Origin of the sequence: Nocardia amikacinitolerans (genome assembly GCF_900215415.1) — a bacterium.
Taxonomy (GTDB): domain Bacteria; phylum Actinomycetota; class Actinomycetes; order Mycobacteriales; family Mycobacteriaceae; genus Nocardia; species Nocardia amikacinitolerans.
On the sequence record NZ_OBEG01000001.1, the window covers coordinates 1 to 110,528 of the forward strand.

The window sequence follows — 110,528 nt, forward strand, 5'->3', positions numbered from 1 at the left end:
TGGAGGTCCGGTCCGGGCGCTGGGTGAACGCGGCGCGATACGCACTCGGCGTCAGTCCGGTCCGTCGCGAAAGATGTTGGCGCAGCGAGTCCGTCGTCGCGAGTCCGCTGAGGCGAGCGACCTGGTCCATCGGCAAGTCGGTCGTTTCCAGCAGCTCCTGAGCCCGGATGACGCGCTGATGGAGCAGCCATTGCAGGGGGCTGAGGCCGGTTTCCGCATGGAACTTGCGGGTCATGGTGCGAATACTGGTGCGGGCATGATTCGCGAGGGCGGCGCGGGTGAGTGGCTCGTGCAGGCGGCCGAGCGCCCAGCTACGGGTCGCCGCCAGCGAGGTACCGGTCTCGGGCGGTAGGGGCGTTCGAATGAACTGGGCTTGTCCGCCTGGTCGCACCGGCGCGGCGACGACGAGACGGGCGGCCGAGTTGGCCGTCGCGGCGCCGTAGTCGGTGCGTACCAGATGCAGGCACAGATCGATACCCCGCGGACAGTCCGGCGGAGGTCATGATGTTGCCGTCTTCGACATACAGCACGTCGGGGCGAAGTTCCATCGCGGGGAAACGACTGGGTGTGAGCGCTTCCAGCACCCGGCGGGTGACACCCTGGTGATCGACGGGCCCCTCGGTCTCGTGCAGGTGTTTGACGACGACCTCGGAAACACCGCCGCGGTAGTGGCGCAGGTAGAGCAGCACGTGCGCGGACACCGTCACCGGTGTGGTGGTGTCGGCGATCGCGGCGTAGAGGGCATAGGACCAGCCCCGTGGCGGCCGGTGCCGAGCGCGGCGCGGCAGTGGGCCACGATGTGGTGTCCGTCTGGCAGGTGTTCGCGTAGGTTGTCCAGGACGAAGCGGTGGGTGTCAGCCGAGGCCGACACCTGAAACCCGGTCGAACCCATGGCTATCTCCTCGAAAGCGTGCACCACACGAGGCGCGCGGCGCGGGTGGTCAGCAGTTGTCTGCGTCGCCGAGCTCGGCGCAACCGGCCCATCCAGCGCAGCCCGTAGTTCGGCGGACTCGCGCCGGGCCGATCCGGTGGGCGATCGGCATCCCGGCCGACTTCGGGGACGTGCCCTGGGCGGGTATGGTCTCGGCCAGTGATGTCAGCCAGTCCACGACCTCGCCGAGGCCGGTCGGGGTGAGGACGGTGATGCCTTCGATCCGGTCGATGTCGTCGGTGTTCTCCGGTGCGGCGGTGACGATGTAGCGGAATTCCGCACGGGCCAACGCCGCCAGTGCAGCGGCGCTGACCGGCGGTGAGCCGGGACGCAGGCTACCGTCGAGGCCGAGTTCGGCGAGGAACACCACGTGATCGAGCAACCCGGCCCAGGGCGGGGCGATGGCCAGCTGCGCGACCGCGACCGCGACCGCCAGATCGTGCATCGACCGGTCACCACAGCCACAAAGCCGGTACACACCGAAATCCTCGGACGGATACGGCGTGTCGCCGTTGGCCAGCGCTGCGCGGACACGGTCGCGGACTTCGCGCGCGATCGGGCGCGCGGGCTGCGACTGCGCGACCGGGGTCGGCACGCGGGCCGGGCCCGCGGCGATGAGGGCCAAATCGATTCCGCCGTCGGTGGTCTCGATCGCGGTCCAGGCGAAGGTGTCGATCATCTCGGTTCTCCGTTCGATCGGTCCGCATCGCTGTCCTGGGGAAACGGTTCGCTGGGCAAGGGCCCGGCGAGCAGGTGGATGTCGCGGGGCGACGCGATCGCGGTGAGGTCGTGGTCGGCGATCAGGTAGTTGCCGTTGCGGGAGGTAGGCGAGGTGATCGGCCGCGGTACCGCGTAGGTGTTGCGGCCCAGCCGCTGCGCCCACAGGACCGCCACCTCGCTCCAGCACTGCGGGTCGGCTTCGACGAGGACGGTGGCGCGGGTGAGGGCGGCCAGCAACCGGTGCGCTGCGGCGACCCTCCGCGGTCGGGTCGGGGTGCCCGGCGGGTACTCACTGACCAGCACACCGGCGGCGGGGTGCGGGTGGCGCAGGCTGTGGTTGTGGTGGCGGTAGGCCATGTCGGTGCCGCACGAGAGCACCGTCACCGTCCGCGCCCCGGTCTGGTGGGCGGTGCTGAGGGCGCAGGCGTCGATACCGGGACCGCCGGTGGCGGCGATCGCCATGCCGCGGTCGGTGGCATCGGTGACGATCGCGGCGGTGACCTCGCTGCCGTAGCCGCTCGGCCGCGCTGTCCCGATGACCGCGACCGCGTCGTCTGCGATCTCGGGCAACCGACCGCGTCCGGACACCCACAATGCCACGGGGCCGACGAGCACAGCGCGGTCACCGCGGTCACGCTCGTCAGGTTGCGGGCCGTTGATTGCGCCTCGAGCTCCACGAGGACGAACCATGCTGCCGTTGAGCACGAATGCGCCCAGCGGCAGCGGGTTTCGGGCATCCGATGGGCGACGGCGGGCCCCATCCGTGGTGCAATCCGGCTGATGACCAGTCCTGCGACCACGACAGCGAGCACACCCCGGGGGCGTCGATTTCCTGGCGAGACAAAAGCCGCGATGGGCGTTCTGGGGACGCGACGGTGATCAGCAGTGAATCCCCTAGCCGGCGCCGGATCACCACGGCCAGCTACACGTGGTCGCAGCGGTGTGTCCTGCGTATTGCGGGCCGCTGATCGCCGGCCCCGCATTCAGACGGCGACCTGGGCATTGACGCAGGTCTTGGCGCACCGGATCGCACGGCCTCACGGGTCCAGCCACAGATCCCAGCCCAGACACACCACCAAGGAGGCCAAGGCCCCGAGTCCCACAGCTGTCACGAGCGCTGGCAAGCCTTCGAACTCGCCGATGCAATAGATGACGATCGCGAATGTCAGGATCAGGCCCGGCCCGACTATGCGGTACCGGACCAGAAACGATCGCAGCACGTGGACCTCTCCTCGATACGCCCTGCGCGCGCCGGCGATTTCCGGCAGCTGATGCGGCGTGAATCCACTGTCCCTCCCACCCCCGGCGATCCCTCCGATCCTTACGGAATCCCTACGGCCCCAATGGTGTAGTCAGCCGATCGCCGTATCGAAGGATTCTGGTCGGCGGCACAGCGCTGCAGATCGTACCGGCGCCGGAGTCCCGTGAAGGGACCGCCATCCCCCGCTATCAAGTGTTGCTATATACCGGTAGGCAGTGTTACTTTGTAGTTGGTAGCTAGCGTCACTGAATAGAAGGAGGTGTTCGATGGGGAAGCAGATCACCGAGATGCTCAAGGGCACCCTGGAAGGGATCGTCCTGGCCGTCCTGCGGACGCGGGCCGCCTACGGCTACGAGATCACCGCGCGATTGCGCGAGCAAGGCTTCACCGATATCGCTGAGGGCACCATCTACGCCTTGCTGATCCGGCTCGAGAAAAAGGGCTTGGTCGACGCCGAGAAGATCGCGTCGGAGAAAGGGCCACCGCGCAAGGTGTATTCCCTCAATCCCGCGGGTCTGGCCTATCTCGAGGAGTTCTGGACGACCTGGCACTTCCTCACCGACCGCCTCGCGCGGCTCCACCAGGAAGGCAAGGGATCATGAACCGCGCGAATGCCATTCGGGAGATCGGCGGATCCCGGCAGTCGCGTCGATGCGAGACCGGTACCACAGGATTCTCCACATCCGTCACGCACCGCGACGACCGCGAGCGGAAGCGAACAACCGACACCCTCGCCCGCAGCGACGCGGCACCCGGAAGTTAGAGCACACCCATGTCGCCGCGGAGCCCGCGAATACGGCCGGAACACGCGATAACGTCCGCGCGGCGGTTCGACATCGCAAGCGCGGGGTTCACCATCTATCAGGTGGCCGCCTTCATCGGCGTCGATGTCGAGACGGTCCGGCAGTATCACCAGGATGGCTTGGCCGACGAGCCGGATCCGGGCAGCGCAGGCATACGCCGATACCGGCCCGCACAGACGCTGCAACTGGTCCGGATCCGCGGGCTGGCTGGAGCGGGCGTGCCGAGAAATGAGATCCGAGCCCTGTTGAACTATCTCGATCACGTCGAGCAGATCCTCTTCGGCGTAGCGGGAGATCGCCTGCGCTGACCGGAGAAGTCCCTCGACCGGCTCGGGCGCTGAATAAATAACCAACGCATCGTTCCTCCCCGCGGGGAAACCATGCCGACTTATATACGCATAATGCTACATATATGTGGAACCTGATGAGAGGTGCGCGATGCGCAGACAACACCACATCCCCGCCGATACGAACACAGCCTGGACCGGCGTGGTCCCCGTCGGCGACACCGCCTTGGCGGTCACCGACACCGGAGGATCGGGCATCCCCATTCTGTACGTCAACGGTCACGTCGCCAGCCAGCGCAACTGGCGGCGCGTGATCGCCGAACTCGGCCCCCGCTGGCGCCACATCACCTACGACATGCGTGCCCGCGGCAAATCGAAGACCTCCTCGGACTACTCCTTCGCGACCAACGTCGCCGACATCGACGCGGTCCTGGCCGCGCGAGGCGTGGAACGCGCGCTGGTGGTCGGCTGGTCCTACGGGGCGTTCGTCGCGGCGCACTGGACCAGCCGAAATCCCGACCGCGCCATCGGCGCGGTTCTCGTCGAAGGCGCGCAACCGCACGACTGGATCGACGAGATCGACATCGAAGGCATGCGCAAACTGTGGCGGCGACTGAGCTGGGTGCTGCCGCTGCTACGGCCCTTCGGCATGGCCCCGCGGATGAGCGCGCAGCAGATGGCCGAGAGCAACATCGAGGTCGGTGAGATCGCCCGCGAGCGAACCCTGGGCCCGGTGATGGACAGCATCACCGTCGCGACCCGCTACGTCAACGCCTCCGGGTCCTCGCTCGGCAGCAAAGGCGATGAGCAGGAACGCATTCGCGCGAGCCTGTCCAAGGTCGTCGAACGCAACCCCAACATCGAGATCCACGCGAAGGTGCCCAGTAACCACGGCAACATCCTCCGCAAGGACTACCGCGCCGTCGCCGAGGCAGTCACCGTGGTCGCCGGGCTCGACAGCCGAACAGTCTGAAAGCACCGCAACGAAAGGACCAGCAGGGATGAACCTTTGGAACACCCTCACCGGCAAAGACATCACCCGGGAGTACGAAGCCTTGGAAGCGCGCGCCGCGGCGCTGCCGGGCGAGCATCACACGGCCTGGCAGCAGATCAAGGCCGAACTCTCGATCTACTCCGACTTCACCGGCCGCAACCTGATACCGATCCTCGACAGCGTCCTGGAACTGCTCGAGCAGACCGCGGCCGACGGCCAGGATGTCCACGAGGCCCTCGGGGACGACATCCCCGGCTTCTGCGCGGCGATCACCGGAGCCGAAGGCGCGCGGAACTTCCGGGACAAGTGGCGTGCACAGCTGAACAAGAACGTCGCCAAGAAACTGAACCGGCTAGGAGAATGACCATGGGCATACGCGAGATCATCGAAGGCAAGCGGCAATGGCGCGCTTACATGGCGCGGGTCAAGGCGCTACCGGCGGACTATCAGATCGTCTACGGGGAGATTCAGAAATACTTCTTCAAGGTCGGGCCGGCCGATCCGGAGCTGCTTCCGGGCCTGCTCGAGTTCTTCGAACAGGGTGTCGCCGACGGTACCGGCGTCATCGAACTCATCGGCGAGGACGTCGCGGACTTCGCCGACCAGTTGATCAAGGACACAACGACCTACGCAGACACTCTGCAACGCGAGATCGGTGAGCAAACCGATCACGAATCCAAGTAGCGGTATCCGATCACAGGACAGCCGTATGCCGCAGGTCGTCGTCGTTTCGCGGCCGTCAGCGGGAGACGGGCGCGCATGCACAGCGCGGTCGCCGCGGCCTGTCATGCGCGGGCTTTCCGTGTCATGTGGGCGAGTAGGGTCCGCAGGGTGCGCGGGCGTCGGCGCCGGGTTTGCAGGTTGAGATAGGTCGACAGCACGACCGCGGAGGCGAAGGTGTCGACGAGTTGGTGGAGCTCACTCTGCTTGTCCAGGAGTTCTTGGACTTGCTCGGTGAGCCGCGCGATCTGTTGTCCGGGTCCTGCGATCCCGGCCGGGACGAGGTCGAAACCGAACTCGGTGGCCAGCATGTCGAGCAGTTCGCGGCCGTTGGGCCGCGAGGCCCGGTCGGCGGCTTCGATAACCGCCAGGCCCTGCGGGGTCGAGCATGCACGATCTCGCCGGCGGTGATCAGATTGATCAGCTCGTCGCTGTGGGTCACCTGGTGTACGCGCTGGATCGGTCGGCCGCAAGGCGTGACGAACGGCAGGTATGCCTGTTCCCAGTACTGCGGCATGTCGGGGGCTGTGGCATGCCGGAAGTCCGCCAGCATCTCGACCGACAACGTCGTCGAATTCGCCAGTTCGTGATCCTCGCTGACGGCCAGGACGCGATCGTCGGTGAACAGCACCGGACCGACGGTGAGGTCGGGTTCCTCGACCGGCAGCCACACGACCAGTGCATCGAAATCCCCTCTGCGCAGTGCACCGAACGGATCGACGAAGGGGGCGCGGCGGATGCGCAATGCGCATTCCGGGTGGCGTGCGGAATTCGGCCCAGTAGGCGCGCAGTGTGCCGGTGTTGAACGGCAACAAACCGACCCGCAGCTCTGTGGTCTTGCGGCGGGCTGCCAGCTTGGCGCGCCGCAAGCTGTCCTCGAGCTCCAGGTAGACCGGTCGCAGATCCTGCCGCAGTTGGTCGCCGACCGGGGTGAGCCGCACGCTCCGATTGGTTCGTTCGAACAACAGCGCGCCAATCTGCCGCTCCTGCTTCTGAATCGACTGAGTGATGCACGCCGGCGTCACCCGAAGTCGCTCGGCGGTGCGCCGGAAATGCAGCTCCTCGGCCAGCGTCAGGAAGATCTCGATATCTCGTAACTCCACGAAGTCCCTGTCTCTCAACTCCGCGGATAGTGCGGCATGCTCGTGCGTGACGGATCGGCGTCCTCGGCCACCCAAAGCCTACCGAGGTCGCCGCCGCACTGCGCAAGCTAGCCTGTCGCGATCGCGAGCACTCCGACCAGCGCGGCGCCGACACCGATCTGCTGCGGGAGACCGAGCCTTTCGTTCAAGAAGACTCGAGCCAGTGCAATGGTGACGAGGGTGTGCAGGGCACCCAGCACAGCGACGATCCCGATCATGCCGAGAGTCGAAGCGGTCGCGTAGAGAGCATCGGCGGCCACGATCAGCACACCGATCAGCGCGATCAAAGGAATGTCCTTGGGCGGCACCGTAACTCGCTGCCGTCGGACGAGAACGACAGCGCCGATCAGTCCGACTGCGGTGAGCCGAGCGGTCAGCAGAGCCCAGCCGACATCCCCGGCGCTCGCGGTGTCCATCGCCAGGAAGAAGGTACCGAATCCCACCGCGGCGAGCAGACCGAAACCGATGCTCGGCAGTACCCGCGCGGGGCTTCCGCCCTGATCGGACTGATACGAGGCCACCACCAAACCGATGAGAGCCACAGCGAGACCAGCCAATTGAACCGTGTCCGGCACCTCGCCGAACAGCAGCCCGGCCAACAGCGGTATCACCGGAGCGGTCGAGGCGACCGCAGCGACGATGCTGATCGTACCGACCGCCAGGCCGCGGTACAGCGCGGCCACCGCGGCGGTTTCGGCGAGTCCCGCCAGCGCGGCATAGCCGAGCGAGGCGGGCTCCGGCAGGCCACCCCCGCGCGCGATCGCGAAAGCTGTCACCAAGCCCAGCGCGGTGCCCTGCGAAATGAGCAGCACCGAAAGCAGCGGTACTGTGCGACTTTTCAACCCCCCGAGGAAGTCCGAGGTACCCCAGCCGAACGCCGCACCGAGGGCGAGCACGATCGCGATCATGAAACAACTTTCCTTCTCTGAATTCTCGGATGTCAGGCGGTGTGGGCCAGCAGTTCGGGAACGACCGCATCCCAGGTGTGCGGCGGGAAGACCTCGTGGCCGGTCTGTTCCAACGCCACCAAGCGCGCGCCCGTGATCTCGGCGGCCAACGCTCGGCCGTGTCCGATCGGGAACAGCGGATCTTCGGTGCCATGCAATACGAGGGTCGGTACCGCAATCTGCCCCAGCCGATCCCGCCAGGGCGCGCCCGGATCGAGCAGGTACGGGTTGGTCAGTTGCGCGCCGATATCGACCGCGCGGTCCACGACCCGCCGAGCCTGCTCCCGCTGCGCTTCGAGGTCGAATCGCCGGCTGGCCGCGGCGAACGGACGCATCGACTCGGCCAGGTATTCCACGACCGCGTCTCGGTCGCGCCAATCCGGGACCGGGGCTTCGACACCGAAGAACGCCGCGAGTCCCGGTGTCATCCCCGGCAAGTCGGTCTGTTCATGACCCGGCCCACCCGGGGTTCCCGACGCGATGGTCAGAGAGGAGACCAGGTCGGGATGATCCAGTGCCACCAGTTGGGCGACGGCCGATCCCTGCGACATTCCGACCAGATGCGCCTTGCCCAGCCCCAGGGTGGTGATCAGCCCGACCGCATCGGCAACCAGATCGCGCAGCCCGTATTCCGGTGCGCCGACGGGGTAGGTCGTCGACCGGCCCGCATCCCGGCTGTCGTACCGGACGACGTAGCGCCCGCTCACCGCGAGCCGCTCGACGAACTCCGCATCCCACGCCAGCATCGATTCCCCCGCGCCGTGCAGCAGCAGTACGGCCGGATCGGCCGGATCTCCGAAACCCCGCACACAGAGATCGACGCCGTTCACCGCTACGGTCCACTCGTTGTTACCCATAACCTCATCCCAAGTCCGTTACATGTAACCATAACGGTAGCGGTTTTTCGTTACATGTAAACAGAATGCCCTAAACTGGGCCGCATGCACCGGAATCCGGAATCGAGGACCGACGGCCGGGACCGCGCCGCCTGGCAGGCATATCGGCGCCTACACGAACGCGTCGACGCCGAGGTTGCCCGCGATCTCGAACGAAAGTGCGGGCTGTCGATGCCGGATTACGATGTGCTGGCCGCACTGATCGAGCTGGAGACCCCGGACACATGCATCCGGGTACGCGGCCTGTCGGCGCGTCTGAATTGGGCGCACAGCAGGTTGTCCCGACAGCTCGGACGCATGGAACAGCGGGGATTGATCGCGCGGGAACCTTGTGAGCGGGACGGCCGCGGGGACGACGTCGCGCTCACCGCGAGCGGCAGGAAAACCATAGAAGCGGCGACACCGATCTACCATTCCTCGGTGCGCGACCGCTTCACTGGACTACTGACGCCACAACAGCTCACCGCATTGATCGAAATCGAACGCGTGATCGCACACAAGCCCTGACGTGCCGACCCCCATTGTCAGCCCAAGTTCCCCCACCCCTGACAGCCGCTGCCGAACTGCGCGACTTCGCCACCCGACCCCTGCTCCCACCGATACGCCCCGATAGCGACCCGCCGCACACAGACGAGCGCACATCAGGACCCAGAGGGTCGAGACCGAACATCGGCGCACCGGTCAGTGATTCGTGCGCCTATACGCGATCTACCTGCACAAATATTGCTAGTAGCCATAATCCATCACATGGCACCAGGTGAATGCTCATAGCCCGCACCATGATCGATGGCGAGGGGTCGCTGCCCCGTGAGAGCTAGGGCCGGACGGGGGTACAGATCTCGCACACGCCATTCCAAAGGGTCGGTCCGAACCCTGGCCCACGACGCACGCTCGTCGGCAAGAGCGTGCGTTCACTGGCGGTCATCCTCAGCTCTGGTGGCGCCGCTGAACGCATATTGTGAGGAGAGTGATGCCGTGACCAGTGCACCGGTGGTCAGCCACTCCAGGAGTGTCATACAGACACAGAAGTTCTCAAACGCGCCCCGATTCCGGACCCAGACCTGGTGTCCCACACCTCGAGGGTGCCGCCGTCCGAACTCTTTCGCTGACGCGCTGTGGCGGTGCTGGTCAGCGTGATCAAATGGCATGGGGTTTGTGCTGTCCGGTGAGCACAAACCGGTGGAGGTAAATCGGTGATCAACTCGAACAGACGGTTTCTGGATTGGCTGACGCGTCGGCGCATACCGTTGACTCCGCCAAGCCGCACCGAGCTCGACACGTTGCCGGTGCGGGATCGCTACGAGTTATGGGACTCACACCGCCAGCGCACTTTCCAGCACGCAACCGCATTGATCACATCGGCGGGTGTGCTGCTGAGCGTGGTCTTCACCGCGTTCGGACTGACCTACACGGCGCGAACTCTGCACGCGACGCAGGAGGGTCAAATCACCGACCGCTACACGAAGGCAGTCGAACAGCTCGCGTCGTCCGCACTGGATGTCCGCTTAGGCGCGATCTACGCCCTCGAACGCATCGCGGCCGACTCTGCCAAAGACCGCCGCACCATCAAAAATGTTCTCGCGGCGTTCGTGCGAAATCACGATTTCTGCACCGCACAACCGCTCCCCGAGCGATGCACTGCGTCGATTTCGGAGCTGGTGAACGTGCGTCTGGTCACGAAACCAGCGGCCGATACAGCGGCTGCGATAGCGATCGCCACCGCGCTGGCTGGCGACGGTGACGAAAAGGCTGACTTCTCCGAGACACAGTTTCCCCGGGCCGATCTGACAAGAGCCCGTCTGGCTCATGCCACGATGAGCAGAACCGATCTCACCTTCGCGTGGCTGACGTGGGCGGACCTCGCAGCCGCCGATCTGGCCCGCGCCTGCCTGACCTGGTCGGAACTGAGCCACGCCAACTTGAGCGGCGCCAACCTGCGTGGAGCTGACCTGTACGGCGCTAACCTGATCGGGACCAACCTACGCGGTGCGGACCTTCGCGGTGCGGACCTACGCGAGATCAGTGGACTGAGCCCGGACCAGATCAGAGCAGCAGCGATCACCGATTCAGACACCCGCTTCGGGGAGCTGGATGGTGATGAACAAGACTGCGGGCCAATGAGATTCGTTGGGATTCCGATTCACTCCAGGAACTGACGTCGGCCTGGCTCCCCCGATGTCCGACACGCGGCAATCGGCATGAGAGTGCGTTCGATCGGCCAGCCGGCGCTGGTGGGTCAGCCTCGGATCAGGAACACGTTCACCGGGGTGGGACAGCTGGTGTGTGTCAGCGGCCAGTCGAGATTCCCCATGGACGGCCAGTTTCGTGTCCCCGCACGCGGCCAGTTGGCACATCCCGGCGCATAGCCACCGCCCACAGGCTTTCGACGCTGGCGGGTGGCCATCCTTTCTCATCGATGTCCATGCGGAAGTGGACTTTCACGTGGTCGTCCCTGATCTCGGTCACCGGCCTATCATCCAACATCCGCACATGCCGCCTATCGCGCATCACCCAGTCAGTATCACTGTTGCCGCGCAGTAGCCCTGGCGGCCAGATGGCTCCCCGCCAACTGGCCGCCGTTGGGGAGTTGCAACTGGCCACTGACAGCCTTCTACGGGCGGTGCTCCACCGAGGACAACCAAGACCCCGAAACCTCGTATCGGTGGCAGCGGGGCAACGCCGAAAGTTCGTAGCCGAGGGCTCGATCGTCGAGGACTACTTCGACGTGGGACAGTCGCGCTCGGTGTCATGGCATCGTCGCCCCGAGGCTGCGCGTCTGCTATCAGACCTGAAAAGTCATACACGCGGCTGGTCGGCGATCGTGGTCGGCGAGGGGACGCGCTGCTGGTTCGGCAACCAGTTCAGTCTCGTGGCACCTCGTATTCAAGCCCACGCGGTCGAGGTCTGGGTGCCCGAGTTGGGCGGCCGCTTCGATCCTCGCAATGTGACCCACTCGATCATGATGAGCATGCTCGGCGGCCTCAGCGAGTCCGAACGCCAGCACGTGCAACAGCGCACCCGAGCCAGCATGGACGCTCAAGTCCTCAACGAAGGCCGCCACCAAGGCGGCCGAGCACCCTATGGATACCTGGTCGTCGACGGTCCACCACACCCGAACCCGAACCGCCGAGCACCCCATCACGGTCAACCTCCGCGAGGACCACCTCGCTGCACCGATCGACCGGTGGCTGGCCATCCTGTTCAATCGGGCCAATCGCGATCGGACCATCGCCAGCCTGTTCGCGGCTCAGAACGGCAACGACCACGACACACATCGGGCATTGCTACGGCGACGTATCGCCGACGCCGATGCGAAGCTCGAACGCCATCTGGCCGCCATCGAAGCGGGCGTCGACCCGCAAGCTCTCGTGGCCGCGATGAACACTGCTCAAGCGGACAAAGCGGCGGCCCAATCTCCAGAGCCTGCCGAGCATCCCACGGCTGACTGAGACGGAGATCCGCAAACTCATCGAGTCCCTGGGGGATATCCCTGCCGTCCTCACCGCGGGCGCACGATCCGACAAAGCGGACCTCTATCAGGCTCTCCACCTGGGCATACGGTATCGGCCTCGACAACGGATTGCCGTTGTCGAGGCCGATGCTAGATCGGGGTTGCTGAACCGAGGACCGACCCGGTTCGCGTCGAGTGCGCGTAGTTCATCTCTTCTTCGTGATCGCACGGCAACCCATCAGGGGCGACTGCCTTGCACTCGATGGGTTGCCCGCCAGTACCGGCGTCATCAGCCACGTTCACCAGCATTCGATGCCCGGCAGTTCGCCGGCGATGCTCAGCGACCCGGCGATCTCGGCATGGGCTTGTCTGGGGGAGCGACCGAATAACGGGCCCTATGCGGCCGTTCGGCGCGCGGAGTGAGCGCGCGGCTTGGCGCGCGACTGGCCTTGCGCCGCACTGCCGTTGCGACGGCCACTGCCCCTGCGCGGTCCGCCACTGCTACGGTACGGTCCGCTGCTGCTGCGGCGGTCGTCTTCACGTGCCGCCCGCTCGCTGTAGGAGGGCGCGACGAATGGGGCAATCGTGCCGACGAGTTCGGCCACCACGGGCGAATCGGCGGTGACCCGTTGCGGGGTCACCGTGATCTTGGCCTTGCGCATGAGGTCGGCCACGTCGCGTCGTTCACCGGGCAGCACCAGGGTGATCACTTCACCGGAGTTGCCAGCCCGCGCGGTACGGCCCGAACGGTGCAGGTACGCCTTGTGTTCGGCGGGCGGATCAACGTGCACGACCAGCTCTACACCATCGACGTGCACGCCGCGCGCGGCCACATCGGTCGCCACCAGCACCAAAGCATCACCGGCGGCGAAGACCGCGAGGTTGCGGTCGCGGGCGCCCTGCGAGAGGTTACCGTGCAGATCGACGGCCGGAATTCCGGCGAGGGTCAGCTGTTTGGCCAGTTTGCGAGCCTGATGTTTGGTGCGCATGAACAGGATTCGCCGACCCGAGCCCGAGGCGAGCCGGTGTATGACCTCACGCTTGGCTTCGACGCTCGCGGTTTCGAAAACGTGATGGGTCATGGCGGCGACCGGAGAGTTCGCCTCATCGACGGAATGCAGCTTGGCATCCGGCAGGAAGCGGCTGACCAGCTTGTTGACGCCGTTATCCAGGGTGGCCGAGAACAGCAGGCGCTGACCGTCGTTCGGGGTGGCCGCGAGAATGCGGGTCACGCCTGGCAGGAACCCGAGGTCGGCCATGTGGTCGGCCTCGTCGATAACGGTGACCTCGACGGCATCCAGGGAGATCAGACGTTGGTTCATCAGATCCTCGAGCCGGCCGGGGCAGGCCACGACAATGTCGACACCGGCGCGCAGAGCGCGGACCTGCCGGTTCTGCGGGACCCCACCGAAAATCGTGGTGACGGTCATGCGATAGGCCGCGGCGAGGGGTTCCAGCGCGGCCGTGATCTGGGTGGCCAATTCCCGAGTCGGCGCCAGCACCAGGCCGGTCGGGCGGCTCGGTGCGCGCCTGCCGGCGAGACCGCCGCCGAGACGGTTGACCATTGGGATAGCGAAAGCGAGCGTCTTGCCGCTGCCGGTCCGGCCACGGCCCAGCACGTCGCGTCCGGCCAGGGAATCGGGCAGGGTGTCGGTCTGGATCGGAAAAGGTTCGGTGATCCTGGCGCGAGTCAACGCCTTCACCAGCGGTGCGCTCACGCCGAGCGCGGCAAAAGAGATGTCAGCAGAACTCATAGAGGTTGCGGTGCCTTTCGGACATCAGGTGGTGCCCGAGCCGTCTGCGGACCTTCCGGGTCCGCGCCGGGGCACGAAATGGCGAGATTGCCGATGGGCAAAATCGATCGCCGTAAGAAGAGCGGATGCGGCAAGCGCTGGTTGCGAAGCGAATGCGATCTACGACGCTTGGCGTGACATGTCACGCACTTGATCGACAATAGCCTGTGATGGGCGGTTCGTACTCATCGGGTGAGATTTCTCGCCTCTGGCCAGGGCTGGGCCGCCAGGCTCGTGTTCAAATCCTAGTGCCGACCAACCATAGGGTTCACGGAACCGGCAGCGGCATCACGGCGGAGGTGGCGTAAAGGATCTTGGGCTCGAGGGATCACCGCATCACCGCGTGGATGATCATGTCGGCGTCAAGGCTCAGACTCCTGAACAGGTTCGGTTGGTTGGCGATGATTGTTGTTGCGGTGCAGTATGTTTCGTTGTGGCGACACCGTAGGTCGTGGATGACGAGTTGTGGGCAGTGATCGAACCGCTACTGCCGGTCCGCCGCCGGGAACCCCGGGGCCGGCGCGGATGGACGACCGGCTAATGTTGCAGGGAATCTTGTTCGTGCTGTTCACCGGGATCGGGTGGGAAGACCTGCCCCAAGAGCTGGGCTTCGGGTCCGGCATGACCTGTTGGCGGCGGGTGCGGGACTGGCAAGCGGCCGGGGTGTTCGATTTCGACCGAGTTATCGCCGACGCCTCGCACGTGCGGGCGAAAAAAGGGGGCGCCGCGACCGGTCCGCGATCGGTCGACCGCCGCAAGGCCGTGCGGGCGCGTGGTCACTTCCCCTCGGAGCAGGCAGCGCTCAAATGTCTGTATCTGGTGACGCGTTCGCTGGACCCGACCGACCGCGGCAAGGCACGATGGGCAATGAGGTGGAACCCCGCTCTGAACGCGTTCGCGATCACCTTCGAAGGACGGATCACCCTGACCGGAAACTAACCCTCAACCGAGGTCAGGTCCGCCGTTTACCCGACAGTCCCGCACGATGTGCCGAATCGAAGTGGCGCCGGAGGCTGGAGGGGTCGTGTTGGGCCGCTGGCTTGGATCGGGTGCAGTGGGCGTAGCATCCACCGGTCGCGGGTATCGGGAGTGTGGGTTTATGCCCGTCGATCGGGTTCTGGTTTAGCCGATCCGAGGACGACGGGTCCTTGGATGAGTTGAGAGTGGGGTTCAGCGTGGCGGCGCAAGGTTGTGGTGACGGTTGTCGATGATTTCGACGGTCGTTCACCGGCGACGGAGACGGTGTCGTTCGCGGTGGATGGTGTCGGTTTCGAAATCGATCTATCAGAGGAGAACGCGGAGCGACTGCGAAAGGTATTCGCCCCATGGGTGTCCCACGGCCGCCGGATCGGCAAGTCCGGTCGCCGAAGCAAGAACATCGAGCCGGCGGGCGGGACCCGACCGCAGCCTGGTGTGGTGCGCGAGTGGGCGCGAACCAATGGCTATGACGTGCCGCGCCGCGGGCGAGTGCCCGCGGATGTCGTCGCGGCCTACGAGAAGGCCACGGCCTAACGCGAACTGCGAGTCGGACGGACCCGTCCCCCACCGGTTGAGCTGGAGGACGGGTCACTTCCCCGTCGACTGCGGGAACGCCGCCACACTCCCGAGCCGCACCAACCCTATCGGGTCGAGCACAAATCGGTGCTGTCCGACACGAATCGGCCGCAGTGGAGGTCATTTCGACGGGCCGATCGCGCCCCACCAGCCTGTTCCTTTGCGACAGGCGCCGCTTCAGTGCTGGTGCCGAGAATGCGTTGTGAGGCAGGGGATCCCGCTACGCCGGGGGAACTGGACGGTCCGGGTGTTCTGGTAGGCTCACGGCTGGGAAATCAGGCAGACGGGCCCGTGAGGAGCTCATCATGCCCAATTCGAATCCCACATCCATCCCCTGCGCTGCGCTCAGTCTCAGAGCCCCTGATGAAGCGCGGGATTCGCGTTCCCCAGCGCAAATTGGGAACCTGCGGAACGGCCTATACGAGCAGGCGCTTGTCGTCGCCTCCCAGATTTCCGTCCAGCACATCGTCGCTACGGCGCTGCTTCACCCGGTCGTTCTGATGCCTTCGAGGCGGCATCACCTGTCGATCGTCGCCGAGCCGCACAGCCGCCGGATCTTCGGCTGCCCAGAACCTTCGATCGCAGTGTCCTGCGATGCGCGGTAAGCAGACCTCGAAACTGTCGCAGGCGCTGGGAGATTTCGCACCGCCTGAACCTGGGTTCGGCACTGACGCCAGTGGGTTGGACGAGGTCTGGCTGACTACGCAAGAAGTCGCGCGCCGTCTGAAGATTCCGGTGAAGACACTGGCGGCATGGGCCGCGGGTGGGCGCGGCCCCCGCTACGCGCGGATGGGCAGGTATCGCCGCTACCGCCTCAGCGACCTGCTCGCCTGGGAGCACGAACAGGTCGAGCACGGAGGCGGCGCTCGCAGCAGCGGTTCGTGACCACCCAGTGCTGGGATCGGCCGCTGCGGCGACGGATGCCGCCAACCCCCTCGGCTATCGCGCAGCAAACTTTTGACTCTTGAGTCCGGCTGGGGGGGTGCTGCAGGCTGACCGGCGCATGAAGCATCTTCGCGGTGCGCGGTTCCTCGACTATCGAGACCGCAGCTCGACGCCACACCGGGCGGCTGTCGATCTAGGCGAACTTATGGCAATCGAACTGAATCGGAAGGGAGGCACGTGGGAGGACGGCTACCGAAGCCGGTGGGCACCTTCGGGGTGCCGACCAAGCCGAAGAAGCAGGCCAACGGACGCTGGCGCACAACCGTGCGGTACTACGGCGCAGGTGGGGCGCATCAGATCGAACGGATGGGCTCCAGTGCTGACGATGCCCGAAACCGGTTGGCCGAGGCCATGCGCGACTACCGAGACCAGCTCGGCCAGGGACGGATCACGCGTAACACCAAGCTGATCGATCTGGCGGCCGAGTTGCTGCGCGAGCTGGCCGGCGACGACGCCTACACCGCAAGCAATGTTGAGGACTATCGCCGCGAGATCTATGTCTCCAAAGACCGGCGTGCCAACCGGAAGACGATCAAGATCGAGAACTCACTTGGGCGGCTGCAGATCTGGCAAGCCACCGCCGGCGAGCTCGACCGCCACCTCAAACACCTCGTCTCGCTGGGACTGCGCCGCAAAGCCAAACAACACAAGATCATCCTGCGCGCCATGATGCAGATCGCCGTCCGCCACGGAGTGATCGACACCAACCCCATCGACGGGGTCAGCGGATTCACCCGTCGCAGCGCCACGGCGCGAGGCAAGGTGCAAGACCACAGCGCGCTCCCGGCTTTCCGAGCCCAAGTGCGTGCGTGGGCGCGCGCGGGGAAGCCATCCCCGGCACTCCCGCCTACATCAGTGGGCCCGCACGCGATTGGACGGTGGTGTGGGTGGTCGATGTGATCACCGGGACCGGGATGCGTCCACACGAGGTCTTCGCGCTGCTGCTCGACGACATCGACCTCGACGCCAGCGATCCCTACCTCGATGTCACCGGCACCCTCGTCGAGGTCAAAGGCGAGGGCAGTGGCGGCTGGGTGCGCAAACCAGCTCCCAAGACCGACAACGGGTGGCGGCGCATCCTGCTGCCCGAGCACACCGTCGAAGCGGTCCAGGAGGCGATCAAAGACCTCGAGCTCGCCGCCCGGCCCAACCCGATGGGCTTGTTGTTCCCCGCGCGCAACGGCTCGGTACGCAACCCGAACAACTTCGGGCGCATCTGGCGGGCGGCGCGTGGGGAAAACTTCGCCTGGGTGACCCCTCGAACCTTCCGCAAGGGCGTGGCGACCGCGGTCGACCACGCCTACGACGATCCCGAGCGTGCCGCGCGCCAACTGGGCAACACCCGGGAAGTGGCGAAGATCCACTACATCGACATCCCGGAAACGGTGCCCGACAACCGTGCGGTGCTCGAGGCCTGGGCGCGAGGCGCCGAGAGGCCGAAAACGTGAGATTTTTGTGAGAAACGCTCGAATCCCGACGCCTTGCCGAGTACGAGAAAACCCCTTCGACCTGGTCGGAAGGGGTTTTCGTTGTCGGGCTGACAGGATTTGAACCTGCGACCACTTGACCCCCAGTCAAGTGCGCTACCAAACTGCGCCACAGCCCGTGGTGCGCCCGCTTGGGGCGCTTGAAGAGATTACAACAGTGTGTGTCTGGAGAGCTAATCGGCTGGTCAGGTGGGGTAACGATAGGGGGTGGAGGGCTGGGGAGGGTGGGGTCGGTGTGGTTGGTGAGGGGGATGAGGCGGCCGCCGCTGCGGGGCCGCTCACGCTTCGCGGCCCGATCGTTGCGGCCCCTCGATCGTCAGCGGGTGAAGACGGTGGTGTGGGCGGCGGTGAGCAAGGTGGTGAGTTCGGCGCCCGCGGAGTCGTCGAGGACAGCGAAGGCGGGGGAGATGAGGGTGTCGGTGAGGGCTTCGGCGCGTTGCCAGCGGTCCTGGATGGTGGGGGTGATTTCTTCGAAGGGTTCGGGCCAGCCGTACCAGCGGGCCTGGTTGGGGCCGTTGTTGAAGGGGGAGCCGGAGATGAGGACGGCTTGGAGTGGGGTGAGGCCGCTGGCGCGAACGGCGAGGAGGTGGAGGCCGCCGCGGAGTTCGCGCAAGATGTGCGCGAGTTGCGCGATGCGGGCGGGGGCATCGGCGGGCAGGGGCAAGGCGCGCCAGCCGGCGAAGAGGGGGACGCCGGCCGGATCTGCCGCGGCGACAACGACTTCCAGCAGTTGGGCGAGCCGTTCGGCTTGGTCGAAATCGGCGAGCTTGCGGCGGCCGAACTCCTGACAGGCGGCGGCGTAGCCGTCGGCGGCCTTGGCGGCGGGCATGGACACCGACTCCCAGGCCGCGCGGATCGAATGGGCGGGGAAGAAGCCGAAGGCGGCGGTCACCACGTCGGCGTCCACGTCGCCGAGCACGCCGCCCCGGCCGCGTGCGTACGGGCCGAAGAACCCCTCGGCGCCGGTACTGCGTGCGAATTCCTTTGCCTCCCGGGAGAACATGAATCCCCCGCCGAGTTCCTGGACCTGCTTCTTGACCGCGGCGGCGACTGACACGCGCACTCCCTTCATCGGACTATATCCAGGTAACCCTAGGGGATTCTTACACCGTACGGAAGGGTTGCTTCACAGTCCGGGAAGTACCCGGCGGAGAAAGTCGATCTGGTCTGCGAGAACCTTCTCGCGGTTGTCGGCGCGATAGATCTCGAAGTGGCTGAAAGGATAGGTGCGCAGCTCGCCTCGGGGCGCGCGCTCGGCGAGCTCGACGGTGTCTTCGGCGACGGTCTCGCGGTCGCGTTCCCCGATGGAGACCAGCAGCGGCATGCGGAGCCGGGGCGCGTGATCGCCGGGCTTGTATCGCATCATCTGGAGCAGGGCGCGCGGCGCCACGCTGTTGCGCCAGGTTTCGCTGTGCATCGCGTCGATGGTGGCCTGCGCCTGCGGGCCGGTCATGACGGCGAGTCCGCCGGGGTGGCCGACGGCGGGAATGTAGTGCGGCGAGAGGCCGAGGACGCCGCGCAACCAGTCCGCCACCATCACGCGCAGCAGCGCGAGAGTCGCTCTGGTGGAACGTCCTTCGGCTCGGCGCGGAAATCCGTTGAAGGGGACTTGCGCCAGTACCGTCGCGATGCGCTCGTCGTCGGCGGCGACCGTCACGACATGGCCGCCGCCGAGAGAGGTGCCCCACAACACGACTCGATCCGGATCGATCAGGGGATGGTCGCGGGCGAAGCGGACCGCGGCGCGAATGTCGGCCAATTGGTCGTCGATGTCGACGAGCTGACGCGGTTGGCCCGCGCTCACGCCGAAGCGGCGGTAGTCGAAGGTCAACGCGGCCATACCCGCGGCGGCGAAGGTCTGGGCGGCCGCGACGACCGACGGGGTGTCCTGGGTGCCGCTGAAGCCCGGACACAGGATGACGCAGGGCCGGTCGCCGGTCTCCGTCTCGGTGTACAGCGTGCCCGCGCATGCGGTGCCCGACGAATCGAAGGTGATCGCATGGGTTTTCATCATTCCTCCGCCTGTCGATCGGTATGGGGGAGCGCTGTGCCGAGCATGCGCTCGAGGAGGTCCACGAGCGTGGCGCGATGCGCGCGCAGGTCGAGGTCGGGGCGCTCGGCGTAGACCTCGTGGAGTTCTCGCAGTGCGCCGAGTAGGGCGATCGCGGTGAATTCCGGGTCGGGAACGCGGAATTCGCCCTGGGTCACGCCCGCCGTCAGCAAGGTGCACAAGGCGGGGCGCAGTTCGTCCGCCACCCGATCGACGATTCGATGGTGCATGTCGCGGAAGCGATCCCCGTGTAGCGCGGCAAGCAGGTCGGGCGCTTCATTGCGTTCGGTGAGCGCGTAACTGTGATCGATATAGCTGAGCAGCCGGGCGCCGGGCGGTCGCGAATCGTCTTGCAGAAGAGCGAGATATGTCGCGCACAGCCGCTGCGCGATGGCGTCGACGGCGGCGGCGAAGACCTGCTCCTTGGAGCTGAAGTAGTGGTAGAAGCAGCCTTTCGCGACGCCGAGGCCGCCGGTGATGGATTCGACGGTGGTTTGGTCGTAGCCGCGCTCCACGAAACTGCGCACGGCCGCGTCGACGATCTCGGCTCTACGGACCTCGGGCTTCTTCACCTGTCGCACGGTGCACCTCCCTGCTCTCGACGGTACCGACCGACCGTCGGTCGGTCAATACGGTGCAGGCGAGTGCGGAACCCGTCAACAGCGCAGTCGCCGCTGCCGCCTCGCCGCTGATCGCCGCCGTCCCGCCGTGCGAGGTTGGCCCGGGCAAAGACGGAACGTTGAGCGCCCATCGCCGCTGTCTGGGACCAGACACCGCCGACATCCGCAGCCAGCAGATTCGGACGTTTGCCCGGTTGCCGTCCGGCAATTCGATAACCGAGCGTCGAGGAGAGAAGCGATGAAGGCCCCAACCCCCGTATCCACCGAAACCTTCGCCACGACCGTGCTCGACTCCGGCAAGCCGGTGCTGGTCGCCTTCTCCGCCCCCTATTGCGCCCCGTGCCGCCGGGCCGAACCGACGCTGCGCCAACTCGCCGACGAACTCGCCGATCGGCTCGTCGTCGTCACGGTGAACGTGGAAGAACAGCCCGACTTGGCCGAGCGGTACGCGATCCGGGCGTTCCCCACACTCGGGCTGTTCGTCGACGGTCGCCTCGTCCACCACAGCGTTGGCGTCGACCCGGTGCCGGAATTCCTGGACGAGTTCGGGGATTTCCTCCCCGAGTGCTGAGCCCTACGCGAATTCGATCACGAACGAGCCGTCGTACAGCCTCAGCGACCGAAGGTGAAATTCTCCGCGGGGATGAAAACCGCGGGGGCGGAATCGAAATGCACTCGCACGCCGTCGGTTTGCCAGTCGACGACGCTGATGACGAGTCGATGGTCGCTCGGGACGTCCACGAAGTGGCCGTATCCCATGTGCGGGTAGCGACCGGCGTAGATCTGATACGGCCGCTGCCGGTGGAACAGCGCGCTGCGAACCTCGATCAGGCCGATGTAGTGAGTCGACCCGTCGGCGTAACGGACATCGGCAGGCTGCTCGAAGCGCTGCACCTGCTCGGTATCGCGCATCACGGTATCGGCGAAGACCAGAGCACCCGCGACTGTCAGCACCAGGCAGACCGCGAGCGCGATGAGCCAGCGTCGCGAAGACGGCCCGATACCAGGTTGTTTCTCCGGTACCGGGCCGTTCACGGGGCAAACTTAGCAGAAGTTGATCTTATTGCTGTTCAGGCCTTGCGCCGCGGCGGGGTAGCTCCCACCGCGACGGACAGCTGATCAGGCGAAGCGCTTGATGAACCCCAGCGCCGTGTCCGCGACCTCGCGCCATCCCGAATCGATGGTCAACGCGTGTCCGCGCCCAGGGATCTCGATGAACTCGGTGACACCCGAATTGCGTTGCTGTTTCACGTATTCCGCGTGCGTAATCGCCCGAGGTACCGTGTTGTCCTTCTCGCCCGAGACGATCAACAGCGGTCCACGGTCAGGGTTTTCGGTGTCGACCTTCGTCTCCGACCACGGATTGAGATTGGCGGCCGCGGCCTGGAACAGCGGCGCGCCGGGGGCGGGGACGGCGTAGGTCTCGAACAGGCTCTTGGCCTCCGCCTCGTCCACGGCATTGGCGAAGCTGTAGCGGAACTGTTCGTAGGTCAACGGCACCGCGCGGTGCCGATTCGCCGGATTGGTCAGGACCGGCGCCGCGGCGCGCAGCGAGGAGATCGGCAGCGGCAGCACCCCGCGGAACGGCGCGGGATCGATGGCCACCGAGGCCGCCGAAAGCCCGCGCCCGGCGAGGATCTGGGTGAGCAGCCCGCCGAAGGAGTGTCCGACCACCGCGGGCTTGCGATCCAGCGCTCGGATCACTGCCTCGTAGTGGTCGGCGACCTGGCCGACGGTCTTGCCCGCGAACACCTCGGGGTGTTCGTGCGCCTCGGTCACGGTCTGCGGGTCGTCGGGCCAACCCGCGGTCACGGGGGCGTAGCCGCCGTCGGCGAAGACGGTCGCCCAGCGGTCCCAGCTGCTGGCGAGCAACCACAGACCGTGGATGAACACCACCGGCGTGCGCCCGCTCGCGTTGGCCTGTTCGATCTGCGCACCGGTGTGTTCATCGATGGGAGTCGACATCGTGAATCGTCCTGTCGATCAAAGGTTCTCGAGGGTTCTCGCCGCGACTCAGCCGTGCAGTGCCGTGGACAGCGCCGCGACGGCCTGGGCGATCGCGGCCTTGGCCGCGTGGGTGTCGTGCAAGGAGTTGACCATCACGAAGTCGTGCACGATCCCGCCGTAGCGGGTCTGCGTCACGGGCACGCCCGCGCGGCGGAGGTTGGCCGCGAAGGCCTCGCCCTCGTCGCGGAGGACGTCGGCCTCGGCGGTGATGACCAGGGCTGGCGGCAGGCCGGCGAGCTGCTCGGTGGTCGCGCGCAACGGCGAGGCGGTGATCTGCGCCCTGTCCTCTTCGCTGGTGGTGTACTGACCCCAGAACCACCGCATTCCGTCCCGGGTCAGGAAGTAGCCCTCGGCGAAATCACGGTAGGAACCGGTGTCGAAGTTCGCGTCGGTCACCGGGTAGAACAGCACCTGCTGGACGAAGGAGACGTCGCCGCGCTCCTTGGCCATCAGCGTCAACGCGATGGCCATATTGCCGCCGACCGAGTCGCCCGCGATCGCGATGCGCGCGGAATCCAGGCCCTTCGTGCCGCCGCCGGTGGTGACCCACTGGGCGACCCGGTAGGACTGTTCGTTCGCCACCGGATACCGCACGTCCGGCGAGCGGTCGTACTCGGGGAACACCACGGCGGCGTTCGCGCCGATCGCGAGGTCGCGCACGAGCCGGTCGTGGGTGTGCGCGTCACCGAAGACCCAGCCCGCGCCGTGCGTGTAGAGGATGACGGGCAGCGGTCCGACCGCGCCGACCGGCTTGACGATGCGCACCCGGACCGAGCCGGTGGGTCCGCCCTCGACGGTGATCCATTCCTCGTCGATCTCCGGCTTGAAGATCGGGCTGTCCTGCACGCCGTCGACCGCTTTGCGGCCCTCCTCCGGCGGAAGCTGGTACAGGAACGGCGGCTCGGAGGTCGCGTCCACGAACTCCTGCGCTGCTGGCTCGAGCGATAGACCGAGGGGATTTCCCGCCATGGTCCCTACCTTTCGGCGTCGTTGTTGAGTGGGGCCTCCAGTTTTCGTGAACCGGGCGCACACGCGCCCCAACCGTTGAGCCAAGTATCCGCCCGATTTGGGACACCCGGTGGCAAACCGGCGAACGAAGATCAGCTTCCCGTCGCGTACGCCGTGGAACGGAACCGCTGCTGATATTTGCGCGGTGAGACGCCGAGTCGCGCGATGAAGGCGCGACGCATCGCCTCGGCGCTGCCGTATCCGGCGCCCATGGCGGCTTCGGTGACGCTGTATCCCGCGTCGAGTTTGTCTCTGGCATAACCGAATCGAACGAAGGCGACGTACTCCGCAGGCGTGCTCTCCAGCTCCGCGCGGAACAATCGGGTCAGGTGCCGCGGGCTCACCCCGGCCTGCGCGGCGAGCGTCTTCACGGAGTACGGCTGGGCGGGATCCGCGCAGATCAGATTGGCGACCGCGCGGACGAGCGGGCTGCGCGGGACGGGTCCGCTCAGCGCCGCCGAGAACTGCGACTGCCCGCCGGCCCGCTGCATGTACACCAGCAACGACTGGGCGACCCGGCGCGCGACCGCAGCGCCGTGGTCCTCCTCGACCAGCGCCAGCGCCAGATCGATGCCCGCGGCGACGCCCGCGGAACTGTAGATGTGCCCGTCGCGCACGAAGATCGCGTCGGAATCCACCTCGACCGCGGGGAATTGGCGGCCGAGGTCCTTGGTGAATTTCCAGTGCGTTGTCGCGCGCCTGCCGTCGAGGAGGCCGAGGTAGGCGAGGACGGCGGCCCCGCTGCAGATGGAGGCGAGGCGGCGCGTGTGCTCGGCGAGATGGCGGGTGGCCCGCAGGACATCCGGCGTCACGAACTGGGCGGCGGGCAGCTCACTGCCGGGGATGACCACGGTGTCGAAGCGGCCCGCGTCCGCCGCCGCGCAGGCCACGGCGACCCGCGCGCCGATGGAGGTCTGCACGTCCTTGCCGTCGGCCGAGACCAGCACCACGTCGTAGGCGGGCAGCGACTGGTTCGCCTCGACGAACACCTCGGCGGGGCCCGCGAAATCGAGCATCTTCACCCCGTCGAAGACCAGGATTCCGATGCGCCGCCGCGATGAGGTAACTGCTCTGGAATCCATCCGGCAATTATTGTGGAATCGCGCCTCCACAACCAAGCCGAGCGGCCGCCGTGTGCCGGATCTTATGGCCGCGACGGATGCGAATGCCGGGCGTTGCTAGCGTGGACGAATGGGGCGTCCGCGGCAGTTCGACGAGTCGGCGCTGCTCGATGTCGCCATCGAATTGTTCTGGACCGACGGGTTCGACGGCACCTCGGTCGAGGGTGTGTCGAGCGCCTCCGGTGTCGGCAACGGCAGCATCTACGCCGCCTACGGCAGCAAAATGGGGTTGTTCCTCACGGCTTTCCGCCGATACTGCGAGCGGAGGGCCGAGTTGGTGCATGAGGTGCTGCGCGCCACTCCCGGTCCGCCGCGCGCGGCTGTGCGCGCATTCTTCGACGCGGTGATCGCGGACTGTCTCGCGCACCGGAACCGGCGGGGGTGCTTGATGCTCAACAGCATCGGGCAGCTCGGGCACCGGGTTCCGGAGGTTATCGCTATCGCCGAGCGGACGACCGCACGGATGGAGACCCATGTCGCCGAGCGCCTCCGGGCCGACATCCCGCGAAAGCTGCTGGACCAGAACGAATTAGCCGCGCTCAGCTCCCACGTCGTTCTGGTTTCCCAGGGGCTGATCCAGCTGAGCCGCCTGGACGTCTCTCGCCAGCGTCTGTACGACGTCGCCGACATCTCATGTGCCGCAATACCGCAATGAAGTACTAGTGCCTCGAGAAGGTTGGTTCTGTCGGGCGCCGCACCAGACGAGCCGCAACCGGGGGCGGAGATTCACTCGGGGAACTCATGCGACATCGAACTCGATCGCTTCTCGACGACCTGCTCGAGGGCTCGCAGGTCTGCCTCCAGCTTTCGGAACAGCCAATATGCGGCCACGAATGCGAGCCCGGTGATCGCGCACAACCACAGCACCGAATCCAGGATGCGCACAACCTCGTCGGGCTCGAGGCCGCTGAATCCGGTAAGTACGCCGACCAAGGGCACTGATGCGGCAATGCCGAGGTAGACGGTGCTTCTTCGGCGTAGTGCGCGCAGGTGGGCGGCATCGCGAGCCGCCGTGTGGCCATAGCGCAAGTAGGTCGGGTACACGCAGCGGACGGTGTAGAACGTCTGCAGGAAGAACGAGTAGGCGACCGAGATCGCGCCGCACACCAGCACCAGCGCCGCCGAATGGACCAGCAGCCGCGTGGGAGCGGAGGCGATCGTGGCTAGCATTGCCACCCACACCCCCGCGCCGATCGTGCAATACACGAGAGTGTGCATCGAGTCGAGGTCGCCCCAGCGCAGGGTGCGCGACCGGACCCGGGCCAGCATCGCCTCGTCGTAGCGTCTGCCCTTGCGCAGGCCGCGGGGCACCGCGATCAGATGCCGCGACAGGTAGGACCAGGTCACAACGGACATAGGCCAGGCGATCAGATAGAAGACGTTCATGAGCAGTATGAGCTGCGCTCTGGTGGCCTCGGACACACCCTCGCTGCCGAACTGCAGGTTGTGCCCGTACAGGTAGACCGCCGCCAGCCCGACGCCGAGCACCGCGGCGAGCCAATGGATCGGGATCGAGTGGTGCGAAAGACGTGCCCGCCAACTCTTCTCGGGCGGATAGACCAGGTCGCGGGCGCGGGAGTCGAGGCACAGATCCAGCTGCCGGGCCAGTTCCGAACCACTGGCGTAGCGGTGCTCGCGGTCCGGCGATAGGCACGCCAGCAGCACCTGGCGCAGCGCTTCGGGACAATCGGGTGGAAGCTCCGACAGGTACTGCGGATCGATGGGCCGGCGTCGCAGTTCGAGCATGCGGGCCAGCGACGTCTCCGACATGCCGGCGAACTCCTCGTCCGCAAACGGGATGCGGCCGGTGAGCAGCGCCCACAGCATCACGGCCAGCGCGAAGATGTCGCTTCGGGTGTCGAGGTCGCCAGCAGTCCTCGGCAGCTCCGGATGGCACGCTTCGAGCTGTTCGGGCGACATGTACGCCAGCGATCCGCCGAAGTACGCCAGGGGGCTGGTGCCCCGGACGTGTCGGCTGAAGCTGACGTTGAAGTCGGCCAGTTTGGGTATGCCCTCGGCGCTCAGCAGCACGTTTGCCGGTTTGATGTCGCGATGCAGCACCCCGCGTTCGGCGGCGTGCCCGAGCGCGTCGGCAAGCCGACGACCCAGCCAGGCGACCGTTTCCGGCCACGTCAGTGCCGCGATCCGGGCCCGCACCGCCGAATCGGTGGGACGAACCTCGCCCTTGGCCTCGAGAACTCGGTCGATGGCATCGAGCAGCACCTGCCCACTTCGGGCTGCCACCGGGGTCGATCGAAGCTGCTGCAGCACGTCGAGCAGCGTGCCTCCCGGCAGGTACTGCATGTAGAGCAGCTTCAGCTCGCCGTCGGCGATGAGTCGCTGGTCGAAGATCCGGACGATGTACTCGTGGTCCAGCTGGGCCAGGGTCTGCGGCTCGGTGCCATGGTTGTGCGAGATCTTGACCGCGACCAGCCGCTGCATCGATCGCTGCCGCGCGAGATACACGCGGGCGAATGCACCCTGCCCGATCATCGTCAACAGGTCGAAGTCGCCGACTTGGTCGCCCGGGTTGATGGACTCGAGGGCGACCCGGACGCTCGGGCGAGCAATCATCGTGCTGCGATAGTCGCTGGCGTCCGGCTGGGCCGTAGATGTGGCGATCTCCGTTGGCGCGGGCTTTGTGGCCTCGGGCGCCTTCGACTCCGCGCCCTCGACACGGTGCGAGCTGCGGCGCAGGGCGTGGTATTCCTCGTAGACAAGGTCCGCGGGGGGAGGGCCGTCCCGCAGTTCGGCGAACTGCTCGCAATACTCGGCGAGGCGTTTGGAAAGCTCTTCCTCGAGGGCGGGATGCATGGCTCAATCCTCTGCCTAAGTAATGTCACGCCGACACGACACCTTGGGTGCGGGAATGCCCACCTTGGGGTGCGATGGATCACCCCAGGTCCACGTGTTGCCCGACGGTCGGGAACCTCGGCGTCGATGGCCTCGATGGCGGTGAACATTCTGTTCACACTTCTTTTGTCGGTCCAAGATCGAAAGTTTTCCGGCTTGGCCGGAATGTTCCGCGCAGGCGGTTTCGCGTCGCTATAACAGGTTCCAATCCAAGACTCGATGAGGAGCCTGCGTTGCCTGTTCGTACCCATGAAATTCCTGTTGGTAGTCGGTCCGGGCGGGGGGTGAGCAGGCGCGTATTTCTAGCTGCAACGGGTTTCACCGTTGGCGCCGCGCTGATGGGGAAATCGATGGCGCGGGCAACCGCGGCGCCGCTCGCGGATGGGGAGAAGGTTCCCGCGCTCGTCATCGGCAGCGGATACGGGGGATCGGTCGCCGCACTGCGGCTCGCGCAGGCGGGGGTGGAGGTGACCGTGGTGGAGATGGGCATGTCGTGGACGACGCCCGGCTCCGACGGGAAGATCTTCTGTCCCGTGCTGAAGCCCGATGGGCGGTCCTACTGGCTGCGTGATCGCACCGATCAGCCGGTCGGCTACTTCGCGGGCAGCAGCTACAACAAGGACATCGAAAGGTACACGGGCGTCCTGGATTCCGAGCAGTTCAGCGGGATTCGCGTCTACCAGGGCCGTGGCGTCGGCGGTGGCTCGTTGGTCAATGGCGGCATGGCGGTGACGCCCAAGCGGGAGAACTTCGCGGCCATCCTGCCCTCGGTGAACGCCGACGAGATGTACAACGTCTATTACCCGCGCGCCAATACCGGTCTGGGCGTGAACAATATCGACCGGACCTGGTTCGAGAGCGCGGAGTGTTACCAATTCGCCCGCGTGGGGCGCAAACACGCGGAACGCTCGGGCTTCGGGTGGACCTTCGTGCCGAATGTCTACGACTTCGAATACATGAAGAAGGAGCAGGCCCAGCAGGTCACCCGATCGGCACTGGCCGGTGAGGTGATCTACGGCAACAATCACGGCAAACGATCGCTGGACAAGACGTATCTGGCCGCGGCAACCGGAACCGGCAAGGTGCGCATCACGCCCATGCACACCGTCACCGCCGTATCGCCCACGGAGGGCGGCTATCGAGTCGAGATAAAAGAGATCAACACTAGTGGCGGCACGGTGGCGACCAAAGCCGTTGTGGCGCAGAAAGTGTTCTTCGCGGCGGGCAGTATCGGCACCTCGAAGCTGCTGGTCGCCATGAAGGCGCAGGGCAAACTGCCTGACCTGCCCGATGCCGTCGGCAAGAAGTGGGGCAACAACGGCAATGTGATGGTGGGCCGCGCCAATCACATGTGGGACGCCACCGGCGTGCTGCAATCCAGCATGCCGTGCCTGGGCATCGACAACTGGGCCGACGCGGGCGGCCCTGCCTTCGCCGAGGTAGCGCCATTCCCTGCGGGGCTGGAGACCTATGTCAGCCTTTACCTGGCTATCACGAAGAACCCGAATCGGGCTCAGTTCACGTTCAATTCGGGTACCGGCAAGGTCGATCTGAACTGGCAGACCTCGCAGAACCAGTACGCCATCGACGCCGCCAAGCGCATCTTCGACAAGATCAACGCGAAGGAGGGGACGATCTACCGGACCGACCTCTTCGGCGTCTACAAGACCTGGGGCGACGACTTCACCTATCACCCGCTGGGCGGTTGCGTGCTCAACGAGGCGACCGACAACTACGGTCGGTTGCCCGGGTACACCGGGCTCTATGTCATCGACGGTTCGCTGATTCCGGGTAATACCAGCGTCAATCCGTTCGTGACCATTACCGCTCTGGCGGAACGGAATATCGAAAACATCGTCGCCAGCGATTTGTAACCGCGACATGCGGCCGCGGATTCATCGACCTGCGGCCGGGCCGTCGCGGCGAACAACGCCGAGCGGCCGATAGTCCTGCCGCATCTTCGTCGGGGGACTCCGACACGGCCGAGACGGTAGATCTCGATATGGACTCCAGGCCGGATGTGTTGCGCTGCAATGCATCCGGTCCTCATCGGCCAGCAAACTCGGCCAGCGATGTTCACCCACGCCTCGCTTTCGAATTGCCTGCTGTTAAGCTCGGTCCGCTCGATCTGCAACAAGGGGGGGAAGTCTGTGCGCGGCAAGTCATCTGGAAATCTCGGTGCCAACGGACGTCGCATGTCGCGGCGCGTGGCGTATGCGCTGCCGGCAGCGGTGGCCGCATCGCTTCTCGCCACGGGGTGCGGGTCTACCCAACCGAAGGCGCCCAAGCCCCCGACAACGGTCACCACGACCGCGCCGCGGACCACAGCACCCACTACCCAGTCGACGCCGTCGCAACCGAACACGGCGACCAAACCCCAGACAACTACCACGGAGCGCGGTGGTCTCGGGGGATCCAGTGGTGGCAGCGGCAGCGGCAGCTGAACCAAACCTCCAGCGCACCTCGCCGCGTATGGCTGTGCTCGCCTTCTCCCGCACACTGTTTCGCGAGAAGATGGTGTCATGACGACGCAAAGCAGCCCTGGCGGATCCGCGTCCGGGTCGCCCCGGGATCACCTGCTCGCACGAGTCCGTCTGGCGCGGAACAAGTTTCGGCGTGGGTCAGTCGGCTGGTCGGTGGCACACCATGTGAGTCTCATCGGGGCGGCCGTCCTGAGTGCTGCTGCCGCACTGGCAATCCAGATCCCGGACCCACCGCAGGCCGACCTCGCGGCGATCTGCGCGACTGTCGCCGCCTTGCTGTCCACGCTCAATATCGTCGGGGGCTTCGAAACGAAATGGCAGGCGAACCGGAACGCGTTTTACGACCTGGACAGTCTGCTATTGGACGCAGACGACCCCGCGACTTCCCTCGAAGACATCCGGAAAGGCTACAAGCACGCCGTCTACGCGCAGCGAATGACATGGATCGCGCCATCCATGCGCGGATTGGAACACGAGAAGACGGCACTACCCGCTGATCGCGCAGCCGATTGATGGACTCGAGCGGTACGACGCGAATTCGCAGGCGGGACGCCCCAACGGATTCCCCTGCACCGAACTCCGACTGTCGCGGGCCTGGAGATCGTCGACCCGTCCGGGCTATGAGCCGGGGCGCGGTAGCGCGCCACTGAGGACTGCGCGGATGTGGTCCGGGTCGGCTTCGTGGCCGTCGAGAAGGACGGCTGTACACAGTCCGTCGCACAAGGCGATGAAGGGTTCGATCGCGGCAGGATCGTTGGTCTGCGTCCGGGCGAGTTCCGCGACACTGTCGCGCCAGCTTCGCGCCGCGGGGCGCAGAGCGGGTCGGCGAGCCGCCAGGGTCGCGAGTTCGCGTTCGGCGAGTGCCCGCTCACGGCCGGGGCCGCCGGACTCGGCGATGAGCCTGGCGAGCCCGTCCAGCGGATCGTCCTCGGTGTCGACGAGTTGGCGAATGCGCTGCGTGTAGGCGTCCGTGACGCTGGTCAGGGCCGCCACCAGCAGGTCGTCCAGGGTGGCGAAGTAGTAGAGGGTCAGGCTGGTGGTGATGCCTGCCTCTTTGGCGACGGTTCGGTGGGTCACGCCGGCGGCGCCGTCGCGGTGCACGATCGCGAGTGTCGCCTCGATGATCTGGGCTCGACGGCGTTCGCCGCGCAGTTTGCGGCCATCGACAGTGTCCTGTTCAACCACCATGGTCCTCTCGCCGATCGCCGCCGCGGGTCGACCGGTGACGGCGTAGGCCGGGATCAGGGCAGGCGTTCGAAGATCGCGGCGAGGCCTTGGCCGCCGCCGATGCACATCGTCTCCAGCCCGTATCTCGCTTGGCGGCGGTCCATTTCGCGGAGGAGGGTGGTGAGGATGCGGGCTCCGGTGGCGCCGACGGGGTGGCCGAGGGAGATGCCGGAGCCGTTGGGGTTCAACCGCGGGTCGTCGGGGGCGAGGTTCCAGTGGTGGAGGACGGCGAGGGCTTGGGCGGCGAAGGCCTCGTTGAGTTCGATGACGTCCATGTCGGCGAGGGTGAGGCCCGCGCGGGTGAGGGCGCGTTCGGTTGCCGGGACGGGGCCGATGCCCATGGTGCGGGGGGCGACGCCTGCGACTGACCAGGAGACGAGGCGGGCGAGTGGGCTGAGGCCGAGTTTGCGGGCGTGCTCGGGTGTGGTGACAACGCAGAGGGCGGCGCCATCGTTTTGGCCACTGGAATTGCCTGCGGTGACCGTGGATTCGGGGTCGATCGAGGAGCGAATCGGCCGCAGTGCGGAGAGCGCTTCCACGGTGGTGTCGGCGCGCGGGTGCTCGTCGGTGTCGACGACTATTGGAGTCGAACGACGTTGTGGGACAGTGACTCCGACGATTTCCTCGGCGAATCGCCCCGCTCGCTGCGCGGCTACAGCGCGTTCGTGCGAGAGCACAGCTAGTGCGTCTTGGTCCGCTCGGCTGATCGCATATTCGGCGCGCAAGTTCTCCGCGGTTTCGATCATTCCGCCCGGTACGGGGAAGTCGCGGCCGCCCGCGGTGACTCGGGCTCTGGCGAGGCGGTCGGCCAGAGCAACACCGTCGCCCTTGACGCCCCAGCGCATTCCGGTCGCGTAGAACTCGGTTTGGCTCATCGATTCCACGCCGCCAGCGAGCACGAGATCGCTGCTGCCGGTGGCGACTTGGAGGCAGGCTTGAATGACCGCTTGGAGGCCGGAGCCGCAGCGCCGGTCGACCTGGAGGCCGGGGACGTCGATGCCGAGGCCCGCGTCGAGGGCGGCGATCCGGCCGATGGCGGGGGCTTCGCCGTTGGGGGAGGCTTGGCCGAGGATGACGTCGTCGATGGAGGAGCCGTCGATGCCGGTGCGGCGTACGATTTCCGTGATGACGGTGGCGGCGAGTTGTTGGGGCGGAATGTCTTTGAGCACACCACCGAATCGGCCGACCGGGGTGCGCAGTGGTTCGCAGATGACTGCGTGGGGCATTGTTGTCCTTCGGAAAGAGCGGTTACATCGCGTCGATGCCGGTGAGGGCGCGGCCGATGATGAGTTTCTGGAGCTGGCTGGTGCCCTCGTAGAGGGTGAGGACTCGGGCGTCGCGCAGGTATTTGCCCATCGGGTATTCGTCGATGAAGCCGTAGCCGCCGAAGACCTGTAGGCAGTTGTTGCTCACCCGCACGGCGGTTTCGCTGGCCGCGAGCTTGGCCATGGAGGAGGCGAGCTGCACCTCGTCGCGGGAAGCTCCGGCGTCGACGAGGGCGGCGGCCTTCCAGGTCAGCAGGCGGGCGGATTCGACGTCCAACGCGGAGTCGGCGAGCAGCTCCTGGACCAGTTGTTTGGTGGCGATGGGCTTGCCGAACTGGGTGCGTTCGGTCGAGTAGCGCACCGCGGCGTCGAGTGCCGCTTGCGCGACGCCGACGCTGCCCGCGGCCACGGAGATGCGTCCTTTGGTCAAGGCGCCGAGGGCGATGCCGAGGCCCTTACCGACGGCGCCGAGGCGCGCCGAGTCGGGCACCCGGACTTGGTCCAGCGACAGCGCGGCCGTCGCCTGTCCGCGCAACCCGAGCTTGCCGTGGATGGTCGTCGCGGTGAAACCCGGTGTGTCCGTGGGCACGAGGAAGGCGGTGATGCCTTTGCCGCCCTCGGCCGAGGTGCGGGCGAACACCAAAGCGACCTTGGCCCAGGTGCCGTTGGTGATGAACATCTTCTCGCCGGAGATCACCCAGTCGTCGCCGTCGCGCACCGCCTTGGTGCGTAGCGAGGCGGCGTCGGAACCGCTGTCGGGTTCGGTGAGCGCGAAGCAGCCGAGCGCGCGGCCGGCGGTGAGTTCGGGAAGCCACTGGCGTTTCTGCGCGTCGGTGCCGTGCGCCGCAATCGATTTGGTGACGAGGCCGAGCGAGACCGACACGATTCCGCGCACCGCGGAGTCGCCGCGACCGAGCTCCTCGCAGACCAGGATGTAGGAGAGCATGTCGACCTCGGTGCCGCCGAATTCCTCGGCGATGCCGAGCCCGAGGAAGCCGAGTTCGCCGAGTCGTTCGACGATGGCCAAGTCGACGGTCTCGGCGCGGTCCCAGTCGCGCGCGTGCGGGACGATCTCGGTGTCGACGAAATCGGCGGCCAGCGTGCGGATCTCGCGGTGGGTGTCATCGAGAACGAACATCGGTTCCTCGGTTCGTGAGCAGGTCTTCGGGGCGGGTGCCTCTGGCGTGCAGGGGGATACGCTGCTCCGCGCGGGTGCGCAGCCAGGGGCTGACCCGGTAGCGGGGATCGCGGGTGTAGGCGTAGAGGCCGTCGAGTATCGCGGTGACGCGCTCGGCGCCGACGGATTCGCCGAGTTCCAGCGGTCCGAGCGGATAGCCGAGACCGAGGCGCGCACCGCGATCGATGTCCTCGGGTGTGCCGATGCCGTGCTCGGCGAGGGCGCTCGACAGGTTCACGATCGCGGCCAGGATTCGTTGCGCGACAGGGGCGGTGCCGTCCGCGGTCGGCGTCGGCTGGTAACCCGCCGCGGCCAGAACGCGCAGCGCGGGCGCTGTGGCGAGCGGGTCGGCGGCGGCGGGCACGACGACGGTGAGTCGGCCGCGATCGAGTCCGAGCGGATCGATGCCGAGCGTGCGTGCGGGGTCGAGGCCGTAGCGTGCGGCGAGCCGGTACGTCGGTTCGCCGACCGGAAGGACGAGCGAAATCGCCTCGGCGCTTGGCGCTTCGAGCACTGTCGCGCCGGACGCACGCAGTCTTTCCGCGAAATCGGGGTGGTCGTGCACGTGGACCGCGGTGGCCCCGGCATCCGGCTCGAGGTCCGGCTCGGCCGGGATCAGCGGTGCGCCATCCTCGTAGCGATAGAACCCTTCGCCTGTCTTTCGTCCGAGCAGACCGGCGGCGACGCGAGTGGCCGCGATGGGGGAGGGGCGCAGCCGGGGATCACCGTAGAACCCCGCGGAGACGGTCTCCATCACGGGATGGCTGACGTCCAACCCGGTCAGGTCCATCAGCTCGAACGGGCCCATTCGCAAGCCGAGGGTGTCGCGGACGATCCGGTCGATATCGGCGGGCGCGGCGATCTGTTCGGACAGGATGGCCAGCGCCTCGCTGGGCAGGGCGCGCCCGATGTGATTGACCAAGAACCCGGGGGTGTCCCGCGCCAGAATCGGAGTGTGGCCGAGGCGTTCTACGAAAGCGGTTGCAGCAGAGGTCAATTCGGAGGGAGTCCGCATTCCCGGCACGACCTCCACCAGCGACATCAGCGGCACCGGGTTGAAGAAGTGCAGCCCGATCAGCCTGGAGGGCTCGCGCAGCGCCGACGCGATGGCGGTGATGGACAGCGAACTGGTGTTGGAGGCGAGCACGGCGTTCGGCGTCGCGGTCTCCAGGTCGGCGAAGATCGCCTGCTTGACCGGGAGCTTCTCGACCACGGCCTCGATCACGAGATCGATGTCGGGGGAGGGGGCGGTCGGCGCCACGCCCGCGGTGAGCCGCGCGAGGATGGCCGCGGCCTCGTCGGCGCTGCGCTTTCCCTTGTCGACGGACCGCTGGATCATCGTCGCGACGAACTCGAGCGCGGCGGGCACCGCGGCGTCGTCGGCGTCGGTCAGCTCGACCTGGTATCCGGCGGTCGCGGCGACCTGGGCGATGCCGCGCCCCATCGCGCCCGCGCCGACGATGCGGATGCGTTCGATCGGTTCCATCAGTGTCCTTCGTAGGTCGGGGACCGCTTGGCGAGGAAGGCCGCGATGCCCTCCGCGTGATCGTCGGTGTCGAACAACATCTGAAAAGTGGTGCGCTCCAAAGCGATCGCGGTGTTCAGCGGAGCGTTCTCGGCGTGCCGCGCGATGCCGCGAATCGCGCGGACGTTCAACGGCGGCTGACGCAGAATGGTCGCCGCGAGCTCGACGGCCGCGTCCACAGCGGTGCCGTCGGGCACGATGTCGGCGACGATACCGATCTGCTGAGCGGTGGCGGCGTCGATCGGTTCGCCGGTCAACACCATGCGCAGGGCGCGGGCCCGGCCGGCCCGCTGCACGAGGCGGCTCAGTCCGCCCGCGCCCGGAATGAGCCCGACCCGAATCTCCGGCTGCCCGAACCGCGCCGAGGCGCCCGCGACCACGAGATCGCACGCCATGGCGAGTTCGCATCCGCCGCCGAACGCGTAGCCTTCGACCGCGGCGAGCACGGGGGTGCCGAGCTCGTCGAGCACCGAGAACACCTTGCCGGTCTCCTGGGCGAGCAGATCGGTCGGACGGTAGGTGCTCATCTCCTTCAGATCCGTGCCCGCGACGAAAACGCCCGCGTCCCCGGTCAGGACGATGGCGCGGACGGCGGGATCGGCGTCGGCCGCCGAAAGCTCCTGGGCGAGCAGTGTTTTGGTCGGCAGATTCAGCGCGTTGCGGGCCTGCGGCCGGGAGATGCGCAGCACCCGGATGCCCGCGTGCTCGCCGGAGAGGTCGGCGCGGAGGACGGAGTTCTCGCTCATGCCGAGACCTCGCTCGGCACGCAGTGGTCCATGATCGGTTCGCTCATCGGAGATACACCCTGGTCGGATCGATGGTGGTGCGCAGCAGGTCGAGCTCTGCCGCGGTCGGGGGTTCGGTGGCGGTGACGGCGCCCGCCACCCGAAGCGGCCAGCCGGTGGCGGCCAGCACTTGCTCGACGGAGACGCCGGGATGTGTTGCGGCCAAAACCAATTCGCGGTCGGCATCCGCCGTGAGCACACCGAGCGGAGTGATCACGGTCGTCACGCCGCGCCCACGGGTGCGCACCCGCGGCTCGGCTCGGCGCGCCACCGACGGCGCCGGGCTGGTGGTGAAATCGAGCCGGTCGACGAACGAACGCGGGTCGTGTCGGCGCAGGACCACGAAAACCTCGTCCGAGTTCGCCATCACCTCGCTGGCTCCACCCGCGCCGGGCAACCGGGCGGCCGGTGCCGCGTAGTCGCCGATCACGGTGCTGTTGAGGCTGCCCCAGCGGTCGATCTGGGCCGCGCCGAGGAAGCCGACGTCGATGTAGCCGCCCTGGAGGACGTACCCGAACAGGGCGTGCATCCCGAGGATCGCCTCGGACCCGGTGGCCAGCGGGGCGTCGCCGATGGTCTGGGGCAGGCGCGGGGGATGCGCCCCGCAGACACCTGACTCGTACACCTGCTCGAGGTCGGGTGAGGTGGTCGCGCGCGCCAGCGCCACGGCGAGGGTCGGCAGGCCGATTCCGGCGAAGACCCGGCGTTTGCCGCGCAGATGGCGGGCGCTGAGGACGGTCAGCAGCTCGCTGGTGGTAGGGGCGAGCTCCATGGGTGCTGTGCTGGTCATCAGGCACATCCGTAGTCGACGGGCTGGGACATGGCGGGCTCCGGGATGAGGCGATCGAAGTAGCCGGGGCCGAGCTTCTCCAGGTAGGCGGCATGATCGGGCAGGTCGTAGACCCATTCGCACAACCAGCGATCCAGCGCGGCGGAATCCCTGCTGATCTCGGGCCAGGACCGGTAGAAGTCGTTGTCGCGGTCGTAGTAGCCCTGCGCGTAGGAGGGGTGCGCGCCGCGCGGGCACTCGACAACCGCGTCGACCACGAAGCCGGGAATCACGGTGCGGTTCGGGTCGGCGCGGATCACCTCGTCCTCGACGATCTCCTCGACCACCACGATGGTGCGCGCCGAGGCGAAAGCGATTTCCTGGAGCGGGCCGAGAATGCCCCACGCCTGCACATTGCCCGCGCGGTCCGCCCGCTGCGCGTGCAGGATCGCGACGTCGGGCCGAATAGGTGGAACCACGTAGATCTCCTCGACGCCGCCGTCCGAGGCGGGATACGGCGAGGTCACCTTGGCGATGCGCGGATTGTGCGCGGGCAGATCGCCGCCCGCGTACGAACGCACCGGATAGAAGGGCAGATTCGCGGCCCCGGCGAGGTAGCGGGCGAGCAGGCCGTAGTGGCTGTACTCCTCGATCTCCAGTCCGCGCGGATCACGGCGCTCGACGGCCCTGCGGATGGCGTGCAGCGAGCCGACCGAGCTGTTGCCGGTGAACGAGAAGATCATCTTGCGCGCCACGCCCGCCGCGACCAGTTGGTCGAAGACGATATCGGGCGTCATCCTGACCAGCGTCAACTCGCGCCTTCGCTGCCGGATCAGCTCGTGACCAGCGGCGACCGGGATCAAATGGGTGAATCCCTCCAAGGCCACGGTCGCGCCGTCCTCGACGAACGCGGCGATCGCCTCGCGCATCGTGAGCTGCTTGGACGGGGACATCGGGCTCCTTCCTTCGGATCGATCCTCACGGTGCCTTGTTCGACCGATATAGTCCAATACTCAATTCGCAATGCAGTGATACCGATTCTTACCTAATGGGGTCGTCGTGGAGTTTCGCCATCTCGCCGGGTTCGTCGCCGTCGCCGAGGAGTTGCACTTCGGCCGCGCGGCCGAGCGCCTGCACATGGCCCAGCCGCCGCTGAGCCAGCAGATCCGGGCGTTGGAGAAGGAGCTCGGGGTCGCGCTGTTCGAGCGCAATACCCGCTCGGTGCGGCTGACCGCCGCGGGCGAGGTGCTGCTGCCGCACGCGCGCACGGTTCTCGACGCCGTCGAGGTGGCTCGGCGCGCGGCGGTCGCGTCCGGGCGCGGCGAGGTCGGCAGGGTCTCGATCGGCTTCGCGGGCGCGAGCAGTCACGAGGCGCTGCCGACGCTGACCAGGGCGGTGCGGGCCGCGCATCCCGGTATCGAAGTGCGTCTGCGCGGACAGACCTACGCGGGCGCCGCGCTCAACCTGGTCGCCGCGCGCGAGCTGGATCTCGGCTTCGTCCGGCTGCCGGTGCGGCGCGAGGGCGTGGCGGTGCGGGTCATCCAGTACGAACGGCTGGTCGCCGCGCTGCCCGCCGAGCACCCGCTCGCCGACGCCCCCGACATCGATGTCGCGGACCTGGCCGACGACGCCTTCGTCACCTTCCCCGGCACGCAGGGCTCGAGCGTGCGCGACCATCTGGTGCGCACGGCGCTCGACGCCGGGTTCACGCCGCGCATCGTGCAGGAGGCGCCGGACTCGTACACCATCCTCGATTTGGTCGCCGCGGGCGTCGGTGTGACGCTGACGCTCTCCTCGGTGCAGCACATCCACCGCACCGGCATGGTCTACAAGGAACTGCGTGGCGACGTCCCCGCGCTCGCGTCCGCCCTGGCTTGGCGGGCCGACAACACCTCCCGCGCGCTGGCCGCCGTGCTCGAGGTGGCCGAGGAGGTGTTGCCGACACCGCCCGATCCGACGCCGCGCGGGCGCTGAGATCCCTTACAGCCCCATATCTTTGGCGATGATCATGCGCATGACCTCGCTGGTTCCGCCGTAGATCCGGTTGACGCGGTTGTCGGCGTAGAGGCGGGCGATCGGATATTCGGTGATGTAGCCGTAGCCGCCGTGCAGCTGGAGGCAGCGGTCGATCACGCGAGAGGCGGTTTCGGTGCAGAACAGCTTCGCCGAGGCGGCGTCGGCGGCGGTCAGCTCACCGCGGTCGTGCGCGGCGAGTGCGCGATCCACCACGGCTTCGGCCGCGTCCACTTCGGCGCGGCAGGCCGCCAGCTCGAATTTCGTGTTCTGGAAGCTGGCCACCGGCTTAGCGAAAACCAAACGGTCCCTGGTGTAGTGGTGCGCGAACCGCACGGCTGCCTTGGCTTGGGCGTAGGCGCCGACGGCGATGCTGAGCCGCTCCTGCGGCAGGTTCTGGCCGAGGTAGGAGAACCCCCGGTGTTCCTCGCCGAGCAGATCCTCGACCGGAACCCGGACGTCGGTGAAGGTGAGTTCGGCGGTGTCGGAAACCTTCAGGCCCAGCTTGTCCAGCTTGCGGCCGACGGAGTAGCCGGGAGAGCTCGTGTCCACCACGAGCAGGGACAGACCGTAGCGGCGGTCTTCCGCCGTCGAGGGCGCGGTGCGCGCGCACACGATGACGCGGTCCGCGTGCACGCCGCCGGTGATGAAGGTCTTGGCGCCGTTGAGCACATAGTGCGTGCCGTCCTCGGACAAGGTCGCGGTGGTGCGGATGCCCGCGAGATCCGAACCGGTGCCCGGCTCGGTCATGGCGATGGCGAACATGATGTCGCCGCTGACGAAGCCGGGCAGCCAGCGCTGCTTCTGCTCCTCGGTGGCCAGCGCCTTGAGGTACGGAAGGCACAGCGACACATGGACACTGGAGCCGCCGAAGGACACCGCGGCGCGCGCGATCTCCTCGGTGAGCACGGCCTGGAAGGAGAACGATTCGATCCCGGCGCCGCCGTACTCGGTGGGAACCTCGATGCCGAACACGCCGAGCTCGCCGAGCTTGCGATAGAAGTCGCGGGGCACGATGCCGTCGGCGTACCACTTGTCGTATTCCGGGACGACCTCGGATTCGATGAACGACCGGACGGTCTCCCGGAACGCCTCGTGGTCGGCCTCGAAAACTGTTCTGCGCACGCTGATTTCCTTCCTCGTCGGGCGGCGCCTTGCACCGCCGCGCAGGCCTGCCCGGCGGTGCGCCGGACAGGCCTGCGGATCTTCTTGTGGCGGTGTTACTTCGGGGGAGCCGGAACCGAGGGGTCCTTGCAGTAGGGCAGTTCCGGCGGGCAGGGGGTCAGGATGGTGGAGAAGTACTGGAACGCCGAGAACAGCGCGATCGGACCACCTACCGTGATGAGGCCGACCATGGCTCCTACCGCGCCCAGTGTCGCCGCGCCGAGCACGCACCCGGCGATGGTCGCGCCGACCCAGGGGAGCAGCAGCGCGATCACCGGGCTGGCGACCGTCGCGCCCGCCGCACCGCCGAGCAGACAGCCGACGCCGCCGCCGAGCACCGCGCCGACGACGGCGCTCACCGCGGCGCTGATGGTCATCCGCTGGGCGAACACGCCGAGCGCGGATTGGTCACGCGGAGTGAAGGATTCGGCCACTTGCTTGGCGGCCTGCTCCGTACTGACGACCTCGTGTGCCGCCACCGCCGTCACCGGTGTTCCGCCCTCGCGGGAGGGCGTCAGAATCGCGCTGTCGCCCTCGATGCGGGCCGCGATGGGATAGGCCATGGCGTCCATGCGGTAGGTGAGCGGCACCGCCGCGACCGGCGTGTCGTCCGCGGCGGTGACCACCAGCTGGTCCGCGACGACGCGCAACTTGCCGTCGCCGACCTTCACCACGGCGGAATCGCCCTGGCGGGTCACCTCGTAGTGCACCTCACGCTGTTCCGGCGCGGGCTGGGCGTTGGTGATGCCCGCGCCGCCGACACCGACGGCGACGGCCGCCAGAGCTGCGGTAACGACGCTGTTTCGCAGTTTCATTTTGATCCTCATCGATCGGTTTTCATCGTGCTTGCCGACGACGCCGGAGTGCGCCGCGGCACGTGGTGGGGGGGAGTGGCTATTTGCCGGTGTCGATGACGTCGCCGGTCAGCACCCAGCGGTCACCCTCGAACCGCTGGATGCGCAGGGACTCCATCGGGAACGCGTCGCCCTCGCCGGTCTTCAGCGTGATGCCGGGCAGCAGCAAGTCGATGCCGACATCGTTCAGCGAGCGCATGGCGTCGCGAAGTCCTTCGCGGGTGGGGCATTTCGCGGCTTCCATCGTCTTGTGGAAGCTCTCCGCGGCCGCCCAGCCGACCACGGTGTACTGGTTGGTCGGGTCGGCGCCTGGCGCGTATTTCGCCAGCTTCTCCTGGTACAGGCGCATGGCGGGGTCGGCCGACCACTGCGGGTCGGACGGGTCCTTGGTGAACGCCGCCGATACCACGCCCTGGGCGTTCTCCAGGCCGACCGGCTTGAGCGTGCTGATGGTGTTGGCCACCTGGGTCAGGATGTGCAGCGGGTTCCAGTCGGTGTTGCGCCGCTCGGCCGCCAGCGCCTGGGAGGCGAACTTCGGCGTGGAGAAGTTCAGCAGCACATCGGCTTTCGTGTTCGCCAGGTTGCGCACCTGCGGTTCCACGGTCGGGTCGGTGACCTCGTAGCTCTGCTCGGCGACCACCCGGACGCCGCTGCCCGCGACGGCCTCGGTGAAGCTGGCCAGTAGATCCTTGCCGAAGTCGTCGTTCTGGTAGAGCACCGCCACGGTCGCGTCGGCTTTGTGCTGGCGCACGTACTGCGCGAAGGCGCGGCCCTCGGCGCGGTAGCTGGGCTGCCAGCCGATGGTCCACGGATGTCCTTCGTCCGCACCCCATTTCGTCGCGCCGCCCGCGACGAACACCTGGGGCACCTTGCGCTGGTTGAGGTAATCCCACACCGCGGAGGAGGTGGGGGTGCCCAGCGTCTGGAAGACGGCGAACACCTGATCCTGCTCCACCAAGCGGCGGGTCTCCTCGACGGTCTTTGGCGGCTGGTAGCCGTCGTCGCGGACCAGGTATTCGACGGTGCGGCCACCGATTCCGCCGTGCTCGGCGTTGAGGTAGTCGAAGTAGGCGCGAACGCCCTTGGGCAGCTCGCCGTACGCGGAGGCGGGGCCCGACAGCGGGTAGACACCGCCCAGCTTGATGCTGCTGTCGGTGCTGCCTGTGGTCTGCTGACCACGGCATTCGCCCTGCCCGACGGTGCTGCCCGTGTCGCCGCGGCCGCCGCAGGCCGAGACCGCGAGCAGGACGGCGGCCGCGACGCCGGCGGCGCGGAGTGCCTTAGTGCGCATTGTTCTTCCCTTTCCGAACGAGACGTTCGAGCCAGCGCGCCGTGCGGCCGAGGAGTCCGGCCAATCCGTTGGGCGCGAGGTACATGACCGCGATGATCAGCAGTCCGAAGATCACTCCGGGCGCGGCCTGGTTGAGGTCCTGGGCGAAGCTCGGGACGTACATCACGAACAGTCCGCCGAGCAGCGGTCCCCAGTGCCCGCCGAGCCCGCCGACGACCAAACCGGCCAGCAGCGTGATCGACAGTCCGACGGCGAAGGAGTCCGGCGAGACGAAGCCGATCACCCAGGTGTAGACGCAGCCCGCCGCACCGGCGAGCATGGCGCCGCAGGCGAAGGCGAGGGTCTTGTAGAAGGCCAGGCGCACACCCATCACCTCGGCCGCGATCTCGTTGTCGCGGATCGCGTGCAGCGCACGGCCGACCCGCGACCGCAGCAGCCCGGCGACCAGGACGAAGCTCACGACGGTGACCAGCAGCGCGAGGAAGTACAGCCACTGGTCCTCGGCCAACCCGGTCCACACCGGCGGCGCGGGCTTGGTCAGCGTCAGCCCCATGGATCCGCCGGTGACCGACTCGAACCGCTTGAGCAGCGGCACCAGGAAGATCGCGATGGCCAGGGTGACCAGTGCCAGATACAGTCCGCGCAGCCGCAGAGCAGGAATTCCGAGGGCGAACCCGAGCGCGAAGGCCACCGCCGCTGCGACCGGCAGGGTCGCGAAATACGGTGTGTCCCAACGGTCCATCAACACCGCGCTGGTGTAGGCGCCGACCGCGAAGAACGCGCCGTGCCCCAGCGAGATCTGACCGGTGTGGCCGACCAGCAGGTTGAGGCCCAGCAGCGCGACCGCGTAGATCATCGCCAGCGCCAGCTGGAAGGTGCGGAACGGCACCAGCTGGAACGGTGCGAGACAGGCGATCAGCAGCAGCGCGCCGATCCCGAGCCACGACCAGTTCGGCATCCGCGGCCGCCGCGTTTCGGTGCGCGGGGTTTCGGTCGGCGCAGTGGAGGTGTCCGCCGCGAGGGTGGTGTTTCGAGTTCCCATGTCGCTCATACCCGTTCCACCACCGCGCGACCGAACAGACCCTGCGGCCGCAGCAGCAGGACGCCGAGAATGATCACCAGTGGCACGCCGATCTTGAGTTCGGTGCCGATGACGTCCAGGTAAGCGCCGGTGAGGGTTTCGGCGACCCCGACGATCAGCCCGCCCGCCACCGCGCCGCCCGGGCTGTCGAAGCCGCCGAGCGTCGCCGCCGCGAACGCGTAGATCAGGACGCCGCCCATCATGTTCGGCTCGAGGAACAGCAGCGGCGCCGACAGCACGCCGGAGACCGCGCCGACCAGTGCGGCAAGACCCCAGCCGAGTGCGAGCACGGTGCCGACGCGGATGCCGACCAAGCGTGCCGACTGCGGGTTGCAGGCCACAGCCCGCATCGCCAGTCCGATCTTGGTGTAGCGGAACAGCAGGTACAGCAAGCCCATGACCGCGGCGACCACGCCGAGGACGCCGAGACTGCTGTAGCCTGCGGTGACGCCGCCCGCACGGAATGCGCCCTCCGGGAACGGGTTCGGGAAAGACTTCACCTGGTAGGACCAGATCCAGCCCGCGGCGGCGTTGACGAAGAAGAACAGGCCGACGGTGACGATCACCAGCGTCAGTTCCGGTGCGCCCTCGACGGGTCGGATGATCACCCGTTCGATCAGCATGCCGCCGGCGAAGGACACCGCGAGCGTGGCGAGCAACGCGGCCCAGAACGGCAGACCGCTCTGCACGCACTGCCAGGCCAGAAAGGCCGAGAACATGGCCAGCTCGCCCTGGGCGAAATTGACGATGCCGGTGAATCGGTAGATGAGCACGAGCGCCAGCGCCAAACCGGCGTAAATCGCTCCGGCCGTGAGGCCTTCGATGATCTGTTGCAGAAATCCGGCCATGATCACACCCGGTATCCGAGATAGGACTCGGCGACCTGCTCGTCGGCCTTGATCTGAGCCGCTGTGCCGGACAACACGATTCGGCCGGTCTCCAGGACGTGCGCCCGGTGGGCGGTCCCGAGCGCGAGATGCGCGTTCTGCTCCACGACGATCACGGTGGTGCGCTCCTCTTCGTTGATGGTGTGCACGATCTGAAACAACTCCTGGGTGACCAGGGGCGAGAGGCCGAGCGACGGCTCGTCCAGCAGCAACAGCCGGGGCCGGGACATGAGCGCCCTGCCGATGGCCAGCATCTGCTGCTGACCGCCGGAGAGGCCGCCCGCCGTCTCGCGCAGCTTGTCGCGCAGGATGGGGAAGAAGTCGAAGACCCGGCGCAGGTCGGCCTCGGTGCGGGCGCGGTCGCGGTGCTGATAGGCGCCGAGGCGCAGATTCTCCTCGACGGTCAGCGGCAGGAAGGTGCCGCGGCCCTCGGGGACATGCGCGACACCGAGACGCGCGATGGCTTCCGGTGTGCGGCCGGTGATTTCGGCGTCGTCGAGCCGGACCGTGCCGCGCACCTTGATCATGCCGCACAGCGCACGCAGCAAGGTCGTCTTGCCCGCGCCGTTGGGCCCGAGGACCGCGCAGACCTCGCCGCGAGCCACCGAGAAGCTCAGCCCGTGCAGCACCTTGGCCGCGCCGTAGCCCGCGCGCAGGTCGGTAACGGTGAGAAACGCTTCGTCGGTCATGCCGCCGTCCCTAGGTAGGCCCGGATGACCGCCGGATCACGTTGCACCGCTTCGGGTTCGCCCTCGGCGATGACGCGGCCGAACTCCAGGCACACCACCCGGTCGCAGGTGCCCATGACGAATCCCATGTGGTGTTCGACGACGATCACCGTCAGGTCGAACTCGGCGCGCAGGGCGCAGAGGCGCTCGGCGAACACGTCGACCTCGCCGTGGCTGAGTCCGTTGACCGGCTCGTCCAGCAGCAGCAGGCGCGGCCCGACGGCCAGCGCGCGGGCCAGCTCGATCCGCTTGAGCGTGCCGAACGGCAGGCCCGCAGCCGGATGGTCGGCGACATCGGCGAGATCGAGCCGCTCCAGCAGCGCGTCGACCTCGGCGCGCAGCCGCCGCTCCTCCCCGCGCACCCGCGGCAGGCGCAGACTCGCGGAGAGGAAACCGGCGGAGGCCCGGTGGTGGGCGCCGACGAGCACGTTGTCCCGGACGGACATGCGGGGGAACAACCCCAGATTCTGGAAGGTGCGGGCGATGCCGAGCCCGGCCAGCGCGTCGGGACGGACCGTCAGCAGGTCCTCGCCCTGGTAGCGCATCGTGCCATCGGTCGGCTGGTAGCGCCTGGTGAGGCAGTTGAACAGGGTGGTCTTGCCCGCCCCGTTCGGGCCGATCAGGCCGACCATCTCGCCAGGCGCGACGCCGAAGCCGACGTCGTGCAGGGCGGTGATGCCGCCGAAGCGAACCGTCAGGTGGGATATCTCGAGCATTCGTCCTCCGGCCCGCGTCCGAGACGTGGGTGAAATTCCGTGCGGGTCGGCGCAACCATCGCGGGCTGGCCTGTGGATCGTGGTCAGCGTAAAGACGCTGGTCAGGGCGCACATCGGACGCGGAGGCCCAATCTCGGCGGCGCGGTTTGTCCGTCGCGGACAGGGCAGGGTGCTTCCTTCGGCCCTGTTGACACCCGCGACGAGGGCCGTGGAGTATGCCGGGTTATGTCAGCTGGATCACATTCGATCGGGGTCTCGGCGCCGGTCCAGGCCGAGCGCACGCGGATCGTCGGCAGCGTCTTCGAGCACGCGCACGACATCGCCGACGCGGGCATGTCCGCGATCCTGGCGCAGGTCCCCGGCTACGCGGCGCGGGACAGGACCTTCCACGCCGACGTGCACGACCAGCTGACCCGCCTGTGCCGGACCGGACTCGGCGCGCTGCTCGACAAGCGCAGGGTCACCGTCGACGACATCGCCTACGCCCGACGGGCCGCGGCGCGCCGGGCACAGTCCGGGCTGACGCTGGTCGACTACATCTCCGCGTTCCGGCTCGGGCAGCAGGCGATCTGGAAATCGCTGGTCGCCCACGCGGGCGACTCGGAGGCCGGGCGCGACGCGGCGCTGTCGATGGTCGTGCCGCTGACCCGCTACTGCGATTTGATCAGCACCCAGGCGGCCAACGCGTATCTGGAATTCCAGCAGTACCTGTCCGCCGAGGCCGGGCGCGACAGCCGGGAACTGGTGGAGAGTCTGCTGGACGGCGCCCTGCCCGACCGCGGGCCGCAGCTGTCGACTGCCCACGCGCACGGCATCGGCGCCGAGCGGGCGACGCCCATGGTGGCGGTGACGGCGGTTGTGTTGCGGACGGCGGATCGCGGCGAGCCGGGCAGTTCCGACGCGGAGGCCAGGCACATCGCGTCGGCGGCGCTCGCGCGTACCGGTGTCAACGGATTGCGCACGCTGTCGGTGGTGCGCGGGTCGGAGATCGTCGCGCTGCCCGCGCTCGGTCGCGACGGCTCGGCCGACGACCTGTGCGCGCTGCTGCGGCGCACCCGCGACAAACTGCACGCCGAAGGCATCACCCTCGGCATCGGCGTCAGCACGGTGTTCACCGAGATCGCCCAATTCCCGCGCGCCTACCAGCAGGCGCGTTCGGCGTTGGATCTACTGCCCGAGGACGGTGGGGTGCTCGCCCTTCCGCACCTCTCGCCGTTCCGGTATCTCATGCTGCGCGCCGACGACACCGTTCGCCAGCTGGTGGACCCGCGGATCGCCGCCGCGCTGGCCGAGGACCGGCAGCGCGGCGGGATGCTCGCCGACACCATCCGCGCCTTCGCGGGCGCCGACATGAATCTGCGCGAGGCCGCGGACGGTTTGCGCATCCACCACAACACGGCCAAGTACCGGCTGCGCCGCATCCAGGAACTCACCGGTCGCAACGTCCGCAGCGTCACCGATCTCGTCGAATTGCTCGTCGCCATCGAGCTGCACGCCGCGCCGAAGTAGACGAGGAAACCGAAACTTGCACCGCTAGTTTGGCTGCTCTACGGTGAGCGGAAAACTTGCGTCGTTAGTTTTGGAGGTGGCATGAACGCCACGCTGTCGTTGGCGAGCATCCTGGCCGAGCAGGCGCGCCGCCGCCCGGACCGGATCGCGCTGATCGAGGGCGCGCAGCGGATCACGTTCGCCGAGTTGTGGTCGCAGGCCCGCGAACAGGCCGCCGCGCTGATCGAACTCGGTGTGCGCCCCGGCGACCGCGTGGCGCTGATGTGCCCCAACACCGCCGAGTTCCCGCGCGCCTACTACGCGATTCTCGCCGCGGGCGCCGCGGTGATTCCGGTGCACCTGCTGCTGACCGCGAACGAGGCCGAGCACGTCCTGCGCGACAGCGGGGCGACGCTGCTGGTGTGTCACGAGCAGTTCGCCGCGGTCGGCCGTGCCGCGGCGGGCGCGGTCGGCATCGGCTGTCACGACCCGAACACCCTTGTGGCGGAACCTATTCGGTCGTTCGTCTCGCGCGCGCCAGGCGACACCGCGGTGATCTTCTACACCAGCGGCACCACGGGCAAGCCGAAGGGCGCCGAGCTCAGCCATCTGAACATGGTCATGAACGCGACGGTGAACGCCTTCGACGCCAACGACGTACGCAGCGACGACGTCGCGCTCGGCGCGCTTCCGCTGTTCCACATCTTCGGCCAGACCGTGTCCATGAACTCCACTTGGCGCGCGGGCGCGACGCTGGTGTTGCAGCCGCGCTTCGACCCCGACGAGGCCATCCGCCTGATGCACGCCGAGGGCGTCAACACCTTCCACGGCGTGCCGACGATGTACGTCCGGCTCATCACCGCGGCGACGAAACTCGGTGCGCCCCAACTGCGTTTGTGCATCTCCGGCGGAGCGTCGCTGCCGCAGCCGGTGTTGGAGACCTTCCACGACCTGTTCGGCACGCCGATCCTGGAGGGCTACGGACTTTCCGAGACCTCGCCGACCGCCGCGGTGAACCAGCCGGACTTCGGTCCGAAGGCGGGCACCGTCGGACACGCGGTGTGGGGCGTCGAGGTCGAGATCGCCGACCCCGGCGTCGCGGACGAGATCGTCCTGCTGCCGCCCGGCGAACTGGGTGAGATCGTGATCCGCGGGCACAACGTGTTCAACGGCTACATCGGCAATCCGCGAGCCACCGCCGCCGCGGTCGTGCAGGGCTGGTTCCGCACGGGCGATCTCGGTGTGCAGGACGCCGACGGGTCTCTCACCATCGCCGACCGGATCAAGGACATGATCATCCGCGGCGGGTTCAACGTGTACCCGAGCGAGGTGGAAGAGGCGCTGCTGTACCACCCCGCCATCGACGCGGTCGCGGTGATCGGCCTGCCCGACGAGACCTACGGCGAGGAGATCTGCGCGGTGGTCGTCGCCGGCGCCGAGCTGACCGCCGACCAGGTCATCGCGTTCGGTCGCACCCGCCTGGCCAAGCACAAGTACCCGCGCCGGGTGGAGTTCGTCGACCAGTTGCCGCTCGGTCCGAGCCACAAGGTTCTCAAGCGCGAACTCGTGCTCCGATACAGCTGACGCAGATACCCGTTCGACTCCCGAGCATGCGCAGGTAGAAGCGGTCCTTTGGCGCAAAGGGTGAAGTAGATCGGCGACCGGCCTATGCTTGGAGCACAACATTGGATGGCGGCCGGGGCCGCGGATCGTGGCGACGATCCCGCGACGCCGAGGGCCGAAAGACAGGACCGGCCGCAGGCTGAGATCTTCAGACGAGCACAGTCCCACGCGGTTCTCGGGCGAATCGCACCGACCATGGTGGCGCCGTTCAACGGTGCCGTTCGGCCGACGGGTGGGACACCATCCCGTTGGGAGGTTCTGCGATGTCGACGAAAATCGTTGTGCGGTCCGGTGTCGGGCGAATTCACCGCTATGTGTACGACAAGCGGCGGCCGGGGGGACGGTCGGTAGCCATGCGCGGCAGTTGCGTGGTGATGGCGGTGGACGGCGAACTGGATCTCGCCGGACTGCCCGAGCTGTGTGCCGCGCTGGACTCCATACCCGAGCACGGCTGTCGCGCCGTGATCGTCGATTTCCGCACCACCCGCTTCGTCGGGATTCGAGCCGCCATCGCACTGGGGGAATTCAAGACCAAGCTCGCCGAACGCGGCGTCGACCTGCGGCTGGTGTCGGGACATGCCGAGGTCGACCGGGTCCTCGATGTGGTGGGCGTGCGCGCGCTGTTCTGTTATTACGCGAGCCTGGACGACGCGCTCGGACGATGAGGCGCGCGCTGATTTTCGGCGAAGGATCGCTTCGTTTTCCGGATGGCGTCCCGACCGACACTTCGTTCTCTGTGTTGTGGGGCTCGACCGCGTACTGACACGCTGATATGTCCGTGGTCGTGCGTTCGTCGGCTGCGTCCATCGCCGACGTCCGGAGGAGCCCCCATGCTGGAAACGAGTTCGTGCGCCGAGGCCGGTGACGCGCCGACCGCCGCGCAGGGGCCCGCGGACATCCGGGATCTGCACGCGGTGGTTCGGGAATTGGCGAAGGCGTTGCCGCACGGCGTGCTCGTCGGGCTGACGGTCCGCGTTGGCGACGAGATCGCGGTGCGCGCGTGGTCGTCACCGCGCGCGAAGCTGGCCGAAGAAGCCCAGCTCATCAGCGATGCCGCGCCGAATCGGGCGGCGCTGAGCGAGGAATCCGCCCGCACCGTCGGAGATCTGGACGCCGAGACCCGCTGGAGCGACTGCCGGGCGCAGCTGCGTCTGCTCGGTCTGCGCTCGCTGCACTGCCGCGGTCTGCGCGCGGCGAACGGAACGGCCGCCGTGCTCACCGTCTACGCCGACCGACCTCACGTCTTGGACGTAGATCTCGACCCCGCGGCGGCGGCCTGCCGAGAGATCGTCGCGATGCTGGACGGCCGCTAGATCAGTCGTGCAACGTCGTCTGCGGTGCGACGCCGTAGGCCTGGCGATAACTGCTCGCGAACCGGCCGGGATGGGCGAAACCCCACGCCGCGGCGACACCGGTGACGGTGTGCCCGTCGTCGGGGGAGGCCGCGAGCAGCTGCTCGTGCGCACCGGCCAGCCGCACCTTCCGCAGGTAGCCCATCGGCGTGGTGTCCAGATGTTTGCGGAACGCGAGCTGGATGGCTCGGATGGTGACGTGGGCGCCCGCCGCGATGTCGGCGACGCTGATCGGCTCGGTGGCGTGCGCCTCGATATAGGCGATGGCGCGGCGCACGGTGTCCGGGTGGGCGTCCCTGCGGTCGACGGCCGTCGGTTCGGGCGTCGCGGTGTTCGGGAAGGCTCGCAGCACGCTCGCCGCGAGACACTGTTGCGCCGAGGCGGCGATCAGCGAGGATTCCCGCGCCTCCGGCACGGCGAGGACGTGCTCGCGCAGCCACCGCACCACCTGGCGCAATTCGGCGACCGCGGTGTCCGACACCGGCCGATGATGGGTCAGCCGGACCGGCTCGACGCCCCTGCCCCGTGCCGCCGACGCCACCTGCGTGAACAGGGCCGGATCGAACATGGTCAGGCGATAGCGCGCGCTGCGCACCACCCCGGAATAGGGCTCGTCCGGCGGTGCGATCAGCGCGAGATCGCCGGGGACGAAGGTGTCCGTCGAGCCGTCGGCGAAGGTTTCCTCGATGGCGCCGGTCTGCATGTCGCACACGCACACCCGGCCGAGCGGATCGGCGCGGTAGGCCATGTCGAATTCCAGATCCAGCTGGTCGACGCTGACCGTGCCCATCACCTCGCGCGCGACCTGCGCTCGCGTCCGCTCGTGACTGCTGCCGATCCGCATCTTCGTGTAGGCCGAGTTCAGCATGGCCTCGGTCGCCGCCAGATCCTCGCTGTCGAAGACGAAGGTGTCCATCGCTTCCCGCCTCGGACCCGGGCCCGCGGACGGGCGACTGCACAGATGGACCGTCCACGGCGGCTCGGCGTGCGAACGCACCGGGACGGAAACACCACAGTAGTCCCGTTCTGGCGCGGCCGTGCCGGAAGCGCGGTCGCACCGGAACGATCGCCGTCAGGGTTGCGGGTTGTCCGGCGGCGCCGGACGCGGGAGGTCGCGGCGAGCGGTCAGGACTTCGTCGTCGTCGGCGAGCGGTTCGGGATCGCGCCACTCGTCGGCGCGCGTCGACCGGTTGCCCCTCAACGCCCCTTGCAGCTCGTGCGCGAGTTGGTCGTCGCGCTTGGGGCCGTGCTTGCTGTTTCCACGTTCCATGGGTCCTCCTTTCACCTGATCACCGGTGCCGGTCGGCCAGGACGTGCCCCGTCATGACCGCGCAACGGCCATCTCGCTGATCTCGCGGCCTCGCGGCTGCGACATGGCGAACACCGCGGCCGCGGCGACGTCTTCCGGGTTGTCGAGCGGGATGTCCGGCGGCGGTGCGTATTCGGGCGGCCTGCCGTCGACGAAGGCGGTGTCCATTCCGCCGGGTATCAGCAGGGTGACGCCGACTTCGCCCGCGGTCTCGGCGGCCAGTGCCCTGGTCAGGCCGACCATGCCGAATTTCGAGGCGCAGTAGGCGGTCGCGTCGGGCAGCGCCTCGAGGCCGAGGGTCGAGGCGCAGGTGACAATGCTGCCGCGACTGGCACGCAACGCGGGCAGCGCGGCGCGGATGACCGCGGCGGTACCGATCAGGTTTGCCCGGACCACCCGCTCCCAGTCCTCGGTCGCGACCTCGTCCAGTTTGCCGCAGGCATCGGCGCCCACGGCGGTGAACATCGCGTCCAGCCGCCCGCCCGTGCGGGCGATCAGCGACCGCACCGCGCGCTCGGAGTCCTGGGAGTACGCCAGATCCGCGTACTCCCAAGGGACGTCGGTGTCGGGTTTGTCTCGGTCGACGACGATGGCGACACCGCCCGCGGCGCGCACGGCGTCGACGGTCGCGGCGCCGAGTCCGGACGCGCCGCCGGTGATCAGGACGGTGCCGAGGTCGTTCTTCGTCGATTGGTTCACGAGGGTCCCTTCCGAGCGTCAGGGCCGCGGACGCACTCGCTCGCCGCGCGCGGCGATGGTCACGGTGGTGCCATGTGCGGCGCTTACCCGCTTTCCCCTCGGCCAATCGACGCGTCCGCACGCTATTCCACGCGCCGCGTACGCCAACACCCAGCGCCGGTCGGACCTATCTAAACGGTTCGAATTGAGAGATTAAGCGGGGTCGCTTAACGTCGATTCATGAGTGACAGGTGTTCCCCAGCAGCCTCGACGGTCGAACGCGGGATTCGGTATGAGCTACGCTGATGGCCCCATCACCCAGATCGCCTGGGTGACCGACGATATCGAGAAGGCGGAACGTTTCTTCGTCACGCATTTCGGCGTGCGGAAATGGACGCGCATCCCCGACGTCGTATTCGGCCCGCGCACGTGCACCTATCGCGGCCGCCCCGCCGATTTCACCGCGCACATCGCGCTGTCGTACCTCGACGACATCCAGCTCGAATTGATTCAGCCGATCCGCGGCGAGAGCATCTACGCGGAGTTCCTCGCCCGCCGGGGTCCAGGACTGCACCACGTGTGCTTCGAACCGGACGACTTCGACGGCGCCGTGGCCGCGGCCGAGCGGGACGGGCTCACGGTGGTGCAGCGCGGGGACATGGCCGCCGACATGCGTTTCGCCTACGTCGACGGCGCCTCGGAGGGTGTGCCGTTCATCGAACTGGCCGAGATCGGCCCGGCCATGCGGGCGTTCTTCGATCAGGTGCGGCGCTCGGCGACCTGACTCAGAGCCGCCAGCCTTCGCGCACCGATCGGCGGCAGCGGGTCCGCTCGTCACCGGCCGCTACGAACAGGGCGGTCAGCAACGGTATGCCGTTCGCCAAGGTTTCGCGGGGGAGCGGGCCGGTGGCGACGAGGGAAGCGAGGCCGTGCCCGATGGTCCAGCTCTGGGTGGCCAGTTCCAGCGGATCAAGGCCGGACCGGAATCGGCCCGCGTCCTTCGCGCGGTGCACGGTGGTCACCACGCGGTGCAGCGTCTCGTCGGCGGCGGCCGAATCCTCGAGCTCGAAACCCGCGTCGAACATGACCCGATAGAGATCCGGGTTCTCCAGTGCGTTGCCAAGGTAGGCGGCCCCGAGCGCCGCGAGGTCGCGCACCGGATCGGCGGTCGCCGCCACCTCGGCGAGCCTGGCCGACAGTCGGGTGAAGCCCTCCTGCCGCAGGGCTCGCCACAGCCCGTCCATACCGTCGAAGTAGGTGTAGACGGCCATGGTCGACACGTTGGTGCCGGCCACCAACCCGCGCAAGGTGACCGGCTCCCGTCGGCGCAACATCAGGGCGGCGCGTTCGAGCAGCATCGACCGCACGTGCGGATTCTTGGTGCGGGCCATGGCGCAACAATACATAGCATTGTTATGGTTTGCCTGACAGCCGCACGCGCGGAGCCGAAGACGTGGAGGAGTGGCCATGGCCGTCACGCTGGTCAACCCCGAGGGACTGCCCAAACCCGATGTGTACCGCCAGCTCTCGATCGCGCAGGGCAGCAGGCTGGTGTTCCTCGCCGGGCAGGTGGCCCGCGACGCCGAGGGCAACAAGGTGGGGGAGGGGGATTTCGCCGCGCAGGTCGAGCAGGCCTACCTCAACGTGGCCACCGCGCTCGCCGAGGTCGGCGGCTCGTTCGACGACGTCGCGAAGCTGACGATCTACGTCGTGGACTGGAACGAGGAGAAGTACCCGCTGCTCGGCGAGGGCGTGGCGCGCGCGGCCGCGAAGCTCGGCGTCGATCCGGTCAAGCCGATCACCCTGCTCGGTGTCGCCGCGCTGGGCGAGCCCGACCTGATGGTCGAGGTCGAGGCCACCGCCGTCCTGGACTGAGGCCTCGGCTCAAAGACCGTGTCCGTGAGCGGACTTCACGGCGTCCAAGAGCATGGCCAGCGCGTGCTCGATGGTCTGGTCGAGGACCCGATCGGGACCGCCGTCGAACCGACGGTGCTCGGCCCGTACCTCGTCGGCGGTGGCGACGGCGAACCAGACCGAGCCCGCCGGTTCGCCGTCCTGCGGATCGGGGCCGCCGACTCCGGTGACCGCGACGCCCGCGAAGGCGTCCATGAGCGCGCGGACGCCGGTCGCCATCGCCCGCGCGGCCGTCTCGGAAACCACCGGCACGTCGGGAACGTCGAGCACCTTGCGTTTGATCTCCGGGCGGTAGGCCACCACACCGCCGCGGAACCAGGTGGCCGAGTCCGGCGCGGCCCCGAGCGAGGAAGCCAGCCGACCGCAGGTCAGCGATTCCGCGACCGCGATGGTGAGGTCACGATCGAGCGCCAATTCGGCGAGTTCGGTGGCCCGTACGTCTGCTTGCGTCACCGGTACTCCCTCCTCTCGGGTCCGTGTCGACGTTACCGGCGCGACTTCGCCTCGGCCATCGACCCTGCCGCTGTTTCGATCGCGGCGAATCGGGAAATCGCCGTGCACCGGCTGCTCGTAGGGGGCGGCTCGGACCCGGAGGTGATGCCCATGACGCCTGCACGGTCGGGAACAGCGAGCTGGTCGCGCGGGAGGGTGGCGTGGTTCGACGCGCCGAAAGGGTTCGGTTTCATCGAACCCGCGTCGGATCCACGCGCATTGGTGTACGTGGACTATTCGAGTATCGAGATGGTCGGCTATCGCACCCTCGTCGAGGGGCAGCCGGTCGCGTTCATCCGATCGCGGGAACGGCCCGAGGCTGTTGTCGTGCGTGTGCTGGCCGAGGGCGTCCGCAAGGGGCGAGTGGCGGCCTGAACACGATCGCGGGCGGGTCGACGGTTGCCGTCGACCCGCCCGCGACCGTGTGCACTGCGGCTGCGCTGTGCACGACGGCAAGACTGTGCACTACGGCGAGACTGCGCACTGCGGCAAGGAATGCGGGGCGGCATGGCCGGCCCGGCGGCACCTCGGCGGATATGGTCGATCGCTTCGCGTCAGGGGCGGGCCGGTCCGCCGGACGTGGTCCTCGCCGTTGAGGTCCGTCGTCGCCGTTGACGATGCCGGTGGTGGACAGCCTGCTCCTGTCGACTTGTCCGGCCGCTGACCGGGCCCTCATCCGTGGCCAGTTGCCGACAAAGAGGTCATACCCGCTGCGCGGCAAAAGAATCGCGCGCGAGGGGGCGTTGTCAGTGCGCGCAGTCCGGCGGAGTATCCGGTAGGTCTTCGGCGCGCCGGAAGCCGATCGCCATGGCGATCAGCAGATCCTGGGACTCCGCGGACAGATCGCGCGCCGCGCGGGCCAGCCTGCGCAGCTTCCCGTCGAGCAACTGTTCGACCAGCACGCGGTCGCCGGAGTGATCGGCGCCGGACGGTTTCGCCAGCAGGCCGACCGGGCAGGTGTCGAAGAAATCGGCCAGCGCACGCACCGTGCGGACCGTCGGCGGGGTGCGCGAGCCGTTGCGCAAGCGGGCGACATACCGGGGCGAGATGGGATGACCCGCCGCGGTGAGCGCACGGGCCACCTCGGCGTTGCTGTAGCGCCGAGGGCATCCCGGCGGGCGGGCGCTGTCGAACAGCCGGTTCAACCGCTCGGTGAACTCCGATGCCTCACTGGCGGAGACGCGAGCCCGGTCGCTGATCTCGATGCGGCCAACCAACTCTGGATACCTCCGGTGACGTGTTCCTCCTGGTGGTGGCTGTGGCGCTCGGGATGGTACGCAGCGAAGGTCGGTGCCCGGGGCCGACACGCCGTGCCGTCGGCCCCGTCCTGATCTGGCTTCGGAGCCTGCGCTCAGCTCGGCGTCGGCGGCTCGCCGACGGCGCGGGTCGGGTCGATGACGGCGAACACCTCGCCCTGCTGCCCTTGCAGCACGCCCATCCTGCCGAACGGACTGTCGTCCGGACCGGCCAGCACGGTTGCGCCGAGTTCGGCCGCCTTGGCCAGCGACGCGTCGGTGTCGTCCACCTGGAACCAGGCCAGCCAGTGCGGTGGCGCCTCGACCTGCCGGCCTTTCGTGTCGTCGTTGATGCCGCCGACGGCATCGCCGCCCGAGGGGAGGGTGAAGGTCGCGTAGTCGAAGTTCTGGCCGTCGCCGATCTCCTGGTAGTCGTAGCCGAACACCGACGCGTAGAACCGCTGCGCCTCCCGGTAGCCGGGGGTGTGCAGCTCGTTCCAGCAGTACGCGCCGTGCTCGTTGTAGATACGGGCGCCGGTGTGGGCCTTCGACTCCCACACACCGAAGGCGGCCCCGGTCGGGTCGGTGGCGACGAACATGCGACCGAAGTCGAGCACGTCGAACGGCGGCATCATGACGGTGCCGCCCGCCGCGGTCACCTTCTGCGCCACCTCGTCCGCGCTGTCGGCGGCGAAGTAGGTCGTCCACACCGAGGGCATCGCCATGTTCTCCGGCTTCGGTCCGATACCCGCCGCGGCCGATCCCTTGCGCGACGCCATCAGATAGCCGCCCGCTTCCGGCGGGGAGTCGGCGATCTCCCAGCCGAACAGCGCCGAGTAGAACTCCCTGGCCCGGCCGGGGTCGTCGACCTGGCAATCGACCCAGCACGGCGTGCCCTGCGGCCAAGCGGTGTCCCGAGTAGGCATATCCGTTCCTCCTACCTGATCGAAGATCACGAGTGGATGTTCAGCACTGCCTTGGCAACCGTCGATCAACCACGGTAGACCTATCCGCCGCGGTCGCTGGCACGAATGCCAGGGGGAACTGTCGGGAATGGTCGTCCCTCGGGCGCGGGACGTGCGTCGGAGTGGACGCGGACGTGCGGAGAACAGGTGGAGTCGGGACAACGGGGCCGGTCGGCAGGGCGGTGGTACGGGTGGTGACGAGCGCGGGCGGCGGTTCCGCGCTGCCGTCACGGGAGTTGGTGCTGCGCGCCGTCTGCGGCGTGGTGGACGACTCCGACCCGCTGTTGGGCGCGGCGCACCAGTTGTCCAGGCTGCACGAGCGGCGCGAGCTGGTCGAGCCGGACGCCGCCGACGAGATTGATTGGCAGCGTGCGCGTCTGGTGTGCGAGATCGATCGATGGGTCGGATTCCTCACCCCGCCACCGATTCCGGAGGCGCCCATGCACACCGAGAGCGTCGGCGCCGTCGTGGATCGGCTCGCGCAACTGGCCGTGCTCGCCTATCTCGCGCTGGCCCGCGGCGCCGAGGCGCAGCTCACGGACGTGCAGCAGCGACTGAACGAATTGGGTTGGGCCTACGACGATCTGATCACCGAGGTGGGCAGCGGCACCCGGCGGCTGCCTGGCGCCGCGGCGAACTGACCGAAAGAAGCGGGCCGCCAACCGAATCGACGGCCCGAACGTTCACTCGGGCAGTTCCAGGCCGCGCGCGAGCACCGGCCACGAGGCCTTCAGCGCGTCGAGCCAGTAACCCCAGGAATGGGTTCCGGTCGGCGGGAAGTCGTAGGTCGCCGGTATGCCGAGCGAGTTCAGCTTGGCCTGCAGATTGTGGCTGCAGTAGTTGACGCCCGCCTCGATCACCCCGCCGGTGATCACCTGGCTCGCCAGCCCGTCCAGGCCGGGAAGCGTGTACGGGCCGTTGAGCATGTCGTAGCGGCCGGGCAGCCCGGTGCCGCTGGAAATGAAAAGCTCCACCCCGCGCAGCCCTTCGGCGTTCACGTACGGGTCGTTGGCCGCCCACATCGGATCGTCCTGCGGGCCGTACATGTTGTCGGTGTTGCCGCCACCCCACACCCCCACGGACAGGTTGACGAAGGAATACCCGATCGGATCGCTGATCTGCGCGCACCCGCTGTAGGCCGCCGCCGCGCGGAACAGTCCGGGCGCGGCGATCGGCAATTGCAACACGGAGGTGCCCGAAGTCGACAGTCCCGCAATGGCATTGAGTCCGTTGGTGCCGAGCGCGCCGTCGATCACCGGCGGCAGCTCCTCGGTGAAGAAGGTCTTCCACTTGTGCACGCCGAGCACCGGGTCCGGCGCCCGCCAATCGGTGTAGTAACTCCACGCGCCGCCGATGGGCTGGACCACGTTGAGGTCCTTGGTGCCCAGGAACTGCAGCGCCTCGGGGGTGCGGTGATCCCAGTTGGCGGTGCCCTCGCCGCCGTCGGCGCCGGAGAGCAAGTACAGCGTCGGCCGCGGCGCCGAGGTGTCCGCGGGGCGCTGCACGGTGATGGTGATCGGACGGCCCATCGCCGCCGAGTAGACGCTCAGCGTCAGGTTGCGGTCGTCCTCGATGGTGAAATCGACGATGCGCGAACCATCCGGCGCTACGGGCCGGGCTAGCAGGGCACCGCTCGTCATGATCGGATCGCTGGTCTCGGCGCGCGCCGCGCCGGGGACGAGCGTGGTGAGTATCGCCGCGGCGGCCGTCGCCAGCACGATCGCGGGCCTGCCGAGCGCTGGCCGCTCCATGGTGTACCTCCGTGACTCGTTCGGGTCCGTCGCACACTGCCAGGCACACCGTACTGGGTCGGCAATCGCTCGGCTATCGCGACGCGGCCGTTCCGCACGTCTCGCGAGTCAGGGCTCGGTCAGGCAATCCACGAACAGCGCGGTGGCCGACCGGCTGTCGTCGCCGCGCCATGCGACGGCCAGCTCGGCGGGCTCGAGTCCGTCGACCGGGCGAAATACCAAGCCGGGCCGCCGATAGAGGTCGGCGTTGCCCGTCGCGACCAAGGCGACGCCGAGTCCGGAGGCGATCGCCTCGAACGTCTCGTCCGCCCCGGTGGCCTCGGCGCCGACCCGGACCGGGTGACCGTCGCGCGCGTCGATCGCCAGCCAGTGATCGCGCAGCGGCCCGGCGGCGGGCGGCAGTGCGACGAACGGTTCGTCGAGCAGATCGGTGAACGCGACCGTCGCGTGGTCGGCGAGCCGGTGCCCTTCGGGAAGCATCACCCCGCGCGATTCGCGACGCAGCACCCGGGTGCGCAGCCCGTCGAGCGGGATCGGCAACCAGACGACGCCGACATCGCTGGACGCATCGGCGAGCCCCGCCGTCGGATCCGACCAGCCGACCAGGCGCAGCGAGACGGTCCAGTCCGGCGCCGCCGCGCGGAACCGGGAGATGGCTCGCCGCTGCAGATCGCGCCCCACCGCGGTCTGCATGCCGACCACCAGGGTCCGCGGGCGGCCGATCGCCTGGGCGCGCGGATACGCGCGATCCCAGCGCTCCACCATCTCCCGCGCGGTCGGCAGCAACTCGGCGCCCTGCGCGGTGAGCGTGACGCCGCGCGGCGTGCGTTCGAAGAGCTCGAAGCCGAGGCGGCGCTCCAGCGCTCGGATCTGTTTGGACAGCGCGGGTTGCGAGACGAAGACCCGCGCCGCGGCCCTGGTGAAGTTGGCCTCCTCCGCCACCGCGATCAGGTAGCGCAGATCCCGCAGGTCGACGTCCATAACGTTTGGTTATACCAACACGACTTGGACGGCAGGGGACATGATCGGCGAGAGTGGTGCCATGACCAACATCCCCGTGCGCCACCTCGGCGAAATCCCGGTTTCCGCAGTCGGTTTCGGCGCGATGGTGCTTTCGCCCGGCATGTACGGCGATATCGATGACGACCGCGCCCTCGCCGCGCTGCGCCACGCGATCGACCACGGCGCCACGCTCATCGACACCAGCGACGGCTACGGCGCCGACGGCCACAACGAACGACTGATCGGGCGCGCGATCCGCGGCCGCCGCGACGAGCTCACCATCGCCACCAAATTCGGCTTCCGCGTTCCGGAAGGCGCCGCGGCGCACACGTTCCCGGTCGGCTTCGCGTTCGGCGAGCTCGCCGTCAACGCCGAGCCGCGTTACGTGCGCGGATATGCCGAGCAGAGCCTGCGCAACCTCGGTACCGACGTGATCGATCTGTACTACCCGCATTTCCCGGATCCGGAGGTGCCGATCGAGGAGACCGCGGGCGCGGTGGGCGAACTGGTGGCCGACGGCCTGGTGCGCTACCTCGGCCTGTCCAATGTCACCGCCGAGCAGTTGCGGCGCGCGCACGCTGCGCACCCGGTCCAGGTGGTGCAGGCGGAATGGTCGATGTGGCGGCCCATCGATGCCGAATTGATCGCGGCCGCTCGCGAATTGGGTGTCGGCGTCGTCGCGTGGAGTCCGCTCGGCGCGGGTTTCCTCACCGGGACGGTCGATCGGGTCGGCGCCGACGATTTCCGCGCCAATCTGCCCCGTTTCGACGCCGCCAATCTCGCCGCGAACAACGATTCCTACGCCGCGCTGCAGGGAATCGCGACCGAACTCGGCATCAGCCGAAGCCAATTGGCGCTCGCCTGGCTGCTGCACCAGGATCCGCACGTGGTGCCGATTCCGGGCAGCCGCACCCCAGCGCACATCGAGGACAACCTGTTCGCGGCGAATATCGGCCTGCACGCCGACACCCTGCGCCGCATCGAGCAGGTGCTCGACGGTGCGGAGGCGGTGGGGGCGACGTTGCTGGAGAGCTGACTGAGCCGGTGCGCGTCGGCCCGGTCCGTCCGAGCCGACGCCTTCCGACAACCCCTCTCTCGGAACCGGAGTCGGCGAATCCGCGCGATCGGTCGAGGCGTCCGCTATACAGTGTGTCGCGCACGGCGCGCCGCCCGAATCCGCGACGCGGCAAATCTATAGTTTTGCTCGCAACGATGCATCGACTATGAATGTGGGGTGCTGTTCACACTCGTGATCACTTGCCTGCCATCGGATCTCCACGGTCGGAGGTCGATTTGACCATAGAGCACCCCATCGAGGACGAGGTCACGCAGCTGGCGCGGCGGGTCGAAAAGGCCCGCGGACGGCTGGCCTGGCAGTTCGACCCGGCTCTCACCGAGGCGCTGTCCGAGGACGAACTACACGCCGAACGCGAACTCGCCGAGCGAATTCGCGAACAGGACCGTGGACAGCGTTGGAAAGAGGTGCAGGCCGCCGCGGTCGCCTCCGACCGCGCGAGGCACACGGCGGAGGAAATCGCAAAGGCCGATATGCGAGATTTGTTGCTCGCCCGCAAGGCGATCGCCGCGCAGCGGCGCGAATCCAGTCCGCACGCCAAGCTCGCCTCGCTGTACCGGCACCGCGCCTGGTCGCTACGCGCGCTGGCCGGCGTGGTCGGCGCGGGCATGCTGTGGTCAGCGGTCAACGTGCAGCACAACATCGCCCCCGGCGGCCCGAGCGATCCGCTCTACTGGTTCAGCTATCTGCTGGAAGGGATGATCAGCGTCTGTCTGATCATCATCATGATCGGCACCAACAAGGTGGCCGAGTGGGGCGTCGTCGACAACCGCCGCCAGGTCGCCGCCGCCGAAATGGCGCTGTTGTCACTGACCGTCGGCCTCAACACCTACCCGTACCTGCGCTCAGGCCAGTGGTACGAGGTGGCCGTGCACGCCATCGCGCCCGTGATGATCGGTGTGGCCCTGCTGATTCACGATGCCGCGAGCGCCCGCTACGGCTTGGCCATTCACCGGGCCACCGAGCAGGTGCGCGATCTGCCCGACCCGGCCGAGCAGATTCGGGCCAGCTTGCCCGCGTTGGTCCGGCGCGAAGTCGTCACCGTCGCGGCCGAGCGGCCCGCGCCCGCGCCGCGAGCCGAGCCGGAGGTCGTCGAGGAACAGTACGCGGAGCCCGAGGTCGACGAGACCGACGCGGAAGAGACCGCGCCCGAGGACGCGCCGACCGAACGGGTCGAGAAGCGTCGCGCGCCCGCCGAATCCGGGCAGCCCGCCGCGAACGGCAGCAACGGTAAGGCGCCCGCGAAGGCCGAGCCGAGGCAGGCCGAAAGGCCAACGGTGGCAGCCAAGGTGGACAAGCCGGTCGTCGAGCCAGCCCCCGCGCGCACGCCGGAGCCGGTGGCCGCCAAGGTGGTCGTCCGGCAGACGCCCCCTCCGCCGACCAAGCCGATCGAGATCGACAAGCCCGCCGCGTCGCGTCCGGTCGCCGAGACCACGCCGATCAAGATGAGCACCAAGGACTCCCGCAACGCGAAGGACTCGCGGGACTCGCGCATCGCGAAGGACTCCCGCAAGGCGGCGCCGCCGGATCCGGACACCGCCTACCACGAGGTGGTTCGCTCGTCGGGCATCTACGACACCGGACAGTTCCGCATCGCCGAGGCGCTCGAACAGGAGCTCGCCGAGATGCAGGAGGCGCGCAGGCGGGCCCGCACCGGCAAGCGCTGAGCGGTCAGCTCGGGCTCGCGGCCGGGGTGAGCGATTCGCGCAGACGCTGATCGAGTTCGTCGCGATAGAACTCGAGGAAGCCGTCCGGGTCCGGTCCGGCGTTCTGCAGCACGAGGTGGTCGAACCCCGCGTCGGTATAGGCGCGGGCGGCCGCCACGTAGCGTTCCGGGTCGGAGCCGCAGGTGAAGTGGTCGCGGATGTCCTCCTCGCGGACCGTGGCGCTGGCGGCGGCGAAGTTGACCGGGTTGGGTAGCTCGCTCATGACCTTCCAGCCGGTGAGCGCCCAGCGGGTCGTCTCCAGTGCCGCCCGCGCACCGGTGTGTTCGTCGGGCGCCCAGGCCAACGGGACCTCGGCGTAGCGAGGTCCATTGCCACCGTGCTCCAGGTACTTCCGGACGATCGAGGGGTCGGCCTCGGTGGCGAAGAGGCCGTCACCGAGTTCGGCGGCGAGCTCGGCCGATTCCGGCCCGCCCGCCGCGACCGCGATGACCGGAAGCCGCTCGGGCAGGTCGAAGATTCTGGCGTCCGAAAGATGCTGGTACTTGCCCGAATACGACTGGTAGCCGCCGCGCCAGAGCAACCGGATGATCTCGAGCGCTTCGCGCAGCATCTCGTGGCGCACCCGCACCGAGTCGGGGAATTCGAGCCCGACGATGTGCTCGTTGAGCCGTTCACCCGACCCGACGCCGAGCGTGAAGCGTCCGTCGGAGACCAGCGCCATGGTGGCGGCGGCCTGGGCGACGATCGCGGGGTGGTAGCGCAGGATCGGACAGGTGACGCCGGTGGCCATGCCGATGCGCTCGGTACGCGCCGCGATGGCGCCGAGCACGGTCCAGGCGAACGGCGAGTGACCCTGGTTGTCCAGCCAGGGATGGAAGTGGTCGCTGATCTCGACGAAGTCGAAACCCGCGCGCTCGGCCCGCACCGCCTGGCGGATCAGTTCGGCGGGACCGAAACCCTCTGCCGCCAGCTTGTATCCGATCTGCATCGCTACCTCCTCGGCTGGTGGTGTCGCCGGTCGATCACCGATCGGCTACCCAAGACCGCCTGCGGGAAACGAGAGCGCGAGCTCACCTGCCGGTGGAACCGATCTAGTCGTACCTCCGGCCACGCGCGGGCCGACGACGGACTCCGTCCGGCTGTGCGATCGAGGTTTGCCGGGCACACGGCCGGGTAGATCCGCATCGTCGCACGTCACCGCAGATCCGCCGGGAGGTCCGATGTACGGTCTCGCGCAGTGGACACCGGGGCCGGGAGGCCCGGACCTGGTGCGGTTCGTCGCGACGAATCCGCGCCGCCGTCGGCCTCTGCCGGCGCCGGGATCCCGGACATACCGGGGGGCCGCGTGATCGGTTACTACATCCACCATCACGGCTCGGGACATCTCGTCCGCGCTCGCCGCATCAGCGCCTGCCTCGCGCAGCCGGTCACCGCGCTGACCTCGCTGACCCTCTCCGACGACGACGTCTTCGACGACGTCGTGCACCTGCCCGCCGGCACCCCAGCCGCGACGGTCCGCGATCCCACCGCCTCGGGCGTCCTGCACTGGGCGCCACGGCACGATCGCGGGCTGGCCGAGCGGATGTCGGCGGTCGCGGCGTGGCTCGCGGCGACACGGCCGGACGCCCTGGTGGTGGACGTGTCGGTGGAGGTGGCGCTGCTGGCTCGCCTGCACGGGGTGCCCGTCGTCTGCATGGCGCTGCCCGGCGCCCGCACCGATCCCGCCCACCAGTTGGTGCACCGCGTCGCCGAACGCCTGATCGCGGCGTGGCCGCGCGAGCTCTACGATCCGGCGTGGCTGCGCCCGTACGCGGACAAGACCCGCTATGTCGGCGGCATCACCCGCTTCGACGGCCGCCCCCCGTTGTTCGCGGCGCGTGACGAACGCCCGACGGTGCTGGTCGTCGGCGGCGCCTGCGGTGCGGCGTTCACCGCGGGGATGGTGCGCGCGTGCGCCCTGCGGCACCACCAATATCACTGGCGCACCATCGGATTGGGCGATTGGGTGGACGACCCGTGGCCGGAGCTGTGCCGGGCCGACGTGATCGTGACGCACGCCGGGCAGGGCGCGATCGCCGATATCGCCGCCGCGGGCAAACCCGCCGTGGTGGTGCCCGCACCGCGCCCGTTCGACGAACAACTGGCCACCGCGCGCACGCTCGCGTCGGCGGGCATCGCGCTGACGGTGGACCGCTGGCCCGATCTCGAGGACTGGCCCGGTTTGCTCGCGCGGGCCCGCGAGCTGGATACCGACCGCTGGCGCGCGTGGCAGACGCGTGGCGCCGGGCTGCGCGCGGCGGCGGCGATCGGGGAGGTCGTCGCCGAGCGGCTGCGGTCCGTCTCGTGAGACCCGCGGTCGTCTGGGGCGACCGGAGGCCGGCGACGGCTCGCTGGGAAGCGGGGCGATAACCGGGCGCGAGCGGGGTAAGCGACCAGCATGACAGCGACCATGGTCCCGAAAGCCCATCCCATGCCCGAGCCGCGCGGCGAACTGTCCGCGGCGGTCGTCGAACTGCTGGGCGGCACGCCGGGGCGGTCCGTACCGCGGATCGGGACGCCGGACCCCTTCGACGAGGATCTGCTCCTCGCCCTGCACACCTGCTACGAGCTGCACTACTACGGGTTCGCGGAGGTCGATCCTGGGTGGGAGTGGGATCCCGGCCTGCTCGGGCTGCGCGCCGAGATGGAACAGCGGCTGCTGCGCGGGCTGCGCGACGCCGTCCCCGGCGGGACCGATCTGGAAGGCGAACTCGAACAGCTGCTGGTGACGCCGGTCGAGGCGAGCGGGCCGAGCCAGTTCCTGCTCGATCGCGGCGAGTGGTGGCAGATGCGCGAGTACCTGGTACATCGCTCGCTCTACCACCACAAAGAGGCCGATCCGTACGCCTGGGTGATTCCGCGGCTGCGCGGTCAGGCGAAGGCGTCGCTGGTCGCGGTCGAGTTCGACGAGTTCGGCGGCGGGCGCGGCGAGCGAGTACACGCCGAGCTGTACGCGGAGCTGATGGCCGCGGCGGGCCTGAATCCGGACTATCTGCACTATCAGGACGTGATCCCGGCGCCGATGTTCGCGCTGATGGACACGATCTCGCTGTTCGGACTGCACCGTGAGCTGCGCGGGGCGCTCGTCGGGCATTTCGCGACCGTGGAGATCAGCTCGCCGCCGGGGGCGCGGCGGATGGTGGAGGCGCTGCGCCGCCTCGACGCCGACCCCACCTGCACGCTGTTCTACCGCGAGCACATCGAGGCCGACGCGGTGCACGAACAGGTCATGCGCCGCGACGTGATCGGTGACCTGCTCGCCAAGGAGCCCGCGTTGACCGAATCGGTGGTGTTCGGCATCCAGGCGACGAACCTGCTGGAGGACCGGTTCGCCGAGCATGTGCTGGGCTCCTGGGAGGCGGGACGCGGTTCGCTGCGCGACGGTGCGCCGGGTTCGGTGGGACCGCACGATTAGTTCGGCGCATTCCGGCTATCCGGCCTCTGTGATGTTGATTCGCCCGCCCTGGGTCTATCGCCCGCAAATGGATACCTGGCTGTTGGCCAGGGCGCTATCCGAGGCGGGCATTCCGCGCGGTGGGCACGTGCTGGACGTGTGCACGGGAAGCGGGGCTTTGGCCATCGCGGCCGCGCGCAGTGGCGCCGCGGCGGTGACCGCCGTGGACATCTCCCGCTCCGCGGCGGTGTCGGCGTGGCTGAACTGCCGGATCCGGGGGATCGGGGCGGAGGTGATCCGCGGCGACTTCAGCTGCGCGCTGCGCGGACGCCGCTTCGATCTCGTTCTCGCCAACCCGCCCTACGTCCCCGCGCCTGCGGGTGCGGGGCACCACGGTCCGGCGCGGGCGTGGAACGCGGGAGCGTCCGGTCGGGCCGCGCTCGACCGGCTGTGCCGGATGATGCCGGAACTGCTGAAACCCCGCGGCGCGGCGCTGGTCGTGCACTCCATGCTGTCCGATCCGGACAGCACGCTGACCCAATTACGTGACACCGGTTTGAAAGCCGCGATCGTGGCCCGTCACACCGTTCCCTTCGGACCGGTGCTGCGCGGGCGCGCCGACTGGCTCGCCTCGATCGGACTCATCGAACCCGGCCAGGACAAGGAAGATCTGGTGGTGATCCGTGCCGATCGAATCCGAAAATGAGCGCAGGCGAGTCACTTTCACCGACGACGGCCCCGCTCTCGTCGAGGGACCGGTGGAACTCGTTACCGCCGACGGCAAGACGATCCGCTGCGACCGCTTCCAGGTCGCGATCTGCCTGTGCCGCCGCTCCGCGAACTACCCCCTGTGTGACACCAGCCACCGCAAACACCGCCGCGCCACCACCTGAGGACGGATTCCGACAGCGACGCACGGACAGGAGGAACCATGGGTCAACAGGTCGGCGACTATGTCGTGCGACGACTGCGCGAATGGAACGTCCAGCAGGTCTTCGGGTATCCCGGTGACGGCATCAACGGCTTGATCGCCGCCTTCGGGCGCGCCGACGACGACCCGGCCTTCATCCAGGCCAGGCACGAGGAGATGTCGGCGTTCGAGGCCACCGGCTACGCCAAATTCAGCGGCAACGCCGGTGTCTGCACCGCCACCTCGGGACCGGGCGCGATCCATCTGCTGAACGGCCTCTACGACGCCAAACTCGATCACGTGCCGGTGGTGGCGATCGTCGGGCAAACCGCGCGCAGCGCGATGGGCGCCAGCTACCAGCAGGAAGTGGATCTGCAGAACCTCTTCCAGGACGTCGCCGACTACGTGGTCGAGGTCAATGTCGCCAATCAGTTGCCCAACGCGCTCGACCGTGCCTTCCGTGTCGCCATCACGCGGCGCGCGCCGACGGTCGTGATCATCCCCTCGGATCTCCAAGAGGAGGAGTACGAGCCGCCCGAGCACGCCTTCAAGCAGGTGCCCTCCAGTCCGCCGGGCGCGCTGCCGCCCGCGCGGGTGATCCCCGCGAGCGACGAGATCCGGCGCGCCGCGGAGATTCTCGATTCCGGGTCGCGGGTCGCGATCCTGATCGGCCAAGGCGCTCGTTCGGCGGCCGCGGAGGTCGTGGAGATCGCCGAGCGCACCGGCGCGGGCGTGGCGAAGGCGCTGCTCGGCAAGGACGTGCTTCCCGACGACCTGCCGTTCGTCACCGGGCCGATCGGATTGCTCGGCAGCAGGCCGAGCTACGAGCTGATGCGCGACTGCGACACCCTGCTCATCGTCGGCTCCAGCTTCCCCTACTCGCAGTTCCTGCCCGAGTTCGGTCAGGCGCGCGCGGTGCAGATCGATATCGACGGCACCATGATCGGCATGCGGTACCCGACCGAGGTGAATCTGGTCGGTGACGCGAAATCCACGCTGGCCGAGCTCATTCCGCTGATCCAGCGCAAGACCGATCGGTCGTGGCGGGAGAAGGTGGAGAAGAACGTGGCCCGCTGGTGGGAGACGCTCGAACGGCAGTCGATGCTGGAGGCGCGACCGCTCAACCCGATGCGCGTGGTCTGGGAACTGTCCGAACGCATTCCCGAGAACGCCATTGTCACCGCGGATTCGGGCTCCTCGACCAACTGGTATGCCCGGTGCCTGCGCTTCCGCGGCCAGATGCGCGGCTCGCTGTCCGGCACGCTGGCGACGATGGGTCCTGGCGTCCCGTACGCCATCGGCGCGAAGTTCGCCCATCCGGACCGGCCCGCGATCGCGCTGGTCGGCGACGGCGCGATGCAGATGAACGGGCTCGCCGAACTGCTCACCATCGCCCGCTATCGGCGCCGGTGGTCGGATCCTCGGCTGATCGTCTGCGTCTTCCACAACAACGATCTCAACCAGGTCACCTGGGAGCTGCGCGCGATGGGCGGTGCGCCGAAATTCGAGGAGTCGCAATCGCTTCCCGAGGTCTCCTACGCGGAGGTCGCCCGGGTCATGGGGTTGGCCGCGATCACCGTCGAGGCGCCGGAGGACCTGGGTCCCGCCTGGGATCGCGCACTGCACGCCGACGGCCCTGTACTGCTCGATGTGCTCTGCGATCCCGAGGTGCCGCCCATTCCGCCGCACGCCACCTGGGAGCAGCTGAAAGACACCGCCGAAGCCGTGCTGCGCGGCGACCCCGACGCAAGGCGCTTCATCACCCAGGGCATGAAAGCCAAAGCGCAGGAATTCATCAGGAGGAGTTGACCAATGGGTTTTCCGGAGCAGCAGCAAGAGGTCCCCGGCGTCCAGGCCAGGATGACGCCGGTGCCGGACTGCGGCGAGGACAGCTACCGCGGTTCGGGCAAGCTGACCGGCAAGGCGGCGGTGATCACCGGCGCCGACAGCGGCATCGGGCGCGCGGTGGCGATCGCGTTCGCCAGGGAAGGCGCCGACGTGCTGATCTCCTATCTCGACGAGGACGAGGACGCGAAGCAGGTCGCCGACCTGGTGACCCAGGCGGGCCGCAAGGCCGTGCTGGTGCCGGGTGATCTCGCCGATCCCGCGCATTGCCGCGCCGTCATCGATCGCGCGGTGCGGGAGTTCGGCAAGATCGACGTGCTGGTCAGCAACGCGGCCTATCAGATGACCCACGAGACCCTCGAGGAGATCTCCGACGAGGAGTTCGACCACACCTTCAAGCTGAACGTAGGCGCGTACTTCTATCTCGTGAAAGCCGCTCTGCCGCACATGCCTTCGGGCGCGTCGATCATCGGCAGCTCGTCGGTGAACTCGGACATGCCCTCGCCGACGCTCGCGCCCTACGCGGCGACCAAGGCGGCCATCGCGAACTTCTCCGCCAGCCTGGCGCAGTTGCTGGGGGAGCGCGGGATTCGAGTCAACAGCGTCGCGCCGGGACCGATCTGGACGCCGCTGATCCCGTCGACCATGCCGGTGGAGAAGGTGACGAAGTTCGGCGACGACACGCCGCTGGGGCGGGCGGGACAACCGGCCGAACTCGCCGCGGCCTACGTGCTGCTCGCCTCCGACGACGGCAGCTACATCTCGGGCGCGCGGCTCGCCGTGACCGGCGGGCGGCCCATTCTCTGATACGTCCGAGGCGGTGGTCGTCGGGGCAGGTGAGGCGCGATTTCTTTGCGATCACGTTTCGATAACGACGACGCGGGTACCCCACCGGAGTCGAGTTCGGTTGGAAACGAGGTACATCGGATGAAGCATGAATCGACCGTGGGCATCGCGGACGACGACACCGCCCGGATGGACTCCTACGACAACGCCGAGCCGTGGTTCGAGAAGCTGGCGAGCCTGGACGAGAACGACCCGCATCGGCAGCGGCTGCGGGAGGACATCGTCCGGATGTGCCTGCCGCTGGCCGAACACATCGCGCGGCGCTTCGCGGGCCGCGGCGAGGCGTTCGACGACCTGCACCAAATCGCCCGCCTCGGGTTGGTGCAGGCCGTGGATCGCTTCGACGTCTCCCGCGGCAGTTCCTTCCTGTCGTTCGCGGTGCCGACCGTGATGGGGGAGGTGCGGCGGCACTTCCGCGACCGCACCTGGTCGGTGCGGGTTCCGCGGCGGCTCAAGGAGATTCAGCAGCTGATCGGCCCCGCCACCGACACGCTCGCGCAGCGGCTCGGTCGCATGCCGACCGCCCGCGAACTCGCCGCCGAGCTGGATGTGGAGCTCACCGAGATCACCCAGGCGCTGGTGGCGAGCAACGGCTACCAGGCGGGCTCGCTGGACGCCGGCTCGCGCGACAACGACGACGACGGCTCGCCGCGCGCCGCCGTGGAAACGCTCGGCGCGGAGGAACCCTGCTACCGGCTGCTGGAGGACGCGATGGCGGTGCGTCCGCTCATCGCCGCACTGCCGGAGCGCGAACGCCAGGTGCTCGTCATGCGGTTCTTCGAGAACCGGACCCAGGCCCAGATCGCCGAGCGTCTCGGGGTGTCGCAGATGCAGATATCGCGCATCCTCGCCAAGACGTTGAAGACGCTGCGCGAACGGGCGCTCGGCGACGACGCCGAGCATGTGGCGGCCTGATCCTCAGCTCGACACGATCGCTACTCGGCAGGTCGTCTGTCGGCGGGTAGCCGGCAGCCCACCACCGCGGTGATCGTCATCGACCGGCTGTCCGCGAAGATCGACAGTTCGGTATTGCTGTCCCACGCCGCGCCGTCGCCGCCTTCGAACGCGACGTGCCGATCGGGTGACGAGCTACCACCCGGCCGCATATCCGTCGCGCCCGCGGACGCGGCCAGCGCGCGGGCCGTTTCCTGGAAGCCGGGCCAGGCGGCATCGGGCAGCGAACCCTCGGCGTGGTAGCGCGGCAGCACGACGCGTCGCCCGACGGTGTGCGCGTAGGGCCCGTAGCACGGCCCGATTCCACGCTCCTCGCTGAAGCCCCAGCGCAGCCTGGGTTCCAGCGCCGAGGCGGCGGCCACGATCTGTTCGACGACCGACGCGAGCTGTTGTTCGGCCACCTCGGAAGACGGCAATTCGGTCAATTCGGCTGCGGCCGCCGCGATCTCGTCGGCGGACGGCGGTGGGGCGGGCTCGCCGAGGAGGGTGGCGCAGCCGCCGGTCGTCAGGCAGGCGACCGCGAGTGCGGCGATCGAGCGCAGTGCGGCGGGTTGCCGTCGCGGTCCGGTCGCCATCGTCTCCCCACGCTTTCCGCGGCCGCACCGATCGCGAGCCTGCTTCCCGCGCAATCCTATTCGCGACCGGCGACGCGCGAGCACGGATCGCGACGCGCCGCGACCGTGCCCGCCACCCCGCGAGACGCTCTTTTAGATGTCGATTCCCGAGACATCCGCCGAGGTTTTGGATAGTTTGGCCCTCGTTCAGTGAAGATCTGGCAAACACTATCCCCGGCCCGGCGGCGACGGAGGTTCGCGCGTCGCGCGCGGCCGACGAGAAGGGGTGTGCGTTGACGGGGACTTTCCAGGCGGACGAACACATCGGTCGCCCGGCGCGGGGCAGGGAGGGGCCGAGAACGTGGTGACCATCGCCCAGTTGCGGGCCGTCTTGGCGATACTGCACATCGACCCGGACACGGTGGACCCGCCCTCCGACGGCCCGAGGGACGCTGCCGCCGAGCGGGCGCTGCTCGTCGGTCTGCTGCGCCGCGTGGTCGGCGGCGAACCGCGCCACGCCGTTCCGGTGCCCGAGGACCCGGCCGAGCGGATGTGCGCCGACGCCGCGGAGTTGCACGACCGCATCGGCGCGATGGCCGAGGACGCCACCGCCGAGCCAGCGCCGGTGTTGCTCGCCGCGGCCACCCGGTCGGCGGATGCCACCACGGCGTTGCTGGAGCTGAGCCGCAACCCCGTCGGCACCGACGCCGAAACCCGTTGGCGGCGTGCGCTGACCGATCTCGGGCAGGCCTATCACCTGCTCAACGACGAGTACGTCGGCCGGTCGAACACTACAACGGCCCCGCTACGCTGAGGGGCCGCGTCGCTGCGCTTCCGAAAAGCTCGCTCCGTCAGGCGGGACGGGCCGCGCGACGGTCGCGCCACACCAGAATGGGTTCCACCACACGCGCCGCTATCGGGCCGAGCACCGCCATCAGCAGCACGTACGTCGTCGCCAGCGCGGCGAACTCGGTCGGCACCGCGCCCGCGGTGACCGCCAATCCCGCGATGACGATGGAGAACTCGCCGTGCGCGACCAACGCCGTGCCCGCGCGCGCCCGTCCGTACCGCGAGGTGCCCGCACGTTTGGCGGCCCACCAGCCCGTGGCGACCTTGGTGGCCGTGGTGACCGCGGCGAGCAGGCAAGCCCAGCCGAGCACCGGGGGAATGGTCGCCGGATCCGTGCTCAGTCCGAACAGCACGAAGAACAGCGCGGCGAACAAGTCGCGCAACGGCTCCAGGATCTTGGTGGCGTTGTGCGCCGTCGAATCCGAGATCGCGATACCGAGCAAGAAGGCGCCCACCGCCGCCGAGACCTGAAGCGCGGACGCCAGACCCGCGACGAGCAGCGCCGAGCCGAGCAGCTTGAGCAGGAAGATCTCGCGATCCTCGCTGTCCACGATCATCGAGACGTAGCGTCCGAAGCGCAGCGCGACCACCAGCACCACCGTGACGGCGAGCAGGGCGATTCCGACCGTGGTGAGACCGGCCAGGAATCCGGCGCTCGCGAGCACCGCCGTCAGCACCGGCAGGTAACCGGCCATCACCAGGTCCTCGAACACCAGGATGGACAGAATCGTGGGTGTCTCCCGGTTGCCCAGCCTGCCTAGATCGTTGAGCACCTTGGCGACGATGCCCGACGAGGAGATGTAGGTGACGCCCGCCATCGCGATGGCGCCGGCCAGACCCCAGCCGAGGTAGAGCGCGACGAGCACGCCGGGGGTGGCGTTGAGCACGATGTCCACGACACCGGCCGCCCAGGATCGGCGCATGCCGGTGACCAGTTCGGCGGCAGTGTATTCCAGGCCGAGCAGCAGCAGGAGGAGGACGACGCCGATCTCGCTGGCCAGGTGGATGAACGAATCGACGTGGTCCAGTTCGACGAGACCGCCTGTACCGAACATCAAACCGCCGACCAGGTACAACGGGATCGGCGACATGCCGATACGCGCGGCGATGCGGCCGAGCAGGCCGAGGCCGAAAAAGACCGCGCCCAGCTGAATCAGCGAGAGCGCGGTTTCGTGTGCCACCACGCCTCAGCCGTCCGTCAGGATGACGGTGGCGGCCGCTAGGCCGTCCGCGGTGCCGACGACGATCAGGACGTCGAGGGCGTCGAACACGAATTCCGGTCCCGGCGAGGCGATCACGTGTCCGTCGCGCACGACCGCGACGATGGACGTCTTGGTGCGGGTGCGCATTCCGGTGTCGCCGAGCGGCCTGCCCGCGTAGGGGGAGCCTGCGGGAACGGTGAGCTGCCGGGTGGTCACCCCGTCGAATTCGCGGTGCTCCTCCTGCAACTGGGCGACCACCTGCGGTGCGCCGAGCAAGTTGGCGAGCAGCGACGCTTCGCGCCGGGTGAGCGAGATCTGGTCGGTGACGTCGGGGTTGTCGGGCTTGCTGACGATCAGGTCCACGGTGCCGTCGCGGTGGTCGATTACGCCGACCCGTCGGTTGTTCTTCAATGGAAAGTCTTTGCGGACACCAATACCCGGCAAGGGCGTTACCTCTACGTTCACCACTCCACCCTATCCGGACAATTCGGGCTCGTTCCGCGTCGTGGGAACGGTCGCCGGCGGGCGGGCAGCGAATCAGCGGCGATCGGGCAGCGCGGCGCGGACCGCTCGATAGCGGTCGTCGAGTCCGTCCAGCAGCGCCCGCAGCCCGACCTCGAAGGCGTCCTCATCGATGCGGTGTTGCCGATCGGCGAGCAGATGGGCCTCGCTGAGGTGCGGGTAGTCGCCGCCGTACACCGTCGCGTCGGCCGGGAACCCCGCGGCGAACGACGCGAGCGCGGAGCCGGTGATGAAGTAGCGCATCAGCGCGCCGACCGTGGTCGCCTCGCGGCGCGGCCAGCCCGCCGCCACCAGGCCGCCGAACACCGCGTCGGCGATCCGCAGCGCGTTGGGGCGATGGCCTGGCCCGCCCGCCAGCGCGGGGACGATGTGCGGATGGGCGGCCATGGCGGCGCGGTAGGAGTAGGCCCAATCCCACAGCGCCGTACGCCAATCCGGGTTCTCCGGACCGAGCGCGGCGAACATGCCGGTGTCGACTTCGCCGAGCACCGTGTCGGCGATGGCGTCGATGAGTTCGTCCTTGGTGCCTACGTGGTTGTACAGCGACGGTCCTTGGACGCCGAGCTCGGCGGCGATGCGCCTGGTGGACACCGCCGCCATGCCCTCGGCGTCGAGCAGTGCCAATGCGGTGGCCACGATGCGCGCTCGGGTGAGCAACGGGTGGCGGGGTCGGGCCACGGTTTGCCTCCTTGTCCTGTCGCAGCATTGTCGCAGGAGACAAAAACTTGCGCTGCTAGTTTATCGGCCTTACGGTCGATCGGAAAACTTTCACCGCTAGTTTTGGAGCGTGATTCATGCGGGTCGTCTCTCTCGCCCGATCCAGACACAGACCTATAGCTCGACTGCGGGGTGTCTTCACGGCGGCAGTCGTCGTCGGTGTGACAGTGCTCGGCGCCACACATGCCATCGGCCCCGCGGCGGCCGCACCCGAGCCCAGCGCGAGCGTGTCGGTCGAGCAGCAGCTCGCGGATCTGATCGGTGCCGGGCTGCGGCCAGCGCCGGATGGCAGGCGACCGCAGCCGATCGTGGACACCGGCAGCGGCTCGGGTTCGGCCGCGCGCAGCCACGCTTCCCGGGTGATCGGCGAGGGGCCCGAGGTGTCGGCGTTCCTCGCGGCCTTCGTCAACGGGTTGTCGCACCCCGACGCCGCGCCCGCGGGTGCGAACAAGCCGGATTGTCGTCCCAGCGCCGAACATCCGCGGCCCGTCGTGCTGGTGCACGGCACCTGGCTCAACGCCTACGACACCTTCGCCTACCTGTCGCCGCGGATCGCGCGCGAAGGGTACTGCGTCTTCACCTTCAACTTCGGTCGCTCCAGCCTGTTCGAGGGCGGCGGTCTCGGACCGTTGCTGCCCGGCCGCTACGGCGTTGGCCCGATGGAGGATTCGGCGCGTCAGCTGCGCGACTACGTCGACACGATCTTGGCCGCCACCGGCGCCGAGAAGGTCGACATCGTCGCCCATTCGCAGGGCGGGCCGGTCTCCAGCCAGTACCTGAAGTTCGAGGGCGGCGCGGAGAAGGTGGGCAAGCTCATCTCCTTCGGCGGCACCAACCACGGCACCTCGCTGATGGGCATGGCGACGCTGGGACGGTTGATGACCAACCTGGGGCTGAACATCCTCGGCTTCTACCGGCCGCTGATCGGCCAGGCCAACATCCAGCAGGTCGTCGGCTCGGAGTTCTACGCCAACCTGAACCGGGACGGCGACACCGTGCCCGGCATCGAGTACACCGCGGTCGGCACCAGGCACGATCAGATTTCGAACCCGTTCGAATGGACCTTCCTGCGGCCCGGTCCGGAGGCCCCCGTGCAGAACATCACCCTGCAGGACGGCTGCGAGCAGGACATGTCCGATCACCTGACGCTCATGTACTCGCCGCGCGCCGCGGCCATCGCGCTGCGCGCCCTGGATCCGCAGGCGTCGATCGAGCTGACCTGCGCGTTCAACCCGTGGATGATCGGCGGCGGCGGTTCGCTCTGACCTGTCGGCGACGCACCGGGACCGGTTGGGAGGCAGTCCGATCGCCCCGGCCGGAAACTACGAAAGGGACGCCCGGCCGAATGGCAGGCGTCCCCTTCTGGGTGATGCCGAAGTCAGCAGCTGGTCGGCACCGGATCACCGCGGAAGCGCGCCTCGACGTAGTTCCACGCGTCGGCGAATCCGGCGGCGGCCGCGGTCATGTGCTCGGCGATGTCGTAGGGCACCAGTTGCACAGGGGCGCCCGCCTTGCAGTAGCGATCGGCGACCTCGGCGACCGAATCGAACGGCGTCAGCGTGTCGTAGCGGCCCTGCCACAGGTAGGTCGGCACGGTCGGCACGCCTTCGAAGTGGCGCAAGCTGTTCTCGTACAGCACTTCTCGGGCCTCGGGGCTGTCCATCAGGCTCTTGGACGCGGCCATCTGCTCGGCGCTGCGGAAGGCGCCGTGGAAGAGCAGGAAGCGGCGGCAGGCGTCGTGGGTGAACTCGCGGAACCACAGGCCGTTCGGGTTGAGCTGATCCGAGATCGGCAGCCGGTCCGGGTACTCCCGTTCCAGGCCCATCGCCGCGGCGAAGGCGAGGCCGAAGCCGGGGTGCGGTTCGAAGCCGAGGCCGAGCGCCATCTGCTCGAGATCGGCGGGGATGCCGCCTGCGACCGCGGCGGTCAGCTTCAGGTCGGGCGCGTAGGTCGGCTGGAGGGCGGCCGCCCACGCGGTGGCCATGCCGCCGCCCGAGTAGCCCGCGATCGCGACCGGCGAAGTGCCGAGACCGAGTTCGGTGACCTTCTGCACCGCCTTCACGCTGTCCAGCGTGATCATGCCGCTGAGCTTGGCCGCGCCGTAGGCGACGGTCGGGCCGAGGTAGTCCGGAAGGGAGACGGCCCAGCCGCGGCCGATCGGCAGTATCGCGCCGGGGCCGTCCTGGAGTTCGCCGTTGAACAGCGAGCGCGACGGATTGCACCGGGAGCCAAGCGAATTGATCAGTGCCTGGTAGGAGACCAGGGGTGGATTGCGCACTCCGATGGGGAGCAGGACGGTGGTGATGCCCATGATGGGGTTGCCGCCGGAGTTGGTGGAGCGGAAAGCCACCTGCCAGCCCTCGGTGCCTACGTAGAGGCCGGTGTCGATCTTGCGGGTCCGGACGACGTCACCGGGCCGCAGCGCGGCGAGATCGGCGGGCGCGCTGTAGAACGGATCCGGATCGGGTTCGGGATAAAGGGGTTCGGCCTGCGCCGGGGCGCACAGGACGCCTAGCGACAGGATGCTCGAGACGAGGATCAATATTCGAGTCGTGACTCTGGACACGGTCTTTCTTTCGGGCATCGGGGTATCGCCGATGGACGACCGTGGGATGAGGGGCCGCGGCGGACATCGGTGACGTATTTGGCAGGGTGGGAACGACGCAGTGGAGCGACTTCGGTCACCGCGTGCACCGCGGTCGAATGGAATGGGTCGCTGGAGACGCGTGCACGCCACCGCCCCTCGCGGCGGATGGTCGTGCGAGGCTTGGCGCACCTCCTTCGTCTCCGTGGCTGCCCGAGGCCGCAGGCGACGGCCACTATCCGCGGCGAACATATCGCAACCAAGATCGTATCGAGGACAACGACACACCGAACTTGGTGATTCTCACAGTGGAACGGACGCTCCGCTGTGTGATTTCACAAGGGTGCGGCCGTCCGCGTTTCTCGGCGCGACCTGCGGGTACGGATCGAAGATTGTTGCGCCCGAGTAGAATTCGGACCCAACATAGCGACGGAGAGGTGAGCGTCGAACCGGTCGTGATCAGCGGGAACCATCGCGATCACGGAAGTGTACCCACTCGGAACGGGCGGTAGCGATCATCCAGCATCGGGGGCTCGGCCGCGTTCCGTGGAAGTGACCATCATCGTGGTCATGGCGACGATCAGGCTCGCGAGACCGATGCCGATGGCCGCGAGGTCGAGCCCGAGAAAGACTAGTTCCATTGACGCAGAAAAGGATCGGTGCCGACACTCAGCGCGCCGAGCGCCGTCGCAATCCAGTATGCGAGGAAACCGAGATCGGTCCAGAGCCGCCGAGTGCCGCCACCGGGGTCCGGTGACGGCACTCGGCGAATCTTCGTCAGGGCGTGGAGAAACCGATCAGTGCGCCGATGCCCGCGCCGATCGGGACGGTGACCAGCGCGCCGACACCGCCGAGGAAGAAGCCGAGCACCGCGCCGATGCCCGCGCCGATCAGCGCGCCGACCACGGCGTTGTGCTGCTTGCGCGCGACGGTCTCGTCGTAGTCGACGAGCTGGCGCAGGTGCTGTGTGGTCGCGGCCGGGGCGCCGGCCGGCGTGAGGGTGAGGGTCCGGCCCGCGTCGGTGATGCGGGGTGTCAGGCCGAAGGTCTGGCCGTGGGCGGTGAAGCCCATCGGCAGGGTCGCGACGATGCGGCCCGAGGCGTTGGCGAGGGTGACCGTCCGCGCGTCACCGGCGAGGGTGAACGCGCCGCCCTCGACGGTGGTGACGATGCCGCTGCCGTCCGAGGTCGGCCCTGCGGTGTAGCCGATGCCCTGGTCGACGCCGCGCACGGACACCTCGGCGGCGGGATCGGTCGGCTGGGCGTTGACGGCGCCCGCGGAGATGCCGATGGCCCCGATCGCGAGCAGGGCGGAAGCGGCGAATTGATTGACTCTCATCGTGTTTCCCTACGTGTTTCGTTCGGGCAAGACAGCCGATGCGTCCCCAAGAGGCCGGTGCTCGGCCGTACTCATTCTCGCGTCCCACCGTGCGAAACGGGCGGTTTTGCGAAATCTCCACTCGGAAAACGCTTTCCGGGTATCGCGATTATCAAGGCCGTGCGGCCGGATCGCGGTCGCCGCGCTGCGCCGGGTGGACGGTGTAGACCACCGACCACGGTCCGGTCGGCGTCTCCGGCGCGGGCAGCGGAACCGGCCCGGCGCCATCGCGCAGAACATCGGCGGCGACCTGCGCGAAGCGCGGTGCGGCGGGGTGCGGCGCGGTCTCGGGCCACACGGCGCCGACGCGCAGCCGCAGCGGCCGGTCGACGAGCGGACGCCAGGCCACCCTCGGCTCGCGGCGGGCCAGCGCCTCCCTGGTGAGGGCGACACCGTTGCCGGAAAGCACAAGTCCGAGCAGGAATTCGGGATTCCGGGCGTGCCGCACCGGTCCCGGAACGAATCCGTGCGTGTGACACACCGACAGCAATTCGTCGTGCCAGCCCGGAGCGGTGGCCCGCGGGAAGAGGATCAGCTCGTGTCCGGCGAGGTCGGCGAGGCTCACCTCGCGCAGGCGGGCCAGCGGCGAGGTGCGGGGGAGCGCGACGCCGAGGGGGAGCTCGGCGGTCGGCCCGCAGCGCAGGTCGGGCGCGTCGACCGGATGCTCCACCAATCCGACGTCGAGTTCCGCGGTGGCGAGCAGACGGAGCTGTTCGGCGGTGGTGAGTTCGTGCAGGTCCACGGTGAGTCCGGCGGCCTGCGCGGCGAGTTCGCGAAGCAGGCGGTGCAGCACCGCGGCGGGCGTGTCGGGTGGGACGCCCGCGCGCAGCGTTCCGAGACTGCCGTCAGCCGCCTTGCGCGCCACCGTGCGCAATCGCTGTTCCGCGGCGAGCAATGCGCGGGCCTCCTCGATCAGCAGCTGACCCGCGGTCGTCAGCTGCACCGCCCGCCGTGAGCGATCGAACAGCGCGACGCCGAGCTCGCGTTCCAGCCGCTGAATGGACTGGCTCAGCGGCGGCTGCGCGATGCCGAGCACCTCGGCCGCCCTGCCGAAATGCATCTCCTCGGCCACCACCAGAAAGTGGCGCAAGTGCCGGGCGAGGTCCATCGGCCGACGATAGGCGATCGGATATCGGCCGCTCCGGCGCGGGCCGGTTAGCGTTGGCCGTTGTGTCACCCGAGGAACGCATCCGCGAGATCTTCGCCGAGCTGCCCGTGCGCGGCCGGTTCCACGCCGTCGACCTGGCCGACGGGCGCGAGATCGGCGTCGACGCCGACGATCAAGTCGTGATCGCCTCGATCTTCAAGATCCTGCTGATCCTGGAGTTCAGCAGGCAGGTCGACGCCGGCCAGCTCGACCCGACCGAACGCGTGCTGGTGCGCGCGGTGGACCGGCTCGGCGGCTGGGGCACCGCGGGCTGCGCCGACGACGTGGAGATGTCGCTGCGCGATCTCGCGTACTTCACCATGTCGGTCAGCGACAACACGGCCGCGGATCTGCTGCTGCGCAGGATCGGACCGGACACGCCCGCGCTGCTCGCCGCCGAGTTGGGGTTGGGCGCCACCAGGGTGATCGGCGGACCGCGCCAGTTGCTGGAGACGATGTTCGCCGACGTGGGCGCGCGCACCGCCGCCGAATTCGCCGCGATCTTCCCGAGCCTGCCAAGGGAGCGGGTGGCGGACATGCGGGTCTTCCGGCCCGAGCACACCACCTCCAGCACCGCGCGGGAGATCACCCGGTTGCTCGGCATGATCTGGCGCGACGAGGCGGGCAGTCCGGCGGCCTGCGCCGCGACCCGAGATCTGTTGCGGCGTCAAATGTTCTGGACCCGGCTGGCTGCCGCGTTCCCGGACGAGGTGCTTGTCGCCTCGAAGACCGGCACGCTGCCCGGACTGCACATGGAGGCGGGCGTCCTGGAGTACCCCGACGGCGGGCGCTACGCGGTGGCGGTGTTCGCGCGCAGCGACGAGCTCGCCACCCGCCGCATCGACGTCGACTTGGCCATGGCGCGGTCGGCGCGGCTCGCCGTCGATGCCCTCCGCGATAGCTCCGACCAGGTCTGATATTCGATCACATATCGGCACGGCACGTTTTCGATCTTGGACGAGACCCGCGACGGCCTGCTTGTCTCGTCGCCATGACATCTCCACGGATCAACCGCCGCACCATGTTTCGTACCGCCGCCGCGGGCGCCGGGGTCGCGGCCGCCGGCGCGGCGGGCGCGGGCGCGTTCCTCGCGGGCCGCGATTCCGGCGCACCGGTTCGCCTGCCCGGCGCGGGAAACGCGGAATTCCGCTGGCTCGGCGTCTCCGGCTGGCGCGTCGACATCGGCGGCGACACGCTGCTCATCGACCCGTACCTGAGCAGGTACCCGGTCGGTCTCGCCGCGGGCGCCTTCGACCCGAACGCGCCGCTGCGAGTCGATCCCGCCGCGATAGACCCGCACGTCGGCAACCCGAAGTACGTCTTCGTCACGCACACCCACTGGGATCACTTCAACGACGTGCCGCACATCGCCGCGCGCAGCGGCGCACGGGTCTTCGGCACCTTGACGACCTATCACGTGGCACAGGCATGTGACGTGCCGTCCGAGCAGCTGAGCGTGGTGCGCGGCGGCGAGGTGCTCGATTTCGGCGGCTACACCGTGGAGATCGTCGGTTCGCTGCACAGCCGGACCGGCCGGTATTCGGTCACCTTCCCCGGCGTGCGGACCAGCCGTCCCGAGCGCCCCGCGACCATCGCCGATCTGCCAGAGGGTGACACGCTGGCGTTCCTGCTGCGCGTCGACGGCGGGCCCTCGGTGTTCTTCATGGGCGCAAGCGATTTCGTCGAACGCAACCTGACCGGCGCCACGCCCGACGTCGCCATGATCGCGGTGAACTCGAGCGACGCCACGCACGACTACGCCGCGCGGCTGACCCGCGCGCTGGACTACCCCCGCACGGTGGTCCCCGTGCACTGGGACGATTTCGAATCCCCGCTGGCCAACCCGCCGCGCACCGACGAAAAGAGCGCGCAGCGCCGCGACTCGCTGATCGCCGCCGTGCGCGCGGCGAGCCCGGAGACGGAGGTCATCGTGCCCGAGTACCTGACGCCCTACCGATTCGGCTGATCGAAGCAGGCCACGCCCGGTTTCGTCGCCGAAGAAGGCCGTCGACCCGTCGTCTCGTGATCGGAGTGTGGCGGCAGGGCGGTCGGGTATGCGGCGAGCATGGCTACTACAGCTCCGCTTCCCGAAGAACGTGCGGGCGCGCCGCTGCGCGCCGTGGTGACCGGGTCGGACTCCGGTATCGGCGCGGCGGTGGCCGTCGCGCTTGCCGGTGGCGGCGCCGACGTGGGCATCACTTTCCACACCGACGCCGAGGGCACGGCGGCCGCATCATCAACATCACCAGCGTGCACGAGCACGCGCCGCTGGTCGGCGCGGCGCCGTACTGCGCGGCCAAAGCCGGGCTCGGCGCGTTGACCAAGGTACTCGCCCTGGAACTCGCAGGTCTGAACCCGGCCGAACGCTCGGCCGTCCCGCTCTGCAGGACTCGGTCTGCGAATTCGCAGCCCGAATTATTCTTGAAACCGGGTTCAGCCCATAAGATCTCGGCCATGACAAAACTCGCACACCGCCGGATCACCTTCTTCGCCGGAGCCGTCATCGCCGCCGTGCTCCCGGTGACGGGGGCCGGGTACGCCTCCGCGGACCCCGCCACCGACGCCTACTTGCAGGCGGCGAAGGAGGCCTGCGAGTCCGCGGGCTACCAGCTGAACTCGAGCCTGGCGGCCGCGGGCTTCCGTTCGCCGAAGGCGCCGTGCGTGGATCCGCGCACGCTGGCGGTCGTTCGGGTGCCCGTCGCGGACGGCACGGCGTGCTCGATCCTGGACGGCGTCGTCACCCGCGAGGGCACCGCCTTCGACGGTGTGTGCAGGTAACCGTCCCTCTCTCACGGCCCTCCGCTGCCCAGCGCGCGGAGGGCCGTCGTCGTTTTCGACTCGCCATCGGACACGGCGAGCCGCGCACGGATACCGAATCGGTTGCGGCCCAACCCTTCTTCCCTAGCGGCGGAAACCGGGTGTCGATTCGATCGGAACGGCCGACCCCCGGCGTGCATCGTCCGGCTGCTGGTGCGGAGTGCCCCGCGGTCAGGTGAGGCGGTGCTCTTCGACCGGTGTGCTCAGGACGGTTCCGTTGAGGTCGAGGTAGAGCAGGCGTTCGGTGATGGACAGCGTGACCGTGTTGCGGCGGTCGATGGCCGGGACGGCGGCGTCGACGAAGGAGCGGTCGAAGCTGTAGAGGGGGATGTCGGCGGCGCGGTGGATGCGCTTGCCGGTGAGCTGGGCGAGCACCTTGGCGGGGTCGCGGTGGGTGTAAACGGCGACGCGTTCGGCCGATTTGCTGCCGCGGTGCACGCGTTCCGCGTCGGGTGCGCCGACCTCGATCCAGCTGGTGAGGCGACCGGTGAGGTCGCGCACCAGCACGGCGGGCTCGTCGGTGGAGGACACGCCGCCGTCGCTGAAGGCGATGCCCTCCTCGTACTCGAGGCAGTAGGCCAGCAGCCGCGTCAGCATGAACTCGGCCGATTCGGAAGGGTGGCGCGCCACCCGCAACTCCAGCTCCTCGTAGACGCCGCGATCGATATCGGCCAAGTGAACGGTGAACGTGTGCAGTGTCGCGCTGAGAGCCATAGGAGCAGAAGCTTAACGAGGGGTGCGTGGCAATAGACTTTCGCCGTGGCGGATCGGCGGACCAATGGCGTGGCGGATCTGGCGCACCTGCGGACCTTCCTCGCGGTGTACCGCGCGGGGTCGATCACGGCGGGCGCCGCGCAGGTCGGGCTGTCGCAGCCGACGGTGACCACGCAATTGCAGATGCTCGAGCGGCGGCTGGGTCGTCCGCTGTTCGATCGGCTGCCGCGCGGGGTGGCGGCCACGGCCGCGGCGCACGAGTTGGCCGCCCGGCTGGCGGGGCCGATGGACGCGCTGGAAGCGATCGCGGGCGGCGCCGAGCCGGAGGCGGCGCTGCCCGAACCGCCGGTGCTGCTGGCCGGGCCCGCCGAACTGCTGGCCGCCAGGGTGGTGCCCGCGTTGGCGCCGCTGGTGGCCGACGGCGTGCGGCTGACGCTCACCGCGGGCCTCACCGACGACCTGCTCGCCGGTCTCCGGGCCGGAACCTACGACCTGGTCGTGGCGACCACCCGCCCGCGCGGCCGCACGGTGCTCGCCGAACCACTCGCCGACGAGGAGTTCGTCCTCGTCGCGGCCCCCGCCGTGGCGCGGCGCATCGACACCGAGCGGCTGCGCGCCGGGGATCCCGCGGCGCTGGCCGGGCTACCGCTGCTCTCCTATGCCGCCGACCTGCCGATCCTGCGCCGCTACTGGCGCCACGTCTTCGACACCCGCCTCACGGCCGAGCCCGCGCTGATCGTCGGCGACCTGCGCGCGGTGCTCGCCGGGGTGGTCGCGGGCGCGGGCGTCAGCGTGGTGCCGCGCTACCTGTGCGCGCGCGAACTCGCCTCGGGCGCGGTCACGGCGCTGCTCGAACCGGAGGACCCACCGATCAACACCGCCTTCTTGGCCCGCCGCCCCGGAAGTTCGCCCCGCCGCCATGTCGAACGGGTACGCCGCCACCTGCTGCTCGCCGCGCGCGACTGGTGATGTGTGCTGGCGCTCGCCGGGCCGATGGGGTGCCGCGCGGGGCCGGTGATGTCGGTTGATCGCGCCGAGTCGGTAGGTCGCCATGCGGGGCCGGTGATCTCGGCTGGTATGCGATTCGGCGGGTCGCCGCGGAGACCCAGTGATGTGGGCTGGCGTGCGCCGAGCTGATAGGACCGCGCGGAGCCGGTGATGTCGGCTGTGTGCCGAGCCGATGTGGTGCCGCGCGGGACCGGTGATGTCGGTTGGTGTGCGCCGCGCGGATCAGGAGGTGGCGCCGAGTTGCTCGACCACATCGAGCAACTCGGCGAGCGCCGGGCTCAGCGCACCGTCGGAGCCGACCAGAACATCGGTGCCGTCGGGGGTTTCGATGGTCAGGCGGTAGCTGGTGGCGTCGGGCGCGCGGAACGTCCGAAGCGCGGTGTCGTCCGCGGCGACCGCGGCCGCGACCGCGCGCGCCAGTCGATCGGCGTCGGCCGCCGCGAGCGTGGCGGTATCGACGATCGTCGCAGGGGTGGGCAGTCCGGGGAGCTGCCCACCCGATGTCGTCAGCGTGACTTTCATGGGCACCACGCCCGCTCTAGCGCCGCTCGGCGGAAATCAGTTCGACCTGGTCGGCCAGCGACTTGATCTGCGCCGTCAGATCGGCGATCTGTTTCGCCGCCGCGCCGTCGCGGGCGTCCCTTCTTCCCGCGACGTCGACGCCGACCTGTGCCCACGCGGAACGCACCGCGTCCTGCTCCCGGCTGCCCGCGCCGCACACCCGACCGGCCCCGGCGACGGTGAGCTCGGCGAATTCCGCGAAATCCGTCCGGCTGTGCGCGTTGCGCAACGCTTCGTACCAGATGTGCCCCGGCGCCTCCCACGCGTAGCCGCCGATTTCGACGGCGGCCAGATAGAACGCCTTGTTGGGAATACCGGAGTTGGTGTGCACACCACCCCAGTCGCCGTCCTCGGAAATGGGCAGATCGGCGTAGTCGTCCATGTGGGCGGGCTGCGGATCTTTGCCGAACAGCGCTTCGTTCCACGCCGTCCCCGGCGCTTTCATCGAGCGCAACGCGTCGGCCCCGATCGCGGGGGTGAAGATGTCCGCGCCGATCAGCCAATCCGCTTTGTCAGCGGTCTGTTTCGCGTTCCACTGCTTCACCAACGAGCCGAACACATCGGACATCGACTCGTTGAGCGCACCGGACTGGCTCTCGTAGACGAGGTCGGCGGTGAACTGCGTGACGCCGTGCGCGAGTTCGTGGGCGATCACATCGAGCGACTTGGTGAAATCGGTGAACACCTGCCCGTCGCCGTCACCGAAGATCATCCGGCTGCCATCCCACAGCGCGTTGTTGTATCGGCGGCCGTAGTGCACGTAGCCGTGCAGTTGCATGCCGCGGTCGTCGATCGACTTGCGTTGCAGGACTTCGGCGAAGAACGCGCGGGTCGTACCGAGGCCGTCGAAGGCTCGGTTCACCGACTCGTCGGCGACCGCCGCGCCGGATTCGCCGCGGACCTGGCGTGCCGCGGCGAGGTTGCGCGACGAACGGCAGTCGAAGACGGTGCGGGCGGCGTCGGTCGGCGGTGCGGCGAGGGGCATCGCGGCGGTCAGGCGACGCTCGGTGCGCATGCGCGTGTCCGAGACGAGGGTTTCGATCGCGGCTCCGCGGACTTCGGGATTCGGGCTCTGGAGCAAGATGTCAAGGACATAGGGCGGGATGATGCAGTTGCGGCGTGCCGCTGGGGTGATCACGGCGGCTCCCTTCGTTGCGAAATGGACGGATTGTCAGGGAAATTCGGAACGAGCACGGTTGATCAGGTTGGGAATGTAGGAGCCTCCGCTCGCGTAGTTGCGTCCGCTGTCGTGCGAGCTCTGCACCGCGACGGCGTGCGGAACCCCGTCCCACCAGGCGAAGAACGGGCCACCGGACTGGCCGACCGCGACATCGCCCCAGTGGTGCATCTCCTGGTTCGAATCGGCATGCGCGTTGTGGCCGTCGAGGGAAATGCTGCTCTGCCAGGTCGGGCGCAGCCCACCGAAGTCGGCGGGATAGCCGACGTGGCTCCACCAGGTCTGGCCGTCCCACGCGTCGGTGTACGACTTGGACCCCAGCCACCCGGTCCGGTCGCCGATCCGCCAGTTCAGCACCACCACGACGTAGTCGTGACGCCGCTCGTCCTCGTCGAGGCCGCCGGTGACCTTGCGGTGGTAGTAGGTCCGGATCGCGTGCGCCTTCCCGAACGGCCCCGGCTCGCGATCGAAGAAGGCGGGCACGAACTCCAGCCAGCCCACCGATCCGTCGTTGTTCCAGACCATCACGTGGGAAACGGTCAGCAGGTGCCGAGGGCCGACCATCACGCCGGAACCCGCACCGTTACCGGTGGTCACCCGGCCGTTGCAGCCCCACGGATACGCCGTGTCCCACAGCACCTGTCGGTTCTCGGGAAGGAAGACCGTCGTGGGCCGTGGCGCGTCGAGCGAGGGATTCGCCGGGGCGGTGGGGAAGCGGGTCGCGCGGACCTCCTCGGGCATCGGTTCGGGAACCGAGCGCACCGCCAAGTGCTTGGGTACCCCGGCATCGGTGCTGATGCGCGGCAACTCGGCGGCGGCGCGTGCGATGGCCGATTCCAGGTCGGCGAGCTGTTCGGGACTCGCGACCTTCCCGTCGAGTTCGCGTTCCAGGCGCCGCTCTTCGCGCGCCACGATCTCGGCGTCGGGGGGATCGACTCGCTCCGCGGGCACCGACGGCGGGATGGCGCGGGCGCCGATGCGGCTCGGCCGGTAGCTGATCCGGACCTCGGTCGCGGGCTGCTCCGTCGCGGCGCCCGCGTCGAAGCCGCGGACGACGACCGAGGACTGCTCGATCTCGGCGCCGTCGGCCGGGACGTCGACGGTCGTCTCGAAGACGAGACCGTCGGTCGGCTCGGCCTCGCGATCCGGCGGCGCCGCCGCGAGCTGTTCGGGAGTGCTGGGTGGATCGGTGAAACGAAGACTGCGCGGCATGTCGGGCCCCTGAATGGAATGGATTGGATTTCGCGCTGCCCGGAAGGGCGTGCGATTAGAAGTGTCGGCCGACGCGGCTCGCGCGCCATGCGTAGGCGACTACGTCAAAACCGGCGGGACCACTACTCGCGTAGCGGGCGAACGACAAGCATCTTTCCGGTCGGAATCATCCGCTTCGCCGACGCGAGTGAGAATCGGCTGGTTCTTCGGGCGAGAAGGTGACAGTCTTAACCGGTGACACAACCTCCGGATATTCAGGCGGCGGGACAGGATCCGTCCTCGGACACCTTGGACGCCGCCGTCTTCAAGGTGGCGGGCGTGGTCGTGCTCGGCGCGATCATGTCGATCCTCGACATCACCGTCGTGACCGTCGCGCTGCCGACCTTCCAGATCGAGTTCGGCACCAGCTACGCGATCGCCGCGTGGACGATGACGGGCTACACCCTGGCGCTCGCGACCGTCATCCCGCTCACCGGATGGGCGGCCGACCGGTTCGGCACCAAACGCCTCTACATGGCGGCGCTGACGTTCTTCGTGCTCGGTTCGCTGCTGTGCAGTACCGCGTGGAATATCGAGTCGCTGATCGCCTTCCGCGTCATCCAGGGCATCGGCGGCGGCATGCTGATGCCGCTCGGCATGACGATCATGACCCACGCGGCGGGCCCGCAGCGGGTCGGTCGCGTGATGGCGGTGCTCGGCGTGCCGATGCTGCTCGGCCCGATCTGCGGCCCGATCCTGGGCGGCTGGCTGATCGACGCGTTCAGCTGGCACTGGATCTTCCTGATCAACCTGCCGATCGGCGTCGTCGCGTTGGTGCTGGCCTACGTCGTCTTCCCGGCCGACGAGCCGGAGCCCTCGGAGTCCTTCGACTTCCTCGGCATGCTGCTCGCCTCGCCGGGTCTCGCGCTGTTCCTCTACGGCGTCTCCACGATTCCGGAGGCGGGCACGGTCACCGCGAAGAAGGTTCTCGTTCCGGCCGCGATCGGCCTCGTGCTGTTGGTGGCGTTCGTCTTCCACGCGCTGCGCACCAAGCATCCGCTCATCGACCTGCACCTGTTCCGCAACAAGGCGCTGACCGCGTCCGTGCTGACCATGGTGCTGTTCGCCATCGCGTTCTTCGGCGCGGGTCTGCTGCTGCCGAGCTACCTGCAGCAGGTGCGCGGTGAGTCGGCGCTCGCGGCGGGTCTGCTGATCGCGCCGCAGGGTCTCGGCGCGATGCTCACCATGCCGATCGCAGGCCGGTTCGTCGACAAATACGGGCCGGGCAAGATCGTGATGATCGGCATCGTGCTGCTCGCGGCGGGCACCGCCTTCTTCACCCAGCTCGAGGCGGACACGTCGTACGTGATCATGTGCGTCGCGCTGCTCGTGATGGGTCTCGGCATGGGCTGCACCATGATGCCGATCATGACCGCCGCCATCCAGACGCTGACCCACCAGCAGGTGGCGCGCGGTTCGACGCTGATGAACATCATCAACCAGACCGCGGGCTCGATCGGCACCGCGACGATGTCGGTGGTGCTGACCAACCTGCTGAAGGACCAGACCCTGGCGGGTCCCGCGATCGGCGCGAATTCCGACCCCGCGCTCGCGCAGCAGCTCGGACCGGACGCCATCGCCACCGGCCTGGACCAGGCCGCGCAGGCGTTCAGCGACACCTACATCGTCGCGCTGGTCCTCATCGTGCTGACCCTTGTCCCGGCGTTCTTCCTGCCGCGGACCAAACCGGCGAACACCCAGGACGCCGACGCGAAGGTGCTCGTGCACTGAGCAGCGCGCGCCGACAAGCGATTCGGGTCCATGGCCGCTGTGCCATGGACCCGAGTCGTTTTCGACGCGCCTGCTACGCGTAGAGCGCGACGAACTTGTCCAGCGAGCGCTCGATGTCACCCTTCACCGCGCGCGCCACGCCCGAGCCGATCGGACCGAACAGCGGCGCCCCGCCGAGTTCGATGTCGACGGTCACCTCGGACCCGGATCCCTTGGGGGCCACCAGAAGTCCCAGCGAGAACTTGGTGCCGCCCTTGCCCGCGCCGCTGAGCACCAGCTTGCGCGGCGGCTCCGCGGTCTTGACCTTCCACGTCACGCGGTTGCGCATGCCTTTGACCGACGCGACGCCGACCAGCTCGGTCCCCACCGTCAGCGTTTCCGGCACCTCGCCGCGCCACGACTCGTGCATGGTCAGCCACTTGTCCAGCTCGGACAGGTTGGAGGTGTGCGACCACGCCTCTTCCGGGCTGATCGGAACGTCGACGGAGACCTTGAGCTTTGCCATGCCGCGCATGGTATCCGGTACCGGCGGTTCGGCCTGGATGCGATCAGGGTCCCGAGATGTGAGCCCTGTCACGTCGGAATATGCGTACCTCCGCATTCGCTCCGGCCATGCGCGGGCTATGGACGGACTTCGTCCGGCAGGGGGAATAGGCGGACCCCCAGCCGAGTTGCTATGGTTGCCAAGTCAACCAAATGAGCTCGAGGAGGCCTCGTGCAGTTCGGAATCTTCACCGTCGGTGACGTCACCGGGGATCCCACGAACGGCCGCACGCCCAGCGAGGCCGAGCGGATCAAGGCGATGGTGACGATCGCGCAGAAGGCCGAGGAAGTGGGCCTGGACGTGTTCGCGACGGGCGAGCACCACAACCCGCCGTTCGTGCCGTCCTCGCCGACCACCATGCTCGGCTATCTCGCCGGGCGCACCGACCGCATCCAGCTGTCCACCGCGACCACGCTGATCACCACCAACGATCCGGTCAAGATCGCCGAAGACTTCGCGATGCTGCAGCACCTGGCCGACGGCCGCGTCGACCTGATGCTCGGCCGCGGCAACACCGGACCCGTCTATCCGTGGTTCGGCAAGGACATTCGCGACGGCATCGCGCTCGCCATCGAGAACTACCATCTGCTGCACCGGCTCTGGCGCGAGGACGTGGTGGACTGGGAGGGCAAGTTCCGCACGCCGCTGCGGTCGTTCACCTCGACGCCGCGCCCGCTCGACGACGTGCCGCCGTTCGTCTGGCACGGATCCATCCGCAGCCCCGAGATCGCCGAACAGGCCGCCTATTACGGCGACGGCTTCTTCGCCAACAACATCTTCTGGCCGAAGGAGCACTTCCAGCGACTGATCGAGTTGTACCGCCGCCGCTACGAGCACTACGGGCACGGCGCCGCCGACCAGGCCATCGTCGGTCTCGGCGGACAGGTGTTCATGCGCAAGAACTCGCAGGACGCGGTGCGCGAATTCCGCCCGTACTTCGACAACGCGCCGGTCTACGGTCACGGCCCCTCGCTGGAGGAGTTCACCGAACAGACCCCGCTCACCGTCGGCAGCCCGCAGCAGGTCGTCGACAAGACACTGACCTTCCGCGAGCACTTCGGCGATTATCAGCGTCAGCTGTTCCTGATCGACCACGCCGGGCTGCCGCTGAAAACCGTGCTGGAGCAACTGGATCTGCTCGGCGAGGAGGTCGTTCCGGTGCTGCGCAAGGAGTTCGCCGCGCGCAAGCCCGCGCACGTGCCGGACGCGCCGACGCACGCTTCGCTGCGGGCCGCGCGCACCGCGACAGAGACCGCGACAAGCCTGCCGGGCTGACCCGAGAAAGTCGTTGCGCACCAGCGTGGTGCGCAAGAACACCGGGTGACGCCGAGGATGTCGCACCCGACTGCCGTACTAGTTGAAATTTCTACCAACCGAAGGAGACCATCATGACCACCGCCATCGCCAAGGGACTGACCGCGGGCACCTGGGTCATCGACCCCGCCCACTCGACCGTCGGCTTCTCGGTACGCCACCTGATGGTGAGCAAGGTCCGCGGCCGGTTCACCGACTTCGAGGGCAAGCTCGTCATCGGCGAGGACGGCGCCGCGTCGGCCGAGGCCGAGATCCGGGTGAACTCGCTGACCACCGACAACGAGCAGCGCGACGCCCACCTGCGCACCGCCGACTTCTTCCACGCCGAGCAGTTCCCGCTGATGACGTTCAAGTCCACCGGATTCCGGGTGAACGGCGAGGAATTCGTCGTCGACGGCGAGTTCACCATCCGCGGCAACACCAAGCCGGTCTCGCTGAACGTGGAGTTCCTCGGCGTGAACCCGGGCATGGGCAACGGCCCGGTCGCCGGCTTCGAGGCCAAGACCGTGGTCTCCCGCCGCGAGTTCGGCCTCGACATCGACATGCCGCTGCCGGACGGCGGCGCTGTCATCGGCGACAAGGTCACCCTCACGCTGGAGATCGAAGCCGGTCTCCAGAGCTAGGTCGAGTTCCGCCCCGGTCGGTGGGCGGCGATCAGGGCGCGTGCCATCTCGCGAGCGCGGCGCGCGGCCTGTCGATCGCCCTCCGCCGCGGACACGATCGAGCCCTTCATCAAGATGTGCCATGACCTGGCGAACTCGTCGGGTTCGCGGAGACCCGCGCTTTGCGCGCGGGCCCGCACCACACCGCGGATGTTGTCCAGGTGTTCGATGCTCGCGCGCCCGGCCGGATGCTCGGCGCCCATCTCCAGCAGCACGTTGATGAACGTGCACGCGTCGAAGTCCGGGCCGTTGAACCACTCGTCGAAGACGTCGAAGATGGCGAGCAACCGCTCTTCGGGTGTCTGCCCGAGCAGCCGGGAACGCTCCTCGACGAAACCGAAGGTCCACAGCTTCTCCCTGCGCCGCAGGACGGCGAGCACCAGATCGTCCTTGGTGCGGAAGTGCCGATAGAGCGTCGCCTTGGCGATGCCCGCGCGCGCGATCACCTCGTCGACGCCGACATCGCGGATGCCGCGGCGGGTGAACAGCAGATAGGCGGCGGCGAGGATCCTTTCCCGCGCAGCGGAAGTGGAATCCGTCTCGGCCGTCATGGAGTCAGCGTAACCACTGGACAGACCGGCTTCGGCATCGGTGGTGGCCTCCTCTGTCCGTTGTTCCATGGCGCCGTTGCGAATTCGGCGAACAACGACTGCTGAGGATGTTCGATTTCGCTCCGAACAGCGGGTTCGCGTCTCCCGCATTGACATGCGCCGCTTGCGTTTTCCGACGTCGCCGCGCTTTTTGCTACGAATTGCGAAGCCCGTCATCGGGATCCGTCGTGACTTCGCTGTGATGCTGCTAGGGTGGGCGAGTCGTCGGGTTCTGGGCGTGTCGGACTGGCTCCGGTCGGTCGGTGATCGATTCGCTGGTCGCCTGCGCTGCGGGCACTGTGAGGTGAGCGGTGAGCCTCCGGTGGTGCTTGTCCGCGAGCGCCAGATCCTCCGACGCGCAATGGATCCGATCAGGCGTCACACGATCGGTGTCGTTAGGAAAGACAAGACGGAGATCTGTGGTGGCAGGGTGCGGGTTCGGACGGGGACCTTAACGGGGGCGGTGCATCGGGGGGAGGCTCGGTCCCGTCAACGACGAGAGAACTGATGAATCTGGATATCGCCGTACTACTTCCATGGATCCTCGCCACGGTGCTTGTCGTCGCGGTCGTCTACACGATCGCCGCGCTGCGCCGGGAGCGCGCCAGAGCCGAGTCCCTACTGGAGGACCAGCGAAAGCGTGACGAGGCGCTGGAGCGTTTCGCCGGGCAGACCATGCCGGCGATCACCGACGCCGTCCGACGCTACGAGCAGCCGACAAGCACGATCGAAGTGCCGACGGGGCTGCAGAATTCGCGGCTGGCCCAGTGCCTGCAGTGGATCGGCGATCGCTACGCCGACGACCTGCGCATGGTGCAGGCCGAGACGAGGGACCGGGCGGCGGCCGAGGCCGACGCGCACGCCAGACAAGCGATCCACGCCGCCGAGGAGGCGGTGCGCGCCGAGGTCGGCGCCGCCGCGCGCGACGCGACCAGCGGCGCGGTGCGCTCCTTCGGCACCTCCGTGGTCAGCCTCGGCGCCGACGTCAGCCAGGTGGTCAGCGCCGCGCTGCGCCAGCACCGCAACGACGACGTGTACGCCACGCTCACCCGGATCGACCACACCGTCCAGCAGATGATCCGCCAGGCGCAGTCCTACGTGATCGTGTGTGGCGGTCTGCCAGGCAGGCGCTGGCCCGCGCAGTCGCTCACCGACGTGGTCGGCGGCGCCACCGGCCGCGTGCGCGACTACCTGCGGGTGCGTACCACCCAGCTGGACCGCGTGGTCGTCAGCCGAGCGGTGGAACCGCTCGTGCACACCCTGGCCACCCTGCTCGACAACGCGCTGCGCTACTCGCCGCCGACCTCCTTCGTGGACGTCAGCTTCCAGGAGGGACACCACGGCGTCACCGTCATCATCGATGACGCGGGCGTGCGGATGAACGCCGAGCAGATGGAGGAGGCCAGGCAGGTGCTCGCCAACGAGCGTCCGGTCGACATCCACCAGCTCGGTCCGTCGCCGAAGGTCGGTTTCCCCGGTGTCGCCGCGCTCGCGCGTCGCTACGGGTTCACGGTCTACATCGACGGGCCCAACGCCTACGGAGGCATGCGCGCGATGGTGTACATCCCCGAGGCCCTGCTCGCCGCTCCGAGCGGAGGCGACAAGACGACAGCAGCCACTCCGGCCGAGGCTCCGGCGCCCGCGCCCGAACCGGCGCCAGCGCCGCGCGCGGAGGAGCCGGAGGACACCGAGTTCACGGTGCACGAGATCACCGAGGGCGGCCTACCGAAGCGGCGGCGCCGCGCGGTCGCGCCCGCGATCGGCACGCGCGCAAGGACTTCCGGCGACCCCGCGCCAGCGAGGCCGGAGATCGCCGCCGCATGGCACACCGGTTCCAAGAGCGGCCGCGCCGCCGCCGCCGAACACACGGAAGGGATGACATCTTGATGGGCACACCGACTACCGCCGTGGCCGACAGCAGCAACAAGCTCGGCTGGCTACTCGAGGATCTCAGCATTCCAGGCGTCCGGTTCGCGGTCCTGCTGTCCGATGACGGGCTGCGTATCGCGCACTCGAAGGGCATCGCCCGCGACGACGCCGAACGTTTCGCCGCGGCCGCCTCCGGTCTGCGGTCTCTCGGCAAGGCGCTCGGCGAGTTCTGCGGCGGACCGGAAACGGGCCTGCGCCAGAACATGACCGAGTACGACGACGGGATGATCTTCATCACCGCCGCTGGCGAGGGCGCCCTGCTCGGGGTCTCCACCACGGCGGACATCGACGTCAGTCTCATCGCGCACCGGATGAACGAACTCGCCGGGCGCGTCGGGCACGAACTCGGCAGCCAGTCGCGGCAGAGGACAGACAGCAGCCTGTCATGACCAGGTCCCGCCGCGACCCCGACCTGGTTCGGGCTTATGTGCGCACCGGCGGGCGTTCGCGTCCCACGCGCGAACTGGATCTGGTCACGCTCGTCGTCGCGGCGCTGGCCCCGGCGCCCGGCGCGAGCCCGGACGCACGCCGCGTGATGAACCTGTGCAGCGGGCGCGGCGTGCTGTCCATCGCCGAGATCGCCGCCTATCTGGACCTGCCGCCGTCCGTGGTGAAGATCGTCGTAGCCGATCTCATGGACGGCGGCCAGTTGACCACGCCAACCCCGGCCGAGAACCTGCCGGAGATAGCCCTTTTGGAGGAGGTACTGAATGGGCTCCGCGCTCTCTCGGCCTGAGCGAGTCGTCGATTATGTGCCGGAGACCGTGACCCGATCGGTCAAATTGCTGGTGGCGGGCAATTTCGGTGTCGGCAAGACGACCTTCGTCAGCAGCGTCTCGGAGATCAAGCCGTTGCGCACCGAGGAGACCATCACCGAGGCGAGTATCGGTGTCGACGACATGGCCGGTCTGCCCGGTAAGACGCAGACCACCGTCGCGATGGACTTCGGTCGTATCACGCTGAATCCGCAACTGGCGCTATACCTTTTCGGTACACCCGGGCAGCAGCGCTTCGTGCCGCTGTGGGAGGAGCTGGCCCGCGGCGCGCTCGGCGCCCTTGTGCTGGTCGACACCCGGCGCATCGAGAAGGCCGACGAAGTCCTCTCGGTGCTGGAGGAACGCGGCGTGCCGTATTCGGTGGCGGTCAATCAGTTCGAGGGCGCCAAGCAGTACCCCCTCGATGAGGTCCGCGACGCGTTGGACCTCGCCGAGGGCACACCACTGACCACGCTGGACGCGCGGCATCGAGGCACGTGTCTGCAATCGCTCATCACGCTCGTCGAATTCCTGTTCCACCGTCTGGAGTCCCGACTTTGACAATGCCTCAGCACGCGGCGCCCGCCGGTGTCTGCCCCGTCCCGCACGGCTCGCCGATCGACACCGACGGCCCACGAGTGCCGCTCTACACCGAGGAGTTCGCCGCCGACCCGCACGGCGCCTACCGGCAGATGCGTCGCAAGTACGGTTCGCTCGCGCCGGTCGAGCTGGCGCCCGGCATCCCAGCGACCCTGGTGATCGGGTACCACACCGCGCTGCGAATCCTCAACGATCCCGAGCACTTTCCGGCCGACCCGCGCGCCTGGCAGCAGAACGTGCCCGGCGAATGCCCGATCCTGCCGATGCTGGAATGGCGCCCCAACGCGCTGCGCAGCGCCGGTCTCGAGCACACGCGCTACCGGCAGGCCAACCTCGCCGCGGTCTCCGACGTCGATCTGCACGCCATGCACGCCACGATCGAGAAGGTCGCCGTCCCGCTGATCAACGCCTTCTGCGCCGACGGCGCGGCGGACCTGATCAGCCAGTACGCCTTCCCGCTCGCGTTCGCCGTGCTCAACGAGATGCTCGGCTGCCCAGCCGATATCGGCCAGCAGGTGGCCACCGGCATGGCCGCCATCTTCGAGGGCGTGAACGCGGACAAGGGCAACGCGATGCTCACCGACGCCCTGCTCGAGCTGACCACCCGCAAACGCAAGGAGCCCGGCGACGACATCGTCTCCCGGCTGATCGGCCACCCGGTCGGGCTCGACGACGTGGAGATGATCCACCAGCTGGTCACCCTGTACGGCGCGGGCATCGAGCCGGAGCAGAACCTGATCGTGAACACGCTGCTGCTCATGCTCACCGACGACCGGTTCGCCGGAAACCTGTTGGGCGGCAGCCTCTCCACCCGCGACGCGCTGGACGAGGTGTTGTTCACCGACCCGCCGATGGCCAACTACTGCGTCTCGTATCCGAAGCAGCCCATCCTGATCGACAACACCTGGCTGCCCGCGCACCAGCCGGTGGTCATCAGCATGTCGGCGTGCAACAACGATCCGGCGATCGACGCGGGCGACTACACCGACAACCGTTCGCATCTGGCATGGAGCACGGGTCCGCACGCGTGCCCGGCGAAGTCGGCGGCCTACCTCATCGCGCAGGACGCGATCGACCAGCTGCTCGACGCGCTACCCGAAATTCGACTAGCGGTGCCGGTCGATCAATTGGCTTGGCGGCCAGGGCCTTTCCATCGCGCTCTGGTGTCCCTTCCGGTCACCTTCCCGAAATCCCCGCCGCTGAATCTGTATTAAGGAGAGTGCCCCGATGGACAGTCAGCCCCTTGTCCTCGACCCGACCGGCGCCGATATCCAGGGTGAGTCCGCGCGTATCCGCGAGCGCGGGCCGGTCGTGCTCGTCGAGCTGCCTGGCGGTGTGCGGGCGTGGTCGGTGACCGATGCCGAACTGTTGAAGAAGCTGCTCGTCGACCCTCGGGTGTCCAAGGACGCCAGCCAGCACTGGCCCGCGTTCATCAACGGCGAGATCCCGCAGGACTGGCCGCTGTTCCTCTGGGTCGCGGTGAACAACATGTTCACCGCCTACGGCGCCGACCACCGGCGGCTACGCAAGCTGGTGGCGCCCGCGTTCACCCATCGCCGCACCGAGGCCATGCGCGCGCGGATCGAGGCCATCACCGCGGCACTGCTCGACGAACTCGCCGCGGCTCCGGCGGGTGAACCCGTCGACCTGCGCGACGGTTTCGCGTATCCGCTGCCGATCCAGGTGATCTCGGAGCTGATGGGTGTGCCGGAGTCGCTGAACGCCGGGCTGCGCACCTGCGTGGACGGCATCTTCGACACCTCGCTCACTCCCGAGCAGTCGCAGGCCAACTACATGGAGATGTACCGGATCCTCGGTGAACTCGTCGCCTACCGGCGCGAGCACCCTGGCGACGACATGACCAGCCTGCTCATCTCGCACCGCGACGAGGAGGACGGCGCCCAGCTCACCGAGCAGGAGCTGATCGACACGCTGCTGCTCGTCATCAGCGCGGGCCACGAGACCACGGTGAACCTGCTCGACCAGGCCATCTTCGCGCTGCTGACCCGACCGGAGCAGCGCGCCGAGGTGGTCGAGGAGCGGGCCGCGTGGAGCGATCTGATCGAGGAGGCGCTGCGGTTCGAGGCTCCGGTCGCGCACCTCCCGCTGCGTTTCGCTGTCGACGACATCGAACTCGATGGTGCGCGCATCGCCAAGGGCGAGCCGATCCTGGCGTCCTACGTGGCGACCAACCGGGATCCGAAGCTGCACGGCGACACCGCCGACGAGTTCGACGTGCACCGCGCGAACAAGGAGCACCTCGCCTTCGGCTACGGCGCGCACCACTGCTTCGGCGCTCCGCTGGCCCGCATGGAGGCCGCCGTCTCGCTGCCCGCGATCTTCGCGCGGTTCCCGAAGATGGAACTGGCCGTCGAGCCGGGAGAGCTGGGCTCGGTGCCCAGCTTCATCTCCAACGGCCACCGCCGCCTTCCGGTGCATCTGAACCCGTAACCGGTTGGGGGAGGGCCGCTTCGGTGCGCCCTCCCCGCGTTCAGAGCTGGGTGGTGAGGCCCGTGATCAGCGCGAGTGCGGGCAGCGTCCCCTGGATCAGGGCGGCTTTGACGAAACGCCGGTCGTTCGCCACCAGGACGCCAGCGGCGGCGATCATCGAACCGCAACCGATCAGCAGCAGCGCCCAGCCCGCCTGGGGGAGCGTGGGCAGCAGCAGCGCGCCGATCAACGTGCCGATCGCGAGGAACAGGTTGTACCAGCCCTGGTTGAAGGCCCATGGCTGGACGGCCGTGAGATCCTCGCGCTCGACGTGGAACGTCCCCGCGTACACCTTCGGCTCGGCGAATCGCAGCGACTCGAGCACGAAGATGTAGCCGTGCAGCAGCGCCGAGAGCACGGCGAGTATCTGGACGACGGTGAGCAACTGCCCCTCCTCGGTGGGCGCCGATGCGGCGACGCGATGTACCGGACGAATTCGAGCCTTGCTTCCAGCACCGTAGCGTCGGTGTGGCGGACGGCATACCGACGCGCCGTCGCGCCACGCGGGCGGTTCACGCTTCGCCCGGTTCGTTCCAGTTGTAGGTGAGTTCGGCGGCCCGCGACCAGCGGCGGTACTCCCGGTCCCGCCGCTGCTCGGGCATGGTCGGCAGCCACCGGCTCGCGGTGCGGCGGTTGCGGCGCAGACCCGTCATATCGGGCCACAAGCCCACGGCGAGGCCCGCGGCATAGGCCGCGCCGAGGGACACCGTCTCGGAGAAAAGCGGCCGCTCCACCGGCACCCCCAGCGCGTCCGAGATCTGTTGCATCAGCAGGTTGTTCGAGGTCATGCCGCCGTCGACGCGCAGTTCGGTCAGTGCGTAGCCGGTGTCGGCGTTCATCGCGTCGACCACCTCCCTGGTCTGCCACGCGGTCGCCTCGAGCACCGCGCGGGCCAGATGCCCCTTGGTGATGTAGGAGGTGAGCCCCGCGATCACGCCGCGCGCCTCGGCGCGCCAGCGCGGCGCGAACAAGCCGGAGAACGCGGGCACCACGTAGCAGCCGCCGTTGTCCTCGACAGTGCTTGCGAGCGTTTCGATCTCGGGCGCGGCGTCGATCAGACCGAGCCGGTCGCGCAGCCACTGCACCAGCGTCCCGGTGGCGGCCATCGACCCTTCCAGCGCGTAGCGAGCGGGCTCGCCGTCGATCTGGAACGCCACCGTGGTGAGCAGTCCGTGGGTGGAGCGCACCGGCGTGGTCCCGGTGTTCGTGAGTAGGAAACTGCCGGTGCCGTAGGTGCATTTGGCCTCGCCCGCGGCGAAACAGGTCTGGCCGAACAGCGCCGCCTGCTGGTCGCCGAGCGCGGCCGCGATCGGGATGCCCGCCGCGGTGTGGCCGTAGACCTCGGCGTTGGAACGTATCTCGGGCAGCATCGCGCGCGGAATGCCGAAGAAGTCGAGCAGCCGGTCGTCCCAGTCCAGGGTGGCGAGATTCATCAACATGGTGCGCCCGGCGTTGGTGACGTCGGTGACGTGCACGCCGCCGCGCGGGCCGCCGGTGAGGTTCCAGATCAGCCAGCTGTCCATCGTGCCGAACAGCACCGCACCGTTTTCGGCGCGCTCGCGCAGCCGCTCGTCGCGGTCGAGCAGCCACCGGATGCGCGGCGCCGCGAAGTAACTCAGCAGCGGCAATCCGCAGCGCTGGACCACCTCCTCGGCCTCGGGTCTCCGGGCGAGCCTGCCGACGAGTTCTTCGGTGCGGGTGTCCTGCCAGACGATCGCGTTGCCTACGGGCAAGCCGGTCTCCCTGTCCCACAGCACCGTCGTCTCGCGCTGGTTGGCGATGCCGATCGCCACCACCTGGTCGGCGGCGACGCCTGCCTTGGCGATCACCCGGTCGACCAGCGCCGCCACGTGTCGGCGGATCTCCGCGGCGTCGTGCTCGACCCGTCCCGCGGCAGGGTACAGCTGCCGGTGCTCGCGCTGGGCGATCGAAACCAGTTGTCCCGCCGCGTCGTACAGGATGGAGCGGCTGGAGGTGGTGCCCTGGTCGATGGCCATCACGTAACGGCCGCGGCCGCGATCAGCGCTCATGCCTCCGCCTCGCTGACGCTCGTCTCCGGCATGCGCGCCGCGCGCTGGCACATGGTTCGCTCACTGCGTTCGCTCACGAACGCACCCGCGGCCGGTCGGCGGCCAGGTCTCGGGAAATGGCGGCGGCGGTGGCGCGCACCAGTTCGACGAGCTTGGGACGGACGCCGGGGTCGGTCACCCGGTCGACGGCGCCGACCACTCCGAGCGCGCCGACCACCCGTCCGCCCGCGTCGCGCAGCGGCGCCGCCACCGACGCCCGCTCGAAGGCGAACTCGGCGACGTCCTCGGCGTGGCCCTGCGCGCGCACCCGCGCGATCTCGGCGTGCACGGCGCGCGGCGCGGTCACCGTGCGTCGGGTGTAGGCGGGCAGCGGCGCGCTCGCCACCCGTTCGGTCAAACCCGGTGTGTAGGCGAGCAGCACTTTGCCGAGCGCGGTCGCGTGCAAGGGCAACTCGACGCCGACCCGCAGCATCTGTTCGGTGCCGTCGGGCCGGAAGACGTGGTGCACGATCGACACACCTTCCCCGCGCAGCGCCCCGATCCGCACCGACTCGCCGGACCGCGCGGCGAGGGTGTCGGCCCAGTTCATCGCGTAGGAGCGCAGCACGTTGGTGTCGAGCCCGGCGTCGGCGAGCCCGAGGGCCGCGGCGCCGATCAGGTACTTGCCGGTGGCGTCGTCCTGCTCGATGTAGCCGACGCGCTGCAAGGTGCGCAGCAGACCGTGCGCCGTGGCCTTCGGCAGGCCGAGCGCGCCGGCGAGTTCGCCGACGCCGACGCCGAAGGGCGCCTCGGCGACCACCCGCAGGATCGCGGCGGCCCGTTCGATCGACTGAATCGGTCCCGGCACGGACTCGACTGTACTGCGGGAACGCGAAACGTTCGACATTGTCGAACGGGCACCGTTGTCGCCGCATCGGTGGCTGCCTACCTTCGGCATGGCGTACCGGCCGCCGCGCGCGCCGGACAACGGAACAACGGAGAGACGCATGCTTGACCTCATCGGTGCGGTCGATCAGGGCACCACGAGCACCCGCTTCATGGTCTTCGACCACGCGGGCGCGGTCGTCGCCCGGCACCAGCTCGAACACGAGCAGATCCTGCCGCGGCCCGGCTGGGTCGAGCACAATCCGGTCGAGATCTGGGAACGCACGTCGGCCGTCATCCAGACGGCGCTGAACTCGCACGGCCTGCGCGCCGCGGACCTGGCCGCGATCGGCGTCACCAATCAGCGCGAGACCACCGTGGTCTGGGACCGCCGCACCGGACGGCCGTACCACAACGCGATCGTCTGGCAGGACACGCGCACCGACCGGATCGCCGCCGAGCTGGAATCCCGTGCGGGCGAACTGATCCGCCACCGCACGGGGTTGCCACCCGCCACCTATTTCGCGGGCGGCAAGATCCGCTGGCTGCTGGAGAACGTCGACGGTCTGCGCGCGGCGGCCGAGCGCGGCGAGGCCCTGTTCGGCACCATCGACACCTGGCTGCTGTGGAACCTCACCGGCGGTGTGCGCGGCGGCGTACACGTCACCGACGTGACCAACGCCAGCCGCACCATGCTGATGAACCTGGAAACCCTGGACTGGGACGACGAACTGCTGGCGCTGTTCGACATTCCGCGCGCCATGCTGCCGTCCATCCGGCCGTCGTCGGATCCCGCGGGTTACGGCCGGACCACCGCGCAGGGGCCGCTGGCGGGCGAGGTCCCGGTGGCCGCGGCGGTCGGCGATCAGCAGGCGGCCATGATCGGGCAGGTGTGCCTGTCCGCGGGCGAGGCCAAGAACACCTACGGCACCGGCAACTTCCTGCTGCTCAACACCGGGGGCACGCCGGTTCGGTCGAAGAACGGGCTGCTCACCACCGTCTGCTACCAATTCGCCGGACAGGACCCGGTCTACGCGCTGGAGGGCTCGATCGCGGTCACCGGCTCGGCGGTGCAGTGGCTGCGCGACCAGCTCGGCATCATCCAGGGCGCCTCGCAGAGCGAGACATTGGCGGGCGAGGTCGCCGACAACGGCGGGGTGTATTTCGTCCCGGCGTTCTCCGGCCTGTTCGCGCCGCACTGGCGCTCCGACGCGCGCGGCGCGATCGTCGGGTTGACCAGATACGCCACCAACGCCCACATCGCCCGCGCCACCCTCGAGGCGATCTGTTACCAGACCCGCGATGTCGCCGACGCGATGTTCAAGGACTCCGGCGTCGCGCTGGAGGTGCTGAAGGTGGACGGGGGAGTCACCGCCAACAACCTCTGCATGCAGATCCAAGCCGACGTGCTCGGCGTGCCGGTGAGCCGCCCGGTGGTGTCGGAGACGACCGCGCTCGGCGCCGCCTATGCCGCGGGTTTGGCGGTCGGATTCTGGGGCGGCGCCGAGGAATTGCGCAAGAACTGGCGCGAATCCGCGCGCTGGCGACCGGAATGGACCGAGCCGCAGCGGGCCGCCGGATACGAGGGCTGGCGCAAGGCCATCGGCCGCACCCTCGACTGGGCGCCCGCGCACTGAGCCGCCCGCCCACCCAGACCACATGCGCACGCGCGCAACACGATTCGAACAGAAGGAGACCGACATGGTCGACCGTTCTCTCACCGCCCCCGTCGCGCTCGGCCCGGCGGAACGCACCCGCGCCCTGGACGCCATGGCGAGCACCGAACTGGACGTGCTCGTCATCGGCGCGGGTGTGGTCGGTGCGGGCGCCGCGCTCGACGCGGTCACCCGCGGGCTCAGCGTCGGGCTCGTCGAGGCACGCGACTACGCCTCCGGCACCTCGAGCCGGTCGTCGAAGCTGGTCCACGGCGGCCTGCGCTACCTCAAGCAGCTCAACTTCGCCCTGGTCTTCGAGGCGCTGCGGGAGCGTTCGCTGATCCTGGAAACCCTCGCGCCGCACCTGGCCAAGCCCGTCGAGTTCGTCTACCCGCTGGAGCGACCCGGTCTGGACCGGGCCTGGGTCGGCGCAGGCGTCGGCGTGTACGACGTGCTCGGCGCGGGACGCGGTGTGCCGCAGCACCATCGGCACCTGGGCAGGCGGGCCACGCTGGCGCGTTTCCCCGGCGCCAAGCGCGGAACCGTGCGCGGCGGCGTGAGCTTCTACGAGGGTCAGCTCGACGACGCGCGCCACACGATGATGCTGGCGCGCACGGCCGCGAGCCACGGCGCGCTGGTCGCCTCCAGTGCCAGGGTCGTCGACTTCCTGCGCGAGGACGGCCGGATCGTCGGCGCGCTGGTGCACGACCTGGAGAGCGGTCGGCACATCCCGGTCCGGGCCAAGCGCACCGTCAACGCGGCGGGGCCGTGGACCGACGAGATCCAGGACATGCTCGGCGGGGCGAGCGACTTCCGTATCCGCACCTCCAAGGGCGTGCACATCGTCGTCCCGCGCGACCGCATCGACTCCGAGACCGGCCTGATCACCGAGACCGAGAAGAGCCTGCTGTTCGTGATCCCGTGCCCGTGGAGCGACGACCACTGGGTCGTCGGCACCACCGACACCGACTGGGACCACGATCTGGCCCACCCCGCCGCCACCCGCGCCGACATCGATTACATTCTCGCCCAAGTGAATCGGCTGCTGGAGCAGCCCATCGGACACGACGACATCGTCGGCGTCTACGCCGGGCTGCGGCCGCTGCTGGCGGGCGCCTCCGAGCAGACCAGCGCGCTCTCGCGCGAGCACACCGTGGCGACGCCGGTGCCGGGCCTGGTGATCGTCGCGGGCGGCAAGTACACCACCTACCGGGTGATGGCCAAGGACGCCATCGATGCGGCCGTCGCGGATCTGCCCGGGCGCATCGCCCGGTCGTGCACCGAGCGGGTGCCGCTGGTCGGCGCGCACGGGTACCGCGAGCTGTCGCTGTCCCGCGCTCGCCTCGCCGACGAGTTCGGCGTCGACCTGGCCACCGTCGAGCACCTGCTCGGCCGCTACGGCAGCGCCGTCGGCGAACTGCGCGAACTCATCCTCGCGCAGCCGGAACTCGGTGCGCCGCTGGGCAATTCCCGCTACCTGCGGGCCGAGATCGTCTACGCCGTGACGCACGAGGGCGCGCTGCACCTCGACGACGTCCTCACCCGCCGCACCCGGCTTTCGGTGGAGACCGGCGATCGCGGTGTGCTGGTCGCGGCCGAGGTCGCGCGCCTGGTCGCCCCGTACCTCGGCTGGGACGAGGAGCGGATCGAGCGCGAGATCGAGACCTACCGGGTGCGCGTCGAGGCCGAACTGCGCGCCAACGAGCAGCCCGACGACAGGGCCGCCGACGTGGTGCGGCTCAGCGCGCCCGACTCGCGCGGGATCGCGGGCGCGCCGGAGGCGGACCGGGTGTCCGTCTAGGTCTCAGTGCGCCGGCGTCTGCGGGCGCAGGTGCTCGAAGATCAGGATCGTCTCCGTCGAGGACACCGCGGGATTCGCGCTCAGGTGCTCCAGCACGAAACCGCGCAGCTCGTCGGTGTTCTCGGTGGCGACATGGATCAGGTAGTCGTCGGCGCCCGCGATGAAGTACACGTTGAGCACCTCCGCGAGCGCCGCGAGCCGCCTGCCGAACTCGGCGAGGTGCTTGCGCGAATTCCCGTGCAGCCGTACGGCGATCATCGCCTGCAAGCCCCGGCCGAGCGCGGACGGATCGATGTCGGCGTGGAAGCCGCGGATCACGCCGCGCTCCACCAAGGCCCGCACCCGCCCGAGGCAGGTCGACGGCGCGATACCGGCCGCGGCGGCCAGCGCGTTGTTGGTCATGCGGCCGTCGCGCGCCAGCTCGTCGAGCAGGACGCGGTCGATGTCGTCGAGGGAGACCGGCGTGCGGCTGCGGCGCGGCGGGGCCTGAGGTGGCGGTACTGGTGAATCTTTCTTGGTCACCGGCTCACGGTAGCGAATCCGATTCGATTCGAAAGTATTCATCCGAATAATCCTCGAAGCCCCGCCGCGCTGGTCACTCGCGCGCCGAGCCGACTGCGTCGGGCGTGCCTGGCGCGGTCTGCTGGAGTTTGGAGTGCGTGCGCGAGTACCCGAGGTAGATCACCAGACCCACCACCAGCCAGGTTCCGAAGCGCGCCCAGGTCTCCCACGGCAGCGACAGGATCAGCCACACCGAGAACACGACGCCGACGATCGGCACGACCGGCATGAACGGCAGCCGGAAGGTGCGCGGCACCTCGGGCCGGGTGTAGCGGAACACCAGCACCGCCACGCAGACCACCACGAACGCGCTCAGGATGCCGATATTGGTCAGCTCGGCGACCAGGTTGATCGGCAGCAGTCCCGCGAGGATCGCCGACCCGATGCCGACGATCCACGTCACGCGGGTCGGCACCTTGCGCTCCGGATGGGTCTTGGCGAACCACTCGGGCAGCAGGCCGTCGCGGCTCATCGAATACCAGACCCTGGTCACGCCGAGCATGAAGGTGAGCACCACGGTGATGATGCCGACGATGGCGCCGACCGCGATGATGTTGGCGATGCCTGGCATGCCGACGGCCTCGAAGGCACTGGAAAAGCCGCTCTCCGGGTCGATTTCGGTGTACTTCTGCATGCCGGTGAGCACCAGGGTCGCCAGCACGTACAGCACCATCGCGATGGCCAGCGAGTACAGGATCGCCTTGGGCAGGTGCTTCTTGCCGTCGACCGACTCCTCGGCCGCCGTGCTCATCGCGTCGTAGCCGAACACGGCGAAGAACACCGTGGCCGCGCCCGTCATCACCGCGCCGGTCCCGTACGGGAAGTACGGGGTGTAGTTCGAGCTGTCGATCTGGAAGACGCCGAGCACGATGATCAGCAGGACCAGGGCGACCTTGATGCCGACCGCGACCGTTTCGAACCGGCCGACACTGCGGATACCGCGCGAGAGCACCCACGCCGTGCCGAGGCAGAACACCATCGCGAACACGTCGACGACGTGACCGTCGCCGGTGCCGGAGGCGCCGAGCATCCAGTCGGGCAGCGTGATGCCCACCTGGTCGAGCAGGAACCCGAAGTACCCGGAGACGCCGATCGCGACGACCGCCGCGACGGCGATGTACTCCAGCAGCAGATCCCATCCGATGAACCAGCCGACGAACTCGCCGAGCGAGACGTAGCCGTAGGTGTAGGCCGATCCCGCCTTGGGCACCATGCCGGCGAACTCCGCGTAGCACAGCGCGGCCGCCGCGCTGGCCAGGCCCGCCACCAGGAAGGACAGCAACACGGCAGGACCGGTGGTCTTGTTGGCGACGCTGCCCGCGAGGGTGAAGATGCCCGCGCCGATGATGCCGCCGACGCCGATCGCGGTGAGTTGCCATACGCCGAGGTGTTTGGCCAACCGTTCGTCGGTGGGCGTCTCGTCCTCGACTTCGACGAGGGGTTTGCGGCGCAACATCTGGTGGCGCAACTCCGCGAGGGACATGCGGCTTCCTTTCTCCGCTGCATTGCGGCGCGCCCGGGTCGCGGGACGCGCGCGGTAACGCAGATCACACTGGTGGCAGTCAGCTAATCGGACCACGAATCCGGTGTGATCGGTGAGTTGGATAAATAATGTTCCGCCCGGGTTGTCCGACTGGACAACGCCGGGCGGTCGGAACGTGGTCAGCGCCGGTTGGCCTGCGCCAGGGCGCGCAGGAAGAACACCAGGTTGGCGGGCCGTTCGGCGAGCCTGCGCATGAAGTAGCCGTACCACTGGTCGCCGTAGGGCAGATAGACCCGCACCCGATGGCGGTCCGCGGCGAGGCGGCGCTGTTCGGCGTCGCGGATGCCGTAGAGCATCTGGAACTCGAACTCGTCCGCCTTGCGGTCGACCTGGTCGGCGTAGCGCTTGGCCGCCTCGATCATCGCCGGGTCGTGGGTGGCGACCATCGGATAGCCGGCGCCGTCCATCAGGATGCGCAGGCACCGCAGGTAGGCGGCGTCCACCTCGGCGGCCGACTGGTAGGCCACCGACTCCGGCTCCCGGTACGCGCCCTTGCACAACCGGATGCGGGACCCGGGGCCGGCGAACTCGCGGCAGTCGGCCTCGGTGCGCCGCAGGTAGGCCTGGAGCACGGTGCCGGTACCGGGGAAGTCCCCCCGTAGATCCCGCACGATCGACAGCGTCGAGTCGGTGGTGGTGTGGTCCTCGGCGTCGACGGTGACCGCGACCCCCGCCTCGCGCGCGGCGGCACAGATCTCGCGGGCGTTGTCGAGTGCGATCCGGTGTCCGTCGCGCGGCAGGGATTGGCCGAGCGCCGAGAGTTTCAGCGAAACCTCCAGCGGGCCGACGATTCCCGGCTCGGCGGCATCGGGCAGTTGGCCGAGCGCCGTGAGCAGTGCGCGATAGTGCGCCACGGTGTCTCGTGCCCGGGCGAGGTCGGTGGTGTCCTCGCCGAGGTAGTCGATGGTGACGAAGCGGCCCGAACTCCGCAGCGCCGTGGTGGCGGCGATGGCCTGCGGCTCGGTAGAGCCCGCGACGAAGCGGTCGACCAGCGAGCGGGTGGCGCGCATCCGCGTGACGCCGCGCTCGAGCCTCGGGGAGCGGGCCGCCGCGAGCAGGGCGGGCCGCAGCAGTCCGGCGGGCATCACCGCACCTCCGTCTCGGCATCGGAGGTGTGGACGGCCGCGGCCTGGTGCGGATAACGGTGATCGGTGGGCGGCACGAAGGTCTCCTTGATGGTGCGCGGCGAGACCCAGCGCAGCAGGTTCTGCGGGGAACCCGCCTTGTCGTTGGTGCCAGACAGGCGAGACCCGCCGAACGGCTGCTGCCCGACCACGGCGCCGGTCGGTTTGTCGTTGACGTAGAAGTTGCCCGCGGCGAAGCGCAGCCGGTCGGTGGCCGCCGCCACGGCGGCGCGGTCGTCGGCGACGACCGCGCCGGTGAGCCCGTATGCCGCGCCGCGGTCGACGAGTTCCATCGCGGCGTCGAAGGATCCGGGCGACGCGTCGTCGTAGACGTGCACCGCAAGGATCGGACCGAAGTACTCGGTGCGGAACGCCTCGTCGGTGGGGTCGTCGCCGAGCAGCACGGTCGGGTCGACAAAATAGCCGACGCTGTCGTCGGTGCGGCCGCCCGCCGCGATGGTCAGGCCCGGCGTCGCCTTCGCCCTGGCGATGGCGTCGGCGTTCTTGGTGAAGGAGCGGCGATCGATGAGCGCGCCGCCGAAGTTGCCGAAATCGGTGACGTCGCCGTAGGTCAGCGCGTTCGCCTTGTCGACGAGGTCGGCGCCCATCTTCGCCCACACCGATTTCGGGATGAACGCGCGCGAGGCGGCCGAGCACTTCTGGCCCTGGTAGTCGAACGCCCCGCGCAGCAGCGCCGTGGTGAGTACGTCCGGGTCGGCGGAGCTGTGCGCGAGCACGAAGTCCTTGCCGCCGGTTTCGCCGACCAGTCGCGGATAGCCTTGGTAGCGATCGAGATTCGTCGCCACGGTGCGCCACAGGTGGCGGAAGGTCGCGGTGGATCCGGTGAAATGCACACCGGCCAGGCGCGGGTCGGCCAGCGCCACGTCCGAGACCTCCGGGCCCGCCCCGTGCACCAGATTGATCACGCCGGGCGGCAGTCCCGCGGCCTCCAGCAGCTTCATCGTCCAGTACGCGGCCACCGCCTGGGTCGGCGCGGGCTTCCACAGCACCGTGTTGCCCATCAGCGCGGGCGCGGTCGGCAGGTTGCCCGCGATGGCGGTGAAGTTGAACGGGGTGATCGCGTAGACGAAGCCCTCCAACGGCCGGTACTCCAGCCGATTCCACACGCCCGGCGTGGAGATCGGCTGCTCGGCCAGGATCTGGCGCGCGAAATGCACGTTGAACCGCCAGAAGTCGACCAGTTCGCACGGCGCGTCGATCTCGGCTTGGTACGCGGTTTTGGATTGACCGAGCATCGTTGCCGCGGAAAGGGTTTCGCGCCACGGCCCGGCGAGCAGATCGGCGGCGCGCAGGAACACCGCGGCCCGGTCCTCGAACGACAGCGCGCGCCACCCCGGTGCGGCCGCGGCGGCGGCCTCGATGGCGTCCTGCACGTCGCGAGCCTCCGCGAAGGTGAGGGTGCCGAGCACCGCGGCGTGCCGGTGCGGCTGCACCACCTCGACGACCGGTCCGGCCGTGCGGCGATGCTTGCCGCCGATGACGTGGTGTACCTCGGTCGGCGTCGCGGCGAGCTCGGTCAGCTGGGCGCGCAGCCGCTCCCGTTCGGGTGTGCCGGGGGCGAAGCTGCCGACGGGTTCGTTGACGGGCGTGGGTGTGGTCGCGATGGCGTCCATGGTTCCTCCTGCCTGGTCGGTGCTGGTCAGCGCAGTCAACTCCGCGAAAGCCCCGCGCCGGATCGGCCGATGGGACAAAGATGGGGTGCAGTTGTTGTCCGGTCGGCCGAAGCCGATCGGGCGGGAAGGTGTGAGCGTGGTCACCGAGGAACCGAACCGCCCGGCGGGCGTTCCGCTGCGCGAACTGCTCGACGCGCTCGACAGCACCGTCACCGATCCGGTCGAGGCGCCCGACGGTGACGCGGTCGCCATCCGGTCGGTGGCGCTGCTGGACGGTGACGACCTCGGCGAGTCGCCGTCGGTTCCGGCGGACATGTCGTTGCTGGTCGGCGTGCCGGAGTCCGCGGTGCTGGCGTGGCTGGATGAGCTGGCCGGCCGCCCGCCAGAGCGGCGTCCGCGCGCGGTGCTGCTCAAGTCGACCGTGGTGTCGGCCGCGGTGCGCGCGGCCGCTCGCCGCGCGCGGGTCGCCGTGGTCGTCGTCGACCGCAGGGCCCGCTGGGACACGGTGCTCGCGCTGGTGCGCCGCGTCCTCGGCCGCGCGGGCCGCGGCGGACCTGCCGAGGAACCGCTGACCACCGACACCGACCTGTTCGGGTTGGCCCAGATCGTCGCGCAGAACGCGGGCGGCATGGTTTCCATCGAGGACGCGCACTCGCACGTGCTCGCCTATTCTGCCTCCGACGAGTCGGCCGACGAGCTGCGCATCCTGTCCATCCTCGGCCGCGAGGGACCGCGCGACTACCTGCGGGTGCTCCAGGAGTGGGGCGTGTTCGACCGGCTGCGCCGCGGCGACGAGGTGATCGACCTGCCCGCCCGCGCGGAGCTGAACATCAAGCGGCGCTTGGTCGTCGGCATCCACGCCACGGCCGCCGACGGCCGGTCGCGCACGCTCGGCTCGATCTGGTTGCAGCAGGGCGACAAGCCGTTCAAACCGGATGCGGCCGAAGTGCTGCGCGGCGCGGCCGCCGTCGCCGCGCGCATCATCTCGCGAGCCTTGGACGCGCCGTCGACCGAAACCCTGTTGCTGCACCGGCTTTTCGGTGCGCACGGCGAGGGCGTCGACATTCCGTCGGTGGCGGGCGCGCTGCGCATTCCCGTGCGCGGTCCGGCGGCCGTCGTCGGGTTCGCGTTGAACGCGCCTGCGGGCGCAGAGCATTCGGAGATCGGCAGTGTGATCCGGTTGCACGCGAGCTCGTTTCGGCCCGACTCCATCGCGACAGTGCTCGGCGACCGCGTCTACGTGCTGCTGCCCGGGTATCGGTCCGCGCCGTCGGTCACCGCGTGGACCCGGCAACTGGTCGACCAGCTGGAGACCAGGCGCGGCGCGATCCTGCGCGCGGCCATCGCCATTCCCGTCGCCGACCTCACCCAGGTGGCCGCCGCGCGCGCCGAGGTCGACCGGGTGCTGGACAGCACCGCGACCACCTTTCCACGGGACCGGGTGACCACCCTCGCCGAATCCCGCACCGCCGTCCTGCTCGGGGAGATCCTCGATCTGCTCGCGACCCGGACCGAACTGCACGACCCCCGTTTGCAGGCGCTGTTCGACTACGACCGCGACCACGGTGCGCAACTCGGCGAGAGCGTCGAGGGCTATCTGCGCGAGCACGGCGACGTGCGGCGCGCGGCCGCGACCCTGCGGGTGCACCCGAACACGCTGCGCTACCGGCTGCGCCGCGCCGAAGCCATCACCGGCATCGGCTTGGCCGACCCCGCCAACCGCCTCCTATTGGAACTCCAACTCGCCCTCCACCGCCGCGCGAGCCCGGCATGACTTTCGGCCGGACGGCTCGGTGGCACTTCTGAAGTCGACCGACTCCACCGCTGCGCCGAGCGGACGAGCGTGTCCGGCGCGGCGCGGCGCAGCGGGCATGGGAGTTGTCAGCGGGGCCTGCGCGGATGCAGTCCCGCCGCCGTCGCGGCCTCGGCCAGCACCTGCTCGAGCATCGCGGGGGTCAACCGTCCGGTGAAGGTGTTCTGCTGGCTGACGTGGTAGCAGCCGAACAACTCTAGTTCCGCGCGCCCGTCCACGGCGGGCGCCAGTGTGAGGTGCACGCCGTGCCCGAACTTCGGGCGCGGGCGCGGCACCACCCAGCCCGCCTCGGCGAGCGCGGGCAGCGCGGCCTG

Annotated in this window: 116 protein-coding genes, 1 tRNA gene and 5 pseudogenes (1 of these 122 running past the window's edge); 56 read left to right on the forward strand and 66 right to left on the reverse strand. The window is 68.5% G+C overall.

The window, feature by feature from the left end:
- The 5 genes from CRP45_RS34140 to CRP45_RS00020 form a co-directional block, all read right to left on the reverse strand.
- The coding region (locus tag CRP45_RS34140; protein ID WP_218841053.1) for a helix-turn-helix domain-containing protein at positions 1-235 on the reverse strand (235 nt) is incomplete at its 3' end.
- Between the two features lie 76 nt (positions 236-311).
- Complete coding sequence (locus tag CRP45_RS34145) at positions 312-707, reverse strand: hypothetical protein (RefSeq protein ID WP_218841054.1); 396 nt, start codon at positions 705-707, stop codon at positions 312-314.
- Positions 708-941: 234 nt separating this feature from the next.
- Positions 942-1,610 (reverse strand): magnesium chelatase domain-containing protein, encoded by a 669-nt coding sequence (locus CRP45_RS00010; RefSeq protein WP_097243255.1) that lies wholly within the window; start codon positions 1,608-1,610, stop codon positions 942-944.
- Positions 1,607-2,341 (reverse strand): DNA-processing protein DprA, encoded by a 735-nt coding sequence (locus CRP45_RS00015; protein ID WP_143861286.1) that lies wholly within the window; start codon positions 2,339-2,341, stop codon positions 1,607-1,609. The genes CRP45_RS00010 and CRP45_RS00015 overlap by 4 nt, the downstream gene beginning before the upstream one ends.
- A 347-nt stretch (positions 2,342-2,688) precedes the next feature.
- Positions 2,689-2,871 (reverse strand): hypothetical protein, encoded by a 183-nt coding sequence (locus CRP45_RS00020; RefSeq protein ID WP_097243257.1) that lies wholly within the window; start codon positions 2,869-2,871, stop codon positions 2,689-2,691.
- Between the two features lie 307 nt (positions 2,872-3,178).
- Here CRP45_RS00020 and CRP45_RS00025 point away from each other — a divergent pair, with 307 nt between their 5' ends.
- The 5 genes from CRP45_RS00025 (at position 3,179) to CRP45_RS00045 (ending at position 5,680) form a co-directional block, all read left to right on the forward strand.
- Entirely contained in the window at positions 3,179-3,514 is a 336-nt protein-coding gene (locus CRP45_RS00025) for a PadR family transcriptional regulator (protein ID WP_097243258.1), read from the forward strand.
- 170 nt (positions 3,515-3,684) lie between these two features.
- A complete protein-coding gene (locus CRP45_RS00030; protein ID WP_097243259.1) occupies positions 3,685-4,023 on the forward strand; it encodes a MerR family transcriptional regulator in 339 nt (112 codons plus the stop codon).
- Positions 4,024-4,153: 130 nt separating this feature from the next.
- Positions 4,154-4,975, forward strand: coding sequence for an alpha/beta fold hydrolase (locus tag CRP45_RS00035; protein ID WP_097243260.1), 822 nt, complete (start codon positions 4,154-4,156; stop codon positions 4,973-4,975).
- 28 nt (positions 4,976-5,003) lie between these two features.
- Positions 5,004-5,360 carry a DUF1048 domain-containing protein gene (locus CRP45_RS00040; protein ID WP_097243261.1) on the forward strand — a complete coding sequence of 119 codons (357 nt, stop codon included), beginning with the start codon at positions 5,004-5,006 and terminating at the stop codon, positions 5,358-5,360.
- A 2-nt stretch (positions 5,361-5,362) separates the two neighbouring features.
- A complete protein-coding gene (locus CRP45_RS00045) occupies positions 5,363-5,680 on the forward strand; it encodes a DUF1048 domain-containing protein (RefSeq protein WP_097243262.1) in 318 nt (105 codons plus the stop codon).
- A 101-nt stretch (positions 5,681-5,781) separates the two neighbouring features.
- On the opposite strand, the gene CRP45_RS34320 is transcribed toward CRP45_RS00045, so the two are convergent.
- From CRP45_RS34320 to CRP45_RS00060, 5 genes and pseudogenes are all read right to left on the reverse strand, one after another.
- Entirely contained in the window at positions 5,782-6,027 is a 246-nt protein-coding gene (locus CRP45_RS34320) for a hypothetical protein (protein WP_245909765.1), read from the reverse strand.
- Between the two features lie 119 nt (positions 6,028-6,146).
- A pseudogene (locus CRP45_RS35165) lies at positions 6,147-6,692 on the reverse strand (substrate-binding domain-containing protein); the annotation flags it as partial.
- 4 nt (positions 6,693-6,696) lie between these two features.
- A pseudogene (locus tag CRP45_RS35170) lies at positions 6,697-6,819 on the reverse strand (LysR family transcriptional regulator); the annotation flags it as partial.
- A 107-nt stretch (positions 6,820-6,926) separates the two neighbouring features.
- Positions 6,927-7,766 carry a DMT family transporter gene (locus CRP45_RS00055; protein WP_097243263.1) on the reverse strand — a complete coding sequence of 280 codons (840 nt, stop codon included), beginning with the start codon at positions 7,764-7,766 and terminating at the stop codon, positions 6,927-6,929.
- 32 nt (positions 7,767-7,798) lie between these two features.
- Complete coding sequence (locus CRP45_RS00060; protein ID WP_097243264.1) at positions 7,799-8,662, reverse strand: alpha/beta fold hydrolase; 864 nt, start codon at positions 8,660-8,662, stop codon at positions 7,799-7,801.
- 210 nt (positions 8,663-8,872) lie between these two features.
- On the opposite strand from CRP45_RS00060, the gene CRP45_RS00065 reads away from it, so the two are divergent.
- The 4 genes and pseudogenes from CRP45_RS00065 (at position 8,873) to CRP45_RS34330 (ending at position 12,150) form a co-directional block, all read left to right on the forward strand.
- A complete protein-coding gene (locus tag CRP45_RS00065) occupies positions 8,873-9,208 on the forward strand; it encodes a MarR family winged helix-turn-helix transcriptional regulator (RefSeq protein WP_179830716.1) in 336 nt (111 codons plus the stop codon).
- Positions 9,209-9,894: 686 nt separating this feature from the next.
- Positions 9,895-10,857, forward strand: a complete 963-nt coding sequence (locus CRP45_RS00070) for a pentapeptide repeat-containing protein (protein WP_097243266.1) — start codon at positions 9,895-9,897, stop codon at positions 10,855-10,857.
- Between the two features lie 398 nt (positions 10,858-11,255).
- Positions 11,256-11,684 (forward strand): annotated as a pseudogene (locus CRP45_RS35175) (recombinase family protein); the annotation flags it as partial.
- A 97-nt stretch (positions 11,685-11,781) separates the two neighbouring features.
- Complete coding sequence (locus CRP45_RS34330; RefSeq protein ID WP_245909769.1) at positions 11,782-12,150, forward strand: hypothetical protein; 369 nt, start codon at positions 11,782-11,784, stop codon at positions 12,148-12,150.
- A 397-nt stretch (positions 12,151-12,547) separates the two neighbouring features.
- On the opposite strand, the gene CRP45_RS00085 is transcribed toward CRP45_RS34330, so the two are convergent.
- Positions 12,548-13,906, reverse strand: a complete 1,359-nt coding sequence (locus CRP45_RS00085; RefSeq protein WP_097243268.1) for a DEAD/DEAH box helicase — start codon at positions 13,904-13,906, stop codon at positions 12,548-12,550.
- 490 nt (positions 13,907-14,396) lie between these two features.
- Here CRP45_RS00085 and CRP45_RS34335 point away from each other — a divergent pair.
- The 6 genes and pseudogenes from CRP45_RS34335 to CRP45_RS00110 all read left to right on the forward strand — a co-directional run.
- Positions 14,397-14,704, forward strand: a pseudogene (locus CRP45_RS34335) (transposase); the annotation flags it as partial.
- Positions 14,699-14,884 (forward strand): annotated as a pseudogene (locus tag CRP45_RS34340) (IS256 family transposase); the annotation flags it as partial. The pseudogenes CRP45_RS34335 and CRP45_RS34340, both read left to right, overlap by 6 nt.
- A gap of 255 nt (positions 14,885-15,139) precedes the next feature.
- Positions 15,140-15,457, forward strand: coding sequence for a histone-like nucleoid-structuring protein Lsr2 (locus CRP45_RS00095; RefSeq protein ID WP_281256148.1), 318 nt, complete (start codon positions 15,140-15,142; stop codon positions 15,455-15,457).
- A 636-nt stretch (positions 15,458-16,093) separates the two neighbouring features.
- Complete coding sequence (locus CRP45_RS00100; RefSeq protein WP_097243271.1) at positions 16,094-16,384, forward strand: helix-turn-helix domain-containing protein; 291 nt, start codon at positions 16,094-16,096, stop codon at positions 16,382-16,384.
- 261 nt (positions 16,385-16,645) lie between these two features.
- The gene (locus tag CRP45_RS00105; protein WP_097243272.1) at positions 16,646-17,344 is read left to right on the forward strand and encodes a hypothetical protein; all 699 of its coding nucleotides are present in this window, start codon (positions 16,646-16,648) and stop codon (positions 17,342-17,344) included.
- Positions 17,332-17,892: a site-specific integrase gene (locus tag CRP45_RS00110; RefSeq protein WP_143861288.1), complete on the forward strand. Its 561-nt coding sequence runs from the start codon at positions 17,332-17,334 to the stop codon at positions 17,890-17,892. Before CRP45_RS00105 ends, CRP45_RS00110 begins: the two co-directional genes overlap by 13 nt.
- An 84-nt stretch (positions 17,893-17,976) precedes the next feature.
- Here the strand turns inward: CRP45_RS00110 and CRP45_RS00115 are convergent.
- The 4 genes from CRP45_RS00115 to CRP45_RS00130 form a co-directional block, all read right to left on the reverse strand.
- Positions 17,977-18,050 (reverse strand) — tRNA-Pro (locus tag CRP45_RS00115).
- Positions 18,051-18,247: 197 nt separating this feature from the next.
- A complete protein-coding gene (locus tag CRP45_RS00120) occupies positions 18,248-18,988 on the reverse strand; it encodes an SCO6745 family protein (protein ID WP_097243274.1) in 741 nt (246 codons plus the stop codon).
- Between the two features lie 69 nt (positions 18,989-19,057).
- A complete protein-coding gene (locus CRP45_RS00125) occupies positions 19,058-19,945 on the reverse strand; it encodes an alpha/beta hydrolase (RefSeq protein WP_097243275.1) in 888 nt (295 codons plus the stop codon).
- The gene (locus tag CRP45_RS00130; protein WP_245909771.1) at positions 19,942-20,562 is read right to left on the reverse strand and encodes a TetR/AcrR family transcriptional regulator; all 621 of its coding nucleotides are present in this window, start codon (positions 20,560-20,562) and stop codon (positions 19,942-19,944) included. Before CRP45_RS00130 ends, CRP45_RS00125 begins: the two co-directional genes overlap by 4 nt.
- 277 nt (positions 20,563-20,839) lie before the next feature.
- Between CRP45_RS00130 and CRP45_RS00135 the strand changes: the two genes are divergently transcribed.
- Positions 20,840-21,172, forward strand: coding sequence for a thioredoxin family protein (locus CRP45_RS00135; RefSeq protein ID WP_097243276.1), 333 nt, complete (start codon positions 20,840-20,842; stop codon positions 21,170-21,172).
- Positions 21,173-21,213: 41 nt separating this feature from the next.
- On the opposite strand, the gene CRP45_RS00140 is transcribed toward CRP45_RS00135, so the two are convergent.
- From CRP45_RS00140 to CRP45_RS00155, 4 genes are all read right to left on the reverse strand, one after another.
- On the reverse strand, positions 21,214-21,636 hold the full coding sequence (locus tag CRP45_RS00140; RefSeq protein WP_097243277.1) for a hypothetical protein: 423 nt from the start codon (positions 21,634-21,636) through the stop codon (positions 21,214-21,216).
- An 84-nt stretch (positions 21,637-21,720) separates the two neighbouring features.
- On the reverse strand, positions 21,721-22,566 hold the full coding sequence (locus CRP45_RS00145) for an alpha/beta hydrolase (RefSeq protein ID WP_097243278.1): 846 nt from the start codon (positions 22,564-22,566) through the stop codon (positions 21,721-21,723).
- 48 nt (positions 22,567-22,614) lie between these two features.
- The gene (locus CRP45_RS00150) at positions 22,615-23,577 is read right to left on the reverse strand and encodes an alpha/beta hydrolase (protein WP_097243279.1); all 963 of its coding nucleotides are present in this window, start codon (positions 23,575-23,577) and stop codon (positions 22,615-22,617) included.
- Between the two features lie 131 nt (positions 23,578-23,708).
- Positions 23,709-24,698, reverse strand: a complete 990-nt coding sequence (locus CRP45_RS00155) for a GlxA family transcriptional regulator (RefSeq protein WP_097243280.1) — start codon at positions 24,696-24,698, stop codon at positions 23,709-23,711.
- A 109-nt stretch (positions 24,699-24,807) separates the two neighbouring features.
- Here CRP45_RS00155 and CRP45_RS00160 point away from each other — a divergent pair, with 109 nt between their 5' ends.
- Positions 24,808-25,392, forward strand: coding sequence for a TetR/AcrR family transcriptional regulator (locus CRP45_RS00160; protein ID WP_097243281.1), 585 nt, complete (start codon positions 24,808-24,810; stop codon positions 25,390-25,392).
- A 71-nt stretch (positions 25,393-25,463) separates the two neighbouring features.
- Here the strand turns inward: CRP45_RS00160 and CRP45_RS00165 are convergent, their stop codons facing one another.
- Positions 25,464-27,551 carry a serine/threonine-protein kinase gene (locus CRP45_RS00165; protein ID WP_097243282.1) on the reverse strand — a complete coding sequence of 696 codons (2,088 nt, stop codon included), beginning with the start codon at positions 27,549-27,551 and terminating at the stop codon, positions 25,464-25,466.
- Positions 27,552-27,823: 272 nt separating this feature from the next.
- On the opposite strand from CRP45_RS00165, the gene CRP45_RS00170 reads away from it, so the two are divergent.
- A complete protein-coding gene (locus CRP45_RS00170) occupies positions 27,824-29,464 on the forward strand; it encodes a GMC oxidoreductase (RefSeq protein ID WP_483869969.1) in 1,641 nt (546 codons plus the stop codon).
- Between the two features lie 774 nt (positions 29,465-30,238).
- Entirely contained in the window at positions 30,239-30,586 is a 348-nt protein-coding gene (locus CRP45_RS00175) for an NAD(P) transhydrogenase subunit alpha part 2 (protein WP_067779359.1), read from the forward strand.
- A gap of 105 nt (positions 30,587-30,691) precedes the next feature.
- Here the strand turns inward: CRP45_RS00175 and CRP45_RS00180 are convergent, their stop codons facing one another.
- From CRP45_RS00180 to CRP45_RS00210, 7 genes are read right to left on the reverse strand one after another with little or no spacing between them, the layout of a single operon-like run.
- Positions 30,692-31,261 (reverse strand): TetR/AcrR family transcriptional regulator, encoded by a 570-nt coding sequence (locus CRP45_RS00180; protein ID WP_097243284.1) that lies wholly within the window; start codon positions 31,259-31,261, stop codon positions 30,692-30,694.
- 53 nt (positions 31,262-31,314) lie between these two features.
- Entirely contained in the window at positions 31,315-32,526 is a 1,212-nt protein-coding gene (locus CRP45_RS00185) for an acetyl-CoA C-acetyltransferase (RefSeq protein WP_097243285.1), read from the reverse strand.
- Between the two features lie 22 nt (positions 32,527-32,548).
- The gene (locus CRP45_RS00190; RefSeq protein WP_097243286.1) at positions 32,549-33,703 is read right to left on the reverse strand and encodes an acyl-CoA dehydrogenase family protein; all 1,155 of its coding nucleotides are present in this window, start codon (positions 33,701-33,703) and stop codon (positions 32,549-32,551) included.
- Positions 33,687-35,228 carry a 3-hydroxyacyl-CoA dehydrogenase gene (locus CRP45_RS00195; RefSeq protein ID WP_097243287.1) on the reverse strand — a complete coding sequence of 514 codons (1,542 nt, stop codon included), beginning with the start codon at positions 35,226-35,228 and terminating at the stop codon, positions 33,687-33,689. Before CRP45_RS00195 ends, CRP45_RS00190 begins: the two co-directional genes overlap by 17 nt.
- Positions 35,228-36,013, reverse strand: coding sequence for an enoyl-CoA hydratase-related protein (locus CRP45_RS00200; protein ID WP_097243288.1), 786 nt, complete (start codon positions 36,011-36,013; stop codon positions 35,228-35,230). Before CRP45_RS00200 ends, CRP45_RS00195 begins: the two co-directional genes overlap by 1 nt.
- 43 nt (positions 36,014-36,056) lie before the next feature.
- Positions 36,057-36,842: a CoA-transferase subunit beta gene (locus CRP45_RS00205; RefSeq protein ID WP_097243289.1), complete on the reverse strand. Its 786-nt coding sequence runs from the start codon at positions 36,840-36,842 to the stop codon at positions 36,057-36,059.
- A complete protein-coding gene (locus tag CRP45_RS00210) occupies positions 36,842-37,774 on the reverse strand; it encodes a CoA transferase subunit A (protein WP_097243290.1) in 933 nt (310 codons plus the stop codon). Before CRP45_RS00210 ends, CRP45_RS00205 begins: the two co-directional genes overlap by 1 nt.
- Before the next feature lie 106 nt (positions 37,775-37,880).
- On the opposite strand from CRP45_RS00210, the gene CRP45_RS00215 reads away from it, so the two are divergent.
- A complete protein-coding gene (locus CRP45_RS00215) occupies positions 37,881-38,795 on the forward strand; it encodes a LysR substrate-binding domain-containing protein (RefSeq protein ID WP_097243291.1) in 915 nt (304 codons plus the stop codon).
- Between the two features lie 6 nt (positions 38,796-38,801).
- On the opposite strand, the gene CRP45_RS00220 is transcribed toward CRP45_RS00215, so the two are convergent.
- From CRP45_RS00220 to CRP45_RS00250, 7 genes are all read right to left on the reverse strand, one after another.
- On the reverse strand, positions 38,802-39,959 hold the full coding sequence (locus CRP45_RS00220) for an acyl-CoA dehydrogenase family protein (RefSeq protein WP_097243292.1): 1,158 nt from the start codon (positions 39,957-39,959) through the stop codon (positions 38,802-38,804).
- Positions 39,960-40,054: 95 nt separating this feature from the next.
- Positions 40,055-40,813 carry a DUF8020 domain-containing protein gene (locus CRP45_RS00225; protein ID WP_097243293.1) on the reverse strand — a complete coding sequence of 253 codons (759 nt, stop codon included), beginning with the start codon at positions 40,811-40,813 and terminating at the stop codon, positions 40,055-40,057.
- 79 nt (positions 40,814-40,892) lie between these two features.
- Positions 40,893-42,143 (reverse strand): ABC transporter substrate-binding protein, encoded by a 1,251-nt coding sequence (locus CRP45_RS00230; RefSeq protein WP_097243294.1) that lies wholly within the window; start codon positions 42,141-42,143, stop codon positions 40,893-40,895.
- Entirely contained in the window at positions 42,133-43,194 is a 1,062-nt protein-coding gene (locus CRP45_RS00235) for a branched-chain amino acid ABC transporter permease (RefSeq protein WP_245909773.1), read from the reverse strand. The genes CRP45_RS00230 and CRP45_RS00235 overlap by 11 nt, the downstream gene beginning before the upstream one ends.
- Positions 43,191-44,072, reverse strand: coding sequence for a branched-chain amino acid ABC transporter permease (locus tag CRP45_RS00240; protein WP_097243295.1), 882 nt, complete (start codon positions 44,070-44,072; stop codon positions 43,191-43,193). Before CRP45_RS00240 ends, CRP45_RS00235 begins: the two co-directional genes overlap by 4 nt.
- Before the next feature lie 2 nt (positions 44,073-44,074).
- On the reverse strand, positions 44,075-44,800 hold the full coding sequence (locus CRP45_RS00245; protein WP_067779309.1) for an ABC transporter ATP-binding protein: 726 nt from the start codon (positions 44,798-44,800) through the stop codon (positions 44,075-44,077).
- Positions 44,797-45,555, reverse strand: a complete 759-nt coding sequence (locus CRP45_RS00250) for an ABC transporter ATP-binding protein (protein WP_097243296.1) — start codon at positions 45,553-45,555, stop codon at positions 44,797-44,799. Before CRP45_RS00250 ends, CRP45_RS00245 begins: the two co-directional genes overlap by 4 nt.
- Before the next feature lie 225 nt (positions 45,556-45,780).
- Here CRP45_RS00250 and CRP45_RS00255 point away from each other — a divergent pair, with 225 nt between their 5' ends.
- The 4 genes from CRP45_RS00255 to CRP45_RS00270 all read left to right on the forward strand — a co-directional run bounded on the left by CRP45_RS00255 (position 45,781) and on the right by CRP45_RS00270 (position 49,979).
- On the forward strand, positions 45,781-47,064 hold the full coding sequence (locus CRP45_RS00255) for a PucR family transcriptional regulator (protein ID WP_097243297.1): 1,284 nt from the start codon (positions 45,781-45,783) through the stop codon (positions 47,062-47,064).
- A gap of 81 nt (positions 47,065-47,145) precedes the next feature.
- The gene (locus CRP45_RS00260; RefSeq protein WP_097243298.1) at positions 47,146-48,627 is read left to right on the forward strand and encodes a long-chain-fatty-acid--CoA ligase; all 1,482 of its coding nucleotides are present in this window, start codon (positions 47,146-47,148) and stop codon (positions 48,625-48,627) included.
- Between the two features lie 302 nt (positions 48,628-48,929).
- On the forward strand, positions 48,930-49,331 hold the full coding sequence (locus CRP45_RS00265; protein ID WP_067779294.1) for an STAS domain-containing protein: 402 nt from the start codon (positions 48,930-48,932) through the stop codon (positions 49,329-49,331).
- 165 nt (positions 49,332-49,496) lie between these two features.
- A complete protein-coding gene (locus tag CRP45_RS00270; protein WP_097243299.1) occupies positions 49,497-49,979 on the forward strand; it encodes a hypothetical protein in 483 nt (160 codons plus the stop codon).
- A 1-nt stretch (position 49,980) separates the two neighbouring features.
- Here CRP45_RS00270 and CRP45_RS00275 read toward each other — a convergent pair whose 3' ends face one another.
- From CRP45_RS00275 to CRP45_RS00285, 3 genes are all read right to left on the reverse strand, one after another.
- Positions 49,981-50,934 carry a helix-turn-helix transcriptional regulator gene (locus tag CRP45_RS00275; protein WP_097243300.1) on the reverse strand — a complete coding sequence of 318 codons (954 nt, stop codon included), beginning with the start codon at positions 50,932-50,934 and terminating at the stop codon, positions 49,981-49,983.
- 156 nt (positions 50,935-51,090) lie between these two features.
- Complete coding sequence (locus CRP45_RS00280; protein ID WP_097243301.1) at positions 51,091-51,288, reverse strand: hypothetical protein; 198 nt, start codon at positions 51,286-51,288, stop codon at positions 51,091-51,093.
- A gap of 51 nt (positions 51,289-51,339) precedes the next feature.
- Positions 51,340-52,026, reverse strand: coding sequence for an SDR family oxidoreductase (locus CRP45_RS00285; RefSeq protein ID WP_097243302.1), 687 nt, complete (start codon positions 52,024-52,026; stop codon positions 51,340-51,342).
- A 271-nt stretch (positions 52,027-52,297) separates the two neighbouring features.
- Here CRP45_RS00285 and CRP45_RS00290 point away from each other — a divergent pair, with 271 nt between their 5' ends.
- Entirely contained in the window at positions 52,298-52,789 is a 492-nt protein-coding gene (locus tag CRP45_RS00290; RefSeq protein ID WP_097243303.1) for a VOC family protein, read from the forward strand.
- Between the two features lies 1 nt (position 52,790).
- Here the strand turns inward: CRP45_RS00290 and CRP45_RS00295 are convergent, their stop codons facing one another.
- Positions 52,791-53,396, reverse strand: coding sequence for a TetR/AcrR family transcriptional regulator (locus CRP45_RS00295; RefSeq protein WP_067779276.1), 606 nt, complete (start codon positions 53,394-53,396; stop codon positions 52,791-52,793).
- Positions 53,397-53,472: 76 nt separating this feature from the next.
- On the opposite strand from CRP45_RS00295, the gene CRP45_RS00300 reads away from it, so the two are divergent.
- Positions 53,473-53,880 (forward strand): RidA family protein, encoded by a 408-nt coding sequence (locus CRP45_RS00300; protein ID WP_097243304.1) that lies wholly within the window; start codon positions 53,473-53,475, stop codon positions 53,878-53,880.
- Between the two features lie 9 nt (positions 53,881-53,889).
- On the opposite strand, the gene CRP45_RS00305 is transcribed toward CRP45_RS00300, so the two are convergent.
- Positions 53,890-54,372 (reverse strand): CinA family protein, encoded by a 483-nt coding sequence (locus CRP45_RS00305; protein ID WP_067779270.1) that lies wholly within the window; start codon positions 54,370-54,372, stop codon positions 53,890-53,892.
- Positions 54,373-54,522: 150 nt separating this feature from the next.
- Between CRP45_RS00305 and CRP45_RS00310 the strand changes: the two genes are divergently transcribed.
- Entirely contained in the window at positions 54,523-54,786 is a 264-nt protein-coding gene (locus tag CRP45_RS00310) for a cold shock domain-containing protein (protein ID WP_067779444.1), read from the forward strand.
- 371 nt (positions 54,787-55,157) lie between these two features.
- Here CRP45_RS00310 and CRP45_RS00315 read toward each other — a convergent pair whose 3' ends face one another.
- Both CRP45_RS00315 and CRP45_RS00320 read right to left on the reverse strand, forming a co-directional pair.
- On the reverse strand, positions 55,158-55,628 hold the full coding sequence (locus tag CRP45_RS00315) for a transcriptional regulator (RefSeq protein ID WP_245909775.1): 471 nt from the start codon (positions 55,626-55,628) through the stop codon (positions 55,158-55,160).
- A 134-nt stretch (positions 55,629-55,762) separates the two neighbouring features.
- Positions 55,763-56,572, reverse strand: a complete 810-nt coding sequence (locus CRP45_RS00320) for a VOC family protein (RefSeq protein ID WP_097243305.1) — start codon at positions 56,570-56,572, stop codon at positions 55,763-55,765.
- A gap of 230 nt (positions 56,573-56,802) precedes the next feature.
- Between CRP45_RS00320 and CRP45_RS00325 the strand changes: the two genes are divergently transcribed.
- Positions 56,803-57,252: a DUF4254 domain-containing protein gene (locus CRP45_RS00325; RefSeq protein WP_245909777.1), complete on the forward strand. Its 450-nt coding sequence runs from the start codon at positions 56,803-56,805 to the stop codon at positions 57,250-57,252.
- Between the two features lie 42 nt (positions 57,253-57,294).
- Here CRP45_RS00325 and CRP45_RS00330 read toward each other — a convergent pair whose 3' ends face one another.
- Positions 57,295-58,362: an alpha/beta hydrolase gene (locus CRP45_RS00330; RefSeq protein ID WP_097243306.1), complete on the reverse strand. Its 1,068-nt coding sequence runs from the start codon at positions 58,360-58,362 to the stop codon at positions 57,295-57,297.
- A 108-nt stretch (positions 58,363-58,470) separates the two neighbouring features.
- Positions 58,471-59,343: a LysR family transcriptional regulator gene (locus tag CRP45_RS00335; RefSeq protein ID WP_097243307.1), complete on the reverse strand. Its 873-nt coding sequence runs from the start codon at positions 59,341-59,343 to the stop codon at positions 58,471-58,473.
- 61 nt (positions 59,344-59,404) lie between these two features.
- Here CRP45_RS00335 and CRP45_RS00340 point away from each other — a divergent pair, with 61 nt between their 5' ends.
- Positions 59,405-60,400: an aldo/keto reductase gene (locus CRP45_RS00340; protein ID WP_097244461.1), complete on the forward strand. Its 996-nt coding sequence runs from the start codon at positions 59,405-59,407 to the stop codon at positions 60,398-60,400.
- Between the two features lie 257 nt (positions 60,401-60,657).
- Positions 60,658-62,106 carry a hypothetical protein gene (locus CRP45_RS00345; protein WP_097243308.1) on the forward strand — a complete coding sequence of 483 codons (1,449 nt, stop codon included), beginning with the start codon at positions 60,658-60,660 and terminating at the stop codon, positions 62,104-62,106.
- Positions 62,107-62,110: 4 nt separating this feature from the next.
- Here CRP45_RS00345 and CRP45_RS00350 read toward each other — a convergent pair whose 3' ends face one another.
- Positions 62,111-63,094: a TIGR03557 family F420-dependent LLM class oxidoreductase gene (locus CRP45_RS00350; protein WP_097243309.1), complete on the reverse strand. Its 984-nt coding sequence runs from the start codon at positions 63,092-63,094 to the stop codon at positions 62,111-62,113.
- A gap of 357 nt (positions 63,095-63,451) precedes the next feature.
- Here CRP45_RS00350 and CRP45_RS00355 point away from each other — a divergent pair, with 357 nt between their 5' ends.
- From CRP45_RS00355 to CRP45_RS00385, 7 genes are all read left to right on the forward strand, one after another.
- Complete coding sequence (locus tag CRP45_RS00355) at positions 63,452-64,453, forward strand: glycosyltransferase (protein ID WP_097243310.1); 1,002 nt, start codon at positions 63,452-63,454, stop codon at positions 64,451-64,453.
- A gap of 90 nt (positions 64,454-64,543) precedes the next feature.
- A complete protein-coding gene (locus CRP45_RS00360) occupies positions 64,544-65,560 on the forward strand; it encodes an iron-containing redox enzyme family protein (RefSeq protein WP_097243311.1) in 1,017 nt (338 codons plus the stop codon).
- A 31-nt stretch (positions 65,561-65,591) separates the two neighbouring features.
- Positions 65,592-66,245, forward strand: coding sequence for a HemK2/MTQ2 family protein methyltransferase (locus tag CRP45_RS00365; protein ID WP_067779242.1), 654 nt, complete (start codon positions 65,592-65,594; stop codon positions 66,243-66,245).
- On the forward strand, positions 66,223-66,432 hold the full coding sequence (locus CRP45_RS00370) for a CDGSH iron-sulfur domain-containing protein (protein ID WP_097243312.1): 210 nt from the start codon (positions 66,223-66,225) through the stop codon (positions 66,430-66,432). The genes CRP45_RS00365 and CRP45_RS00370 overlap by 23 nt, the downstream gene beginning before the upstream one ends.
- Before the next feature lie 38 nt (positions 66,433-66,470).
- The gene (locus CRP45_RS00375) at positions 66,471-68,258 is read left to right on the forward strand and encodes a thiamine pyrophosphate-requiring protein (protein ID WP_097243313.1); all 1,788 of its coding nucleotides are present in this window, start codon (positions 66,471-66,473) and stop codon (positions 68,256-68,258) included.
- 3 nt (positions 68,259-68,261) lie between these two features.
- Positions 68,262-69,101: a glucose 1-dehydrogenase gene (locus tag CRP45_RS00380; protein ID WP_067779234.1), complete on the forward strand. Its 840-nt coding sequence runs from the start codon at positions 68,262-68,264 to the stop codon at positions 69,099-69,101.
- A 120-nt stretch (positions 69,102-69,221) separates the two neighbouring features.
- Positions 69,222-70,055 carry an RNA polymerase sigma factor SigF gene (locus CRP45_RS00385; protein ID WP_097243314.1) on the forward strand — a complete coding sequence of 278 codons (834 nt, stop codon included), beginning with the start codon at positions 69,222-69,224 and terminating at the stop codon, positions 70,053-70,055.
- A 20-nt stretch (positions 70,056-70,075) separates the two neighbouring features.
- On the opposite strand, the gene CRP45_RS00390 is transcribed toward CRP45_RS00385, so the two are convergent.
- Positions 70,076-70,669 (reverse strand): LppA family lipoprotein, encoded by a 594-nt coding sequence (locus CRP45_RS00390; RefSeq protein WP_097243315.1) that lies wholly within the window; start codon positions 70,667-70,669, stop codon positions 70,076-70,078.
- A gap of 340 nt (positions 70,670-71,009) precedes the next feature.
- Between CRP45_RS00390 and CRP45_RS00395 the strand changes: the two genes are divergently transcribed.
- Positions 71,010-71,462, forward strand: coding sequence for a hypothetical protein (locus tag CRP45_RS00395; RefSeq protein WP_067779225.1), 453 nt, complete (start codon positions 71,010-71,012; stop codon positions 71,460-71,462).
- Positions 71,463-71,499: 37 nt separating this feature from the next.
- Here the strand turns inward: CRP45_RS00395 and CRP45_RS00400 are convergent, their stop codons facing one another.
- From CRP45_RS00400 to CRP45_RS00410, 3 genes are all read right to left on the reverse strand, one after another.
- Positions 71,500-72,681 carry a cation:proton antiporter gene (locus CRP45_RS00400; RefSeq protein ID WP_097243316.1) on the reverse strand — a complete coding sequence of 394 codons (1,182 nt, stop codon included), beginning with the start codon at positions 72,679-72,681 and terminating at the stop codon, positions 71,500-71,502.
- 3 nt (positions 72,682-72,684) lie between these two features.
- The gene (locus tag CRP45_RS00405; RefSeq protein WP_097244462.1) at positions 72,685-73,164 is read right to left on the reverse strand and encodes a cation:proton antiporter regulatory subunit; all 480 of its coding nucleotides are present in this window, start codon (positions 73,162-73,164) and stop codon (positions 72,685-72,687) included.
- A gap of 72 nt (positions 73,165-73,236) precedes the next feature.
- Positions 73,237-73,899, reverse strand: coding sequence for a TetR/AcrR family transcriptional regulator (locus CRP45_RS00410; protein ID WP_097243317.1), 663 nt, complete (start codon positions 73,897-73,899; stop codon positions 73,237-73,239).
- A 200-nt stretch (positions 73,900-74,099) separates the two neighbouring features.
- On the opposite strand from CRP45_RS00410, the gene CRP45_RS00415 reads away from it, so the two are divergent.
- Complete coding sequence (locus tag CRP45_RS00415) at positions 74,100-75,203, forward strand: esterase/lipase family protein (RefSeq protein ID WP_245909780.1); 1,104 nt, start codon at positions 74,100-74,102, stop codon at positions 75,201-75,203.
- Between the two features lie 113 nt (positions 75,204-75,316).
- On the opposite strand, the gene CRP45_RS00420 is transcribed toward CRP45_RS00415, so the two are convergent.
- The 4 genes from CRP45_RS00420 to CRP45_RS00430 all read right to left on the reverse strand — a co-directional run bounded on the left by CRP45_RS00420 (position 75,317) and on the right by CRP45_RS00430 (position 79,007).
- Positions 75,317-76,504 (reverse strand): lipase family protein, encoded by a 1,188-nt coding sequence (locus tag CRP45_RS00420; protein WP_245909781.1) that lies wholly within the window; start codon positions 76,502-76,504, stop codon positions 75,317-75,319.
- Positions 76,505-77,037: 533 nt separating this feature from the next.
- A complete protein-coding gene (locus tag CRP45_RS34875) occupies positions 77,038-77,163 on the reverse strand; it encodes a hypothetical protein (RefSeq protein WP_281256149.1) in 126 nt (41 codons plus the stop codon).
- 136 nt (positions 77,164-77,299) lie between these two features.
- Positions 77,300-77,860: a DUF8020 domain-containing protein gene (locus CRP45_RS00425; protein ID WP_097243319.1), complete on the reverse strand. Its 561-nt coding sequence runs from the start codon at positions 77,858-77,860 to the stop codon at positions 77,300-77,302.
- Between the two features lie 151 nt (positions 77,861-78,011).
- Positions 78,012-79,007 (reverse strand): LysR family transcriptional regulator, encoded by a 996-nt coding sequence (locus CRP45_RS00430; protein WP_097243320.1) that lies wholly within the window; start codon positions 79,005-79,007, stop codon positions 78,012-78,014.
- A 62-nt stretch (positions 79,008-79,069) separates the two neighbouring features.
- Here CRP45_RS00430 and CRP45_RS00435 point away from each other — a divergent pair, with 62 nt between their 5' ends.
- From CRP45_RS00435 to CRP45_RS35040, 4 genes are all read left to right on the forward strand, one after another.
- Positions 79,070-79,963, forward strand: coding sequence for a serine hydrolase (locus CRP45_RS00435; RefSeq protein ID WP_097243321.1), 894 nt, complete (start codon positions 79,070-79,072; stop codon positions 79,961-79,963).
- Between the two features lie 74 nt (positions 79,964-80,037).
- Positions 80,038-81,012 carry an MBL fold metallo-hydrolase gene (locus CRP45_RS00440; RefSeq protein WP_097243322.1) on the forward strand — a complete coding sequence of 325 codons (975 nt, stop codon included), beginning with the start codon at positions 80,038-80,040 and terminating at the stop codon, positions 81,010-81,012.
- A gap of 99 nt (positions 81,013-81,111) precedes the next feature.
- Positions 81,112-81,366: a hypothetical protein gene (locus CRP45_RS00445; protein ID WP_342747001.1), complete on the forward strand. Its 255-nt coding sequence runs from the start codon at positions 81,112-81,114 to the stop codon at positions 81,364-81,366.
- Complete coding sequence (locus tag CRP45_RS35040; protein ID WP_342746958.1) at positions 81,297-81,824, forward strand: SDR family oxidoreductase; 528 nt, start codon at positions 81,297-81,299, stop codon at positions 81,822-81,824. The genes CRP45_RS00445 and CRP45_RS35040 overlap by 70 nt, the downstream gene beginning before the upstream one ends.
- Before the next feature lie 210 nt (positions 81,825-82,034).
- Here the strand turns inward: CRP45_RS35040 and CRP45_RS00450 are convergent, their stop codons facing one another.
- Positions 82,035-82,577, reverse strand: a complete 543-nt coding sequence (locus CRP45_RS00450; RefSeq protein WP_097243323.1) for a YaeQ family protein — start codon at positions 82,575-82,577, stop codon at positions 82,035-82,037.
- Between the two features lie 45 nt (positions 82,578-82,622).
- On the opposite strand from CRP45_RS00450, the gene CRP45_RS00455 reads away from it, so the two are divergent.
- Complete coding sequence (locus CRP45_RS00455; RefSeq protein ID WP_097243324.1) at positions 82,623-83,546, forward strand: LysR family transcriptional regulator; 924 nt, start codon at positions 82,623-82,625, stop codon at positions 83,544-83,546.
- 261 nt (positions 83,547-83,807) lie between these two features.
- Here CRP45_RS00455 and CRP45_RS00460 read toward each other — a convergent pair whose 3' ends face one another.
- From CRP45_RS00460 to CRP45_RS00470, 3 genes are read right to left on the reverse strand one after another with little or no spacing between them, the layout of a single operon-like run.
- Complete coding sequence (locus CRP45_RS00460) at positions 83,808-84,107, reverse strand: protealysin inhibitor emfourin (protein ID WP_179830718.1); 300 nt, start codon at positions 84,105-84,107, stop codon at positions 83,808-83,810.
- 16 nt (positions 84,108-84,123) lie between these two features.
- On the reverse strand, positions 84,124-85,284 hold the full coding sequence (locus CRP45_RS00465) for a M4 family metallopeptidase (RefSeq protein WP_281256150.1): 1,161 nt from the start codon (positions 85,282-85,284) through the stop codon (positions 84,124-84,126).
- A gap of 33 nt (positions 85,285-85,317) precedes the next feature.
- On the reverse strand, positions 85,318-86,535 hold the full coding sequence (locus CRP45_RS00470) for a trypsin-like serine peptidase (protein ID WP_097243326.1): 1,218 nt from the start codon (positions 86,533-86,535) through the stop codon (positions 85,318-85,320).
- A gap of 234 nt (positions 86,536-86,769) precedes the next feature.
- Here CRP45_RS00470 and CRP45_RS00475 point away from each other — a divergent pair, with 234 nt between their 5' ends.
- The gene (locus CRP45_RS00475; RefSeq protein ID WP_097243327.1) at positions 86,770-88,305 is read left to right on the forward strand and encodes a DHA2 family efflux MFS transporter permease subunit; all 1,536 of its coding nucleotides are present in this window, start codon (positions 86,770-86,772) and stop codon (positions 88,303-88,305) included.
- A gap of 73 nt (positions 88,306-88,378) precedes the next feature.
- Here CRP45_RS00475 and CRP45_RS00480 read toward each other — a convergent pair whose 3' ends face one another.
- Positions 88,379-88,810: a type II toxin-antitoxin system Rv0910 family toxin gene (locus CRP45_RS00480; protein ID WP_067779423.1), complete on the reverse strand. Its 432-nt coding sequence runs from the start codon at positions 88,808-88,810 to the stop codon at positions 88,379-88,381.
- A 210-nt stretch (positions 88,811-89,020) separates the two neighbouring features.
- Between CRP45_RS00480 and CRP45_RS00485 the strand changes: the two genes are divergently transcribed.
- Together CRP45_RS00485 and CRP45_RS00490 are read left to right on the forward strand one after the other, a co-directional pair.
- Positions 89,021-90,124 (forward strand): LLM class flavin-dependent oxidoreductase, encoded by a 1,104-nt coding sequence (locus CRP45_RS00485; protein WP_097243328.1) that lies wholly within the window; start codon positions 89,021-89,023, stop codon positions 90,122-90,124.
- A 113-nt stretch (positions 90,125-90,237) separates the two neighbouring features.
- Positions 90,238-90,786: a YceI family protein gene (locus tag CRP45_RS00490; protein ID WP_067779180.1), complete on the forward strand. Its 549-nt coding sequence runs from the start codon at positions 90,238-90,240 to the stop codon at positions 90,784-90,786.
- Here CRP45_RS00490 and CRP45_RS00495 read toward each other — a convergent pair.
- A complete protein-coding gene (locus CRP45_RS00495) occupies positions 90,783-91,376 on the reverse strand; it encodes a TetR/AcrR family transcriptional regulator (protein ID WP_097244464.1) in 594 nt (197 codons plus the stop codon). The two genes, CRP45_RS00490 and CRP45_RS00495, sit on opposite strands and share 4 nt — an antisense overlap.
- Before the next feature lie 546 nt (positions 91,377-91,922).
- On the opposite strand from CRP45_RS00495, the gene CRP45_RS00500 reads away from it, so the two are divergent.
- From CRP45_RS00500 to CRP45_RS00525, 6 genes are read left to right on the forward strand one after another with little or no spacing between them, the layout of a single operon-like run.
- Positions 91,923-93,302 carry an ATP-binding protein gene (locus tag CRP45_RS00500; RefSeq protein WP_097243329.1) on the forward strand — a complete coding sequence of 460 codons (1,380 nt, stop codon included), beginning with the start codon at positions 91,923-91,925 and terminating at the stop codon, positions 93,300-93,302.
- A complete protein-coding gene (locus tag CRP45_RS00505) occupies positions 93,302-93,733 on the forward strand; it encodes a roadblock/LC7 domain-containing protein (RefSeq protein ID WP_067779175.1) in 432 nt (143 codons plus the stop codon). The genes CRP45_RS00500 and CRP45_RS00505 overlap by 1 nt, the downstream gene beginning before the upstream one ends.
- A complete protein-coding gene (locus tag CRP45_RS00510; protein WP_067779172.1) occupies positions 93,730-94,080 on the forward strand; it encodes a DUF742 domain-containing protein in 351 nt (116 codons plus the stop codon). The genes CRP45_RS00505 and CRP45_RS00510 overlap by 4 nt, the downstream gene beginning before the upstream one ends.
- A complete protein-coding gene (locus CRP45_RS00515) occupies positions 94,055-94,660 on the forward strand; it encodes a GTP-binding protein (RefSeq protein ID WP_067779169.1) in 606 nt (201 codons plus the stop codon). The genes CRP45_RS00510 and CRP45_RS00515 overlap by 26 nt, the downstream gene beginning before the upstream one ends.
- A 2-nt stretch (positions 94,661-94,662) precedes the next feature.
- Positions 94,663-95,913, forward strand: a complete 1,251-nt coding sequence (locus CRP45_RS00520) for a cytochrome P450 (protein ID WP_097243330.1) — start codon at positions 94,663-94,665, stop codon at positions 95,911-95,913.
- A gap of 13 nt (positions 95,914-95,926) precedes the next feature.
- Positions 95,927-97,150, forward strand: a complete 1,224-nt coding sequence (locus CRP45_RS00525) for a cytochrome P450 family protein (RefSeq protein ID WP_097243331.1) — start codon at positions 95,927-95,929, stop codon at positions 97,148-97,150.
- Positions 97,151-97,190: 40 nt separating this feature from the next.
- Here CRP45_RS00525 and CRP45_RS00530 read toward each other — a convergent pair whose 3' ends face one another.
- The 3 genes from CRP45_RS00530 to CRP45_RS00540 form a co-directional block, all read right to left on the reverse strand.
- Complete coding sequence (locus CRP45_RS00530; RefSeq protein ID WP_067779160.1) at positions 97,191-97,574, reverse strand: DUF1304 domain-containing protein; 384 nt, start codon at positions 97,572-97,574, stop codon at positions 97,191-97,193.
- Between the two features lie 127 nt (positions 97,575-97,701).
- Entirely contained in the window at positions 97,702-99,219 is a 1,518-nt protein-coding gene (glpK, locus tag CRP45_RS00535; RefSeq protein WP_067779157.1) for a glycerol kinase GlpK, read from the reverse strand.
- Between the two features lie 73 nt (positions 99,220-99,292).
- The gene (locus CRP45_RS00540) at positions 99,293-100,066 is read right to left on the reverse strand and encodes an IclR family transcriptional regulator (RefSeq protein WP_097243332.1); all 774 of its coding nucleotides are present in this window, start codon (positions 100,064-100,066) and stop codon (positions 99,293-99,295) included.
- 139 nt (positions 100,067-100,205) lie between these two features.
- Here CRP45_RS00540 and glpK (CRP45_RS00545) point away from each other — a divergent pair, with 139 nt between their 5' ends.
- Together glpK (CRP45_RS00545) and CRP45_RS00550 are read left to right on the forward strand one after the other, a co-directional pair.
- The gene (glpK, locus tag CRP45_RS00545) at positions 100,206-101,720 is read left to right on the forward strand and encodes a glycerol kinase GlpK (RefSeq protein WP_097244465.1); all 1,515 of its coding nucleotides are present in this window, start codon (positions 100,206-100,208) and stop codon (positions 101,718-101,720) included.
- Between the two features lie 64 nt (positions 101,721-101,784).
- Complete coding sequence (locus CRP45_RS00550; protein ID WP_097243333.1) at positions 101,785-103,539, forward strand: glycerol-3-phosphate dehydrogenase/oxidase; 1,755 nt, start codon at positions 101,785-101,787, stop codon at positions 103,537-103,539.
- A 3-nt stretch (positions 103,540-103,542) separates the two neighbouring features.
- Here the strand turns inward: CRP45_RS00550 and CRP45_RS00555 are convergent, their stop codons facing one another.
- From CRP45_RS00555 to pruA, 4 genes are all read right to left on the reverse strand, one after another.
- Positions 103,543-104,061 carry an Lrp/AsnC family transcriptional regulator gene (locus CRP45_RS00555; RefSeq protein ID WP_245909783.1) on the reverse strand — a complete coding sequence of 173 codons (519 nt, stop codon included), beginning with the start codon at positions 104,059-104,061 and terminating at the stop codon, positions 103,543-103,545.
- Positions 104,062-104,134: 73 nt separating this feature from the next.
- Entirely contained in the window at positions 104,135-105,583 is a 1,449-nt protein-coding gene (locus CRP45_RS00560; RefSeq protein WP_067779150.1) for an amino acid permease, read from the reverse strand.
- Positions 105,584-105,762: 179 nt separating this feature from the next.
- Entirely contained in the window at positions 105,763-106,728 is a 966-nt protein-coding gene (locus CRP45_RS00565; protein ID WP_067779147.1) for a proline dehydrogenase family protein, read from the reverse strand.
- Positions 106,728-108,401, reverse strand: a complete 1,674-nt coding sequence (gene pruA / locus CRP45_RS00570; protein WP_097243335.1) for an L-glutamate gamma-semialdehyde dehydrogenase — start codon at positions 108,399-108,401, stop codon at positions 106,728-106,730. The genes CRP45_RS00565 and pruA overlap by 1 nt, the downstream gene beginning before the upstream one ends.
- Before the next feature lie 136 nt (positions 108,402-108,537).
- On the opposite strand from pruA, the gene CRP45_RS00575 reads away from it, so the two are divergent.
- Positions 108,538-110,175 carry a PucR family transcriptional regulator gene (locus tag CRP45_RS00575; protein ID WP_245909785.1) on the forward strand — a complete coding sequence of 546 codons (1,638 nt, stop codon included), beginning with the start codon at positions 108,538-108,540 and terminating at the stop codon, positions 110,173-110,175.
- A 107-nt stretch (positions 110,176-110,282) separates the two neighbouring features.
- Here CRP45_RS00575 and CRP45_RS00580 read toward each other — a convergent pair whose 3' ends face one another.
- A protein-coding gene (locus tag CRP45_RS00580; protein ID WP_067779405.1) for a uracil-DNA glycosylase crosses the window boundary here: on the reverse strand, positions 110,283-110,528 show its 3' portion. It continues 480 nt past the right edge of the window; 246 of the gene's 726 nt are visible here — the last part of the coding sequence; its start codon lies beyond the right edge, outside the window — the gene reads right to left on this strand; the stop codon is at positions 110,283-110,285.

Excerpts from the sequence above, each read along its gene's own strand:
- CRP45_RS00060 (WP_097243264.1), bottom strand. The coding sequence starts at position 8,662 with ATGGGTAACAACGAGTGGACCGTAGCGGTGAACGGCGTCGATCTCTGT.
- CRP45_RS00525 (WP_097243331.1), top strand. The coding sequence starts at position 95,927 with ATGGACAGTCAGCCCCTTGTCCTCGACCCGACCGGCGCCGATATCCAG.
- CRP45_RS00350 (WP_097243309.1), bottom strand. The coding sequence starts at position 63,094 with ATGCAGATCGGATACAAGCTGGCGGCAGAGGGTTTCGGTCCCGCCGAA.
- CRP45_RS00210 (WP_097243290.1), bottom strand. The coding sequence starts at position 37,774 with ATGTCCCCGTCCAAGCAGCTCACGATGCGCGAGGCGATCGCCGCGTTC.
- CRP45_RS00520 (WP_097243330.1), top strand. The coding sequence starts at position 94,663 with ATGCCTCAGCACGCGGCGCCCGCCGGTGTCTGCCCCGTCCCGCACGGC.
- CRP45_RS00240 (WP_097243295.1), bottom strand. The coding sequence starts at position 44,072 with ATGGCCGGATTTCTGCAACAGATCATCGAAGGCCTCACGGCCGGAGCG.
- CRP45_RS00310 (WP_067779444.1), top strand. The coding sequence starts at position 54,523 with ATGACGCCTGCACGGTCGGGAACAGCGAGCTGGTCGCGCGGGAGGGTG.
- CRP45_RS00230 (WP_097243294.1), bottom strand. The coding sequence starts at position 42,143 with ATGCGCACTAAGGCACTCCGCGCCGCCGGCGTCGCGGCCGCCGTCCTG.
- CRP45_RS00335 (WP_097243307.1), bottom strand. The coding sequence starts at position 59,343 with ATGGACGTCGACCTGCGGGATCTGCGCTACCTGATCGCGGTGGCGGAG.
- CRP45_RS00510 (WP_067779172.1), top strand. The coding sequence starts at position 93,730 with ATGACCAGGTCCCGCCGCGACCCCGACCTGGTTCGGGCTTATGTGCGC.
- CRP45_RS00375 (WP_097243313.1), top strand. The coding sequence starts at position 66,471 with ATGGGTCAACAGGTCGGCGACTATGTCGTGCGACGACTGCGCGAATGG.
- CRP45_RS00515 (WP_067779169.1), top strand. The coding sequence starts at position 94,055 with ATGGGCTCCGCGCTCTCTCGGCCTGAGCGAGTCGTCGATTATGTGCCG.
- CRP45_RS00040 (WP_097243261.1), top strand. The coding sequence starts at position 5,004 with ATGAACCTTTGGAACACCCTCACCGGCAAAGACATCACCCGGGAGTAC.
- CRP45_RS34875 (WP_281256149.1), bottom strand. The coding sequence starts at position 77,163 with ATGGAACTAGTCTTTCTCGGGCTCGACCTCGCGGCCATCGGCATCGGT.
- glpK (WP_067779157.1), bottom strand. The coding sequence starts at position 99,219 with ATGAGCGCTGATCGCGGCCGCGGCCGTTACGTGATGGCCATCGACCAG.
- CRP45_RS00100 (WP_097243271.1), top strand. The coding sequence starts at position 16,094 with ATGCGCGGTAAGCAGACCTCGAAACTGTCGCAGGCGCTGGGAGATTTC.
- CRP45_RS00245 (WP_067779309.1), bottom strand. The coding sequence starts at position 44,800 with ATGACCGACGAAGCGTTTCTCACCGTTACCGACCTGCGCGCGGGCTAC.
- CRP45_RS00150 (WP_097243279.1), bottom strand. The coding sequence starts at position 23,577 with ATGGCGGGAAATCCCCTCGGTCTATCGCTCGAGCCAGCAGCGCAGGAG.
- CRP45_RS00025 (WP_097243258.1), top strand. The coding sequence starts at position 3,179 with ATGGGGAAGCAGATCACCGAGATGCTCAAGGGCACCCTGGAAGGGATC.
- CRP45_RS00185 (WP_097243285.1), bottom strand. The coding sequence starts at position 32,526 with ATGCCCCACGCAGTCATCTGCGAACCACTGCGCACCCCGGTCGGCCGA.
- CRP45_RS00500 (WP_097243329.1), top strand. The coding sequence starts at position 91,923 with ATGAATCTGGATATCGCCGTACTACTTCCATGGATCCTCGCCACGGTG.
- CRP45_RS00340 (WP_097244461.1), top strand. The coding sequence starts at position 59,405 with ATGACCAACATCCCCGTGCGCCACCTCGGCGAAATCCCGGTTTCCGCA.
- CRP45_RS00235 (WP_245909773.1), bottom strand. The coding sequence starts at position 43,194 with ATGAGCGACATGGGAACTCGAAACACCACCCTCGCGGCGGACACCTCC.
- glpK (WP_097244465.1), top strand. The coding sequence starts at position 100,206 with ATGCTTGACCTCATCGGTGCGGTCGATCAGGGCACCACGAGCACCCGC.
- CRP45_RS00565 (WP_067779147.1), bottom strand. The coding sequence starts at position 106,728 with ATGCCCGCCGGACTGCTGCGGCCCGCCCTGCTCGCGGCGGCCCGCTCC.
- CRP45_RS00200 (WP_097243288.1), bottom strand. The coding sequence starts at position 36,013 with ATGAGCGAGAACTCCGTCCTCCGCGCCGACCTCTCCGGCGAGCACGCG.
- CRP45_RS34320 (WP_245909765.1), bottom strand. The coding sequence starts at position 6,027 with ATGCTGGCCACCGAGTTCGGTTTCGACCTCGTCCCGGCCGGGATCGCA.
- CRP45_RS00085 (WP_097243268.1), bottom strand. The coding sequence starts at position 13,906 with ATGAGTTCTGCTGACATCTCTTTTGCCGCGCTCGGCGTGAGCGCACCG.
- CRP45_RS00440 (WP_097243322.1), top strand. The coding sequence starts at position 80,038 with ATGACATCTCCACGGATCAACCGCCGCACCATGTTTCGTACCGCCGCC.
- CRP45_RS00300 (WP_097243304.1), top strand. The coding sequence starts at position 53,473 with ATGGCCGTCACGCTGGTCAACCCCGAGGGACTGCCCAAACCCGATGTG.
- pruA (WP_097243335.1), bottom strand. The coding sequence starts at position 108,401 with ATGGACGCCATCGCGACCACACCCACGCCCGTCAACGAACCCGTCGGC.
- CRP45_RS00165 (WP_097243282.1), bottom strand. The coding sequence starts at position 27,551 with ATGCATCCCGCCCTCGAGGAAGAGCTTTCCAAACGCCTCGCCGAGTAT.
- CRP45_RS00065 (WP_179830716.1), top strand. The coding sequence starts at position 8,873 with ATGCCGGATTACGATGTGCTGGCCGCACTGATCGAGCTGGAGACCCCG.
- CRP45_RS00275 (WP_097243300.1), bottom strand. The coding sequence starts at position 50,934 with ATGGACACCTTCGTCTTCGACAGCGAGGATCTGGCGGCGACCGAGGCC.
- CRP45_RS00195 (WP_097243287.1), bottom strand. The coding sequence starts at position 35,228 with ATGGAACCGATCGAACGCATCCGCATCGTCGGCGCGGGCGCGATGGGG.
- CRP45_RS00295 (WP_067779276.1), bottom strand. The coding sequence starts at position 53,396 with ATGGCCCGCACCAAGAATCCGCACGTGCGGTCGATGCTGCTCGAACGC.
- CRP45_RS00015 (WP_143861286.1), bottom strand. The coding sequence starts at position 2,341 with ATGGTTCGTCCTCGTGGAGCTCGAGGCGCAATCAACGGCCCGCAACCT.
- CRP45_RS00155 (WP_097243280.1), bottom strand. The coding sequence starts at position 24,698 with ATGGATTCCAGAGCAGTTACCTCATCGCGGCGGCGCATCGGAATCCTG.
- CRP45_RS00320 (WP_097243305.1), bottom strand. The coding sequence starts at position 56,572 with ATGCCTACTCGGGACACCGCTTGGCCGCAGGGCACGCCGTGCTGGGTC.
- CRP45_RS00135 (WP_097243276.1), top strand. The coding sequence starts at position 20,840 with ATGAAGGCCCCAACCCCCGTATCCACCGAAACCTTCGCCACGACCGTG.
- CRP45_RS00495 (WP_097244464.1), bottom strand. The coding sequence starts at position 91,376 with ATGACGGCCGAGACGGATTCCACTTCCGCTGCGCGGGAAAGGATCCTC.
- CRP45_RS00035 (WP_097243260.1), top strand. The coding sequence starts at position 4,154 with ATGCGCAGACAACACCACATCCCCGCCGATACGAACACAGCCTGGACC.
- CRP45_RS00055 (WP_097243263.1), bottom strand. The coding sequence starts at position 7,766 with ATGATCGCGATCGTGCTCGCCCTCGGTGCGGCGTTCGGCTGGGGTACC.
- CRP45_RS00505 (WP_067779175.1), top strand. The coding sequence starts at position 93,302 with ATGGGCACACCGACTACCGCCGTGGCCGACAGCAGCAACAAGCTCGGC.
- CRP45_RS00180 (WP_097243284.1), bottom strand. The coding sequence starts at position 31,261 with ATGGTGGTTGAACAGGACACTGTCGATGGCCGCAAACTGCGCGGCGAA.
- CRP45_RS00225 (WP_097243293.1), bottom strand. The coding sequence starts at position 40,813 with ATGAAACTGCGAAACAGCGTCGTTACCGCAGCTCTGGCGGCCGTCGCC.
- CRP45_RS00330 (WP_097243306.1), bottom strand. The coding sequence starts at position 58,362 with ATGGAGCGGCCAGCGCTCGGCAGGCCCGCGATCGTGCTGGCGACGGCC.
- CRP45_RS00010 (WP_097243255.1), bottom strand. The coding sequence starts at position 1,610 with ATGATCGACACCTTCGCCTGGACCGCGATCGAGACCACCGACGGCGGA.
- CRP45_RS00460 (WP_179830718.1), bottom strand. The coding sequence starts at position 84,107 with ATGAAAGTCACGCTGACGACATCGGGTGGGCAGCTCCCCGGACTGCCC.
- CRP45_RS00030 (WP_097243259.1), top strand. The coding sequence starts at position 3,685 with ATGTCGCCGCGGAGCCCGCGAATACGGCCGGAACACGCGATAACGTCC.
- CRP45_RS00270 (WP_097243299.1), top strand. The coding sequence starts at position 49,497 with ATGCTGGAAACGAGTTCGTGCGCCGAGGCCGGTGACGCGCCGACCGCC.
- CRP45_RS00265 (WP_067779294.1), top strand. The coding sequence starts at position 48,930 with ATGTCGACGAAAATCGTTGTGCGGTCCGGTGTCGGGCGAATTCACCGC.
- CRP45_RS00470 (WP_097243326.1), bottom strand. The coding sequence starts at position 86,535 with ATGCCGCGCAGTCTTCGTTTCACCGATCCACCCAGCACTCCCGAACAG.
- CRP45_RS00045 (WP_097243262.1), top strand. The coding sequence starts at position 5,363 with ATGGGCATACGCGAGATCATCGAAGGCAAGCGGCAATGGCGCGCTTAC.
- CRP45_RS00550 (WP_097243333.1), top strand. The coding sequence starts at position 101,785 with ATGGTCGACCGTTCTCTCACCGCCCCCGTCGCGCTCGGCCCGGCGGAA.
- CRP45_RS00380 (WP_067779234.1), top strand. The coding sequence starts at position 68,262 with ATGGGTTTTCCGGAGCAGCAGCAAGAGGTCCCCGGCGTCCAGGCCAGG.
- CRP45_RS00365 (WP_067779242.1), top strand. The coding sequence starts at position 65,592 with ATGTTGATTCGCCCGCCCTGGGTCTATCGCCCGCAAATGGATACCTGG.
- CRP45_RS00385 (WP_097243314.1), top strand. The coding sequence starts at position 69,222 with ATGAAGCATGAATCGACCGTGGGCATCGCGGACGACGACACCGCCCGG.
- CRP45_RS00280 (WP_097243301.1), bottom strand. The coding sequence starts at position 51,288 with ATGGAACGTGGAAACAGCAAGCACGGCCCCAAGCGCGACGACCAACTC.
- CRP45_RS00145 (WP_097243278.1), bottom strand. The coding sequence starts at position 22,566 with ATGTCGACTCCCATCGATGAACACACCGGTGCGCAGATCGAACAGGCC.
- CRP45_RS00445 (WP_342747001.1), top strand. The coding sequence starts at position 81,112 with ATGGCTACTACAGCTCCGCTTCCCGAAGAACGTGCGGGCGCGCCGCTG.
- CRP45_RS00125 (WP_097243275.1), bottom strand. The coding sequence starts at position 19,945 with ATGATGAAAACCCATGCGATCACCTTCGATTCGTCGGGCACCGCATGC.
- CRP45_RS00290 (WP_097243303.1), top strand. The coding sequence starts at position 52,298 with ATGAGCTACGCTGATGGCCCCATCACCCAGATCGCCTGGGTGACCGAC.
- CRP45_RS00160 (WP_097243281.1), top strand. The coding sequence starts at position 24,808 with ATGGGGCGTCCGCGGCAGTTCGACGAGTCGGCGCTGCTCGATGTCGCC.
- CRP45_RS00360 (WP_097243311.1), top strand. The coding sequence starts at position 64,544 with ATGACAGCGACCATGGTCCCGAAAGCCCATCCCATGCCCGAGCCGCGC.
- CRP45_RS00490 (WP_067779180.1), top strand. The coding sequence starts at position 90,238 with ATGACCACCGCCATCGCCAAGGGACTGACCGCGGGCACCTGGGTCATC.
- CRP45_RS00250 (WP_097243296.1), bottom strand. The coding sequence starts at position 45,555 with ATGCTCGAGATATCCCACCTGACGGTTCGCTTCGGCGGCATCACCGCC.
- CRP45_RS00430 (WP_097243320.1), bottom strand. The coding sequence starts at position 79,007 with ATGGACCTCGCCCGGCACTTGCGCCACTTTCTGGTGGTGGCCGAGGAG.
- CRP45_RS00205 (WP_097243289.1), bottom strand. The coding sequence starts at position 36,842 with ATGACCAGCACAGCACCCATGGAGCTCGCCCCTACCACCAGCGAGCTG.
- CRP45_RS00255 (WP_097243297.1), top strand. The coding sequence starts at position 45,781 with ATGTCAGCTGGATCACATTCGATCGGGGTCTCGGCGCCGGTCCAGGCC.
- CRP45_RS00190 (WP_097243286.1), bottom strand. The coding sequence starts at position 33,703 with ATGTTCGTTCTCGATGACACCCACCGCGAGATCCGCACGCTGGCCGCC.
- CRP45_RS00560 (WP_067779150.1), bottom strand. The coding sequence starts at position 105,583 with ATGTCCCTCGCGGAGTTGCGCCACCAGATGTTGCGCCGCAAACCCCTC.
- CRP45_RS00425 (WP_097243319.1), bottom strand. The coding sequence starts at position 77,860 with ATGAGAGTCAATCAATTCGCCGCTTCCGCCCTGCTCGCGATCGGGGCC.
- CRP45_RS00450 (WP_097243323.1), bottom strand. The coding sequence starts at position 82,577 with ATGGCTCTCAGCGCGACACTGCACACGTTCACCGTTCACTTGGCCGAT.
- CRP45_RS00480 (WP_067779423.1), bottom strand. The coding sequence starts at position 88,810 with ATGGCAAAGCTCAAGGTCTCCGTCGACGTTCCGATCAGCCCGGAAGAG.
- CRP45_RS00390 (WP_097243315.1), bottom strand. The coding sequence starts at position 70,669 with ATGGCGACCGGACCGCGACGGCAACCCGCCGCACTGCGCTCGATCGCC.
- CRP45_RS00260 (WP_097243298.1), top strand. The coding sequence starts at position 47,146 with ATGAACGCCACGCTGTCGTTGGCGAGCATCCTGGCCGAGCAGGCGCGC.
- CRP45_RS34330 (WP_245909769.1), top strand. The coding sequence starts at position 11,782 with ATGGATACCTGGTCGTCGACGGTCCACCACACCCGAACCCGAACCGCC.